The sequence below is a fragment of the Maritimibacter harenae genome, from assembly GCF_009882975.1.
Taxonomy (GTDB): domain Bacteria; phylum Pseudomonadota; class Alphaproteobacteria; order Rhodobacterales; family Rhodobacteraceae; genus Maritimibacter; species Maritimibacter harenae.
In genome coordinates this window covers 188895-301148 of the sequence record NZ_WTUX01000006.1, presented here as the reverse complement: position 1 = coordinate 301148, position 112254 = coordinate 188895, and the positions used below count along the sequence as shown (strand labels likewise).

Sequence of the window (112254 nt, the reverse complement as noted above, 5' to 3'; positions counted from 1 at the left end):
ACCCGATCAGCATGATGTGCCCGGTGTTCTTCTCGACGAAACGCGGCACGACCTCGCCCAATGCGTTGAGCCCGCCGGTGATGTTGGTGTTCACCATGAGCCGCGCGGCGTCCCCGTCCCACGCGGTCGCCTTCATCGGATCATACGCCCCGGCGCAGTAGATGAAGCCGTCGAAATCCCCGGCCTCCTCGGCCGCGCGCGCGACCGAGGCGGGATCGGTCACGTCCACGGTCACCGCTTTCGCATCGCGCAATTGCCCGGCCAACGCCTCGAGCTTGTCCCCGCTGCGCGCCGACAGGACCAGCGCCGCCCCGCGCGCATCCAGCGCTTCGGCAAGCGCGCGGCCCAGCCCCTCGCTGGCGCCGATGATCCAGTATCGTTTGGCAGGAAGCGATTTGGTCATGGAAGTCTCCTTTCGACCCTAACGCTGCGCAAAACCGGCGCGTTCCCGGTCAGGTGACGTCTTCGACGGGCGGTGCGGGACGGCGGCGGAAGGTGGCACCCTTCGCCTTCAGCTTGGCCGCCTGCCACAGGATCAGCGCCATGACCCGAAGCGCACCGGCGGGGCGGCGCACGGCCATCGTCAGGACCGACCCCCCCGTGAGCGGCACGAGCGGGCCCTTGAGCGTGGCGATCAGGCCCTTGTTGCCGTCCACCAGGTCGATGACGATGTCGATGCCGTCGTCGTCCACGGCGAAGCGGAAGCGGTAATGCCCCGCGATCTCCTGGAACGGCGAGACGTGGAACACCTTCTGCGAGGTCAGAACGTCCTTCGGCCCGATGGGGGCGAAATCGTCATGCGCGCAGAGGTAGGAATGGCGATCGCCCATCGTGTTGTTCACCTCGGCGATCACCGCGACGAGGTCGTTGCCACGCAAGGCCAGCCAGAAGGCGACCGGGTTGAACCAGAAGCCCAAGAAGCGCGGCTGGGCGAGCAGCCGCAGCGTCACGCCCTCCGTGTCGAGCCCGGCATTCTCCAGCACCTGCCGCGCCCAGGCCGCGCCGGTCCCGTTGCCCCGCGCGCCGCCGTGGTCACGGTCATGGAGCGAGAAAAGCCCCGGCGCGTTGCGGGAAAAGAGCGGCGGCACGCCCCGGTCGTCCTCGGGGTCGATCAGGACGTAGTCCACCCCGTAGCGGAACCGGTTGCGGATCCCGTCCTTGCGCGCGTGCATCGTCTCACCGCGCATATGGCGGGGGGCGAAGGTCATGCGGCCACCACGTCCTCGAACGGCTGGAGCTGCTCGGCGATGGACACGGCCGAGGCGAAGCCGTCCTCGTGGAAACCGTGGCGGGTATAGGCACCCGCGAACCACGTCCCGTTCTCGCCCTGGATCTCGCGCAGCGCGTTCTGGGCGCGCAGGGCGGCGCGGTCGAAGACCGGGTGGCGGAAGGTGTTCTCGTCGTAGATCGCCGAGTCCGGGATGTCGTCCGACGGGTTCAGCGTTACGAAGAGCGGGTCGTCATGGGGAATGTTCTGAAGCCGGTTCATCCAGTAGCTCACCCCGATGCGTGTGTGGTCGCCCGCCGTGTCGGCCTTGTACGTCCAGGACGACCAGCAGCGGCGGCGGCGCGGCATCTGGCGCACGTCGTCGTGCAGAATAGCACGGTTGTCCTGGTAGGTCAGGTTGCCCAGCGCGGCGCGCTCGGCCTCGGTCGGCGTGTCGAGCAGGCGCAGCGCATCGTCGGAATGGGTGGCGAAGATCACCTGGTCGAAGGTCTCGGGCAGCGCGCCGTGGGCCCGCACCGTGACCCGGCCCGGCGCGCGCTCGACCGTCTTCACCGGCGTGCCGGGGCGCAGGTCCACGCCGCGCACCCGCAGGTCGGCGGTCAGGCGGCGCACGTATTCCACCGATCCGCCGTCGATGGTCATCCACTGGTGCTGCTCACGGCTGAGAAGCGAATGGTTCTTGAAGAAGTTGACCAGCGTTCGCGCCGGAAACGCCCCCACGTCCATCGTTGGGGTGGACCAGATCGCCCCGCACATCGGCATCAGGTAATAGCGCGAGAACCAGTCCCCCAGCCCCAGCTCGCCCACCAGGTCGGCGATGGTCACGTCGTCCGAGGTCGCGGCCGCCTCGGCCTCGGCATTGAAGCGCACGAGGTCGCGAATCATGCCCAGGAACGCAGGGCGCGCAAGATTGCGGCGCTGGCCGAACACCGCGTTCACCGATTGCAGCGAATACTCGATCGCGCCGCCGTCGATGGTGGCGCCGAAGCTCATGTCCGACTTCGCCACCGGCACGTCGAGCGCATCCAGCATCCGGGTGAAATGCGGGTAGTTCACGTGGTTGAACACGATGAACCCGGTGTCGACCGGCTGATTGCCGTTGCGCCCGGCCATGACGGTCCGCGCGTGCCCGCCAAGGCGCGGCTCCGCCTCGTAGAGCGTCACGTTGTTCTGCGGCGCCAGAAGCCATGCGGCGGCAAGACCGGAGACCCCGCCGCCGATGACGGCAATGCGTTGGGGCCGGGTGGGGGGTACGTCGAGCGACATTCCAATTCCTCGTTGTTACGGGCTGATTTACGCCGCCAAAAAAGATACGGATCAAAACTGATCCATGTTTCTCAGCACGGCGTAACTCGGGTATGCTGCGTGTTGACGAAACCATTCATGCCGATGAGGTCGCCCCGCCCGTGGGGCTTTCCTTGTCGGATTCTGGCGAAGGGAAGACGCGCCGCGTGCCGACGAAAACATCGAACGGAAAGCCGTTTTCGGAGCAGACGCTCTGGATGCTCGCGATCCGGGACCAGCGCGACAAACGGGCCTTCGCCCAGCTGTTCGATCATTTCGCGCCGCGGCTGAAGGGCTTCGTGATCCGGTCGGGGGCCGCCCCTGGCCAGGCCGAGGACATCGTGCAGGACGTGATGTTGTCGGTCTGGCGCAAGGCGCACCTTTTCGATCCGGAACGGGCCCAGGTGTCGAGCTGGATCTACCAGATCGCCCGGAACCGGCAGATCGACATCGCGCGCAAGAACGGGCGTCCCCTGCCGGAGGCGCTCAAGGCCGAAGAAACCGAGACCGAGCCCGACGCGGGCCAGGTCCTCGCACTGGAACAGGAAACGGATGTCCTGCGCGAAGCGCTGAACCGGCTGAACCCGGATCAGCGCGAGATGATCGAGAAGGCGTATCTCGGTGAGTTGTCGCACAGCGACATCGCCGAGACGACGGGCCTCCCGCTGGGAACGATCAAGTCGCGCATCCGTTTGGGCTTGGAACGCCTGAGACATGAATTGAAGGACTTGAGACAGGAATGACCGAAAGGATCTCTCATCACATTCCGGATGCACTGATGGCATCCTACGTGGCGGGCACGCTGCCGAAGCCGTTCGCGCTCGTGGTGGCGACACACGTGTCGATGTGCGATTCCTGCCGTGCGAACTACCTCGCCCACCAGGCGGCCGGGGGCGCGGTGCTGGAGAACATCGCCGAGGAACCGCTCTCGGGCGACCTGCGCGACCGCGTGCTCGGCGCGCTCGACGACGCGATCGACCTCGACGACCCCGAGACGGACGAAACCCCGCGCGACGGCATCTACCCCGGCCCTGTGATGGCCGCCCTCAAGGGCAAGGCCCCGCGCTGGAAAAGCATCGGCGGCGGCGTGCGCCAGTGCATCGTCGACATGGGGCGCGAAGGGTCGGCCCGCCTGCTTCACATCCCCGCCGGGCGCCCGGTGCCGGAACACAGCCACGGCGGGCTCGAGCTGACGCTCGTCCTGCAGGGCGGGTTCTCGGACACCACCGGCCACTTCGACGTGGGCGACGTCGAGATCGCGAACGACGAGCTCGAACACATCCCCACGGCGGACCCGGGCGACGATTGCATCTGCCTTGCGGCCACCGACGCGCCGCTGCGGTTCTCGGGTCTCGTGCCCAGAATCCTGCAACCGCTCTTCGCGATCTGAACGAATTCGTAAAATTCCGCCCCCCGCATACGTAGTTTCCCGTATGCGGGGGGTTTCCGTTGCGACCTGCGGGCATTTTGACCAATTGCCGCAGGTCTTTTCGTTTGAAATACCGATAGTTCCGGGTAGGGTGAGGCAGGTCGCGGGTCGGGAGCCCGTACCGTAAAAAAGAAAAAGACTAGACGTCTTACTTGGAGGAGGAACCATGGAACGTCGTAAGTTTCTGAAGGGCGCCGCACTCGGCGCCGCCGGCACCGCTCTGGCCGCGCCGGCGGTTGCGCAGTCGAACGCCACAACGATGACCATCGTGTCGACCTGGCCCCGTGACTTCCCGGGCCTCGGTGTGTCGGCGCAGCGTCTCGCATCCCGGATCACCGAACTGTCCGACGGCGCGATCCAGACCGAATACTTCGCCGCCGGCGAACGTGTCGGCGCGCTGGACGTGTTCGACGAAGTGGCCAGCGGCAACTCGCAGGCCTACATCGGCGCCGACTACTACTGGACCGGCAAGCACCCGGCGCTCGCCTATTTCACCGCCGTGCCGTTCGGCATGACCTTTGCCGAAATCAACGCCTGGTGCATCTACGGCGAAGGCCGCGCCCTGTGGGACGAAGTGCAGGACCAGTTCGGCCTCTACGGTCTTCCGGCCGGCAACACCGGCACCCAGGCCGGCGGCTGGTTCAACAAGGAAATCGAGGATCCGGATGACCTCAAGGGTCTGAAGATGCGTATCCCGGGCCTTGGTGGCCAGGTGCTCTCGAAGCTCGGCGCCTCGACCGTGTCGCTGCCGGGCGGCCAGATCTACGAGAACCTCGTGTCCGGCTCGATCGAAGCGACCGAATGGGTCGGTCCGTACAACGACTACTTCATGAAGTTCTACGAGGCCGCCCAGTACTACTACACCGGCGGCATGCACGAGCCGGGCGCGCAGCTCTCGCTCACCTCGAACAAGTCGTGGTGGTCGGGCCTGTCCGACACCCAGCGTGCGATCATCACCGCCGCTGCGCTCGAAGAGAACGCCAACAGCTACTACGAAGCCACGGCACTCAACGGCGAATACCTGCAGCGTCTCCAGGACGAGCAGGGCGTCGAGGTCCGCTCGTTCAACGAGGACGTGTGGGACGCGATGGGCGAAGCCGCGATGGAAGTCTTCGAAGAGACCGCCGCGCACTCGGATCTCGCCGCGCGCGTGAACGAAAGCGCGCAGGAAACCATGCGCAACTACGGCCGCGGTATCGCACTGTTCGAAGGTCAGTTCGTGGACAACCGCAACCGGATCATGGGTATCGGTTGATCGCGATGCGCGAAACGACTTGAAAAAAGCGAAAGCGGGGCTTTGGTCCCGCTTTTTTTCTGCTAAAGCAGCGCGCAATCAGGCAGGATATGCGTCCAGGGAGGGACCATTGACCGAGGTCTTCGATCACACAGAAATTCCGCGCCACGGGCGACCGGCGATCCCCCAACGTCTGTTCGGGTGGATCTCGCTCGGTGTCCTGGCCGCGATGCTGATCAACAACGTGCTTGTCGTCTATTTCGACTTTCCGGGCCTGCGCAACTGGGGCGCCGAGGGGGCCGGGCTCGCCTGGGTCCACGTGGCGCTCTACGTCGTCGCGGTGGTGATCACGGCGGGCTTCGTGCTGACGACACAGGACCGCGCGATCCGCTGGGACGCGCACCGGGTGCACACGTTCAACGTCTACCTGATCAGGGCGCTGTTCTGGTCGGTCTTCCTGGTCGGCGTTTTCGACGCCACGATCGCCTTCCTGCGCACGGAAGACCTGATCGCGCCGCTCCTGGGCGAAACCGCGTCGCGCAACCTGGCGCGCTCGAACTGGGTCGGGCCCTGGGTCCACGCACCGCTGATCGTCTTCGCCTTCATCTTCGCGCTGTTCACCCGCACGCTGGGCTTCGTCTGGCTCGCGCTGCTGATCGTGGCCGCCGAGCTTCTGATCGTGGTGTCGCGCTTCGTCTTTTCCTATGAACAGGCGCTGATGGGCGACCTGGTGCGCTACTGGTACGCCGCGCTCTTCCTGTTCGCGTCGGCCTATACGCTGTTCGACGAAGGCCACGTGCGCGTCGACATCCTCTATGCCGGCTTCGGGCGCACGCGGAAGGGCTTCTTCAACGCGTTCGGGACGATCCTGCTCGGCATGAGCACCGTCTGGGTGATCCTCGCCATCGGGCTGAACGGACCGCAATCCATCGTGAACGCGCCGCTGGCCAACTACGAGGTCAGCCAGGCCGGGCCCTACGGGATGTTCGTGAAATACCAGATGGCGGCCTTCATCGGGCTCTTCGGCGTGACCATGCTGATCCAGTTCGTCAGCTACTTCTTCGATGCCGTCGCGGACGCACGCGACGAACCGGGGCACCGGGAACCGGCCCCGGCCGGCGGACACTAAGGGGGCGCCGCGACCATGGAAATCTTCTTCCTCATTCTTCTCGTCGTCATCATGGCCGGCGCGCTGGGCTCGGGCTACCCGGTGGCCTTCGCGCTGCCCGGCGCCGCGATCATCACGATCGGGCTCGCCGCGCTGACCGGCTGGATATTCGCAGACAACACGGACGCCTTCTTCCACTCAGGCGGGCCGCAGGAATGGCTCACGGCCGGGGTGACAAACCTCCGAGGGGTCTACTGGGAGGTCGAGAGGGATACGCTCATCGCCATCCCGCTCTTCATCTTCATGGGCATCATGCTCCAGCGCTCGAAGATCGCCGAGGACCTGCTGGTCACGATGGCGCAGCTCTTCGGCCCGGTCCCGGGCGGCCTGGGCATCTCGGTCGTCTTCGTGGGCGCGCTGCTTGCCGCCACCACCGGCATCGTCGGTGCGACCGTGGTCGCGATGGGCATGATCTCTCTCCCGGCGATGCTGCGCTCGAACTACTCGACGCCGCTGGCCACCGGCACCATCGCCGCTTCGGGCACGCTGGGACAGATCATCCCGCCGTCGATCGTGCTCATCATCCTCGCCGACCAGCTTGCGAGCGCGGCCGACCAGGCCTCGACCCTGCGCAAGTCGCTGCACAAGGAAGCCACCGGGGAACTCCAGATGCCGTCGATCTTCGACGTCTCCGGCACCTCGGCGGGCGAGATGTTCCTGGGCGCGCTCATCCCCGGGCTCGTCCTCGTCGGCATCTACATGACCTACATCCTGATCTACGCGCTGATCCGGCCCAAGGCCGCGCCGGCCGTGCACGACAAGAGCACCAAGTACAACGCCGCCTTCTGGGGCCAGGTGCTGCTCATCCTCGTGCCGCCGCTCGCGCTGATCTTCCTCGTGCTCGGCTCCATCATCGGCGGCATCGCCACGGTGAACCAGGCCGGCGCCATCGGGGCGGCGGGCGCGCTGATCATGGCCTCCTACCGCCTGCCCGGCAAAGACACCAAGTTCATGTATGGACCGGCGCTCCTGGCGATTGTGTCCATCGGCCTGCTGATCGTTGCGCTGTCGAATTTCGAGATGAACGTGAAGGCGGTGGATTCACAGCAGGATTCCATCGGCATCGGCATCGGCGCGGTCGCGACGGTGCTGCTGATCATCGCGCTGATCTGGTCGGCGATCCGGTCCTTCCGCATCGACAACACGCTTCAGGCGGTGATGCTCGAGACGGCGAAGACAACCTCGCTCGTCTTCATCATCCTGCTGGGCGCGGCGATGCTGACCGCCGCTTTCCGCGGCTTCGGCGGCGAAGAGCTGGTGCGCGAGTTCCTGAACGGCATGCCGGGCGGGTTCTGGACCCAGTTCATCATCGTCATGCTCGTGATCTTCGTCCTCGGCTTCTTCCTCGACTTCATCGAGATCGCCGTGGTCGTGGTGCCCATCGTGGCGCCGATCCTGCTGTCGGACCCGGGCGCAAACGTCACCGCGGTGTGGCTGGGCGTTATGATCGGTCTGAACATCCAGACCTCGTTCCTGACACCACCCTTCGGCTTCGCGTTGTTCTACCTGCGCGGCGTCGCCCCGGCGGTGGTCAAGACGCTCCAGATCTATCGCGGCGTGATCCCGTTCATCCTGTTGCAGCTCATCGCGCTGGCCATCGTCGGTGCCTACCCGCCGCTGGTGAACTACCTGCCCAGCCGCGTGAGCCTGCTCAGCGAAACGGCCCCGCCGCCGCGCAACCCGCAGCTCCAGCTCTGCCTCGAGGAATACGTCGCCAAGGAACTCTCCAGCGACCCGTCGACCTCCGAGGCGATCGAGGCCGCGCGCCAGCTCGACCTGAAAGCGCTGCCCGAGGACCTGCGTGACGACTTCGCCGACGGCATCGCCGCCGCCGGGGAAGCGCTGGCCCAGATGGACGCCATCGCCGAGGCCGACGACGCCGTCATGGAGGCCGCGGTCGACTATCGCCCGCAGCTCACCCTCGTGCGCAACCTGCAAAAGCAGATCCGCAGCCTCGAGGAGGAGCGGGAGGAAGACGCGACGCGCATCAGCCGCATGGCTCAGGACCATCCGGACCGCGCCACGCTCGAAGCGCGCATCGCGGAAATCGACGAGGAGCTCGCCGAGGTCGAGGCCCGGATTCCCGAGGACTGGGAAGAGGTTCACGATTCCTTCGCCGAACTCACGGCGGCCGAGGACCGGGCGCGCAACCTCTACCGGCGCGCGGCCGACAACGCCTACGAAGATGCCGCCGAGATCCTGGCGATCCTCGAGGCGAACGAGGCCTACGCGGCGCTCGAAGGCCCGCTCAACGACGTGCGCGACCTGATCGAGACCGGCCAGGGCGAAGCGGACGCCGAGCGCATCGAGGAGATCGAGGACCTGATCGACGCGGTGCCGGGCGCGGGCGACGTCGAGTCGGCGCTGGCCAGTGCCCGTCGCGAAATCGACGAGGACGAGGTCGACCGTGACGCGGCCCTCGCCGACTACGAAGAGGCGCTGGCGGAATACGCGGCCCAGCAGCAGTGGCGCACGGATGCCGCATCGCTGCTTCCGGGCATCCGCGCCTACGTCGAGGGCATCGAGGGCACGCTCGGGATCCGGTCGCAGGAGCGATTCACCCGGGAACAGGCCCTGGCACTGGCCGCCTGCACGGCGCGCCACCGCGACGTGTCGCTCAACTTCTGATCCGCAACGGATCGGGCAAACGAAAGAAACCGGCGCGGACCCGCTCCGCGCCGGTTTTCCTTTTGGCACCGGCCACGATTCGGGCCATGATCCGCCCATGCTTATCTTTCTCAACGGCTTCCCCGGCACCGGGAAACTCACCATCGGACAGGCGCTTCAGGACCGGCTCGGGGGCCGGCTCCTCGACGTTCACACCCAGATGAACCTCGCCTACGCGCTCACCGATTTCAAAAGCCCCGCTTTCTACGACACCGTGCGCGCGGTCTGGGACATCGCGGATGCCCGCATCGCCGAGCTCGATCCGGAGGTTCCGCTGATCATGACCGACGCCCTGCGCGAAGGCTCCGACTGGTCGGCCGAGGCCTGGACCCGGATTCGCAATCTCGCCGAGGCGCGCGGGCCGCTCTACGTGGTCCACGTCCACTGCGACCCGGACGAGAATGCCCGCCGCATCGGCTCGGCCGGGCGCGAGGCGATGCGCAAGTCGCGCAAACGGGCGCTGGCGCTCCAGTACCACGAAGAAGGGCAGATCCTGATCGGAGGCGACGCGGACCACGTGCTCGAGCTCGACACGACCGAGCTCACCGCCGAGGAATGCGCCGAAACCATCGCCGACTGGATCGCCACGACCTGACCTCTGCATCATGCGGAAACCGCGCATGACCGGATTTTTTCGAGACCGATCAGACCGTTGAACGCGCGTTGACGGTCCCGGGATTACGCTGTTTGTTGCGCGGATGACTCTCCTGCGCACCCTGGCCTTTTTCGGCATCCCCGGCTTCATCATTTTCGTCGGCCTCTATGTCGGCGTGCCAATCGCGAACGACCTGGGCCTCCCGCTCATCGTCAGCTGGACCGCCGCCCTGTGGCTGCCAATCGTGTTGTTGCTCGGCTGGGCCGTGGCGCGGTGGCGCAGGACACATCCGGACGAGTCGTTTCGAAGCCGGTTTCGTCTTGGAAAACTGCGCGGGAAGGACTGGGGCATCATTCTTGCCGCCCTCGTCGTCCTGCAGGTCTTCGAAGTTCTCCTGTCCGGAACCGGCGCATTCTTCGCGCAATTCGCCTTCTTTGCCCCGCCCGTGATCATACCGGAGCTGTTCGACCCCACGCTGAGCCTCGAGGCGGGGCTGACCACGTTCTTCGGTGCACCCGTCGAGGGCAACTGGTGGCTCATCCTGTTCTGGCTTGGATGGCTCGTGGTCAACATCGGCGGGGAAGAACTGCTTTGGCGCGGCTATGCCCTGCCGTTGCAGGAGCGCGTGTTCGGGAAGTACGCGTGGCTGGTCAACGGGCTGTGCTGGAACCTGCTCATTCACGCCTTCATGCGCTGGAACTTCGTCACCCTGATGCCGATCAGCCTGACGATCCCGTTCCTCGTCCAGCGGTACCGCAACACGTGGATCGGAATCGGCATCCACGGGCTGGGCAACCTGATGGTGCTGGTTCTTCTCGTCCCGAGCATCGCGGGCTGGATCTGAGACCTGGGGCGCGTCGTCAGGCCGTGAGCCGCCGCGCCGACAGGAAGCTCGCCCCCGCCATCACCGCCGCCGTGGCGAGGCACAGGGGCAGGCCGCCCAACTGGTAGCTGACCCCGGACAGGAGCGTTCCCACCAACCGCCCGGCGGCGTTCGACATGTAGTAGAACCCCACGTCCATCGTCACCCGCTCCGCCTGCGAAAACGCGAGGATCAGGTAGGAGTGCAGCGACGAGTTGATCGCGAAGACGAAACCGAAGGCCAGAAGCCCCGCGACGATCACCGGCGCCACCCAGTCGCCCGGGACGAGCGCGATCACGGCCAGCCCGGCGATGATCGCGGTCAGCACCGACACCCACCGGATGGCGAGCCGGGTGGCAACCGGCCCCTCGTGCGCCGCGCGGCCCAGTATCCGCGGCGCCCCCGCCTGCACCGCGCCATAGGCGATGATCCACAGCGCCATGAAACCGCCGACAAGGAAGAACGCGTTTCGCGCGCCTTCGGGCGTTCCGTCGTCGAGCAGCGCGTGGAAATAGATCGGGATGCCCACCACGAACCACGTGTCCCGCGCGCCGAACAGGAACATGCGGGCCAGGGACAGCCGGTTGATCTTGGGGTCCTTGGAGAAAACCTGGGCGAATTTGGCCGATTTAGAGCCTTTGGGCAGCCCGGAAGGCATGAACAGAACCACCGCGACCAGGATCACCGCGAGCACCGCGGCCATCGCCAGGACCGCCGCCTCGAACCCGATCACGGCCAGCAGCCCCGCGCCCAGGAAGAAGCCCACGCCCTTCACCGCGTTCTTCGACCCGGTGAGCACCGCGACCCAGCGGAAGAGACCGCCATCGGCCGCGGGGGCCAGGATCTTCACGGCGGATTTCGACGACATCTTGGCCAGGTCCTTGGCCACGCCCGACATCCCCTGCACCACCATCACGAAGGGCACCGACAGCGCGACCGTCCAACCGGGGTCGAGCCGCGACAGCGCGACGAGCGCGACCACCTGGATGCCCAGCCCGACGTAGAGCGTCGTGGTCAGCCCGAACCGCGCCGCGATCCAGCCCGCCGACAGGTTCGTGACCATCCCCGCGATCTCGTAGAGCAGGAAGAGCCAGGCCAGCGTGATCGGAGAGAAGCCCAGCTCATGGAAATGCAGGAGCACCAGCATCCGGAGCGCGCCGTCGGTCAGCATGAACGCCCAGTAGGCCGCGGTCACCGCGACGTAGGCGGCAAGGGGGTTTTCCGGGCGTCCGGTGGTGTCGCTCATCGTGTCACTGCGTCCTGAAGAAGCTGAGGGGCCGCATCGTACCCGCGACCCAGATGCTCATCCGCCCCGGCTCCACGTACTCGATGGCCGCGCAGCGCTGTTCGTTGCCGTCCCAGGAGACGAGCTGGAACGCGATCTGTCCGTCGAAGGCGCTGTCGCAGCCCCATTGGTAGAACATGAAGGCCGCCATGTCGGGCCGGCCGTCGTAATATTCCTCGAACATCGAACCGTGGATGAGCACCTGGTAGGTCGGGTCGTCCGCCGAGGTCCAGAACCCCTCCATCATGTCGCGCTCGACCGTGTAGGCGTCGGGATATCCCAAGGTATAATCACGGATCGTCACGTTGGCCTGCGCGCCCGCGTAATCCATCAGGTCGCCCCGGATGGTGATCGGTACGTTCCGCCCGGTTTCCATGATCTCTTCCAGAAGCGGCAGCGGCGTCGGCCCGTAACTGTCGGTGGTGTAGAGCCAGCCATCCGACAGCACGGTGCACTGCATCCCGGCATCGAACACGTCGCAATGCGACAGGATGCCGGTGATCGAGTAGGGCTCGCCGTGGGTGCCGGGCGGGTCCATCACCACGTCGGAGGCCGCGCTGTCATGGCCGACCTCTTCGTCGGGGTAGATGATGTCCTCTTCCGGGTCGCGCCCGGGCCCGATGCTCACGGTATAGGACGCCTGTCCGCCGGTCCGGATTTCGTTGAACCCCTCACGCCGGTGACCGCGCGCCTCGCACCCGGTGTCTCCCACGATGGTGAACGCCCTGTCGGCGGCGCAGAACATGTAACTGTCGTGGTCGAAATTCACGTCGAGCGACTCAACGCGGTAGTAATAGTGGCTCTTGTCCAGGTCGCCCGGGATCGCCACCGCGCAGGCCCCCGGTTCCACGTTCCACCAGCCTTCCGAGGTCCAGTCGCCGGGCCCGCTGTATCCCACCGCGACGGACACGCCGACGCCGGTATCGTTGCAGAAGCTGAGCTCTGTCAATGCGGCGGCAGGAGTCAGGGTGAGCGGGAGAAGCAGGTGGATGAAACGCATGGCGGGCCCCGGAATGGTTTTGGATCAAATGGATGCCAGAACCATCCGGGCCACGTCGGCGAGGCGGCAGGCATAGCCCCATTCGTTATCATACCAGGCGTAGATTTTCACCTGAGTGCCGTTCACCACCATCGTCGACGGCCCGTCCACGATCGAAGAGCGCGGGTCGTTCGTGTAGTCGGTCGAGACGAGCGGCCGGGGCTCGAAACCCAGGATACCTTCGAGCGGACCGTGGGCCGCGTCCTCGAACAGGCGGTTCACCTCGTCCGCGCTGGTCGCGCGCTCCACCTCGAACACGCAGTCGGTGAGCGAGGCGTTCAGCAGCGGCACCCGCACCGCGTGACCGTTCAGCCGCCCCTCGAGGTCGGGAAAGATCTGCGTGATCGCCTTCGCCGACCCGGTGGTCGTCGGGATCAGGCTGTTGAGCGCCGAGCGTGCGCGACGCAGGTCCTTCGCCGGCCGGTCGACGATGGTCTGGGTGTTGGTCACGTCGTGGATCGTCGTGATCGACCCGTGCCGGATGCCCAGCGCCTCGTGGATCACCTTCACCACCGGGGCGAGGCAATTCGTCGTGCAGGAGGCCGCGGTGACGATGTCCTGGTCCGCGTAGAGGTGATGGTTCACCCCGTAGACGACGTTCAGCGCGTCCGGGTCCTTCACCGGGGCGGAGATCACCAGCTTCTTCACACCGGCTGCATGATAGGGCGCCAGCTTCTCGCGCGTCTTGAAGACGCCCGTGCAGTCGATGACCAGGTCGATCCCGTCGAGCGGCAGATCCTCGAGCGTCGGGAAGGCGGTGAGCGGGATCGTCCGGCCGTCGATCGTGAGATGGTCGTCGCCATGCCCGATCCCGGCGTCCCAGCGGCCGTGCACCGTGTCGAACTCCAGCAGGTGCGCGTGGATCTCCGGCGTGCCGACGGGGTCGTTCAGGAGCGCGATCTCGCCGTCGAGGCCGTCGTCGATCAACCTGCGCAAAACGAGTTTCCCGATCCGGCCAAGGCCGTTGATGGCGATGCGTGTCATGTGGTCCTCCGGCAGAACTGGTGGCGGGTTAGACGCTCAACGTAACAGGACCATGACAGGCCCGGCGATCACAGCGCGTGCCCGGCCTTCAATTCCATCTGGTGCTCCGGGCGGCTGCCCTTGACCCCGAGCGCGCCATAGAGCGTGACCACGTGGCCGATCACGATCAGCGCGGGGCCGGGCAGCTCGGCCTCGGCCACCTTCGCCTCGATATCGTCGAGCCGCCCGAGGATGACCCGTTGATCCAGCCGCGTGCCGTTGTCGATCACGGCGACCGGCATGTCGGGCTCCACCCCCTGCGTGAGCGCACGCTTCGTCACCTCGCCCAGCGCATTCAGGCCCATGTAGACGACGACCGTCTGCCCCTTGCGCGCGTACCGGGTCCAGTCGTGATCGAGCACGCCCCCGGCCCCGTGCGCGGTGATGAAGACGCAGCTTTGGGCATGATCGCGGTGGGTAAGCGGGATACCGGCCGCCGCCCCGCAGCCCGCCGCGGCGGTGATGCCCGGCACGACCTCGACCGGGATGCCGTGGGCCGCGACGTCCTCGAGTTCTTCGCCGCCGCGCCCGAAGATGAACGGATCGCCGCCCTTCAGGCGCAGAACGCGTTCCCCCCGCTGCGCGCGTTCGATCATCAGGTCGGTGATCTCGCGTTGAGTCATCGTGTGCGCGTTGGGCTTCTTGCCGACGAAGATCCGCTCGGCGTCGCGGCGCACGAGGTCGATGATCCCGTCGCCCACCAGCCGGTCATAAAGCACCACGTCGGCGTGCTGCATCATGCGCAGCGCCTTGAAGGTCAGAAGGTCGGGATCGCCCGGCCCCGCGCCCACGAGCCAGACCTCGCCATGCCTGAGATCGGCCGACCCGCGCGCGAGGTCCTCGTGCAGGCGCTCCTCGGCCAGTCCCTCCTCGCCCGCGAGGAAGGCGTCGCCCACGGGTCCCTCGATCAGGTTCTCCCAGAACCTTCGGCGGTTGCGCCCGTTCGGCACGGCTTCGTAGATCCGGCCCCGGAACTTCGCGAGGAACAGCGCCAGCCGGCCATAGGCGGCGGGCAGCATCGCTTCCATCCGCGCGCGCAGGATACGGGCGATCACGGGGGCCGCGCCGCCGGTCGAGATGGCGATCGTGATCGGCTCGCGCTCGACCACCGAGGGGGTGATGAAATCGCAGTAGGATTTCTCGTCCGCGACGTTGACCAGTGCCCCGGCGGCCTTCGCCGCACGATGGAGCAGCGTGTCGCGCTCCGCCTCTTCCGACGCGCCATAAGCCACGAGGCAGCCGTCGAAATCGGCTTCGACCGGCACACGGGCGTGGTGCGTCAGGCGTTCGTGGCCCAGGAACCGGCGCACTTCCTCGCCCGGGTCGGGGTCGAACACCTCGACCAGCGCACCCGCGTTCAGCGCCCGCTCGACCCGGCGGGCCGCGACGGTGGTGCCGCCGTCCACGATCACGCGCTTTCCGGCGACCTCGAGAAAGATGGGGAGGTAGTCCATCGACCTGCCTTTCATTGCCTGATCGTCCGTGTCGCGTGAACCGGGGGACAAGTCAAACCCGGCGCGAAGACGAATATCGGCGCGGGGGCGCCCTGCATGGACGATGGTCTTGGCTTGGGCGCTCTGCCCGCAAAACTGGCCGGTCGTGCAGGGCGCGGCGAAACGCCGGTTCTTATCTGCGCCGCCCCCTACACCCGCCGCGCGGCTCGGCGTAGGTTGCAGATTATGACGATCCGCCACCCTTACACCGCGGACAACCCGCACCCCTTCGCGCCCTACGTGGCGATCCTCGCACGCGGCAAGACCAAGCAGCGCCCCTTCACCTTCGAGGAAGCGCGCGATTCGATGGCGATGATCCTGCGGGGCGAGGCGCTGCCCGAGCAGGTGGGCGCCTATCTCATGCTGCTCAGGCTGAAGGAAGAGACGCCGGAAGAGATCGCCGGCTTCGTCGAAGGCACGCGGGCGACGTTCCAGCGACCCGAAAGCCTGCCGCAGGTGGACCTCGACTGGTCGTGCTACGCGGGCAAGCGCGTGCAGCTTCCGTGGTTCATCCTGTCGCTGCTCGCACTGGTGCAATCGGGCGTGCGCGTGGCGATGCACGGGGCCGAGGGGCACACGCCGGGCCGGGTGTATACCCGCGACGTGTTCTCCCGGTTCGGGCTTCCGGTCGCGGACGGGTTCGACAGCGCGGCCCGCCAGATCGAGCAACACGGGCTGAGCTACATGCCGCTCGAAACCCTGTCGCCGGTGCTGCGCGACCTGATCGAACTGAAGCCGGTGCTGGGCCTGCGCTCGCCGGTGAACAGCTTCACCCGGCTGCTCAATCCCTTCGACGCGCCGACCGTCATGCAGGGAATCTTCCACCGCGGGTTCCTCGACATCCATTCCGGCGCGGCGCAGATCCTCGACATTCCGAACATGGCGGTGTTCCGCGGCGACGGGGGCGAGATCGAGGTGCGGCCGAACAAGCCGTGCCCGGTCTGGACCACCCACGGCACCGCCGACCCGGTGGTCGAAACCTGGCCCGCGACGCTGGAGGACGGTCACGCCCCCGCGGACGAGGACATGCGGGTGGATTGGCTTGTCGATGTCTGGGAAGGCCGGGACACGGATCCCTATGCCGAGGCCGCGATCCTGTCGACGCTGGCGGTCACGCTCAAGACGATGGGGCGGGCCACGAGCGCCGGGGACGCCCGGTCGCAGGCCCGCGACATTTGGGAGGGCCGGGACCGCTCACGTTTCGCCCCGGAGTGACGCGTCGGCATCGGGCCGGTATCCGCCAAGGCGGGTTTTCCTGTCTTCGGGCTGTCATCTTTCGCGCCTACGCTTGCGCGAAAATTTGACAGGAGGACAGCATGTCTCAGGACTTCACCCTTTCCCGGCGCAGTTTCATGACCGGCACCGCGGGCGCCGCGCTGGTCGCGCTGCACCCGTTCTCGGCCCGCGCGCAGAACGCGCAGGCGCATCTGCGGATCATGGAGACGACCGACCTGCACGTGCATGTCTATCCCTATGATTACTACTCCGACCGCCCGGTCGACACGGTGGGTCTCAGCCGCACCGCCGCGATCATCGAGGACATCCGCGCCGAGGCGGTGAATTCCATGCTGGTGGACAACGGCGACTTCCTCCAGGGCAACCCGATGGGCGACTACATCGCCTACGAACGGGGCATGAAGGAGGGCGACATGCACCCGGTCATCACCGCGATGAACGCCGTCGGCTTCGATGCCTCGACGCTGGGCAACCACGAGTTCAATTACGGGCTCGACTTCCTGATGAAATCACTGGCCGGCGCCGACTTCCCGGTCGTTTCCGCCAACGTGGCGACAGAAACGGGCGCCAACCCGCGCGACGACAAGACCCTCGTCCCGCCCTACGTGATCCTCGAGCGCGAGGTGACGCTGGGCGACGGGACCACGGCACCCATCAAGGTCGGGCTCATCGGCTTCGTGCCGCCGCAGATCATGACCTGGGACCGCCGGCACCTGGAAGGCAACGTGACCGCCCGCGACATCGTGGAAACCGCGCGCGCCTGGGTGCCGCAGATCCGCGAGGAGGGCGCCGACATCGTCATCGCGCTCAGCCACTCGGGCATCGGGTCCGCCGATCATGCCGAGGGCATGGAAAACGCGAGCGTCCCGTTGGCCGAGGTCGAGGGGATCGACGCCCTGATGACCGGGCACAGCCACCTCGTCTTCCCGTCACCGACCTATGCGGACTACGCCGCGGTCGATTCCGAGAGCGGCACGATCCACGGCAAGCCCGCCGTCATGGGCGGCTTCTGGGGCTCGCACCTGGGTGTCATCGACCTGCTGCTGGAGCGGGACGGCAACGAATGGCGCGTCGTGATGGCCGAGACCGAGGCCCGGCCGATCTCGAAGCGCAACGAGGACCGCAGCGTGACCGCGTTGGTCGAGGACGTGCCCGCGGTGCTCGCCAGCGTCGAGCAGGAGCACGAGGAAACGCTGGCCTACGTGCGCCGCGCGGTGGGTGAAACCGCGGCGCCGCTGCACAGCTACTTCGCGCTGGTGGCAGACGACCCCAGCGTGCAGATCGTGTCGAACGCCCAGCTCTGGTACATCGAGCAGATGATGGCCGGAACGGAGCACGAAGGCCTGCCGATCCTGTCCGCTGCCGCGCCCTTCAAGGCCGGGGGCCGGGGCGGGCCGGAATACTACACCGACGTGCCCGCGGGGCCGGTGGCGATCAAGAACGTGGCCGATCTCTATCTCTACCCGAACACGGTGCGGGCGGTGAAGATCACCGGCGCACAGCTCAAGGGGTGGCTGGAACGTTCGGCGGGTATGTTCAACCAGGTCACGCCGGGCGCGGCAGACCAGGTGCTCCTGAACCCGGATTTCCCGTCCTACAATTTCGACGTGATCGACGGCGTGACCTACCAGATCGACCTGAGCCAGCCGTCACGCTTCGACACCGACGGGGCCGAGGTGAACCCGGGTGCCAGCCGGATCGTGAACCTGATGCACGATGGCGCGCCGGTGACGGACGACATGGAATTCGTCGTCGCGACCAACAATTATCGCGCAGGAGGGGGCGGCAGCTTCCCGGGCGCCAAGGGCGACACGATCATCTTCGAGGGACCGGACACCAACCGCGACGTGATCGTGCGCTACATCGTCGAACAGGGCACCATCAACCCGCGCGCGGATGCCAACTGGACCTTCGCGCCGATGGACGGGACCACGGTGCTGTTCGACACCGGCCCCAAGGCGGCCGCCTACGCGGAGAGCGTCCAGGGGGTCGACATCGCCCCGGCCGGCGAAGGCCCGGACGGGTTCGCGCGGTTCCGCATCACGCTGTGATCCCGAGAGGATCCGGAACGCGGGCGGGGATCTCGGTCCCCGCCCCTTTTTCTTTCATGTTTTCAATGTTCTGCCACAACTCTACTTTTCTGGGATTCTAGAATTCTGGAGCCGCGACGGACCCCGGGCCCGCCTTGGGCCAAGCGCGGAACCTCTCACTGGCGACGCGGCGGTTGATCCCCGGTCACCCGCGCTCTATCACCGGCGCAAACGGAGGCGCACATGGCGAACCATCTCTACAAGCGCGACCTGCCGGACGGGCTCGACCTGGGCCCGGTCGTCGCGATCGACTGCGAAACGATGGGGCTGAACCCGCATCGCGACCGGCTGTGCGTCGTGCAGATGTCCGGCGGCGACGGCAACGCCCACCTCGTGCAGGTCGAGAAGGGGCAGACCGAGGCGCCGAACCTCGCCGCGATGCTCACGAATCCGGACGTGCTCAAGCTGTTCCATTTCGGGCGATTCGACATCGCGGCGCTGCTGAACGCGTTCGGCGTGGTCACGGCGCCCGTCTATTGCACGAAAATCGCATCGAAACTGGTGCGCACCTACACCGATCGCCACGGGCTCAAGAACCTGCTCGAGGAACTGTTGCGCGTCGACATCTCCAAGCAGCAGCAGCAGACCGACTGGGGCGCCTCCGAACTGACCGAAGCCCAGCTCGATTACGCCGCCTCCGACGTGCTCTACCTGCACCGGCTGCGTGAAAAGCTCGACGGTCGGCTGGCGCGCGAGGGGCGCACCGAGCTGGCCCAGGCCTGTTTCGATTTCCTCCCGACGCGCGCGCAGCTTGACCTCGCGGGCTGGCCGGAGATCGACATATTCGCGCACTGATACAACCCAAGGTAGTATCCGAACGCCATTGACAAGACCGGGAAACGGGCGCTCAATAATCATGATGCATGAGGCCGCGCACTTTGTTTCGTGCCGTGACGCAAGGTGTCACAGCACGTCCCACGCCCAGGGCAACCGGGCGGCGCGCTTCGCACAACTCCCTGAAATCCGTCCCTTTTTCGTGACCCTGCGCAGTTCGCGCTGAGGCACGGGGGCTTTCCATCCAAGAGGAGGAACCATGCAGTATCAAATCAGTGGCAAGCAGATCGACATCGGTGAAGCGCTCCAGGTCTACGTCAAGGACGGCCTCGGCACCGTGGTCGAGAAATACGCCGAACGCCCGACCGATGCGCATGTGATCTTCTCGAAAGCCGGCAGCGAATTCGTCTGCGAGGCGATCGTGCACCTGTCCACCGGCCTCACCGCCCAGGCCTCGGCCCGCGCGCACGATATCCACGCCTCTTTCGACCAGTGTGCCGAGAAGATGGAAAAACAGTTGCGCCGTTACAAGCGTCGCCTGAAGGACCATCACAAGGTGCGTGCCAACCCTGTTGATGTTTTGCAGGGAGCCTCTTATATCCTCGCCGCGGAAGACGGGCCCGACGAGTCGGAACCGGAAAGCATGGAACCCATGATCATCGCCGAAATGGAAACGCGCATTCCAGCGCTTTCGGTCGGCGAAGCGGTGATGCAGATGGAACTGGCCCATGCGCCGGTGCTGGTCTTCCGGAACGAAAAGTCGAACGGCGTGAACGTTGTGTATCGTCGTGATGATGGAAACATCGGTTGGATCGACCCCGGCAACCTCTCCTGACCCGGGCGGGCGAGAGCGGGAAAGCAAGTAGGACTCATGGAACTTTCCGAAATCCTTCGGCCTGCCGCCGTGAAGGTGGTCGCCAATGCTTCCTCGAAGAAGCGGCTGTTTCAGGACCTTGGTGACGTTGTCGCCGCGGCCTATGGTATCGATTCCGCGGGCGCCTTCGCGGCGCTCCAGGAACGCGAAAGCCTGGGCCCGACCGGCGTCGGCCACGGCATCGCCCTGCCGCACGCGCGTATCGCGGGCCTCGACCGGGTGGTCGGGGCCTTCTTCCGGCTGGAAAAGCCCGTCGACTTCGATTCGGTGGACAAGCAGCCCGTGGACCTGGTGTTCGCGCTCTTCGCGCCGGACGGGGGCGGCGTGGACCACCTGAAGGCCCTGGCGCTGGTGTCGCGCACGATGCGCGATTCCTCGGTCACGGCCAAGCTGCGTGCCAATTCCAGCCCGGATACGCTTCACACCATCCTGACCGAGGCGCAGGCCAGCCACGCCGCCTGATCAGGCGGCGTCCCAGCGGTCGAACCCGAACGCCATGTAGTCGCGGGCATAGGCCGCGCGCGTGGCCTGTTCGACGGTGTCGTCGTAGATCTCCGCCAGCGCGAAGGGTTCGTCCGCGATCGCCGGGCCCAGCGCCGGCGGCTCCACCCCGGTTTCCAGCGCGACCATCGCCAGCCCATGGGCGACGAGGTCCTCGCGCAGCACGTGATCGGGAGCCACGAAGGCCGCGAACCCGCGAAGCAGGTTGTCCTGGGTCGCCCAGATCGGCTCGACCCCGTGCACGCTCGACCCGCCCAGCGATCCGGCCACGAAATCCAGGAACTGCAGGAACGCCCCCCGGTGCCGGTCACGGTCGTATCCGTCGCCCACCGGCGTGTCCCAAGGGATGTCGAGACCGTATTTGTCGATCAACCCGTGGCGCAGGTCCCATTTCGTCCAAGGCGTGTGGTTCAGCACGTAGCGGCAGAACACCGCGTGCGCCCGCGCGACCGGGTGACGCAACACGGTGAAGGTCCGATGCCCCTTGTGGGCGCTCTTCCATTGCCGGAATTCCTTCTGCGTGAACCCGGTGTCCAGCACGTCGCGATGCACGTCGTCCACGGCGCCCAGCCAGTCGCGGATCTCCTGGTCCAGCGCGCCGGGGATCGGCATGAAGCAGATCGGCGCCACGTGGGCGGTCACGAAGGTAGGCACCGACGGGCCGCGGGCCGGCTCGAAATTCGGCAATGCGTCGAGGTCGTAACGGTCGATCTCGGCGATCGTGCGCTCGAGGTCCGCGAAGTTCTCGACCTTGTCGGCCAGCGGCTCGGGGTTCTGCTTCTTGAACCGGCCCGAGGGCCGCTTGATCGTCTCTGTTTCACCCAGAAACCGCGCCAGCCCGTTGATGATCTTCACGTCGCGCAGGTCGTCGTAGTCGATGTAGAACGCGGCCTGTCCGCTTTCCTGCAGCCGGCGCAGGATGTCGCGCTGGTGATCCTTGAGCAGGTGGTAGCGGTGCTTGAAGTCCTTGGGGTGGAACTTCATCTTCCCGCGCACCTTGTCGGCGTGGTCCGAGAGCTTCCACTGGTCGGTGTTCCACGCGATCTGCTTCGACACGTAGGCTTCGACCTGGTTGCGGTTGAGAATGACCTTGGCGCAGCGCGCATCCTGCATCACGTGGTCGAAGACCCGGCGGTCGTGGTTGTGAAACAGCCGGAACCCGGGGATGCCGTCGGTGTTTGCCTTCAACACCTCGATCAGGTGCATCGGGTCCGCGTCGCGGCTTTCCATCGTGACGCCGAACAGGTCTTCGGTCTCAGGTGTCACCATGAACCACGGGTTGAACGCCTCGCCGTAGCAGGTGAGGCCCGGGAACTCGTCCAGCGTCGATTCCAGGAAATTGGACCCCGTGCGCATTTCGGCGAGGATGACGAAGTAGTCGAAGGGGCGGTCCATGAGCGTCCTATTTCACCAGGTAGGGCTTGCGCGGGCGCTGGCGGGCGTGGCCGCCCACGGGGCCGGTCGGGAAATCACCCATCAGGTGGGGCTGCATCCCCTGGTTCTTGAGATTCTGAAGGAACTGGCCGAACCCGTCGAGCGATTTCAGACGCGGCGCTTCGGTCAGGCGGCTGGCATGGCGCGCGCCGATCTCGTCGATGATGGTCTGGAGCGGCTCCATCGGGTTGTCGATGAAATCGGCGAGCGTCCAGATCCGCACCCGTGCCTTCACCCAGATCGAGCGCAGCACCTCGAGGTGCTCCGCCTCGATCCGTTGCAGCCGCGCGGCCTCGCGCCGGATGTCGGGGAAGTCGCGGTTGGCGTGGAACAGCGGCACCGCCCAGGCGCCTGAGATCACGCTGACCTGCGCGTTTGGATCCTTCGCGAGATCCCAGGAGATGTCCTGCGTGTCGGCCGGGCCGAACATGAAGCACTGCCGCTCGCCGCGCGTGTTCCAGACCAGGTTCGTGAGGAAGGCGCGCGGGTTGTAGTCGCGCAGCGCCGCGCTGTCGGTCAGCGCACCCGCGAAGACACGCTCCCCACCGGCGAATTCGACCCTATCCGGGCCGAACAAGTGGCCGTGCACCCGCGTTCCGGTGACCCGCGCGAGCCAGTCCTCGAAATCCTCGAAGAGCTCGGTGAACCCCTCGAAGACAGAATACTGCGCCGAGGTCAGTCCGTTCTCCCAATCCTCGTTTGGAAACCGGCTCTGCATGTAGAGCCCGGCGCGCCCCTTGGTGCGCCGTTCGACCGCCTTGGAAAAGATGCGGTCGATCTTGGCCGGGTTCGGCTCGGCCCCGGTGGCGATGGCGCCGTCCTCGGACAGGAACCCCTCGTAGAGCTTGTCGGCGTGCGGCCAGATCTTGCGCGCGACGAAGCAGTCGGAGCGGCGCAGAAGCTGCATGTGATCGTCGTAGAAGATGTGCGGTTTGCCCTGGAAATCGAACTTGGACAGGGTGAGCGACCGGCTCTCGATATTGGTGGAATAGAGCCTTGCGAGGGTCTGGAAATAGCTCTCGTCCGGAATCCACACCCGCGAGAAATAGCGGTCGTAACGCACCCGGCTGGGATCCTTCAGGATCGCGGTCAGAGTCTGGCGCGTCAGGCACCACCACTGGCTGCCAAGATGCGGGTTCAGCTCGAGCGGGATGCGCCGCTGGAACCGCACCCGGCGTTGCAGGTTCACGTAGGCGTCGAAGGTCCGGCGGTGGCGTTTCCATGAGAACGGGAAACGCAGCGTGAAGCGTTCGATGTCGAGTCCGCCGACGGTCCACGGCACGTCCTCGGTCGTGACGCTTTCGATGAAATCCGTCTTGGGCCGCGCGGCGAGGTACGCCTGCAATTCCTCCACCGGCCGGAGCGGTAGGCACGACCCGGAGGCGAGGTAGACGTGGCGCACCAGCGGGAACTCGGCCAGCAGAAGCTCCGATGCCGCCTGGCTGGCCTGTACGAGGCTCCAGGTCCCCCATTCGCAGCTGTAACGCTGGCAGAAGCGCACGTTTTCGAGGTCCGAGAGGCTGTCGACGAAAGCCTGGTACTTGCGCGCTTTCACCTTGCGGTCGACGTGGATCACCACGGGGCAGCCGTGGCCGGCCCAGTGGCGCGCGACCTGTCCGGCGCGGCCCAGCGCGGTGTGAACGAGCATGGCGAAGCCGACACTCACGCCCAGTTCCCCTTCGACATCACGCCCAGAATCTCGAGCTGGCGCCAGTTGATGTATTTTTCGGACCACTTGCACCACAGGTCCGGGTCTTCATCGAGCTTCTCGTGGTAGGCCCGGTATTCGTGGCTGGCCGCGTAATGCTGCTTGCGCTCAAGCTCCTCGGCCGCCTTCTCCGGGAAGGTGTGGAGGAACTTGGCGTGCAGCAGGCAGCCCGACGCCTTCTCTCCACCCCATTCGTCGTAGACGAGGTTCAGGCCCCGCGGCAGCAGGGTGTGGGTCGAGGACACGTAGGCATAATTGCGGTGCCACTTCACCAGCGGGATCTTGTTCAGCGCGGGGGCGCGGGCGGGATTTTCCGGGAAGAACATGCGCGCCCGCGGGCCGCCCTGGATCCAGAGGTTCCCGAACTTCTTGTTCTTCTCGATCATGTAATTGCCGGCGTCGAACCAGTTCGCGATCTCGAACGGGTCCTGCCCTTCTTCGTAGGACCGGCCGCCGACCGGCCCCTTGGGATACATGTCGAGCAGCATCGCCCCGAAGCTCTTGATCGACGAGGCGTCGAGCCAGTCGGTCAGCGCGCGCAGCCCGCGCGTGTCGCAGAACGGGTAGACCAGGAATTCATCCGGATCGACGGTCAGGCACCAATGCCCGTGCCCGTGCCGGCGCATCAGCCAGTTGAGCCAGTCGATCCCGAACCGGGCGCGCTTGTAGCTGGCGCGCGCGGACCAGAGCGAAACGTCAGGCTGTTCGGCCAGGTATTCGCGCGTGCCGTCCGTGCTCGCGTTGTCCACGAAGACGAAGTGGTTCACGCCCATGTCGCGGTAATAATCCAGGAAATAGGGCAGGCGGATGCGTTCGTTGCGGGCGGTGCAGAATACCAGGATATCGCGCGGCCGGATGGATTTCGTGCGGTCCGACACGCGCCTGAGCTCACGCCGTTTGCGAAACGCCCGGATCAACCAACGCTTGCGCAGAAGACGCAGCCGGTATGTCCGAACGATGCCCAATGTTGCCCCTTCTCCGCCCGCGCGGGCCCAATTGCCCGTATCAAAGGCACGCTAACACGCGGTTGAAGTGAGCTTCCCATGACGGAAGCTCGATCCTGCCTGCCTGTGCCGTTTTTTCGCCTGCCGCAAAGCTTTTGATCGAATTGGTCCAAAGATACATAGCGTCCGGGTCCAGGTAAACGATGTTGTTTCCAAACACTTCGCGGTAGACTGGCAGGTCCGTGGCGATCACCGGACAGCCCAGCCCCAGTGCCTCGCCGGGCGGAAGCCCGAAGCCTTCGACCCGGCTGGGCATGACAAGCGCGCAGGCACCCTGGATCAAGGCGGCGAGTTGCGCGTCGGGCAGGGGGCCGAGCTCGCGCACATGGGCCGGGTGGGCGTCGAGCCGGGCGAAGACGGCCTCGTTGTTCCACCCCCGCGCGCCGACGATGAAAAGCAACGGAACCTCGTCCGAGGGCAACTCGGCCGACAGTTCGCGCCAGACGTCCAGCAGCAGCGCGTGGTTCTTGCGCGGCTCGATGGTGCCCAGCGACACGAAATAGGGCTTGTGCGGCGACAGGCCGGGGGGAAGCGCGCCTGCGGCGGGCGGCGTCACGCCAAGGTGGGCGACGACGGCATCGGGCACCCGGCCCAGGCGGGCGAACTGCGCCTCTGTGGTGCGCCGCGTCGCTTCGGCGGTGTGGATGACGAGATCCGCCTTCATCGCCACCTGCCGCATCCGTGTCTCGAAGCTTTCGACCGTGCCGGGGCGCTGCCACTCAGGGTGATCCAGCGGGATCGTGTCATGCACCAGCACCACGGCCCGCCCCCCGGCCGCGTGCACCGCGTCGAAGACGCTGGCGCGCAGGTTCGAATGGCCCGTGTTGATCCAGACCGGCGGGCCGGGCAGGTGGGTCTTGAGCATCCAGGCAAGGCCCCGGCGTCCGGATCGTGCAACGCACAGGCGATGCAGGTCCGACTCCGCCCGCCGCCGGTCGGGATGTGCTTTCAGAAAAAGCCGCGTGCGCAGGTCGGTCGCGCCCCACGGCACGCGGCCATGCAGCCGGTCGGCCAGCGCGCGGGTGCCATCACGGTCGAACAGGGTGAACCCGAAGGACGAGCGCACCAGCGCGAAAAGGTCCCCCGGCTCTGCAAGAAGCCGGTCGAGATAGGCGGCCTCCACCCGGTCCACGCCGGTCCAGGCCGCCCGCCCGACGCGCGAAACGAGCCGCGACAGGTCCAGAAGCCTCGTGTGGGCCTGTCCCTCCACGGCCAAGGCGGCGCGCTATTCCGCCGCCCGGTTGCTGGCGACGATGTCCTCGAGATGGGCCATCAGCTCCTTGCGAAGCTCCTTGCGCTCCAGCCCGAAAGACACGGTCGCGGCGAGGTAGCCCGCCTTGGACCCGCAATCGAACCGCGTGCCCTCGAACCGGTAGCCATGCACGGGGCGCCCCTTGACGATCTCGTCGGCGATCGCGTCGGTCAGCTGGATCTCACCGCCCGCACCCTTGCGGAAATTGCCCAGGTTCTGGAGCACGTCGGGCGTGATGATGTAGCGGCCGATCACCGCGAGGTTCGAGGGCTGGGTGCCCGGGCGCGGCTTCTCGACCATGCCCTTCACCTTGTTCAGCCGCCCGTCCTCGCTCTCCACGTCGAGCACGCCATAGGCATAGGCCTTCTCCGGCGGCACCTCCATCGCGGCGACCATGCAGCCGCCGGTCTCCTGGTAGGCGTCCACCATCTGTTTCAGGCAGGGCTTCTCCGCCGCGATCACGTCGTCGGGCAGGATCACCGCGAACGGCTCGTCGCCGATCAGGCGGTGCGCGCAGTAGATCGCATGACCCAGGCCCAGCGCCTTGTGCTGGCGGATATAGGCGATGGCGCCGGATTCCATGTTGGTCGAGCGCAGCACGTCCAGAAGGTCGTCCTTGCCCTTGGCCACGAGGTCGGCCTCCAGCACCGGGGCGGAGTCGAAGTAATCCTCGAGCGCGCCCTTGCCGCGAGAGGTGACGAAGATGAACTCCTTGATGCCGGCCGCGCGCGCCTCGTCGATCGCGTACTGGATGAGCGGGCGGTCGACCAGCGTCATGATCTCCTTCGGGATCGACTTGGTCGCCGGCAGGAACCGCGTGCCCAGCCCGGCAACGGGAAAAATGGCCTTGGTCACCTTGGTTTTCATCTTGATTTCACCTTTTCAAAACTTCCGTCCCCGACCGGGGTAACAACGCAACGCACCGGGGTGAACAATAGCCCCGCGATATGGCGATGTTATGTCTGGGGGGCCCAAAGGTCACCCGGATATTGGCGGATTTGCCTATTTCCCGCGCAAATCCGAGATGCGCGCCTCTTCTTTCCGCACTCTTTCGGCGAAGGAGGTCCACCGAAACCGCGGGCCCGCCCGGTCGGTCCGGCCTAAGACGCCGCCCCACTGCCTCCAGTAGCCATCCGGGGAAAAGGTCGCGCGGTGCGCGAGCGTCGTGGGCGACAGCGTCAGCAAGGTGGTCACGTCCCCCGCCGCGACCGAGGCCCGCGCATCGGCCGCCAACCGCCGACGGCGCCACGGCCGACCGGCGATCACCCGCGACTGGCCGCTCATGCGGGACGGGAACGGCCGGAACGCCGGGCCGTCCGGGATCGGCGACAACGGGGTGAGCGTGCGCGTCAGCCCGTCCTCGAACCCGCGGGAGAGACCGGCCATCAGGGGGGCCACGTCGCCAGGTTCGATCACCCCCTGCACCATCTGCTCGATCAGCCGCCTGTGCTGGTTCGAAAAGAGCCTGTTCCGGCCCAACTCGAGGCTTTCCGCGCTGCCATGCTTGCGCAGGAACACCGCCGCGGAGGCCCCGACCTCGGACAGGTCCGTGACCCCGCGATTTGCCTTGCGCAACCGGGAGGGGGCGAAGCCGTGATGCACCTGCGCGCGCGGCACGATGACGGTCTTGCGGGCGCGCAGGCGCAGGTTCACGTCGGTTTCGTCGAGGTAGAAGGCGAACGCCGGGTCGAACCCGCCGGTGGCCGCGATCACCGCGCGCCGGAACGCCATGTTGGTGCCCTCGGTCTTGGCCGCCTCGTCGTCGCCCAGCCGGGGCGTGAAGGGCGCCTCGTCCGCGACCTCCAGCCGCCGCGCCCGGCCCTGCCGGTCCACCGCACGCGCCCCCCATTGCAGGCTGATCCCGTTGCGGGCGCGCACGTATCCGCCGGTCTGCGCCACTTCAGGGTCCGCGAAGGGCGCACAGAGATGATCGAGCCAGGTGGGCTCGGGCACCGCGTCGTCGTCGATGAAGGCGACGATCTCCCCCCCGGATTCGGCTATCCCGATGTTGCGGGCGGCCGAGATGTTGGGCGTGTCGAAGGGCAGGCAGAGCACCCGGTCGGCCCAACCCATCTTGGCGACGGTGTCGCACCCGGCCGTGTCGGCGACGACGACCACCTCGAAGGCCGGATACCAGAGCTGGCCGATCCCGGTGAGACAGCGGTGCAGAAGCGCCGGGCGGTCCCGGCTGACCACGATCACCGAAACCGGTGGCGCGGTGCCGGCCCCGCCCATCGCGTCAGGCCGGCTTCAGGTCGACGCCGGGGGCATAGGCGATGAAGAACGGGTTCTCGTAGCCCGGCTTGCCGTAGGTGAGCGGCGTGTGGTCGTCGAACCGCACCACCTTGCCGCCCGCGCCCTTGAGCACCGCGTGCCCCGCGGCCGTGTCCCACTCCATCGTGCGCCCGAGCCGCGGGTAGAGATCCGCCTCGCCGGTGGCGACAAGGCAGAACTTCAGGCTCGAGCCCGCGCTTTTCATGTCCTTGGTCGCGTACTTGGAGATGTAGGCATCGGTCGCTTCGTCGCGATGCGACTTGGAGGCCACCACCATCAGCGCGTCGTTGTCGGGGTCCGAGACCCGGATCGGGCGGCAGTGGCCGGGGGTGTCGGGATGCAGTTCCCCGTCCTCCTCGACCGAAGCGCCCTCTTCGTCCGTGTAGAACATGCGCCCGCGCGCCGGGGCATAGACCACGCCGCGCACCGGTTCGCCGTCCACGACATAGGCAATGTTCACCGTGAAATCGCCGCGCCGCTTGATGAATTCCTTGGTCCCGTCGAGCGGGTCCACGATCAGGAATTCCGACGCGTTGTGCGTGTGGCTCTCCGCCTGTTCCTCGGTCACGACGAGCACGTCCGGAAACGCTTCCCGCAGACCGGCGGAGATCAGCGCATCGGCGGCCTCGTCGGCCTCGGTCACCGGGCTTTCGTCCGATTTAGCCCGCACTTCGAAGTCGTCGGCGTCATAGATTTCCATGATCTTTTCGCCGGCCTCGATGGCCAGGCGCCGCATCGCGCCGAGAAGATCCTCGTAATTCAACTTCGCTCCTCTCACCGGGCCGGGCCCGGGATCGTTGAAAAAAAACACCGCTCCCCTTATGATCGCGCAGCAAGGGAACGGCAAGATTTCCCTTTGAAAAAGGGCAGGCAAGGAACGCGGATGTTCGAGGTCGAAAAACAGCCCAGCCGTCTGTCCGTGATCGTCGGGCTGCTCGAGCTCATCTATCACGCGACGGTGCACAACCTGCGCAAGACCCACAGCAACGCGTTGATGGGCCTGTTCATCAATATGCTGCAGACCATGATGCTCGTCGGCGTGTTCTACGTCATGTACGCCGTTCTGGGCCTGCGCGGGTCGATGCTGCGCGGCGATTTCCTGCTCTACATCATGTCGGGGATCTTCCTCTACATGACCCAGATCAAGACGATGGGCGCGGTGGTGGGCGCGGATGGCCCCGCCTCGCCGATGATGCAGCACGCGCCGATGTCGACCTTCGTGGCGATCCTGTCGAACGCGTTTGCGGCGCTCTACATCCAGATCCTGTCGGTGGTCGTGGTGGTCTACATCTACCACATCGCCTTCAACCCCGTGACGATCCACGACATGAGCGGCGTCTTCATGATGCTGCTTCTCGCGTGGTTCTCCGGCATCGGGATCGGCATGGTGTTCTACGCGCTCAAGCCCTGGTTCCCGCAGTTCGCGACCGTCGGCTCGACCGTCTACGCGCGCGCCAACATGATCGCGTCGGGCAAGATGTTCGTGGCCAACACCCTGCCCTTCAACATCCTCATCATGTTCACCTGGAACCCGCTCTTTCACATCATCGACCAGGCTCGTGGATTCATGTTCATCAATTACAACCCGCATTACTCGAATTGGCTCTACCCGCTGATCGTGGCGACGGTCCTGCTGGTGGTCGGCTTCATGGGCGAAAGCTACACCCGCCGGCACGCCTCGGCCTCCTGGGGGGCGCGGCGATGAGAGCGCTCGTTCTAATCCTCTGCCTGCTTGCAGGCCCCGCCGCCGCGCAGGAGTTGCCCGCGCTCTACGACGTGCGCGGCGTGGCCCAGAACGACACGCTCAACGTGCGATCGCGCCCGACGGTGGAAGGGCGCATCCTGGGCGAGCTGGGGCCGAACGCGCGCGGGGTCGAGGTCGTGCAGTTCAACACCGCGGAAAGCTGGGGGCAGGTGAACGTGAACGGGCAGGCGGGCTGGGTCTCGATGGCCTACATGGCGCGCCAACCGGGACAGCCGGAGGGCGAGAAGCTGCCCACGCCGATCACCTGCTACGGCACCGAACCCTTCTGGTCGCTCGACATCACCGAGCAGACCGTGACCTTCACCGACCAGGGCATGGACGCGGCGCCGATGACCATGCAGCGGCAGCGGGTCGCCCAGGCGTCCTGGAGCCCGCGCGGCGCACTGGCGGCCCAGGGGATCACCGGTTTCCTGTCGCGTGAGATGTGCACCGATGGCATGTCCGACCAGAACTTCGGCTGGCGCATCGACTTCCTGCTGTCCGGCAACGGCGGGCATTTCAGCTTCTCGGGCTGCTGCTCGCTGGAGCGTTAATCGACCACCCGGAGCGTCAGGTTGATCCGCCCGCCATCCTTGAGGAGCGTGGACGATCCGAACTTGATCCGGTCCACCCCGTGATAGGCCAGCCGGGCGTCACCGCCGAGCACGACCACGTCGCCGGAGGTCAGCCAGACCGACTGCGTCTTGCCGCCGCGCGTCGTGCCGCCGACGCGGAACAGGCCCTCGTCGCCCAGCGACACCGACACGACGGGCCATGAGAAATCCGCCTCGTCCCGGTCCTGGTGCAACCCCATCCGCGCGCCTTCGCCGTAGAAATTGACGAGACAGCAATCGGGCGCACGGTCGACCCCGGTCACGTCATGCCAGAGCGCGAGCACGGCCTCCGGGATCGGTGGCCAGTCCATGCCGTCGGGATGGCGCGGCTCGTAGCGGTAGCCGCGCCGATCGGAATACCAGCCGTACTTGCCCGCCGAGGTCATGCGCACCGACATCGGCTTGCCGCGCCCGGTCACCGGCGAGAACAGCGGCGCGGCGGCCACGACATCGCGCAGGTCCTCGACCAGGCGCTCCTGCGCGGCACGGTCGAGGTAGCCCCGAAACACGCCGGCGCCGCCCACGTCCAGATCCGGGGTCTTTCCGCTTCCCTGCGCATCCATTGTCAAAACCCTGAAAACGACTCGCTTTTTTCACCCGTAACGCGGTTTTCGCCGCCTTGCAGGCCCGATTTCCCCTCCTTATATACGCCCAGACGCCGGTTGGGGTTCACCTCTTCCGGTTATCCATTGGGATCGGGCGACGGTGCCTTCGGGGCCGCGGCCCACATCATCGCCAAAGAGAGGAAAAAGAGCATGGGTAAAGTCATCGGTATCGACCTGGGGACCACGAACTCCTGCGTCGCCATCATGGACGGCTCGCAAGCGCGGGTCATCGAGAACTCGGAAGGCACGCGCACGACGCCTTCCATCGTCGCCTTCAAGGACGACGAGCGCCTCGTGGGCCAGTCGGCGAAACGGCAGGCTGTCACGAACCCGGACAACACCATTTTCGCAGTCAAGCGTCTGATCGGCCGTCGCGTGGGCGACGCCGCCGTTGAAAAGGACAAGAAACTCGTGCCCTACGCCATCGTCGATGGCGGCAACGGGGACGCGTGGGTGGAAGCCGCGGGCGAGAAATACTCGCCGTCGCAGATCTCCGCCTTCATCCTGCAGAAAATGAAGGAAACCGCCGAGAGCTACCTCGGCGAGGAAGTCGACCAGGCGGTCATCACCGTCCCGGCCTACTTCAACGACGCCCAGCGTCAGGCCACCAAGGACGCCGGCAAGATCGCCGGTCTCGAAGTGCTGCGGATCATCAACGAACCGACCGCGGCCGCACTGGCCTATGGCCTGGACAAGAAAGACTCCAAGACGATCGCGGTCTACGACCTTGGCGGCGGTACGTTCGACGTCACGATCCTCGAGATCGACGACGGCCTGTTCGAAGTGAAATCCACCAACGGCGACACGTTCCTGGGTGGTGAAGACTTCGACATGCGGATCGTCAACTACCTGGCCGACGAGTTCAAGAAAGAGAACAACGTCGACCTGACCAAGGACAAGATGGCCCTGCAGCGTCTGAAGGAAGCCGCTGAAAAGGCCAAGATCGAGCTGTCCTCGGCCAGCCAGACCGAGATCAACCAGCCGTTCATCTCGATGGGGTCCGACGGCCAGCCGCTGCACATGGTGATGAAGCTCACCCGTGCGAAGCTGGAAAGCCTTGTCGGCGATCTCATCAAGAACTCGCTCAAGCCGTGCCAGGCCGCTCTCAAGGACGCCGGCGTGTCGAAGGACGAGATCGACGAGGTCATCCTTGTCGGCGGTCAGACCCGGATGCCGAAGGTGATGGAAGAGGTCACCAAGTTCTTCGGGAAAGAGCCGCACAAGGGCGTGAACCCGGACGAAGTGGTCGCGATGGGCGCCGCCATTCAGGCCGGCGTGCTGCAGGGTGACGTCAAGGACGTGGTCCTGCTCGACGTGACGCCGCTGTCGCTGGGTATCGAGACGCTGGGTGGCGTGTTCACCCGCCTGATCGACCGCAACACGACGATCCCGACCAAGAAGTCCCAGGTCTTCTCGACCGCCGAGGACAACCAGAACGCCGTGACCATCCGGGTCTTCCAGGGTGAACGCGAGATGGCGGCCGACAACAAGATGCTCGGCCAGTTCAATCTCGAGGACATCCCGCCCGCACCGCGTGGCATGCCCCAGATCGAGGTGACCTTCGACATCGACGCCAACGGCATCGTGTCGGTCGGCGCCAAGGACAAGGGCACCAACAAGGAGCAGAAGATCACGATCCAGGCGTCGGGCGGTCTGTCCGAGGACGAGATCGATCAAATGGTCAAGGACGCCGAGGAGAACGCCGAGGCCGACAAGGGCCGCCGCGAGCTCATCGAGGCGAAGAACCAGGCCGAGAGCCTCATCCACTCGACCGAGAAGGCGCTCGAAGAGCACTCGGACAAGGTGGACCCGACCACGGTCGAGGCGATCGAGCTGGCCATCGCCGCGCTCAAGGACGAACTCGAAGGCGACAACGCCGAGAAGATCAAGTCCGGCATCCAAAACGTGACCGAAGCGTCCATGAAACTGGGTGAGGCGATCTACAAGTCTCAGCAGGCCGAAGGCGGCGACAGCGAAGCCTCCGAGGCCGACGAAGGTCCGTCGAGCGTGGATGACGACATCGTCGACGCGGACTTCGAGGATCTCGACGACGACAAGCGGTCGTAACGACCCATGACGCGATGCGGCCGGTCCGTCACCTACCGGCGGGCCGGCCTTCGCGTTTTCAAAAAGGGGAAGACGATCGATGTCGAAACGTGACTATTACGAAGTTCTCGGAATTTCCAAGGGCGCGTCGGCGGACGAGATCAAGAAGGCCTATCGCAAGAAGGCCAAGGAATTGCACCCGGACCGCAACGCGGACAACCCGGATGCGGAGGCCCAGTTCAAGGAAGCGAACGAAGCCTATGACGTTCTGAAAGATCCCGAGAAGAAAGCAGCCTACGACCGCTTCGGCCACGCGGCCTTCGAAGGCGGCATGGGTGCCGGTGCGCGCCCCGGTGGCGGCTACGGCCAGCAGGGCGACTTCGCCAGTGCCTTCTCGGACGTGTTCGACGACCTGTTCGGCGACTTCATGGGCCAGCGCGGCGGCGGACGCTCTCGCGCGACCCGTGGCTCCGACCTGCGCTACAACCTGCGCGTGACGTTGGAAGAGGCCTACGAAGGTCTGCAGAAGACCATCACCGTGCCCACCTCGGTGATGTGCGAAACCTGTGACGGCTCGGGGGCCGAAAGCGGCGCCGAACCCACCACCTGTCCGACCTGTTCGGGCATGGGCAAGGTGCGCGCGCAGCAGGGCTTCTTCACCGTAGAACGCACCTGCCCGACCTGCCAAGGCATGGGCCAGATGATCAAGAACCCGTGCAAGGTCTGCCACGGCCAGGGCCGGGTCGAGAAGGACCGGGCGCTGTCCGTCAACATCCCGGCGGGGGTCGAAACCGGCACCCGCATCCGGCTGGCCGGCGAAGGCGAGGCGGGGATGCGCGGCGGACCGTCGGGCGATCTCTACATCTTCATCCAGGTCGCCGAACATGCGCTGTTCGAGCGCGAAGGCGTGAACCTGCACTGCCGGGTGCCCGTCTCGATGACCTCGGCCGCCCTGGGCGGCGATATCGAGGTGCCGACGATCGACGGCGGCCGGTCGCGGGTGAAGATCCCGGCCGGGTCCCAGTCCGGGCGCCAGATGCGCCTGCGTGGCAAGGGGATGCCGGCGCTGCGCGGCCACGGGCATGGCGACATGTACATCGAGCTCGCGGTGGAGACGCCGGTGAACCTGACGGGCAAGCAGAAAGAGCTGCTCAAGGAGTTCGAGAAACTGTCGGAAGAGAACAACCCGGAAAGCCACAGCTTCTTCAACAAGGTGAAGAGCTTCTGGGACGGGATGAAGGGCTGAGCCCCGCGGGTGACCCCCGTTAACCAATGATTCACCGACTCGAAGCAGGCTGGGACCATGTCCCGGCCTGTTTCTCATTTGGGCGAAGCCGCCCTGCCGCTGTTCGAACCCGACGAGGCACAGCCCGCGCCCGTCGCCGGAACCAAGGCGCGGCTGCCGTCCTACATCAAGGACCACCGCGCGCGGCTGCGTGAGCGGTTCATGTCCGGCGGCGCGGCGGCGCTGCCCGACTACGAGATGCTCGAACTGGTGCTGTTCCGCGCCATCCCGCGCCAGGATGTCAAACCGCTCGCCCGCCGGCTGCTCGACCGGTTCGGGGATTTCAACGGGGTCGTCTCGGCCAGCCCGGAACGGTTGACCGAGATGCACGGCGTCGGGGCGGCGGTCGTGCAGGAGCTCAAGATCGTCGAGGCCGCGGCCCACCGCCTGTCGCGCGCACGGGTGATCGGGCGGCGCGTGGTGTCGTCATGGGACGCGCTGCTGGATTACTGCCACACCACCATGAGCCACCGGGAGACCGAGGTGTTCCGCGTGCTCTACCTCGACCGCAAGAACACGCTGATCGCGGACGAGGCGCAGGCGGAGGGCACCGTGGGCCATGTCCCGGTCTATCCGCGCGAGGTGGTGAAGCGGGCGCTCGAACTCGGGGCCTCGGCGCTGATCCTTGTCCACAACCACCCCTCCGGCGACCCGACCCCGTCGCACGACGATATCGAGATGACGCGCCGGGTGCGGGACGCGGCCGCCGCGCTCGAGATCACGCTCCACGATCACATCGTCATCGGAAAATCGCGCGAGGTCAGCTTCCGCGCGGACGGCCTTCTGGGCTGAAACAGGCTCTATTCCACCCAGACTTCCACGCGCCGGTTGATCCGGCGGCCCCAGTCCGTGTCGTCGCAGGCCATCGGAAGCGCCTCGCCGAAGGCGTCGGTCTCGAAGGTCACGCGCGCCGGGTCGAAGGTCTCGGCGGCCTCCAGCACGGCACGGCGCACGGTATCGGCGCGGCGTTGCGACAGGCGGCGGTTGAGCGGCGCGGCACCCTGCCCGTCCGAGAAGCCGACGAAGACCAGCCGCCGCCCGTCGAGCAGCCCGGCCTCGAGCGCCTCGGCCAAAAGCCCCACGTTCGAACGCGACGGCGCGTCGAGCGCGGTCGAGCCGCCCTTGAAGCGGTAGGTCAGCGTGAGCCGCCGCATCCCGTCCATGCGCGCGACCATGCGCTGCAATTCCTCCAGCCCGATCTCGCTGCCCGCCTGCGCGATGGCGTTGGCCAGCCGCGTGCCCTGCCGGTCGAACGGGATCTCGTCGATGCCCTGGTCGACCAGCCCAAGCCGCTGGATCACCCGCTCGGCCGCGCCGGTGCGCAGGAATCGCATGAAATCGCGCCCGGTCTGCGGCAGGCGCACCGCCGGGCGGAACAGGTAGATCGGCGCGGCGAGCGGGTAATCCCCCGCCTTGATCGCCAGCTGGTCCGGCGCGATCTCGAACCGGCACTCACCGGTGAGCGTCAGCATCTCGGTCAGCCCGGGGCGCGAGAAATTGGTGATGCCAAGGCCGAAAGGATCGGCCTCCACCGCGCGGGTGACACTCTCGCCCGAGGGCTTGGTGAGCACGGAGGATGCGAAATCGCGGTCGGCGGGTGCCATCACGTCACGCTGGAACACCATGCCGAAGCCCTGGCCGGGGTCCTGGAGGTAGAGCGTGATCGGCGCGGCCTCTCCGCCCAGCGCGGTCCATTCCGCCACATCGCCCGCGTAGACCGAGGCCAGCGTGTCGATGCCCAGGCGGCGCACCGGGTTGTCGGGGTTCACCACCGGCACCAGCGCGTCGAGGGCAAGCACCCGCGACTGGCGCACGGCGTCAAGGTCCCCAAGCCCCGCGTCGCGGGCCATGAGACGTTCCGACCGGGTCGGCTCGCGCAGGGTGACGACGATGTCGGCCTGTTCGGCGACGAGATCCGCGAAGGCTTCAGCCGAGGTGGTGAGGCGCAGGAAGAAGCGCGCGACCGGGACCGGGTCGTCGTCACGGAAAAGCGCGAACACCGGCCCGCGTCCCGCCTGTTCTTCGCGCGTGACGCTGTAGCCTTCCGACAGCGCGAACGCCTCGATCAGGGCAGGAAGGAGCGCCTCGGTCACGCCGGCCGCGCCCGAGATGGTCATTTCGGCGGTGTAGGCGATCAGGTTCGGGCACCCCGGCCCCTCGCAGGTCACGCCGGTGCCGTCGATGGTGAGGACGCCGTATTCCGTGTCGATCCGGTAGTAGCGCCCATCGTAGCCGATGAGGTCGCCCGCCATCTCCATCGCGCCATCGCGCGAGGTCAGCGTCACGTCGTTGGCCCGGGCCCCGGGCACCATCCCGATCAGGAGGAGTGCGGCGCAGATTGCCGCACGGAAGGTTTTCATCGCATCTGCCCTGCACGTCTCGCGCCCGGGCAGACGGCGCCCGGCGTCAGTTTCGTGCGATTGTCAGGTCGGCGGGCAGGTTTTTCAACACCAGATATTCCCCGACCGCGTCGCAATCCGGCACGATCATCCCCACCTGGGTGACACTCGGCACCCCGTCGGTGACGGCGCGCATGTATTCGCCCAGGATCGGCTTGGAGCAGGTGGAGTCCAGCACCTGCGCCTCGATCGAGATCTGCGGCGCGGTTTCGAGCGCGACAGGGTAGGTGTAGACATCGGCCGCATACCCGCCCGAGGTCGAGCCGAGCACCGTCAGGAACCCGCCTTCGCCGGAGGTCGCGCGCGTCGGCATGCCCGGCGTTTCGGCCCAGATATGGCCCGGATCGCCGTAATAGGCGCCGTCTTCGAGCGCGTGGAGTTGAAGCCCCGTGCCGCCCTGCCACATGAGCGCGACGCGGTCGAACTGGGCGATATCCGGTACGGTGAGGGTGTCGGACAGCGTCTGACCCGCGATGGTCGCGGTGATTTCGGCCGCGCCGGCCATCGCCGGGACGGTGATGTCCAGCGTGCCGGCATCGTTGAGGGTTTCGGTGAAGCGCAGGCCGACGTGGTCGAACTGCACCTCTGCGCCCGCCGCGCAAGGCGCGGAGAAGCTCACGTCGATCAGCGCACCGGGTGCGGCCGTGGTGTCCAGCGTCATGGCGCAGTCATCGGTCACCGGGGTGCGGGCGGTGAGAGTGCCGGCCGGCGGGTCGATGTCGAACTCCGGCCCGTCGAGTGCGGGCATCGGCAGATCTTCCTCCAACGCGGCGCGCGTCACCTCGGCCACCTGCGGGGCCGGCTCCGGGGTCACGTCCGCATCGACGGGCGCGTTGTCGCGCATGGCCGCGATGTCGATCGCGGTCCCGTCCTCTTCGCCGACCTGCGGTTCGACGACCGGGGCCGCGGCGATCTTTTCGGTCTTGGGCGCGGCGTCCTCCGGCTCCGCCGGCGACTGAAGGCCGGCAAGCGGTTCGGTGGAGGGCTGCGTGTCGGCGCGCGTCACCTCGATCGGGGCATCTTCCGTGACCGCGGCGGGCTGTTGGGGCGCGAACTCGGCCACGTCCTGCGGCGCGGCGGAAGCGGGGGCGATCTGCGAAAGGTTGGCGGCGGCCGGTTGCGGCATCTCCTGCGGGGCGGGGGCATCGGCGGACAGATCGACGCGCGACACGGTGCGCTGCATCACGTGCCCGGTCGCCAGCGCCACGATAAGCGCCGCCAGCGCGGTGTAGACGCGTTTCTTGTCGAGGTTGGTCGAGATCGTCTGGATTTTTTCCAGCATGGCACGATGTCCTTTCCCAAATTCATGGGAACCTTGGCGTATCAATAGGCCAAGAGAATGAACAAAAGGTGTCCTGAAACTGATCGTTTCGGTTTCGGGAATACCCTGAAAATCAAAAAGAAAAAGGGGCCCGAAGGCCCCTTTGTCGAAACTTTGCCAGATTCCGGCTCACAGCCGGCCGTGGCAATGCTTGAATTTCTTGCCCGATCCACAGGGGCAGGGCTGGTTGCGCCCCGGGTTGCCCCAGGTGGAGGGATCGTTCTCGTCGAACCCCTCGCGCGGTTCGCCCGGCTCGGCGGGACCCGACTCCTCGGCGGCGTCCGCCTGGGCGGAAAGGGCGGCCTGCTGCTGTTGCAGCTGCTCCATCATCGCCTTCTGCTCGTCCTCGGTCATCGGGCGGACCTGGCCGATCTTCTGGCTGACCTCGGCGCGCAGGCTTTCGAGCATGCTCTCGAAAAGCTGGAAGCTTTCCGTCTTGTACTCGTTCAGCGGATCACGCTGCGCGTAGCCCCGGAAGCCCACGACGGACCGCAGGTGTTCCAGCGTCAGAAGGTGTTCGCGCCACTTGGTGTCGATGGTCTGCAGAAGGATCTGCTTCTCGATGTTGCGCATGGTTTCGGTGCCGAAGGCCTCGGACTTCTCCGACATCTGCGCATCGGACGCGGCATAGAGCTTTTCGCGCACGGTATCGTCGTCCGCGCCCTCTTCGCCGGCCCAGTCCTTGACGGGCACATCGAGGTTCAGCGTCTCGCGCACCGAATTGTAGAGCCCCTCGGTGTCCCATTGTTCGGCATAGGACTTGGGCGGCATGTGCTCGGTAACGAGGTCGTCGATCACCTGGTGGCGCATGTCCTGCACGACATCCGACAAATCCTCGGATTCCATGATCTCGCGCCGCTGGGCGAAGATCACCTTCCGTTGGTCGTTCATCACGTCGTCGAACTTGAGCAGCTGCTTGCGGATGTCGAAGTTGCGGCCCTCGACCTTCGCCTGCGCGCGCTCCAGCGACTTGTTCACCCAGGGGTGGACGATCGCCTCGCCCTCTTTCATGCCGAGACCCGACAGCACCTTGTCGAGCCGCTCGGACCCGAAGATGCGCATCAGGTCGTCCTCGAGGCTGAGGAAGAAGGCGGAGCGGCCCGGGTCGCCCTGACGGCCCGAACGACCGCGCAGCTGGTTGTCGATCCGGCGGCTTTCGTGGCGTTCGGTGGCGAGCACGAAGAGACCCCCGGCCTCCAGCACCTTGGCCTTCTCGTCGGCGACCTCGGCCTCCATCTGCTCGCGCAGCGCTTCCGGGTCGGCGTCCGGCGTTTCGTCCAGCGCCTGGAGCACCTTCATTTCGACGTTGCCGCCAAGCTGGATGTCGGTGCCGCGCCCGGCCATGTTCGTTGCGATCGTGACCGCGCCCAGGCGGCCGGCATCGGCAATGATCTGGGCTTCCTGTTCGTGCTGGCGGGCGTTCAGCACGTTGTGCTTGATGCCCTCCTTGGTCAGAAGCTGGCTCAGGACCTCGGACTTCTCGATCGACGTGGTGCCGACCAGGACCGGCTGGCCCTTCTCGTGCGCCTTCTTGATCTCTTCGACGATGGCCGCGTATTTCTCGGCGGTCGTGCGGTAGACCGCGTCATGCTCGTCCACGCGCGCGATCGGCTTGTTGGTCGGGATCGCCACGACGCCAAGGCCGTAGATCTCCATGAATTCCTCTTCCTCGGTGAGCGCGGTGCCGGTCATGCCGGCCAGCTTCTCGTAGAGGCGGAAGTAGTTCTGGAAGGTGACCGAGGCCATCGTCACGTTCTCGGGCTGGATGTTCACGCCCTCCTTGGCCTCGATGGCCTGGTGCAGGCCCTCGGACAGGCGGCGGCCGGCCATCATTCGGCCGGTGAACTCGTCGATCAGCACGACCTCGCCGTCGCGCACGATGTAGTCCTTGTCCTTCGTGAACATCTTGTGGGCGCGCAGGCCCTGGTTCACGTGGTGGACGACGGTGGTGGACTCCGGATCATACAGCGTCTGCTCTTCGGGCAGGACGCCCATCTCGTGCAGCCGCTTCTCGAGGAAATCGTTGCCCTCGTCGGTGAACGTGACCGAGCGCGCCTTTTCATCCAGCGTGAAATGTTCGTCCGTCAGTTCGGGGATGAGCTGGTCGATGGCGATGTAGAGGTCCGACTTGTCGTTCGACGGGCCCGAGATGATGAGCGGCGTGCGCGCCTCGTCGATCAGGATCGAGTCGACCTCGTCCACGATCGCGAAGTGGTGCGGACGCTGGTTCATGTCCTCGATCTTCGACTTCATGTTGTCGCGCAGGTAATCGAAGCCCAGCTCGTTGTTCGTGGCATAGGTGATGTCGGCGGCATAGGCGCCCTGCTTCTCGGCCTCCGGCTGCTGCGGGTAGACGACGCCGGTCGTCATGCCCAGCGCGCCATAGACCTTGCCCATCCAGTCCGCGTCCCGCTTGGCGAGGTAGTCGTTCACGGTGACGATGTGCACGCCCTTGCCGGTCAGCGCGTTGAGATAGGCGGGGAAGGTGGCGACGAGCGTCTTGCCTTCGCCGGTCTTCATCTCGGCGATGTTGCCGCGATGCAGGAAGATGCCGCCGATCAGCTGCACGTCGAAGGCCCGAAGGCCCAGCGCGCGCCGCGCCCCTTCGCGGCAGTTGGCAAAGGCTTCCGGCAGCAGGTCGTCAAGGGTTTCGCCCTTTTCCAGCCGCGCCTTGAACTCGGCCGTCTTGTCGATCAGGCCCTGGTCCGAGAGTGCTTCGAACTCCGGCTCCAGCGCGTTGATTTTCTCGATGATCGGTCGGGTGGCCTTGATCTTGCGGTCGTTGGGGGTGCCAAAAACCTTTTTGGCGATGGTTCCGAAACCCAGCATGTGCTCTCCGCTCGATGAGCTCTGACATTGTCGTGATTGCGCGGGGTGCTTGCCCGTCTCCGCGCGGCCCCATATCAAGGGCATGCATTCGGCCCCCCGAGGACCCTTGCGATGTAAGGGTGGGGGCCGGGATAGTCAACGATGCCGGGGGACCCGGCAGACCATGAGGAGGTTTCATGACCCATACGCCAACCCGCGCGTCGCTCTTTGCGGCGACCGTGCTCTCCGTGTCGCTGGCCCTGCCCGGCTGGGCACAGGACGACGCGCCCGAGGCCGAGACGGACACCGCTCCGGCGATGGAGGCGACGGCAGAGACCGTGATCGCCACCGTCAATGGCGAGGATATCACGCTCGGTCACGTGGTGGCGGCCAAGTCGCTCCTGCCCCAGCAATACCAGCAGCTCCCCAACAACGTGCTGCTCCCCGGCCTGATCGACCAGCTGATCCAGCAGACCGTGCTGAGCCAGGCGGTCGACGAGGTCAGCGAAAGCGTGCAGGTGCAGCTCGACAACCAGCGCCGGCAGCTTGTCGCCGCTGAAAAGATCGACGACGTGATCTCGGCCGAGATCGACGATGCGGCCATCCAGGCGGCGTATGAAGAGCAATACGCGGATGCAGAGCCGAAAACCGAATGGAACGCCTCCCACATCCTCGTCGAGACCGAGGAACAGGCGGCCGAGCTGGTCGAGGAAGCCCGCGCCGAAGACGCCGATTTCGCGGCGCTGGCCAAGGAATACTCCACCGGCCCCTCCGGCCCGAACGGGGGCGAGCTGGGCTGGTTCTCCGCCGGCATGATGGTCGAACCCTTCGAGATGGCCGTGCAGGACATGGAACCGGGCGACATCGAAGGTCCGATCCAGACCCAGTTCGGCTGGCACGTGGTCAAGCTCAACGACACCCGCGAAGCCGGCCCGCCGGCCCTGGAAGAGGTGCGCGGCGACATCGTGTCGCAGCTGCAATCCACGGCCGTGGAGGCCGCGGTTGCCGAGCTGATGGAAGACGCGACGATCGAGCGGACCGATGTCGAGGGGCTCGACCCCGAGGTCCTCTCCGACATGTCGATCTTCGAGTAACGAGACCACCGGACCGCGATCATGGGCAAAAAGAAGAAGATCAAGAAGCTCAGGGAACAGGTGAAGGCGCTCGAGGCGGAACTCGCCTCGGCGACCACCCACACCCACGATGTGGCACCGCTCGCCCCCAAGGGCGGGTTTCCCGACATGCCCGTGATCGAGGGCGTCCGGTTCGCCGCCGTCCAGGCGGGGGTCCGGTACAAGGGGCGGTATGACGTCATGCTCGCCCTGTGCGACCCCGGCACATCCATTGCCGGGGTCTTCACACGCTCCGCCACGCGGTCGGCCAACGTGCTGGACTGCCAGGAGAAACTCGGCTCCGACCCCTCGGGCGGGGCCGCGATCATCGTGAATTCCGGAAATTCCAACGCCTTCACCGGGCGCCACGGCGAAGGCTCGGTGAAAGCGATCTGCGAAGCGGTGGCCAAGATCACCGGCGTGCCGGAGAACCGCGTCTTCACGAGCTCCACCGGCGTGATCGGCGAACGCCTGCCGCACGACCGGATCACCGCCAAGCTCGACGCGCTCAAGGACGCGCTCGACCCGGGCGCGCTCGATCTTGCCGCGCGCGCGATCATGACCACGGACACGTTCCCCAAGGGCGCGGTGGCGGAGGTCGAAATCGGCGGCAAGACCGTGAAGATCGCCGGTATCGCCAAGGGCTCCGGCATGATTGCGCCGGACATGGCGACCATGCTCGTCTACATCTTCACCGATGCGAAGATCGCGCAGCCGGACCTGCAATCCATGCTGGGCGAACTCACGAACGTCACGTTCAACAACATCACCGTGGACAGCGACACGTCCACCTCCGACACCCTGCTGCTTGCCGCCACCGGCGCCTCGGGGGTCGAGGTCACGGCGAAGACGGACGCTTTCCGCACGGCGCTTCACGACGTGATGCTGAACCTCGCCCACCAGGTGGTGCGCGACGGGGAAGGGGCGACCAAGTTCGTGGAAGTGCGCGTCACCGGCGCCGCGTCCGACGCCGACGCCCGTACCCACGCGCTCGCCATCGCCAATTCGCCGCTGATCAAGACGGCGGTGGCCGGCGAGGACCCGAACTGGGGCCGCGTCGTCATGGCCATCGGCAAATCCGGCGCCGCGGCAGACCGCGACCTCATCACCATCCGCTTCGGCGACATCCTGGTGGCCGAGAAGGGCTGGGTCTCGCCCGATTACCGGGAAGAGCAAGGCGCGGCCTACATGAAGAACGAAGAGCTCGTGATCTCGGTCGACCTGGGGCTCGGGGACGGGGAGGCGGTCGTGTGGACCTGCGACCTGACCCACGGCTACATCCAGATCAACGCGGACTACCGGTCGTGAAGACCGTACTCGTCTCCGCCGTCGCGCTCGTGGACCGCGACGGACGCATCCTGCTGGCCCAGCGCCCGGAGGGGAAATCGATGGCGGGGCTGTGGGAGTTTCCCGGCGGCAAGGTCGAGCCGGGCGAAACGCCCGAGGCCGCGCTGATCCGCGAGCTGCACGAAGAGCTGGGCATCGACACCTGGCAAAGCTGCCTCGCGCCGCTCACCTTCGCCTCGCATTCCTATGCGGACTTCCACCTGCTCATGCCGGTCTTCGTCTGCCGGAAATGGGAGGGCACGCCCGCCCCGAAGGAAGGCCAGACGCTGAAGTGGGCCCGCGTGAACCAGCTGCGCGACTACCCCATGCCGCCGGCCGACATTCCCCTCATCGCGATGATGCGCGACATGCTCTGACCGCCCCCCTTCTTCGTTTCGAAAATACCTTCGGGGGTGGTCCGGAGGGGGTCCGAGGACTCCATCCGGCCGGGGGGATTGGGGGGACCGGTCCCCCCAACACACGCGGCGAGGGCGCCAGCCCGCGCAACACCGTCCCGGCACAGAAAAAGGGCGGCCTCCCGGGCCGCCCTCTTCGATTTCCGTGATCCTCGGGATCAGTCCAGCGTGCGCTCGACTTCCTCGCGCTCGAAGATCTCGATGACGTCGCCTTCGCGGATGTCCTCGTAGTTCTCGAAGGCCATGCCGCATTCCTGGCCCGACAGGACCTCCGCGACCTCGTCCTTGAAGCGCTTGAGCGTCTTCAGCGTGCCTTCGTGGATCACCACGTCGTCGCGCAGCAGGCGCACACCCGCCGAACGGCGGGCGATCCCCTCGGTCACGAGACAGCCGGCAACCTTGCCGACACCCGACACCTTGAAGACCTCCCTGATCTCGGCGTAGCCGATGAAGCGCTCGCGCACCTCGTTGGACAGGAGACCCGAGGCCGCCGCTTTCACGTCGTCCACGAGGTCGTAGATCACGCTGTAGTAGCGGATCTCGACACCTTTCTGGTTCGCGCTGTTGCGCGCCGGGGCGTTGGCACGGACGTTGAAGCCGATGACCGGCGCGCCCGAGGCTTCGGCCAGGCCGATGTCGGTCTCGGTGATGGCGCCGACACCGTAGTGCAGCACGCGCACGCGGACCTCGTCGTTGCCGATCTTCTCCATCGCCTGGACGATGGCTTCGGCCGAGCCCTGCACGTCCGCCTTGACCACGATGGGCAGCTCGGCGACGTCCTTGTCTTCCTTCGCCTTCTGCATCATCTGCTCGAGCGTCGTGGCGGCACCGGCGGCGGCGCGCTTGTCCTTGGCGGCCTGCTGGCGGTACTCGGCGATTTCACGCGCCTGCGCCTCGGTGTCGACGACGTTGAGCACGTCGCCGGCCTCCGGCGTCCCGTTCAGACCCAGCACCTCGACCGGCACAGACGGCCCGGCGTCCTTGACGCGTTCGCCGCGGTCGTTCTCCATCGCGCGGACCTTGCCCCACTGCTCGCCGACGACGAAGATGTCGCCCTGGTGCAGCGTGCCGTTCTGGACCAGCACGGTCGCGACGGGGCCACGGCCCACGTCGAGCTGCGCTTCGATCACGGCGCCCTGGGCGGCCCGGTCCGGGTTCGCCTTGAGTTCGAGGATCTCGGCCTGGAGCGCGATGGCTTCGAGCAGTTCATCGAGGCCCTGGCCGGTCTGGGCCGACACCTCGACATCTTGCACTTCGCCCGACAGCCCTTCGACGATCACCTCGTGCTGGAGCAGGTCGGTGCGCACCTTGTCCGGGTTGGCTTCCGGCTTGTCGCACTTGTTGATCGCGACGATCATCGGCACGCCGGCCGCTTTCGCGTGGTTGATGGCTTCGACGGTCTGCGGCATCACCGCGTCGTCCGCGGCCACCACCAGCACCACGATATCCGTCACCTGCGCGCCGCGGGCCCGCATCGACGTGAAGGCCGCGTGGCCCGGAGTGTCGAGGAAGCTGAGGACAGCGCCGCTGTCGGTGGTCACCTGGTAGGCGCCGATGTGCTGGGTGATCCCGCCGGCTTCGCCCGCGGTCACCTTGGCGTTGCGGATCGCGTCGAGCAGCGAGGTCTTGCCGTGGTCGACGTGGCCCATGATCGTGATGACCGGGGGACGCGGCTGGAGGTCGTCCGCCTTGTCCTCGACTTCCTTGATCACGTCCTCGACGTCGGCATCCGACACGCGGATCATGTTGTGGCCGAATTCTTCGACGATGACCTCTGCAGTGTCCTGGTCGATCGACTGGTTCTGCGTGACCATCATGCCCATCTGCATGAGCGCCTTGACCACGTCGGCAGAGCGTTCCGCCATCCGGTTGGCCAGTTCCTGCACCACGATGGAATCCGGGACCTGCACGTCGCGCACGACCTTTTCGCGCGGCTCGGCATTGCCCATCGCCTTCTGGCGCATGCGCTCCTGCTTGCGCTTCATGGCCGCGACCGAGCGCTGACGCCCGCCTTCGCCGCCCGAGAGCGCCTGGTTCACGGTGAGCTTGCCCGAGCGACGGCCACCGCCGCCCTTGCCTTTGCCCTTGCTGCGGTCGTCCTGCGGCTTGTCGCGCTCCGGCTTGCGGGCCTGCGGCTTGGCGCTGCGCGCCTCGGCGGCCTGGGCCGCGGCCGGATCGGCGGCAGGCGCGGCGGCGGCGGGCTTGGCTTTCGCCTCGGCCTTCTCGCGCTGGCGACGCTCGTCCTCTTCGGCCTTGCGCTTGGCGGCTTCGGCGCGCTCTTTTTCCTCGCGCTCCTTTTCCTCCGCCTCGCGGCGGCGGCGCTCGCGCTCTTCCTCGCGGGCCTTTTCTTCCTCGGCGCGCTTCTTCGCTTCCTCGGCCTCGTTCGCACGGGCCGCGGCAAGCGCTTTCATCCGGCGCTCGAGTTCCGCATCGGAAATACCTGCGGGACGCTTGGACGGGTCGGTGGCGGGCGAATTGCCGCCATCCTTCGCACCCCCGCCCGCGCCGGGCTTGGGCACGACGACGCGTTTACGCTTCGTCTCAACCACTACATTCTTCGTGCGCCCGTGGCTGAAGCTCTGCTTCACGGACCCCGAGCGGGGTCCTTTAATGCCAAGGGGCTTTTTGCCGTCCGTATCGCTCATCTGGTCTTCGTACCTTTCCGGCGGGCGGTCCCACCGTCATCAACGTCGCGCATGCTCGAAAGCTTCGCGGCCTCGTCTACAACACGTTTCGTGAGTCCGCCACCCGCGAGTGCGGCATGTATCACATGTTCCCTGCCGAATGCCAAACCCAATTCATCTTGGGTCAGACACGTGATCAGGCTCTTCTTGCCACGGGGAGGGCGGAGTTTCGATTTCCCGCGTTCGGACCCGTCCGAGGCTTGTATCAGCACCTCTGCCTGATCCTTGGCGAGCCAATCCTTGACCTTTTCGAAGCCGGCCACGGCCACGCTCGCTTTGCGAGCTAAAGAGATAAGGTGGATCACGCGTTCTGCAAGACCCGCCTCCACCGTTTTGGCCAGATCCTCGGGCACATGCACCGAGGATTTGGCCGCGCGGGCGAACGCGCCCTTCTTGGCGGCCACCGCGAACGCCTTGCGCGTGGGCGTGATCCAGATCCCCCGTCCGGGCAGCTTGCCCAGCAGATCCGGCACGACCGTGCCATCGGGGCCGACGACGAAGCGGAGCATGGACGAGGTCGGCTTGACCTCGCCCGTTGCAATGCACCGCCGTTCGGGCTCGCCCGTCCGGTCCTTGTTACGACCCCCGCGCGTCACGCGCCGTTCCCCGGAGCCTGGGATCAGGCCCCGGCCTCCTCGGTGGCTTCGTCTTCTTCGCCGTCCTCGGCCGCTTCCTCGGCCTCGAGTTCGGCGGGATCGACCCAGCCCAGCTGGATGCGGGCGGTCATGACCATGTTCTGCGCCTCTTCGAGGCCCACGTCGAAGGGCTCGAGCAGACCGTCATCCTTGGTGCGCTCGCCATCCACCGTGGTCCAGCCGCCGGCCAGTTCCCAATCGGCACAGGTCGCGAAATCTTCCAGCGTCAGCACGCCGTCCTTCGCCAGCGCCTCGATCATCTGCGGGGTCAGGCCCTCGAAGCTGACCAGGCTGTCCTGCACGCCCAGCTCGCGGGCATGTTCCAGCGCCTTGCGGTTCTGTTCGTCCAGGAAGTCGCGGGCGCGGGCCTGCAGTTCGTTCGCGGTATCCTCGTCCACGCCGTCGATGACGAGCAGCTCGTCGAGCTCGACATAGGCGACCTCTTCCAGGTTGGTGAACCCTTCCGAGACCAGCAGCTGGGCGAAGAATTCGTCCAGGTCCAGCGTGTCCATGAACAGCTTCGTGCGCTCGGCGAACTCGGCCTGGCGACGCGCGCTTTCCTCTTCCTCGGTCAGGATGTCGATGTCGAGGCCGGTCAGCTGCGACGCGAGGCGCACGTTCTGACCGCGGCGGCCGATGGCCAGCGACAGCTGGTCGTCCGGCACCACGACCTCGATCCGCTCGGCGTCCTCGTCGAGTACGACCTTGGAGACCTCGGCCGGCTGAAGCGCGTTCACGAGGAAGGTCGGAACGTCCTCGTTCCACGGAATGATGTCGATCTTCTCGCCCTGGAGCTCGTTCACCACGGCCTGCACGCGGCTGCCGCGCATACCGACACAGGCGCCCACCGGGTCGATCGACCCGTCGTAGGAGATGACGGCGATCTTGGCGCGCGAACCCGGGTCGCGGGCCACGGCCTTGATCTCGATGATGCCGTCGTAGATCTCCGGCACTTCCATCTTGAACAGCTCGGCCATGAATTCCGGCGCGGTGCGGCTGAGGAAGATCTGCGGACCGCGGGTCTCGCGGCGCACGTCCTTGACGTAGCAGCGGATGCGGTCGTTGGGACGGTAGCTTTCGCGCCCGATCTTCTCGTTGCGGCGCAGGATGGCTTCGCCGGCGCCCACGTCGACGATGACGTTGCCGTATTCCTCGCGCTTGACGACACCGTTGATGATGGTGCCGGCGCGGTCCTTGAATTCCTCGTACTGGCGGTCACGCTCGGCTTCGCGGACCTTCTGCAGGATGACCTGCTTGGCCGACTGCGCGGCGATCCGGCCCATGTCGACCGGCGGCACGATTTCGCGGAACTCGTCGCCGATCTCCGGCGTCTTGACCTCGTTCAGGTCCAGAAGCTGGCCGTCGCGATACCAGAATTCCTCGCGCCCGGACTTGGCCGGCTCGAAGTACTGCTTGGCCTGGGCGACGGTCATCTCGGCCTGGTAGTTCTCCAGCTCCTCGTCCTCGACCACGGTGCGCACGCGGGTGAAGGTCGCGCGGCCGGTCTTGCGGTCGATCGACACGCGGATGTCCATCTCGGCGCCGTAGCGGCTCTTCGCGGCCCGGGCGAGGCTTTCTTCCATCGCCTCGATCACGAGACCGGGGTCGATCATCTTCTCGCGCGCGACCGCCTCGGCGGTTTGCAGAAGCTCGAGCTGGTTAGCAGAGGTAATAGCCATGTTCAGTCCTCCTCGGACCCTTCTTCGTCCGTGATCACTTCATCGTATTGGGTTTCGTCGATGACGCCGGCGTCCTTGCGCTGTTTCAGCATCTCGGCAATCAGGTCGTCCGTGAGGACGAGTTTGGCTTCGGCCAGGAGATCGAAGGTCAGCCCGATGGTGACCGGTTCGCCGTGGTCCTCGATCTCGATCAGGATCTCGTCGCCCTCGGTCCCGGCGAGCGTGCCCTTGAACCGCTTGCGGCCGTCGATCAGTTCGCTGGTCTCGACCTTGGCGATCCAGCCGTTCCAGGTGTCGAAATCCTTCAGCCGGGTGAGCGGCCGGTCGATCCCGGGACTGGAAACCTCCAGCGTGTATTCGCCGTCGATCGGATCCTCGACGTCCAGCGTCGCGCCCAGCGCGGTGTTGATCGCGGCCAGGTCCTCGACCTCGATCCCGCCGTCGGCCTTGTCGGCCATGATCTGCAACGTCTGCGTGTTGCCCCCCTGGAGCCGCAGACGGACCAGCTCATAGCCCATGTCCTCGATCACCGGGCGCACGATATCGGCGAGCCGGCGGTCGATGGCGGTCTTGGCGACGAGGTCTGTCATGGGATTCCTTCAGACACAAAAAAACGGGCCAGCGGCCCGTTCACGTTTCCGGTGGAGCGTCGGGTTTGGACCCCAACGCACCGCTGTTGAGGCGGATATAGGGGAGGCGGCCCGAGTCTGCAAGGATAATGTTCTCAGCCCGGTTTGCGCGCCACCAGGAACAGCGCCGACTTGGCGTCCGGGGCCCAATCCTCGACGATCTCGAGCCCGGCATCGCTCATGAAGCCGCGGATGTCGTCCTCCCCGATGAAGGAGAGGTGGGGAATGATGCCGATGAGCTGGCCCACCGGCGCGATCACCCGCAGCATGCCGATGCCGGCGGTGCGCACGGTCGAGGACACGAAGACCCCGCCGGGCTTCAGGCCCGCGGCGATCTTGCGCACCGTGGCGGCCGGGTCCGGCAGCAGGTGCAGGACCGACAGCGCCAGCACCATGTCGTAGCTTTCCGGGGCCACGTCGACGCGGTCGAAATCGGCCGCGACGAACTGCATGTTGTCGGGCACGGGCCCCTGCGCCTCGGCGTGGCGCAGCATCTCGGCCGAGATGTCCATCGCGGTATAGCTGGCCACCTCCGGCGCGTGGCGACGCCCGGTGTTGCCGGACCCGCAGCCGATTTCCAGCACGTCCATGTCGGGGCGCATGTATTTGCGCGTCAGCGCCAGCTTGTGTTCGTAGCTCTCCGGATCCGCGATCGGCGAGGCGATGTAGCGCTTGGCCAGCCGGTCCCAGATCCGCGCCTGGTTCTTCACAGCCCCAGGGTCTCGCGTTGGCGCGACAGCTTGTCGGTGGTGCGCACCAGCTCGGCGGCGATCCCCGGTTCGCTGACAGCGTGGCCCGCGCGCGGGATCATGCGGAATTCGCTTGCCGGCCAGGCCTTGTGCAGACCCCAGGCCGCGGCGGGCGGGCAGATCATGTCGTGGCGCCCCTGCACGATGGTGGCGGGGACGTGCGCGATGCGGTTCATGTTCGCCAGGATCTGCTGTTCGGGCGACAGGAACGCGCGGTTGTGGAAGTAATGGTTCTCAAGCCGCGCGAAGGCGAGCGCGTAGTCCGCGGGGCTGTCGATCATCGCCCCGTCGTTCTCGATGCTGGCCAGCGCGTTCTCCCACGACGCCCAGACGCGGGCATGGCGCAGTTCTTCGCCCCGGTCGCCGGAAAACAGCCGCTTGTGATAGGCGGCGATCAGGTCGTCGTGCTCGTCCTCGGGGATCAGTTCGCAGAAGCGGGCCCAGAGATCCGGCCAGAACTGCCCGGCGCCACCGCCGTAGAACCAGTCGAATTCCCGCTCGGTCGCCAGGAAGACGCCCCGCAGCACGAGCCACGCCACCTTGTCAGGATGCGCCTGGGCATAGATAAGGGCCAGCGTCGCGCCCCAGCTGCCGCCGAAGACGATCCACCGGTCGATCCCGAACGTATCCCGGATGAGTTCGATATCGCGCACGAGGTGCCAGGTGGTGTTCGCCTCCACGCTGGCATGAGGGCGCGAGCGGCCGCAGCCACGCTGATCGAAAAGGATGATGCGATATTTTTTCGGATCGAAGAACCGGCGCATCGCGGGGGAGCAGCCCCCGCCCGGACCGCCGTGCAGCACGACGATCGGAATGCCCTCACGGGCTCCGCATTGCTCGACATAGATCGTGTGGCCATCACCGACCTCGAGCATGCGCCGATCGAACGGCTCGATGGGGGGATACAATTTTCCCCCTGCGGTGGTTTTTCCTGCGGCCTGCTCCATGGGGAACCTATATACAAACGGAAATCACGACGCCATGACATACGAGGCTAACATGAGCACCGGTCAAACGACAGTCGATCCCGGCGAAGTCGCCAAGTTCGAGGCGATGGCCGCAGAATGGTGGGATCCGAACGGCAAGTTCAAGCCGTTGCACATGATGAACCCGGTCAGGCTGGATTACATCACATCACAAATCGCGGCGGAGTTCGGGCGTGACCTTACGGAATCCGCCCCGTTCGCCGGCCTGTGCATCCTCGATATCGGCTGCGGCGGCGGGCTTCTGTCCGAACCGATGGCCAGGCTCGGGGCCGAGGTCGTGGGGGCCGACGCCGCGGAGCGCAACATTCCGGTGGCCCAGGTCCACGCGGAGCAATCCGGGCTCGACATCGACTACCGCCACACCACGGCCGAGGCGATGGCGGCGGCGGGCGAACAATTCGACGTGGTGCTGAACATGGAAGTGGTCGAGCACGTGGCCGACCCGCTTTCCTACCTCACCGCCTGCCAGCAGTTGCTCAAGCCCGGCGGTCTGATGGTCGCCTCCACGATCAACCGGAACGCGAAGAGCTTCATGGTCGCCATCGTGGGGGCCGAACACGTGATGCGCTGGCTGCCGAAGGGCACGCACGAATGGTCCAAGTTCATCACGCCCGACGAACTCGAGGGTCTGGTGGGTGACGCGGGGCTGCGGATGGTCGACAGGCAGGGTTTCGTGTTCAATCCGGTGCTGTGGAGCTGGTCGATCTCGGCCCGTGACCTGTCGGTCAACTACGTCACCGCCAGCGTGAAGCCGGCCTGACCTACTCGGCGGGCAACTGAAGCAGCCGCACGCCCCTGCCGATCGGCAGGCCGATCCCGTCGCGGGGGAAGAAGTCGGCGAAGGCGCCGCTGTTCTGCAGGATGCGGATCGCGGTGGGTGACGTGGCCGGAATGAAGTGACGCGACTCCGCCGTGTCGGCGAGCGCGGTGAGATCGACGATCGTCAGCTCGCCTTCCGTCGACACCTCCACGTCGCGGGTGTTGCCCAGCCGCTCGCGCACGCCGGAATAGCGTGACGACAGAAGCAGCACCCGGTCGCGGTCCGACACGAAGATCACGAAATCCTCGGGCAGGGCGCGGAACCGGGCGGCCTGCGACTTGAACACCTCGATGTCGATGTCCGGGGACACGAACGCGATCCCGTCGATGTTGGCACGCACCCAGCCGGGGTTGTCGATCTCGATCTGGCGCAGGGTCTCCATCACCAGCATCGCGCCCAGGGAATGGGCGACCACGTTGACCCGATCCGCATTGAGCGTGGCGATCTCGCGCAGGAACCGTTCCATCGCGTCGCGCGAATAAAGCAGGCTTTCGCGGTCATAGGCATACCCGGCGGTCGATCCGCGGCTGGGCCAGGCGAAATGGACCATCGCCCCGTCGAGCCCGAAATCCCGCTTGAGCTGGGCCGCGCGGAAGACGCCGGTGTAGAAGGCGTTGAAATACCCGTGGACGTAGACCGTGACCTCGCGCTTGCCCCGGGGTTCGTCCGCCAGGGCCCGGTTCACCGCCGCGCGGAAGCCGGGGCCATCGAAGCGCCGGGCGGAGCCGACCGAGAAATCGGTTTCGGGATCGGGCACCTCGACGATCCGGGCGGGCTGACCGGGGGCGTAGTCGCGCGGGAAGTTGACCGGGACGCTGAGATAGGTCGTCCCCCGGCCCCGTTCGCCGGTGAACCGGCCGGTGTCGTCCTCGGCCCGGGTCGTGGCCACGAAGACCGTCTCCGCCGGCCCGGCGGACGACCCCTGCAACAGCGGCGTATAGGTCGGGGCCGTGCAGGCGGCGAGCGCGAGCAGGGTCAGGCACACGAAAAGGCGCAGTCGCACGATCACCGCAGGTCCTTTCGAACCGACGGGGGTGCTCCGCTCACGCCCCGCGGGGCATCAGAGCATGTAACGCCCCACGTCGGCGCTTTGCATCAGCTCGCCCAGGTTGGCCTCGACGAAGCTCTTGTCCACGACGATCTCCTCGCCCGCCTTGTCCGGCGCCGTGTAGCTCAGTTCCTCGAACACGCGCTCCATGACGGTATAGAGCCGCCGCGCCCCGATGTTCTCGACCGTGGTGTTCACCTCGGCCGCGATGCGGGCCAGTTCGGCGATCCCGTCCTCGGTAAAGGTGACGGTGACATCCTCGGTCCCCATCAGGGCGGTGTATTGGCGGGTCAGCGCATTGTCGGTTTCCGTCAGGATGCGCACGAAATCCTCTTCGGTCAACGCGCGCAGTTCGACGCGGATCGGCAGGCGGCCCTGCAATTCCGGCAACAAATCCGAGGGTTTGGCGATGTGGAACGCCCCCGAGGCAATGAACAACATGTGATCGGTCTTCACCGGACCATGCTTGGTGGACACCGTCGTGCCCTCGATCAGCGGCAGAAGATCGCGCTGAACGCCTTCGCGCGACACGTCGCCGCCGCGCGCGTCGGCACGGGCGCAGACCTTGTCGATCTCGTCGATGAAGACGATCCCGTTCTGCTCGACCGATTCCAGCGCCTGCTTGGTGACGGCTTCGTCGTCCAGGAGCTTGTCGGCCTCTTCGCTCATCAGCACGTCATAGCTTTCGGCCACCGTCAGCTTCTTGCGCACCGTGCGCCCGCCGAAGGCTTTTCCGAACATGTCCGACAGGTTGATCATCCCCATGTTCATGCCGGGCTGGCCGGGCACGTCGAACATGGGCGCGCCGCCGCCGGTGTCCTGCACGTCGAGCTCGATCACCGTGTCGTCGAGTTCGCCGGAGCGCAGCTTCTTGCGGAACATCTCGCGCGTCTGTTCGCGCGCACCTTCGCCCGCGACCGCCTCGATCACGCGTTCCTCGGCGTTGTGCTCGGCCGCGCTCTTCACGTCCTCGCGCATCTGTTCGCGCGTCTGCACGATCGCGGTGTCGACGAGATCGCGCACGATCTGCTCCACGTCGCGGCCGACATAGCCGACCTCGGTGAATTTCGTCGCCTCGACCTTGATGAACGGCGCGCGGGCAAGCTTGGCCAGCCGCCGCGAGATCTCGGTCTTGCCGACCCCCGTGGGGCCGATCATCAGGATGTTCTTGGGATAAACCTCGTCGCGCAGGTCATCGGACAGCTGTTTACGCCGCCAGCGGTTGCGCAGGGCCACGGCCGTGGCGCGCTTGGCGTCCTTCTGGCCGATGATGAAGCGGTCCAGCTCGGACACGATTTCGCGGGGTGTCAGGTCTGTCATGTATGCCTCAGCCAGCCAGTTTTTCGACGGTCAGGTTGCCGTTCGTGTAGACGCAGATGTCGGATGCGATCGCCATCGCGGCGCGGGCGACCTCTTCGGCGGACTTGTCGGTGTCCATCATGGCGCGCGCGGCAGCCAGGGCATAGTTCCCGCCCGACCCGATCGCGGCCACGTCATGCTCGGGCTCGAGCACGTCGCCGGCGCCGGTGACGATGTAGAGATCCTTGCCGTCCGACACGATCAGCATCGCCTCGAGCTTCTGCAGGTACTTGTCGGTGCGCCAGTCCTTGGCAAGCTCGACACAGGCCCGCGCCAGGTGGCCGGGCGTGGATTCCAGCTTGGTTTCAAGCCGTTCGAGAAGGGTGAAGGCATCCGCCGTCGATCCGGCGAACCCGGCGATGATGTCCTCGCCGCCCGGGGACAGCCGGCGCACCTTGCGCGCGGTCCCCTTTATCACCGTTTCGCCCAGGCTGACCTGTCCGTCGCCCGCGATCACCACTTCGCCGCCCTTGCGCACGCCGCAGATCGTCGTGCCGTGCCAGCCGGGAAACTCGCTCATGTCGTCTCGCCTCCTGTCGTTCCGTCGCTATATGGACCCCCTGCCACGCGGCGACAACCACCCGGCTTGACCGCCGGCAGCGGTCGGCTAGCGTGCCGGGATGGCCGAGGCGAAAATTCTGCGGATCTACCTGGACGACGTCATGCTCGACATGGCGCTCCGGGGCGTCTTCGGCTTCGTGGCCCGCGTGACCAAGGCGTTCGAAGAGGCGGGCTTCCGGGTGGAGCTGCGGCGCAACGGGTTCGAGGAACGGCTGAAGTCCGGGGCGCGGCGCGGCTATTCGCTCTTCCTCATGGACGACCCGTTCCATCCGAAATCCCTGACCATGCGCAAGGCCTACTACTTCCCGTTCTGGCGGATCGAGGCGACCGCGAAGCGCTGGGAGTTCGAGGTCGCCCGGAAGTCGTTCGACCCGGCCGAAATAGACCCTGTTACAGCCGAAAACTGGGTTCACAACTGGCGCCGGTGGATCTTCAAGCGCGGCCCCGAGGCGGCGGAGAAGACCGGGCTGATCTACGTCGCGCTGCAGGGAAAGCTCGCCGAGCACCGCTCGTTCCAGTCGATGTCACCGATGGAGATGATCGCGGCGGTGCGCGACCGCGCGGGCGACCGGCGCATCCTCCTGGGCCTGCATCCCGGCGAGGATTACCCGGACCGCGACCGCGCCGCGCTCGACCGGATCGCGGCGGAGGATTCCCGCGTCACGATCCGGACCGGCGGGATGGAAGAGGCGCTCAGGGTCTGCGACGAGGTGGTGACGCAGAACTCCGCCGCCGCGCTGTCGGGGTTCTTCTTCGGCAAGCCGGCGATCCTGTTCGGGGACTGCGATTTCCACCACCAGATGCCGCGCGTCGGCGCGCTGGGGGTGGACGAGGCATGGCGGCGCCTCGAGGGGCCGCCGCCCGCCTTCGACCAGTACCTTTTCTGGTTCATCCAGCTCAACGCGATCAAGGCCGACGAAGACGGGATCGCGGAAGAGCGCATCCGGGCGACCTGCCGCCGCCACGGATGGGAAATCTAGGCTTTAATCCAGCCAACCGCGCAGGTTTTCGACGGCCACGTTCGTCAGCGCGGCGATGTGTTCGTCGTCATCGTTGAGGCAGGGGATATAGGTGAAGCTGTCCCCGCCCGCCTCTTCGAAGCTCTCGCGGATCTCGCCGTTGATCTCTTCCAGCGTCTCGATGCAATCGGACGCGAAGGCGGGGGCGAGCACGGCGATGGATTTCACGCCGTCTTCCTCGACCAGCCGCGCCACCTCGTCCACCGTGTAGGGTTTGAGCCATTCCTCCGGGCCGAAGACCGACTGGAAGGTCGTCACGATCCGGTCCTTCGACCATCCCAGCCGCTCGGTCAGAAGCCGCGTCGTCTTCTGGCACTGGCAATGATACGGATCGCCCTCCATGAGATAACGCTGCGGCATGCCGTGGTAGGAACAGATGATCCGCTCCGGCGCGTCCGCCTCCGTCGGGTAGTGGCGCAGGACCGACGCCGCAAGCGCCTCGATGTAGTCGTCGCGATCGAAATACTCCGGCGCCGTGCGCACGGACGGCATCCGGTTCTCGTCCATCAGCGCGCGGAAGAACTGGTCGTTCGCGGTGCCCGAGGTCGTCGCGGAATATTGCGGGTAGAGGGGGAAGAACAGGATCTTGGTGCACCCCGCCTCGACCATCGCGCGTACCTTCGACCTGGTCGACGGGTTGCCGTAACGCATGCAGAAATCGACCATCACCCGGTCGCCGAACCGGTCAGTCAGCGCCGCGTCCAGCTTGGCGACCTGGTCCTTCGTGATCGTCATGAGGGGGCTTTCGCCCTTCTCGTGGTTCCAGATCATCTTGTAGTTGGCGCCCGACTTGAACGGCCGGATCGTCAGGATCGGCCCCTGAAGGATCGGCTGCCATTTCCAGTTCGGGTAATCGATCACCCGCTTGTCCGACAGGAACTCGTTCAGGTACCGGCGCATCGACCAGTAGTCGTAATTGTCCGGCGTGCCGAGATTGGCGAAGAGGACTCCGACCCTGGGGGTCGGAATCCGCGGGTGGTCCGAGGGCATGTGTTCGTTCATCATCCTGTCCCGTTCAAACCTGCCTGTTACGTATCGCGCTTGAGCTTGGTTTCATCCGTGTTGAGCGCATCGGCCAGACGGGCCTGCGCGCTGCCGGGCCGCAGCGGCTTCTGCTGGCTTTCATGCGGGGCCCAGCCGACGAGGAAAACGAATTCGAAGGTCGCGTGGATGCGCCCGTCCTTTTCGTGCTCGGCGGCATAGCGCGCGGCGGTTTCGGCGAAGACCCCGCGCGGCGTGAACCCGGCCCGGGTGGCCAGCGCATTGCCTTCTCCCATCGCGCGCAGGTCGCGCATCAGCGCCAGCGCATCCGGGTAGGACACGTCGCGCTGGGAACTGTCGGCCACCGGCAGGGCGAATCCGGCCCGTTGCAGAAGCGCACCCAGGTCGCGCAGCTCGCCCATCGGCAGGAGCCGGGGGGACAGCCCGCCCGTCTGAGCCACCTCGGCGGCGGTGAGCGCGGCCCGCAGCTCGGTCAGCGTTTCGCCCCCGAACATCACCCCCATGAAGAACCCGTCCGGCTTCAGCGCGCGGTGGCACTGGATCAGCTGGCCGACCGGGTCGTTCGACCAGTGGAGCGACAGGCCGTGGATCACCAGGTCATGCGCCCCGGGGGTGAGGTCGAGCGTCTCGGTATCCTCGACGATCACGGCATCGGGGAAAGCGCGGGCCCAGACATCGGGGAAGCCGGTCACGACGGCCGGCGACGTAAACGTCCTGTTAACCTCGACCAGCCGATCCTGCACCTCGAAGGCGGCTTCTTCCTGCAGGAACATGCCATCGGGGCGCGCGCGGGCGCGGGTCTGGGACAGGCGGCGGGGATCGGTCAGCTTCGACATGGCGCGGACCATAGATGGAGGGCTCCGAAATGCAATCACTGCTCCGCGCGGTCTACCCGGCGCAATGCGCCTCCTGCGGGGCGATGGTGGAGGACGACGGCGGGTTGTGCGGTCCGTGCTGGGCCGACACGCGGTTCATGACCGGGCATGTCTGCGACGCCTGCGGCCTGGGGCTGACCGGCGACGGCGACGGAAACCGCGACCTCTGCGACGATTGCATGACCATCGCGCGGCCGTGGTCGCGCGGGCGCACGGCGTTGCATTACTCGGGGAACGGGCGGCGCATGGTGCTTGCCCTGAAACACGCGGACCGGCCGGACATCGCAACGCCGGCCGCCCGGTGGATCGCCGGGACGCTCGGGCCGCTGGTCACGCCGGGGCTGACGATCGTGCCGGTGCCATCGCATTGGACGCGCGTCTACCGCCGGCGCTACAACCAGGCGGCCGAGCTTGCCCGCGCGCTCGCCCGCACCACCGGTCTGGGACTTCTGCCCGCGGCGCTGGTGCGGGTGCGGGGCGGCCGGACGCAGGGCGGGCGGACCTTCGACGATCGCTTCGCCAACCTGCAGGACGCGATCCGGCCGCATCCGCGGCGCGGCCCGGCGATGGCCGACCGTGACATCCTCATCGTGGACGACGTGATGACCTCGGGCGCCACGCTGGCCGCCGCGACCGAGGCCGCCTTCGCCGCCGGCGCGCGCGACGTGCGGATCGCAACACTGGCACGCGTGGCCCGAGATGCCTAAGTATCGTGCAAACGGGGAAACCCACGCAAAGGATACATGCCATGCAACCGGTGACCATCTACACCACCCGAACCTGTGGCTTCTGCCACGCCGCCAAGCGGCTCTTGACCACCAAGGGCGCCGATTTCGACGAGATCGACGTGGGCGGCGATCCCGAGAAGCGCCAGGAAATGACGCACAAGGCGGGCCGCCACACGGTGCCGCAGATCTGGATCGGCGACATGCACGTGGGCGGGTATGACGACCTTGCCGCGCTCGAACGCTCCGGCAAACTCGACCCGCTGCTCGCCGCCTGATGCGGGTCGGCCTGCTTCAGCTGTCCTCGGGCGACGACCCGGCCGCGAACCTGCCCCACACGCTCGCGCGCATCGACGAGGCGGCGCGGGACGGGGCGACGCTGGTCCTCACCCCCGAGGTGACGAACTGCGTCTCGACCTCGCGCCGGCAGCAGGAAGCGGTGCTGCAACGTGAAGACGACGACATTACGCTCGCCGCGCTGCGCGATGCCGCGCGGGCGCACGGGATCTGGATCGTCGCCGGGTCGCTCGCGGTGAAGACCGACGACCCGGACGGGCGCTTCGCGAACCGGTCCTTCCTGATCGCGCCCTCCGGTGACGTGACCGCGCGCTACGACAAGATCCACATGTTCGACGTGGACGTGTCCGAGACGGAATCCTACCGCGAAAGCAAGGGCTATCGCCCCGGTACGCGCGCCGTCCTGGCCAACACGGATATGGCGACGCTGGGGCTCACGATCTGTTACGACCTGCGGTTTCCGCATCTCTTCCGCACACTCGCGCAGAAGGGCGCGCAGATCATCACCGTGCCGTCCGCGTTTTCCACCGGCACCGGGCCGGACCATTGGGAGCCGCTCCTGCGGGCCCGCGCGATCGAGACGGGATGTTTCATCCTCGCCCCGGCGCAGACCGGGCAGAACACGGAGAAGCGGGCGACCTACGGCCACACGCTCGCCGTGTCGCCCTGGGGCCGGGTTCTGTGCGACGGGGGGACGGAACCGGGCGTCTGCATGGTTGATCTCGACCTGCAAGACGTGGAAACATCGCGCTCACGTATTCCATCCCTTCATAATGACCGGGCATTCGATATCCCCGATGAATGACTCACAGACGGACAGCCTATCGGTCGCGCTGTTCAGCGAAATGTTCATGGCCGACCAGCTGGCGCGCAACGCGTTGTCCAATGCCCTGCCCAAGGGCATGGAGCTGAGTCATTTTTCGGTGCTCAACCACTTGGCCCGGGCCGGGGAGGCGAAGAGCCCCGCGAAGCTGGCCAAGTCGTTTCACGTCACGCGCGGGGCGATGACCAACACGCTGCGCAAGCTGGAATGGGCCGGGCATATCCACATCCACCCGGACTGGGACGACGCGCGGCGCAAGCAGGTGACGATTTCCCCGGCCGGGCGCAAGGCGCGCGACGCGGCGCTGGCGGCAATCACGCCGATCATCGCGGATGTCGTCACATCGATCGGCCACGACAAGGTCCGCTCGGTCCTGCCGGTCCTGCGCGAGATGCGCGCGAAGTTCGACGAACAGGGCTGACGCACACGAAAAAGCCGCCCCGAAGGGCGGCTTCCACGATCTTCCGATCCGATACGATCAGTTCGCCTTGGCGGCCTGCGCCTGCTGGCGGCGTGCCAGTTCCTGGCGGTAGAGCGCGACGAAGTCGACGGTGTCGAGGTTGACCGGCGGAAAGCCCCCGTCGCGGGTCACGTCGGACACGATCCGGCGCACGAAGGGGAACAGCTGACGCGGGCACTCGATCATCAGGAACGGGTGGAGCTGGTCCTCCGGCACGTTTTCCACGTGGAACAGGCCGGAATACTCGAGCTCGAGGATGAACAATTCCGCGCCCGACTCCTTGTTGGTCGACGTGACCTTGTACTTGGTGAGCACCTCGTACTGGTTCTCGGTCTGGCGCTTCTTGGCGTCGAGCGCGACTTCGACCTTGATCTCGGGCTGCACGTCGCCGGTGATGCCCTTCTGAACGAGAATGTTCTCGAACGACATGTCGCGGATGAACTGGCCAAGGATGCGCATGGTCGGCTGCTGCGCCTGGCCCTGCGGTTGTTGCGGTTGTTGCGGTGCGCCGGTGGAGCCTTCGTCCGCCATGGTATCTCTCCCAGAAATCTGAATTCGAAGCTTTCTATCAAGAAGCGACGGGGGCCTCAACGGCGAGACTTTCGCGACGGCGCGAAGCGCGCTATCGAAAGGGGATGAAGGACATGATCCCGGCCTGGGTGGACGGCACCCTGCAACCTGTCGAGAAACTCGCGGCCCACGTCGAAGGGCTGCGCCACCGCGCCGTGTCGGTCTTCCTGATCCACGACGACGAGATCCTGATCCAGCAGCGCGCGCCGGGCAAGTATCACACGCCCGGGCTCTGGGCGAACACCTGCTGCACGCATCCGCACTGGGAAGAGGATCCCGAAACCTGCGCGATCCGACGGCTCGAGGAAGAACTGGGGATCACCGGCGTCGCGCCGGTGTGGAAGGATCAGATCGAGTATCGCGCAGATGTCGGAAACGGGCTGATCGAACACGAGGTGGTCGATCTCTACCTCGTCACGACGAAGGACCGCCCGGTGCTCCACCTCAACCCCGAAGAGGTCGACGGGGTGCGCTGGGTGTCGCTCGCGGACCTGGAGGACGAGGTGTCACGCCACCCGGAGCGGTTCACGCCCTGGCTCAGGATCTACCTGTCCGATCACAAGCTGTCAGTGTTTGGTCCAACCTGACGGACCCTGGTCCGGCCGGTGCGTCGGGGCCTTGTTGTTCGAGACCTCTTCGAACTCTCCGTCGATCACGTCATCGCGCGTGTACATACGGCTCTCGGTGCCGCGCGCGGTAAAATGTCGCTCCACCTTCACGCGCTTGCCGATCTCGCGGAACGCCCAGCGGCGCACGCCGGGGATCAGGAGAAGGAAGCCGATCGTGTCGGTGAAGAAGCCGGGGGTGAGCAGGAGCGCGCCCGAAAACAGGATCATCGCGCCATGCGCCAATGGCTCGGACGGGTCGGACAGCCTGTTGAAGCTGTCGCGCACCTGGTTCATCGCCATCATGCCCTGCGTGCGCACCATGTACGACCCGAGGATCGCCGTGATCAGCACGATCAGAAGCGTGGGCCAGAGCCCGATCCAGCCGCCGACCTGAATGAAAAGTCCGATCTCGACCAGCGGGACGACGATGAATGCAAGCAAGAGCCACATGGCTTCCTCATCAGTTGATTGGGGGCCGGTAGACTTGCCCCGGCCCAGCGCCTACATATGTGCGGTACGCGGGAAATCAAACCGCGCCCTGAAATGAGGTTCGAATGTCTTCACCGATCATCCAGCTGATCGTCCTTGCGGCCATCGCGATTTTCCTGATCCTGCGTCTGCGCGACGTCCTGGGAACGCGGGAGGGGTACGAGAAGCCCGCCGTCACCCGATCGGAGAACGACAAGGCCGGTCATCGCGGCAATTTCGAGGTGATCGAGGGCGGGCCCGACACGGACATCACCGACCACATCGAAGACCCCGACAGCGTCGAAGCGCTCTCGAAGATGAAGGGCGCGGAGCCCGGATTCTCGGTCAGCGATTTCATGTCCGGCGCGCGCGGCGCCTACGAGATGATCCTCATGGCATTCGAGGCGGGCGACCTGGCCAAGATCAAGCCGTTCCTGTCCGACGAGGTGTATGAAAGCTTCGCCACCGTCGTCGAACAGCGCGAAAAGGAAGGCTACAAGATCGACGCCAACTTCGTCGGCCTGCGCGAACTCAAGCTGGTCGAGGCCGTTTTCGACGACGACACCGGCGAAGGCGAGATCACCATGCGCTTCATCGGCGAGATCACCTCGGTCGTGCGCGACAAGTCGGGCGAGATCGTCGAGGGCAATCCCAACGAGGTGAAGCGCCAGAAGGACGTCTGGACCTTCGCCCGCGTGATGGGATCGGACAACCCGAACTGGCTGCTCGTGGCCACGGACGGCTAAGATGGGCAAGCTGATCGGCCTTGCGCTTGCCGGGCTGATCGGTCTGGCCTCGCCCGCCAGCGCGGCGCTCGACGAGGCCGAGATCACGCTTCTGTCCTTCGAGGACCTGGAGGGGTGGCAGGACGACGATCATGCCGCCGCCTTCGATACCTTCCTGCACACCTGCGAACTCCTGAACGATCCGCAATGGGACCCGGTCTGCGCGATCGGGTTCGACTTCACCGGCACGCCGCGATCGTTCTTCGAGCTGTTCTTTCGCCCTGTCCTGATCGAGGACGGGCAGGACGGCCTCTTCACCGCCTATTACGAACCGGAAATCAACGGCTCCGAACGGCGCACGAGCCGCTACGACGTGCCCGTCTACCGCCGTCCCGACACGCCCGTGAGCTATACCCGCAAGCAGATCGAACAGGATGGGGTGCTTGAGGGCCGGGGGCTCGAGATCGCCTGGGTCGAGGACCCGGTGGAGCTGCAATTCCTCCAGATCCAGGGATCGGGCCGCATCATCCTGCCGGACGGCTCGTCGATCCGGCTGGGCTTCGGCGGGTCGAACGGGCACCGTTACAGCTCGCTGGGCGACGAACTCGTGCGGCGCGGAATCTACACGATCCACCAGGTTTCCGCGTCGGTCATCAAGAACTGGGTGCGGCGCAATCCGGTTGCCGGGCGCGAGCTTCTGAACCACAACCGCTCATATGTCTTCTTCACCGAACTCGAACACCTGCCGCCGGCCTCCGGCCCGGTGGGCGCGATGAGCCGCACGATCTCTGCCGGGCGCACGCTGGCCGTCGATCCCGCCTATACCCCGCTGGGCGCGCCGGTCTGGCTGGAGAAGGCGGGCGCGGAGCCGTTTTCCCGCCTGATGGTCGCGCAGGACACGGGGTCGCGGATCAAGGGCGCGCAACGCGCGGACATCTTCTGGGGCACGGGGGACGACGCCGGGCGCGAAGCCGGGCGGATCAAGGACCCGGGCCGCATGGTCGTGCTGCTTCCGATCCAGCGCGCCTATGCGCTGGTGCCGGAGGACTGAGCGTGGCCCGCAAGAAGCCCAGGCATCTGAGCCCCGAAGAGCGCGCGCTTTGGGACGAAGTGGCGAAATCGGCCCGCCCGATGCGCCCGGAGCGTCCGCAGACCGCGCAGGAGGCGATCGCGCCGAAACCCGCACCCGACCGCGCGAAGATCGACCGGTTCGACCTGGGCGAACGGGCGCAGACACGGCTGCCCGATCACAGTATCGCCCCGAAGATCGAAGAGGAAATCGCCCGCGCCCCGGTGTCGATGGACCGCAAACGGTTCATGCAGATGAAACGCGGCAAGATGCGGCCCGAGGCGCGGATCGACCTGCATGGCCTCACCCTGGCCCATGCCCACCCGGTGCTGATGCGTTTCATCCTTGAGTCCGTGGCCGAGGGCCGACGGCTCGTGCTCGTCATCACCGGGAAGGGCCGGACGCGGCAAAACGACGGCCCGATCCCGGAACGTCACGGCGTGTTGCGTCACCAGGTGCCGCATTGGCTGCATACACCGCCTTTGAAGGCGCACGTACTGCAGATTTCCGAGGCCCACGTGAAACACGGCGGGCTCGGCGCCTATTACGTCTACCTGCGCCGGGCGCGTTAACCGAACTTGCGCCACAGGGCGCCGTCGCCCAGTTTCTCCACGAAGGCCGCGTGCGCCGCGGCTTCCTCTTCCGTCACGCGGGAGGGGAGAGGGTCGGGGCGCGCATGCGGCCGCCAGCCGTCCTGCGACATGTCCGAGCCGCGGTCCCGGCTCGCCCCGGCGAGCACCAGGTCGGGCTGCCGGCCCCCGATGAGCTCGAGGTAGACCTCCGCCAGGATCTCGGAGTCGAGAAGCGCGCCGTGCAGTTCGCGGTGCGAGTTGTCGATCCCGAAGCGCCGGCACAGCGCGTCGAGCGAATTGCCGGCGCCGGGGAATTTCTTGCGCGCGATCAACAGCGTATCGACCGCCTGGTCCATCGGGATCTGCCGCCGTTTGCACCAGCCCAGCTCGGCGTTGAGAAACGGCACGTCGAAGGCCGCGTTGTGGATGACGAGCTTCGCGTCCCCGATGAACTCCAGGAACGCGTCCGCGATATCGTGGAACACCGGGAAGTCGCGCAGGAATTCCTCGGACAGCCCGTGCACCTGGAACGCCCCCTCCGGCATGTCGCGTTCGGGGTTGATGTACTGGTGGTAGGTGCGCCCCGTGGGCATGTGGTTGTAAAGCTCCACCGCCCCGATCTCGACCATCCGGTCGCCGGTCTTCGGGTCGAAGCCCGTGGTTTCGGTATCGAGCACGATTTCACGCATTGGCGAGGGACTCCCGGATCGTCTTGAGCACAGACTGAACCTGCGCGCGGGCCTGATCAAGCGTGGTCGTCTCGATCACGTAATCGGCGCGGCGACGCTTCTCTTCATCCGGCGTCTGCTTGGCCTTGATGCCCTCGAAAGTCGCCTCGTCCATGGTCCCGCGTGCCAGCACGCGTTCGCGCTGCACCTCCTCGGGGGCCGACACCACGACGACGGCGTCCATCGCGGCGTTTCCCCCGGTCTCGAAGAGAAGCGGGATATCCAGAACGACGATGTCGGAGGTGGTGTTCGCAAGGAAATCCTGGCGGTCCCTGGCCACCAGCGGGTGCACGATCGCCTCGATCTGCCCCAGCGCCTCGGGGTCTTCGCCGATCCACGCCTTGAGCGCGGTGCGGTCGACACCCTCCCGGTTCACCGCCTCGGGCCTCAGCGCGCGGATCGGATCCACCGCGGGGCCGTCCTTCGCATAAAGCCGATGCACGGCAGCGTCCGCGTCCCAGACGGGCACGCCTTCGTCCGCGAACATCTGCGCGGTGGTGCTCTTGCCCATGCCGATGGAGCCGGTCAGTCCGATGATGAATGTCATGAAGCCGCTGCGTACCGTGTTGCGTCGTCGTTGGGAGGGCGCTCGCCGAACCAGCGTTCGAAGCTCGGCGCCGATTGGTAGATCATCATGCCCACGCCGTCGACCGTGTAACAGCCGTAAGAGGCCGCCTGTCGCAGGAACCGTGTGGCGGGCGGGTCGATGGTGAGGTCGCAGGCCACGCCGCCGGAGACCAGCCCGTCGATCGGCACCCGGAATTCCGTGTATCCGCGGCTGCCCAGCGGCGTGGCGTTCACCACCATCGCGGCACCTTCGGCCAGGTTGCCGGCCTTGAGCCAGTCGAACACCTCGATCCGGCGGCCGAATTCGCTGCGCAACTGCTCGGCCTTGGGCCGGGTGCGCGCGGTCAGGCGGATGCTTTCGACCCCGACCTCGATCAACGCCGACAGAACGACCCGCGCCGCGCGCCCGGCGCCGAACAGCACCACCGGCCCCGCCTTGGGGTTCCAGCCGGGCACGTTCTGGCGGATGTTCTCGACGAAACCGTAGCCATCGGTGTTGTCCGCGTGGATCTTGCCGTCGCGCCGGAAGATCAGCGTGTTCGCCCCGGACATAAGCGCGGCGCGGTCGGTGATGATGTCGGCATGATCCAGCACCATCTTCTGGTAGGGGGCCGAGATGTGCACCCCCGCGAACCCGGCCTTGGGCAGCGCGGTGATCACCTCGCGCAGGTCGTCGGCCTGCACGGTGAGCGGCAGATAACGTCCCGGCAACCCCGTGGCCGCGAGCCAGTGGTCGAAGAGGTTGGGCAGTCTCGAAGTTTCACCCGGCGCCAGCAGAACCGCCGCGACCGGGGGTGTCCCGTCGCTCATATCTCAAGCTCTCCTCTGAGAACGAGATAGGACAGGAGTTCGGTCAACGGCAAGCCGAGCACGTTGAAATAGGCCCCGTCGATGCGCGAGAACAGGCGCACGCCTTCTTCCTCGAGCTTGTAGGCCCCGACCGCGTCGCGGATGCTGTCCCAGTTGCGGGAGACATAGTCGTCGATGAACCGCTCCGACAGGCCGTGCATGGTGAGCCGCACGACGCCCACGTGCCGCCAGATCGGCTCCCCGTCATGATAGATCACCGCGGCCGAGAGAAGCTGGTGGGTCTGGCCGGACAGCCGGGCGAGCTGCGCGCGCGCTTCATCCGGTGAGCCGGGCTTCGTCAGGATCTCGCCTTTCAAGGCCGCGACCTGGTCACAGCCCAGCACCAGCGCGTCGGGACGTTTGCCGCCCACCTTGCGCGCTTTGTATTCCGCCAGGGTGTCGGCCACGTCGCGCGGTGCCGCGTTTTCCGCCTCCAGCCCCGCGCGGATCGCCGATTCGTCGACCCGGGCCGGCATCACCTCGAATTCCAGGCCCGCATTGGCGAGCAGGGTGGCCCGGATCTCGGACCCCGAGGCGAGGATCAGCGGTGTCGGCATGTTGGAAACCCTGTGGATATTCTCTGTGTGTTCCTCCTTATGCGGCTGTGCGTGGATGTGTGCAATTCCTGCGTCCCCGACGATCCGCGGGTTATGCGGATTCCGCCGAGCCGATCCTACACACGGGAGAACGAAAACGGCCGGGCTGGGGATGAAATCGTCGGTGCGCAGAATCCTCCCCGGAACTATCCACAGGGCGGATTTCGGATAAATACTTGATATTAAATGACTTATCTGGGAGTGGAACGGCCTTTCACCATCTTGTCCCTAGATCCCGGGATATGTGCGCCGTCATGCGGACAAGCCGGTAATCCACAATGTCCACAGGACCTACTAACTTCACCATCCTTTCTAAATATTTTCTTTTAATAAGGAGTGGGCGCCCGGTGGGCCCGCCGCCGGGCAAAGAGCGTGAGATTGACTTGAAACCCGGGCTCGCCTATATGCCCGTGATCAAAGGGCCGTCCGGTCCGACGCTTTCCATTCCATTAGAACGACTGCGCCGCCTGCGCCGTCCCGTTGGTGACTCCCCATGACTGAACGTTTGAACCTGTCCGATCTGAAGGCCCAGAGCCCGAAGGATCTTCTTGCGATGGCCGAGCAGCTCGAGATCGAGAACGCCTCGACCATGCGCAAGGGCGAGATGATGTTCCAGATCCTCCAGGCCCGGGCCGAGGATGGCTGGGAAATCGCGGGCGATGGCGTGCTGGAAGTGCTCCAGGACGGGTTCGGGTTCCTGCGCTCGCCGGAAGCCAACTACCTGCCGGGCCCCGACGACATCTACATGTCGCCCGAGATGATCCGGAAACACAGCCTGCGCACCGGCGACACCGTCGAGGGGGTCATCGCCGCGCCGGGGGAGAACGAGAACTACTTCGCGATCACCCAGGTCGAGAAGATCAACTTCACCGACCCGGAAACCGCGCGCCACAAGGTGGCTTTCGACAACCTGACGCCGCTGCACCCGGACGAGCGGCTGAAGATGGAAATCGACGATCCGACGATCAAGGACCGCTCGGCGCGTATCATCGACCTGGTCGCCCCGATCGGGAAGGGCCAGCGCTCGCTGATCGTGGCGCCGCCGCGGACCGGTAAGACCGTGCTGATGCAGAACATCGCGCATTCGATCTCGGTCAACCATCCGGAGGTCTACCTGATCGTGCTGCTCATCGACGAGCGCCCGGAAGAGGTGACGGACATGAAGCGTTCGGTGAACGGCGAGGTCGTCGCTTCGACCTTCGACGAGCCGGCCTCGCGCCACGTCGCCGTGTCGGAGATGGTGATCGAGAAGGCCAAGCGGCTGGTCGAACACAAGCGCGACGTGGTGATCCTGCTCGACTCCATCACCCGCCTGGGCCGCGCCTTCAACACGACGGTGCCGTCGTCGGGCAAGGTGCTGACCGGTGGTGTGGACGCCAATGCGCTGCAACGTCCGAAACGGTTCTTCGGCGCCGCGCGGAATATCGAAGAGGGTGGATCGCTGACCATCATCGCGACCGCGCTGATCGACACCGGCAGCCGGATGGACGAGGTCATCTTCGAGGAATTCAAGGGCACCGGCAACTCGGAGCTGGTGCTGGACCGCAAGGTTTCCGACAAACGGATCTTCCCGGCGATCGACATTCTCAAGTCCGGCACGCGGAAAGAAGAGCTCCTGGTCGACCAGAAGGACCTGCAGAAGACCTATGTTCTGCGCCGGATCCTGAACCCGATGGGCACCACGGATGCGATCGAGTTCCTGATTTCCAAGCTCAAGCAGACGAAGAACAACTCGGAGTTCTTCGACTCGATGAACGCCTAGACACCCGGCGCGTGAGGCATGGACACGATCTACGCACTTGCCTCGGCCCGGGGGAAGGCCGGCGTCGCCGTGGTCCGGATTTCCGGGCCCGACGCGCAGTCGGCCGGCCGTGTGCTGGCCGGATCCCTGCCGCCGCCGCGCAGGACGGGGCTTCGGGTTCTCCGGGATTCTGACGGCCCGATCGACGAGGCGTTGGTCCTCGTATTCGAGGCGGGGCACAGTTTCACCGGCGAAGAGGTCGTCGAACTGCAGCTTCACGGGTCGACCGCCGTCGTGAACGCCGTACTTGCCGCGCTTGAACGGATCGAGGGCCTCCGGCTTGCCGAGCCCGGTGAATTCACGCGCCGGGCATTGGAAAACGAACGTCTCGATCTGGCCCAGGTCGAAGGGCTCGCCGATCTCATAGACAGCGAAACCGAAGCGCAGCGTCGCCAGGCCCTGCGCGTGCTTTCCGGTGCGCTGGGGGAGAAGGCGGACAGCTGGCGTCGCGACCTGATCCGGGCGGTGGCCCTGCTGGAAGCGACGATCGATTTCGTGGACGAGGACGTGCCGGTCGATGTGACCCCCGAAGTGGGCGCATTGATCGCCGCGACGCAGGACAGCCTGCGCAAGGAGGCCGAGGGCGCGCGGATTTCGGAGCGCATCCGCGAAGGCTTCGAAGTGGCCATCGTCGGGGCGCCGAATGCCGGAAAATCCACGCTTCTCAATGCTTTGGCCGGGCGCGAGGCCGCGATTACATCGGACGTGGCCGGCACGACGCGCGACGTGATCGAGGTACGGATGGACCTGGATGGCCTGCCGGTGACGGTTCTGGATACGGCCGGGTTGCGGGACTCCGAGGACGTGGTGGAGCGGCTTGGCATCGAACGCGCGATGGCGCGGGCGGACGCGGCCGACCTGCGCGTGTTCCTGCTGTCCGACGCGCCGCTCACCTTCGAACCAGTCGAAGGAGACATCGTGGTGGAGGGCAAGTCCGACATTACCGGGCGCGGGGTGTCCGGCAAGACGGGTGCGGGGATCGATGATCTCGTCGCGCAGATCGGTGCCGTTCTGCAGGATCGCGCTGCCGGGGCCGGGACGGCGATCCGGGCGCGGCACCGGGCCGCGATGAATCATGCGTTGGACAGTTTGGAAAACGCTCGAATCGCGCTAGAAGGCGGGTCTTCGCACTCCGAGCTGATAGCCGAGGAATTGTGGTCTGCCGTGCGGGCCCTTGATTCGCTGGTCGGGCGGGTCGATGTGGAGAACGTGCTGGACGAAATCTTCGCGAGTTTCTGTCTCGGGAAATGATGGCAAGGGGAGTGTTTCACGTGAAACATCCTGACTTCGATGTGGTTGTGATCGGCGGCGGGCATGCCGGCGTGGAAGCAGCGTTGGCTGCGGCCCGGGTCGGTGCGCGAACTGCCCTGGTGACGCTGCGCCGGGACGACCTGGGTGTCATGTCCTGCAATCCGGCGATCGGTGGCCTTGGCAAAGGACACCTCGTGCGCGAAGTGGATGCGCTGGACGGCGCGATGGGCCTCGCTGCGGACGCCGCGGGGATTCAGTTCCGCCTGTTGAACCGGTCGAAAGGACCGGCTGTTCAGGGCCCGCGCGCGCAGACGGATCGGAAGCTCTACCGCCACGCCATCGCAAAGATCGTCGACGGGCAGGCAAACCTGACGCTTGTGGAAGGGGAGGCCCGCGCGTTTCTCATGGACGGGCCGCGTGTCACAGGCCTGGCCTTGGGCGATGGCTCGGAAATCACGGCCTCCCGGGTGGTGCTGACCACCGGCACTTTTCTGCGGGGCGTCATCCACATCGGGAACGAACGCAGGCACGGCGGGCGCATGGGTCAGAACGCGACCGTGCCCCTGGCCGAGCAGATCGATTCCTTCGGCCTGCCGCTCGGCCGACTCAAGACGGGGACGCCACCGCGGCTCGACGGGCGCACGATCGACTGGGACCGGCTGGACCGCCAGGATGGCGACGCCACGCCCGACATGTTCTCGTTTCTCAACCGACGCCCCCAGGCGCGGCAGGTCGCCTGCGGCATCACGCATACCAATGCGGGGACGCACGAGATCATCCAGCAAAACCTGGACAAATCGGCGATGTACGGCGGGCATATCGACGGCGTCGGCCCCCGGTACTGTCCGTCGATCGAAGACAAGGTGGTGCGTTTCTCGGACAAGGACTCACACCAGGTGTTCCTTGAGCCGGAAGGTTTGGACGATCACACCGTTTATCCCAACGGCATCTCCACCTCGCTGCCGATGGAGGTCCAGGAAGCGTACGTGCGTACCATCGCGGGGCTCGAAGAGGTGAAGATCCTCCAGCCCGGTTATGCCATCGAATACGATTACGTCGATCCCCGGGCGCTGACCTCGCATCTCGAGCTGCGCGATGTTTGCGGGCTGTTCCTCGCCGGCCAGATCAACGGCACGACGGGATATGAAGAGGCGGCCGCGCAGGGCCTGGTTGCGGGACTCAACGCGGGCCTGCAATCGTTGGGGCGTGAGACGGTGCAATTCAGCCGGACGAGCTCCTACATCGGCGTCATGATCGACGACCTGGTGACTCGCGGCGTGACGGAGCCGTACCGCATGTTCACCTCGCGGGCCGAATATCGCCTTTCGCTGCGTGCCGACAACGCGGATCAGCGGCTGACGCCGGTGGGCATCACGCACGGTATCGTGTCGGATCGACGCGCGGAGGCGTTCGAAGAAAAGATGGTCCGGCTCGCCCAGGCGACCAGGTCCCTGACGGCGCGGCATTTCACCCCGCAGGAAGTCAATGCGGCCGGCGGTTCGGTGCGCGAGGACGGGACGCGGCGGACGGCGTATGATCTGCTGTCGATCCCGGGAATCACATTCGACAACATCGTCGCCCTCGATCCGGAATTCGACGGCATCGATCCGGATACGCGCACGCAGGTCGCGAAGGACGCGCTTTATGCCAAGTATATCGAGCGCCAGAAACGGGAAGTGGAGGCGTTGAAGCGGGACGAGGGGCACGCGATCCCGCCATCCTTCGATTACGCGATCCTCGACGGGCTGACGAGCGAACTGAAGGCGAAACTTTCCGCCGCGCGCCCGGAAACGCTGGCCCAGGCCGGGCGGATCGAGGGGATGACGCCGGCGGCGCTCACATTGCTGCTCGCCAAGTTGCGGCAGATGGAGCGCGCGAAAACCGCATGACGCGTTCGCTGAGGGTAGGGGGCCAGGATGTTTCACGTGAAACATTGGGCCGCCTGGAAATCTATGCCGACCTTCTGAAGCGCTGGAACCCGCGCATCAACCTCGTCGCGCCGTCCACGCTTCCCGACCTCTGGACCCGCCACATCGCGGATTCCGCACAGGTTTTCGAGCTGGCACCACCGGAGGCCCGAAGCTGGGTGGATCTTGGCACCGGCGGCGGCTTTCCCGGCCTCGTCGTCGCCGTCCTCGCGGCAGAATTGGCGCCGGACCTCGCCGTGACCTGCATCGAAAGCGACCAGCGGAAGGCGACCTTCCTTCGCACCGTCCTGCGCGAAACCGGCATCAAGGCCGAGGTGCGCGCGGAGCGGATCGAGGCGGCGCCGGCCATGAACGCCGACGTCGTATCCGCGCGTGCGCTCGCCGCCCTGGACAGGCTTTTGCCAATGGTTCAGCGCCACTTGAAGCCCGGTGGCATCGCGCTGTTCCCGAAAGGCGATTCGTATCGCTCGGAAGTGCAGCAAGCGCTTGAATCCTGGCGGTTCGCAGCCGATACATATCAAAGCCAGACCAATCCCAACGCCGTCATCCTCAAGGTAGGAGATATCCGTCGTGCTTGACGCGAAAATCATTGCCGTCACCAACCAGAAGGGCGGCGTTGGCAAGACGACGACCGCAATCAACCTCGCGGCTGCGCTGGCGATGGACGGCAACCAGGTGCTCATTGTGGACCTCGATCCGCAGGGGAACGCCTCCACCGGCCTGGGCATCGAACCCCACGCGCGGGCGATGACCACCTACGATCTGCTGATCGAAGAGGCGCCGCTGGACGAGGTCGTGATGCCGACCGACATCGACAACCTCAAGATCGCCCCGGCCACGACGGACCTGTCCTCCGCGGACGTGGAGCTGGTGGCGAACGAAAAGCGCTCCCACCTCCTGCACGATGCGCTCCGCGCACCCCAGACAAGCGGCATTTACGACTACATCTTGATCGATTGCCCGCCGTCGCTCAACTTGTTGACGGTGAACGCCCTTGTCGCGGCCCATTCCGTGCTGATCCCTCTGCAATCGGAATTCTTCGCGCTCGAGGGGCTCAGCCAGCTGATGCTCACCATCCGCGAAGTCCGGGAGGCGGCGAATCCCAGCCTGCGGATCGAGGGGGTCGTGTTGACCATGCACGACAGCCGGAACAACCTGGCCCAGCAGGTCGAGGCCGATGCGCGCGAGACGCTGGGGGAGCTGGTGTTCAAGACCGTCGTGCCCCGCAACGTCCGGGTGAGCGAGGCGCCGTCCTACGCGATGCCGGTCATCACCTACGATCCCGGCTCGAAAGGCAGCGAGGCCTACGTTCGGCTGGCCCATGAACTCGCGGCGAAAGGAAGATAACATGGCGACGAAGAAACCGAACCGTGGGCTGGGGCGCGGCCTGTCGGCGTTGATGGCGGACGTGCAGACCGAGGAAGAAGCGCAGGGCAGGGAAACCTCGGGGCCGCGCAAGCCGGATGTCGTGATCCCGATCGAGAAGATCGAGGCGAACCCGGAACAGCCACGCCGCGACTTTGCGCCCGACAGCCTGGACGATCTCGCCAATTCGATCCGCGAAAAGGGCATCATCCAACCGCTCATCGTGCGTCCGCATCCGTCGAAAGACGGCGTGTTCCAGATCGTTGCCGGCGAACGGCGGTGGCGCGCCGCCCAAATGGCGCAGCTGCACAAGGTGCCCGCGCTGGTGCGGGAATTCGACGATACCGAGGCGCTCGAGGTTGCGATCATCGAGAACATTCAGCGCGCGGACCTGAACGCCATCGAAGAGGCGGCCGGATATCGCGAGTTGATGGAGAAATTCGGCCATACGCAGGACAAGTTGGCCGAGGCCCTGGGCAAATCACGCTCTCATATCGCGAACATGATGCGGCTTCTGAATCTGCCGCCGGAAGTGCTCGATTTCGTGCGGGCGGGCAAGCTGTCCGCCGGCGCGGCCCGTGCGATCATCACCGCGGATGACCCGGTCGCGCTCGCGAAGCGGGCGGTGGCCCAGAATCTCTCGGTTCGGGAGATCGAGCGGCTGGCGAAATCCGGAGATATCAGTCGTCCGGCGCCGAAATCCGCGCCGAAAACCCAGAAAGACGCCGATACCGTCGCCCTGGAGCAATCGCTTTCGGCGGCTTCGGGCATGAAAGTGTCGATCGACCACAAGGATGGCGAAGATCGGGGGAGCGTGACGATCCAGTACAAGACGCTGGACCAGTTCGACGACCTGTGCCGGATCCTCGGCGGTGACGTTTAATCCGGCAAGAGCTCTGAAATCACGGCATTCAGGACGGCGCGGCCCTCCCGCGTCGCCTTGAGCATGCCGTCATCGACATGGATGAGCCCCAGGTCGGCGAGATAGACGATCTTTTCTACGGGCAGGGGTGTGCCCGCGATCCGTGTCAGTCGATCAAGATCTAGCCCACCTGACGTGCGCAATCCCATCATGAGGTATTCGCCGGCCTGTTCGGCGGCGGACAACGGTGTACGCCCGGCTTCGCCGGCGCCCGACTGCGCCCCCTTGAGCCAAGTCGAGGGGGCGTCCACGGTCCAGGTCGCGTGGCGCACACCGTCCAGCGTGACCCGTCCATGCGCGCCGGGGCCGATCCCGACGTAATCGCCACCGTTCCAGTAGATCAGGTTGTGACGGGATTCCGCCCCGGGACGGGCATGGTTCGAGACTTCGTAGGCGGGCAGACCGTGCGCCTCGCACAGATCCTGCGTCGCGAAGTACATGTCGGCAGCAAGATCCTCGTCCGGAAGCCCGCGCAGACCGCCGCGTGCGAAGCGGTCGCCGAAGGCCGTGCCGGGCTCGATCGTCAGTTGGTAGAGTGACAGGTGATCGGGGGACCAGGACAGCGCCTCGCCCAGTTCCGCCTCCCATTCGGCCAGGCTCTGGTCCTGCCGGGCGTAGATCAGGTCGAAACTTGTGCGTTCGAACGTGTCCCGCGCGACCTCGAGCGCTTTTCGCGCCGCGGCCACGTCATGCAGGCGGCCCAGACGGCGCAGATCGGTGTCGTTGAGCGCCTGCACGCCCAAAGAGACCCTGTTCACGCCCGCTTCGCGGTATCCGCGGAACCGGCCGGCCTCCACCGAAGACGGGTTGGCCTCCAGCGTGATCTCGATGTCGTTCGCGGGGGTCCAGAGCGCTGTTGCGGTGTCGATCACCGCGCCGACCACGTCCGGCGGCATGAGAGAGGGCGTTCCGCCGCCGAAATAGATGGATCTCAGCAGGCGATCCGGGGTTTCGGCCGCCGCACGCTCGATTTCCGAGACGAAGGCGGCGCGCCAGGCGTCCGTGTCCACCTGGGTGACGACATGGCTGTTGAAGTCGCAATAGGGGCACTTGGCAGCGCAGAAGGGCCAGTGGACATACAGCCCGAACCCGCCCTGTTGCCAATCGTCAGGCAAGGCAAGTCTCGACCAGTTTGCGGAACGCGATGGCGCGGTGGCTGATCTGGTGCTTCTTCGTCGGCTCCATTTCGCCGAAGGTCAGCTCGTGACCGTCGGGGATGAAGATCGGATCGTATCCGAAGCCGCGATCACCGCGCATCGGCCAGGTGAGGCGGCCCTGAACCTGTCCCTCGAACACCTCGTCATGCCCGTCGGGCCAGGCAAGGCAAAGCGTGCAGTTGAACCAGGCACGGCGCGGCTCCGGGGCCTGCTTTTCCTCGAGCAGGTCCCAGGTTTTCTTCATCGCCATCTCGAAATCGCGCCCCTCGGGCGTTTCGGCCCAATCGGCAGTGTAGACACCGGGCGCGCCGTCGAGTGCCTCGACACAGATGCCGCTGTCGTCGGACAGCGCGGGCAGGCCGGTCTCGCGCGCCGCGAAATGGGCCTTGATCCGGGCGTTTCCGGCAAAAGTGGTCTCTGTTTCGGCCGGTTCGTCCAGCCCGAAGTCGCCCACCGAGCGGCAGGTCACGCCGAACGGCGCCACGAGCGCCGCGATTTCGCGCAGCTTGCCCGCGTTGTGTGACGCGATGACGAGCCGATCCCCGGTCAGGCGGCGGGTCATGCGGTCGCGGCCTTCTGTGCGGCGACCAGCTCGGCGCAGCCTTTTTCGGCCAGGCCCATGAGCTCGTCCATCTGCCCGCGCGAGAACGTGGCGCCCTCGGCCGACATCTGGACCTCGATCAGACGGCCGGTGCCGGTCATCACGAAATTGCCATCGACCCCGGCTTCGCTGTCTTCCGGGTAGTCCAGGTCGAGCACGGGCTGCCCGGCATAGACGCCGCAGGAGACGGCAACCACCGGGTCCATCAGCGGATCGGTGGTGATGTCGCCGGCTTTCATCAGCTTGTTCACGGCAAGCCGCAGCGCGACCCAGCCGCCGGTGATCGACGCGCAGCGGGTGCCGCCGTCGGCCTGAAGCACGTCGCAGTCGACGGTGATCTGGCGCTCACCCATCGCTTGACGGTCCACGCCGGCACGCAGGGAGCGACCGATAAGCCGTTGAATTTCAACGGTTCTTCCGCCCTGCTTGCCGGCGCTGGCCTCGCGCCGCATGCGCGACGAGGTGGAGCGGGGCAGCATCCCGTACTCGGCCGTGACCCAGCCCATGCCGGAGTTGCGCAGGAAGGGGGGAACCCGCTCTTCGAGCGACGCGGTGCACAGGACGTGCGTGTCCCCGACCTTGATCAGGCAGGAGCCCTCGGCATGCTTTGTCACGTCGGTCTCGATTGAAATCGGGCGAAGTTCATCTACATTCCTGCCTGACGGGCGCATCGCGTGTCCTTCTCTTTTTCGCTGCGGCGTGGGTGTCACGGCTCCATCGAAAAAGCAAGGGGAGCGCGGCCCGAGAGGACTGCTGATGAGCGACGAGTCACCACGTCTGGACGAGCTGAACGACCGGTCACGCGAAGTGTTCCGGCGGCTGGTCGAGGCCTACCTGGAAACCGGCGACCCGGTCGGGTCCCGCACGCTCACGCGGAGCCTGTCCGAGAAGGTATCGGCGGCGACGATCCGCAACGTGATGCAGGATCTCGAGTACATGGGGCTTCTGAACTCGCCGCACGTCTCGGCGGGCCGGATCCCGACCGAGCTGGGGCTTCGCATGTTCGTGGACGGCTTCCTGCAGGTCAGCGACCTGACCGAGGACGACCGCGGCAAGATCGAGGATACGCTGGGCTCGAACGCCGCGGACGTGCCGCAACTGCTCAATTCCGTGGGCAAGGCGCTGTCGGGCATCACCTCGGGGGCGAGTCTGGTGCTCACGCCCAAGACCGAGGCGCCGATCAAGCATATCGAGTTCGTGAACCTGGGCCCCGACCGGGCGCTCACCGTGCTGGTGTTCGCCGACGGGCAGGTCGAGAACCGGCTTTTCACCCCGCCGCCGGGTCACACGCCCAGCTCGATGCGGGAGGCCGCGAATTTCCTCAACGCGCTGGCCGAGGGGCGCACGCTCACCGAACTGCGCGAGGTGATGCTGCGCGAGATCGAGACGCGCCGGCAGGAGATCGACACGCTGGCCCGCGACCTGGTCGAAAGCGGGCTTGCCGTCTGGAACACCGACGGGGCCGGAACCGAGCGGCTGATCGTGCAGGGACGGGCGAATCTCATCACCGAAGCCCATGACGAGGGCGAGCTGGTGCGCATCAAGAGCCTGTTCGACGACCTTGAGCGTAAGCGGGACATTGCCGAATTCCTCGAACTGGCCGAGGACGGGGAGGGTGTGCGCATCTTTATTGGCTCGGAGAACAAACTTTTCTCACTTTCCGGTTCCTCTCTGGTGGTTTCTCCATATATGAACGCTGACCGAAAGATCGTCGGCGCGGTCGGGGTCATCGGACCCACCCGGCTCAACTATGGGCGGATCGTGCCGATCGTGGATTACACTGCGCAACTGGTCGGGAAACTGATCTCCGACCGGGGGTAAAGAGGACAAGATGGCCGACCCGAAGAAGAAAGAGCCGATCGAGGATATCGAGGCTGCGATCGAGGAAATCATGACGGAGCAAGGCAAGTCCGACCTGCCGGACGAAGACGCTGCCACCCCGGAAGGGGACGCGCCGCGCACGAGCCCGGCAGACATGGAGGCCGAGGCCGACGTGGACGAGCTCGAGGCGCTGCGCATCGAGCGCGACCAGCTCAAGGACAAGTTCATGCGCGCGCTGGCGGATGCCGAGAATTCGCGCAAGCGCTCCGAGCGCGACCGCCGGGAGGCGGAGAATTACGGCGGTTCGAAGCTCGCCCGTGACATGCTGCCGGTCTACGACAACATGAAGCGCGCGCTCGACGCGATCGACGACGACCTGCGCGACCAGGCCTCGGGCCTGACCGAGGGGATCGAACTGACCATGCGCGCGCTGCTGGACATCTTCCAGAAGCACGGCATCCGGTTGATCACCCCGGAAGTGGGCGAGGAATTCGATCCGGACCATCACGAGGCGATGTTCGAAGCCCCGGTGCCCAACACCAAGAAGGGCGCGATCATCCAGGTGATGGCCGAGGGCTTCATGCTGCACGACCGGCTGCTGCGCCCGGCGCAGGTCGGCGTGTCGTCCAACCCGGACTGAGGCATTCGGAGCGCCATGCGGCGCTCCGACCCGCTGGAGGGGCGCTGCCCCTCCAGACCTCCCCGGCGTATTTCCGGAAAGATGAAATCAGGACGTGGAGAGCGCCTTGAGCTGGTAGACCAGGTCGAGCGCTTCGCGCGGCGTGAGTTCGTCCGGGTGGACCTGGGCGAGTTTTTCATCGAGGGGTGAGGGGCCGGTCGCGGCGGCAGGCGCAGGCTCCGGGGCGACGGCCGAGAAGAGCGGCAAGTCGTCGATCAGCGCCTTCTGCGCGCCGCCGCCTTCGCGTTCGCCCTTTTCCAAAGCTTCCAGCACGATCCGCGCGCGTTCCACGACCGAGGCCGGCAGGCCCGCGAGCTTGGCCACCTGCACGCCGTAGGAGCGGTCGGCCGCGCCGCGGATGACCTCGTGCAGGAAGATCACCTCGCCCTCCCATTCCTTCACCGCGATGGTCGCGTTCTCGACCCCCGCCAACTGCCCGGCGAGCTGGGTGAGTTCGTGGTAATGCGTCGCGAAGAGCGCGCGGCAGAGGTTGCTTTCGTGCAGGTGCTCCAGCGTGGCCCAGGCGATGGAGAGGCCGTCGTAGGTGGCGGTGCCGCGCCCGATTTCGTCCAAGATCACCAGCGCGCGGTCGTCGGCCTGGTTCAGGATCGCGGCGGTTTCGACCATTTCGACCATGAAGGTGGAGCGGCCACGCGCGAGGTCGTCAGCGGCGCCGACGCGCGAGAAGAGCTGGCTCACGATGCCGATCCGCGCCTCGGTGGCCGGAACGAAGCTGCCGGCCTGGGCGAGTAGGGCGATCAGCGCGTTCTGGCGCAGGAAGGTGGACTTACCGGCCATGTTGGGGCCGGTGAGGAGCCAGATGTCGGCCCCGTCCGAGCCGTCCGCGAGCGAGCAGTCGTTCGCCACGAAGGGATCGCCGCCCTGGGCGCGCAACGCGCGTTCCACGACCGGGTGACGCCCGCCGGTGATCTCGAAGGCGCGGGAGTCCTCGACCTTCGGGCGGCACCAGTCCTCGACCGCCGCAAGTTCCGCCAGCGCGGCGGAGACGTCGATCTCCGCCAACGCGCGAGCCGCGTCGCCCAAGGGGCCGGCCTCGGCCATGATGGCCTGTTTCAGGCTGTCATAGAGCCTTTTTTCGATCTCCAGCGCCCGGTTGCCGGCGTTCAGGATGCGGGTCTCAAGGTCGGAGAGGTCCACCGTCGTGAAGCGCACCGCGTTGGCGGTGGTCTGGCGGTGGATGAAGGTTTCCGACAGGGGCGCCGAAAGCATCTTTTCCGCGTGCGTGGCGGTGGTTTCGATGAAGTAGCCCAGCACGTTGTTGTGCTTGATCTTAAGCGAATTGACCCCCGCCATCTCCGCGTATTTCGCCTGCATCCCGGCGATCACGCCGCGCCCCTCGTCGCGCAGGGTGCGGGCTTCGTCCAGGTCCTCGTCGTGGCCTTCGGCGATGAAGCCGCCGTCGCGGGCGAGAAGCGGGGGGTCGGCGACCAGCGCGCGGTCGAGCAGGTCGAGCAGCGTGTCGTGTCCGGTGAGTGCGCGGGCGCCGTCGCGCAGCGTGGCGGGCACGTCGCGGTCGGTGAGGGCCTGAGCGATTTCGAGCGCGGCGCCCAGCCCGTCGCGGATCGCGGCCAGGTCACGCGGTCCGCCCCGGTCCAAAGCAAGGCGCGACAGGGCGCGGTCGATGTCGGGCACCTTGCGCAGCGCGTCACGCAGATCGGCGCGAAACAGGCTCTCGTCCAGCAGGAAACCAACGGTTTCGAGCCGTGCCTCGATCGTGGAGAGGTCGCGCGAGGGGCTTGAAATCCGACGCTCCAGAAGCCGCGCACCGCCGGCGGTGACGGTGCGGTCGATGGTGGAGAGAAGCGAGCCCTCGCGCCCGCCGGCGAGCGCGTGCGTGAGTTCCAGGTTGCGCCGGGTGGCCGCGTCGATCTGCATCGACCCGGCGGCGTTCTCGGTCACCGGTGGGCGCAGGAGGGGGAGGTTCCCCTTCTGCGTGATCTCAAGGTACTCCACGATCGCGCCCATCGCGCCCAGTTGCGCGCGGTCGAAGCTGCCGAAGGCGTCCAGGGTGGAAACGGAAAACAGGTCGCAGAGCCGCTTGTCGGCCCCGGTGCTGTCGAAGGCGGCGCGGCCGAGCGGCGTGGGCGCGGCGCCCAGGTCGGTGACGATGTCGAGAAGCGTGGTCTCTTCGCTGTCGGCCAGCACCACCTCGCGCGGGGCGATCCGGGCCAGTTCCGGGCCCAGCCGGTGACGCGGGCAGGGCATCACGCGGAACGCGCCGGTGGAGATGTCGACCCAGGCGAGCGCACCGGCGTCGCGGACCTCGGCGAAGGCGGCGAGGAAGTTGTGGCGGCGCGCGTCCAGCAGAGAATCCTCGGTCAGCGTGCCGGGGGTGACGAGCCGCACGACGTCGCGTTTCACGACCGACTTGGAACCGCGCTTCTTGGCCTCCGACGGGTCCTCCATCTGTTCGCAGACCGCGACACGGAACCCCTTGCGGATGAGCGTCAGCAGGTAGCCCTCGGCGGAATGGACCGGCACGCCGCACATCGGGATGTCTTCGCCCAGGTGCTTGCCCCGCTTGGTGAGCGCGATGTCGAGCGCCTGGGCGGCCGCGACCGCATCGTCGAAGAACAGCTCGTAGAAATCGCCCATGCGATAGAACAGGAGCGCCTCCGGATAACCGGATTTGATCTCCAGGTACTGCGCCATCATCGGCGTCACGGCGGCATTGGGTTTGTTCACGAAGGCCCCCCGGCGGGTCGGTTTTCGCGGAATCTACCGGCGCGGTTCGCCGGGTGAAACCCCTAGCTGTTGCGCAGGCGCGAGACCCAGTTCCACGAGCTCTGGCACATGTCGTCCAAGCTGCGCGTCGCCTCGAACCCGAGGTAGTCGCGCGCCGTGGCCGGATCGGCGAAGAAGCAGTCGATGTCGCCCGCGCGGCGCGGCGCGATTTCGTAGGGCAAGGGCTTGCCGCAGGCGCGTTCGTAGCTGCGCAGCATGTCGAACACGGAATACCCGGTCCCGGTGCCCAGGTTCAGCACGTGGGTGTCGTCGTGGTCGAGCAGCTTGCCCACGGATTGCACGTGCCCCTGGGCCAGGTCGACGACGTGGATGTAATCGCGCACCCCCGTGCCGTCCGGCGTGTCGTAATCGTCCCCGAAGACGTTCAGGTGCGGCAGTTCGCCCGTGGCGACCTTGGCGATGTAGGGCATGAGGTTGTTGGGGATGTCGTTCGGATCTTCCCCGATCAGGGCGGAGTCGTGGGCGCCCGCCGGGTTGAAATACCGCAGCACGCCATAGCTCCACCGATCGTCCGATGCCTTCAATTGCTCGAGCAGCGTTTCGCAGATCACCTTGGACTGGGCATAGGGCGACACCGGCGCGATGCGGTGATCCTCGGTATAGGGCAGGGCGACGGGTTCGCCATAGACGGTCGCGGTGGAGGAGAAGACGACGCGGAACACGCCGGCGTCCTGCATCGCCATCAGCAAGTTGGAGAACCCGGTGCAGTTAGTTTCGAAATAGGCGAGCGGCTTTTCCACGCTCTCGCCCACCGCCTTCTTCGCCGCGAAGTGGATGACCGCGTCGAAGTCGTGGCGGGCGAAGACATCGGCGAGGAACGCCTTGTCCAGCACGTCGCCCACGTGGAACGTCACCGGAGCATCGGTGATGGTTTCCAGCCGGTCGATCACGTCGCGCCGCGCGTTCGAGAAGTTGTCGACGATGACCACCTCGTGGCCGGCGGCGACGAGTTCGACATAGGTATGCGACCCGATATACCCCGCGCCGCCCGTCAAAAGGATCTGGCCCATCAGCGCCTCTCGGTCCGTGGTGATTCGATCCGAACCTAGTGGGGTTGCCCCCGGAATTCACCCGAAAACGGGGCGCCCGGCCGGGGGCCGCCCTGCGGGGCCGGGTCAACACGGTTGAGCGCGGGCACGCGGACGGATACAGACGATTTTGTCCACAGGAGGAGAGCGACATGGCCGGCAGACCGACGATCACGCGCGAGGAGGCGCTATCGTTCCACATCGAACCGCGTCCCGGGAAGTTCGATATCACGCCGTCGGTGCCGATGACGACGCAGCGCGACCTGTCGCTGGCCTATTCCCCCGGGGTCGCCGTGCCCTGTGAGGCGATCCACGAGAACCCCGAAACCGCTTATGATTACACCAACAAGGGCAACCTGGTGGCCGTGATCTCCAACGGGTCGGCGGTGCTCGGGCTGGGGAACCTCGGCGCGCTCGCGTCCAAGCCGGTGATGGAAGGCAAGTCGGTGCTCTTCAAGCGGTTCGCCGACGTGAACTCGATCGACATCGAGCTCGACACCGAGGACCCGGACGAGATCATCCAGGCCGTGCGGCTGATGGGGCCGACTTTCGGGGGCATCAACCTCGAGGACATCAAGGCGCCGGAGTGTTTCATCATCGAGCAGAAGCTCAAGGAAGAGATGGACATCCCGGTCTTCCACGACGACCAGCACGGCACGGCGGTGATCTGTGCCGCGGGCCTGATCAACGCGCTGCACTTGTCGGGCAAGAAGATCGCGGAGTGCCGGATCGTGCTGAACGGGGCGGGGGCCGCGGGCATCGCCTGCATTGAACTGCTCAAGGCGATGGGTGCGAAGCACGACAACTGCATCGTCTGCGACACGAAGGGGGTCATCTACCAGGGCCGCACCGAGGGCATGAACCAGTGGAAATCGGCCCATGCCGCCGCCACGGACCTGCGCACGCTCGAAGAGGCGATGGACGGGGCCGACGTTTTCCTGGGCGTGTCCGTGAAGGGCGCGGTGACGCAGGAGATGGTCAAGAGCATGGCCAAGGACGCGGTCATCTTCGCCATGGCGAACCCGGATCCCGAGATCACGCCGGAAGAGGTCCACGACGTGCGCGAGGACGTGATCGTCGCCACCGGCCGGTCGGATTACCCCAACCAGGTCAACAACGTCCTGGGCTTTCCCTACCTCTTCCGCGGCGCGCTCGACATCCATGCGCGCGCGATCAACGACGAGATGAAGATCGCCTGTGCCGAGGCGCTGGCCAAGCTCGCCCGCGAGGACGTGCCGGACGAGGTCGCGATGGCCTATGGCAAGAAGCTGACCTTCGGGCGCGACTACATCATCCCGACGCCGTTCGACCCGCGCCTGATCTACACGATCCCCCCCGCGGTCGCGAAGGCGGGGGCCGACAGCGGCGTGGCGCGGCGCCCGATCATCGACATGCACGGCTACGAGGCGACGCTGAAGGCCCGGATGGACCCGACGGCGACCATCCTGCGCTCGCTCACCACCCGCGCGCGGGCCGCACAGGCGACAATGATCTTCGCGGAAGGCGACGACCCGCACGTGCTGCGCGCCGCCGTCGCCTACCAGCGTAACGGGTTCGGCAAGGCGATCGTCGTCGGGCGCGAGGATGACGTGAAAGAGAAGCTCGAAGGGGTGGGGCTGGCCGATGCGGTGGCCGAGCTCGAGGTCGTGAACGCCGCGAACACGCAGCATCTGCCGGCCTACACCGCGTTTCTCTACGAACGCCTGCAACGCAACGGCTTCGACCGCCGCGACATTCACCGGCTGGCCGCGCGCGACCGGCACGTCTTCGCCTCGCTGATGCTGGCGCATGGGCATGGCGATGCGCTGGTGACCGGCGCGACGCGGAAATCGGCCCACGTGCTCGACCTGATCAGCCATGTCTTCGACGTGGGTCCCCGCGACGGGGCGGTCGGGGTCACGGCGCTGCTGCACAAGGGGCGGATCGTCCTGGTGGCCGACACGCTGGTGCACGAATGGCCGGACACCGAGGACCTTGCCAACATCGCGGAAGGCGCAGCCAACGTGGCGCGCGACCTGGGGCTCGAGCCACGCGTGGCCTTCGTCAGCTTCTCGACCTTCGGCTACCCCGTATCGGAACGCGCCGAGAAGATGCACGAAGCCCCCGCGATCCTCGAAGCCCGGGGTGTCGATTTTGAGTTCGACGGCGAAATGACCGCGGACGTGGCGCTGAACGCCGACGTCCTGGCGCATTACCCGTTCTGCAAGCTGTCGGGCCCGGCCAACATCCTCGTCGTGCCGGCGCGGCACTCCGCCTCGATCTCGGTCAAGATGATGCAGGAGCTGGCGGGGGCCACGGTGATCGGCCCGATCCTCACCGGCGTCGCGAAGCCGATCCAGATCTGTTCCACAACGTCGACGGCCAACGACATCCTCAACATGGCGGTGTTGGCGGCCTGCAAGGCGGGCTGATGACGGTCTTCAACTTCGGCTCGATCAACATCGACCATTTCTACCGCCTCCCGCATCTGCCGGGGCCGGGCGAAACGCTGGCCGCCACCGGGTACGACCGCGGGCTGGGCGGCAAGGGCGCGAACCAGTCGGTCGCGGCGCACCGGGCCGGGGCCGACGTCGTCCACATCGGCATGGTCGGCCCGGACGGGTCGGGTCGGCGAGAGCTGAACGGCTTCGGGGTCGACGTGCGCTTCGTCGGCACCGAGGGGCGCGTCACGGGCCACGCCAACGTGCATGTCGATGCGGCGGGCGAGAACATGATCGTCGTGCTGCCCGGTGCGAACCATGAACAGTCTCTGACGCTGCTCAAATCCGCCCTGGCCGAAGCGCGGCCGGGCGATCACTTCATGCTTCAGGGCGAGGCGAACCTGGGCGCCGAGGCCGCCGCGCTGGCGCGCGAGGCCGGGTGTTTCGTCACCTACTCCGCCGCCCCGTTCAAACCCGCGAGGGTGGCCGAGATGCTGCCGCTCTGCGACCTCGTCGCCGTCAATTCGGTCGAGGCGCAGCAGATGGCCGCGCATATGGGCGTCACGGTGGATGCGCTGCCGATTGCGAACCTGTTGATCACCGACGGGGCCAAAGGCGCGCGCTGGCGCGGGGACGAGGTGATCGATCAGCCGGCCTTCGCGGTCGAGGCGGTCGATACGACCGGGGCGGGCGATTGCTTCATCGGTACCGTCATCGCAGCGCTCGACCAGGGGGCGGGGCGTGCCGAGGCGTTGCGCCGGGGGGCCGGGGCCGCCGCGCTTCAGGTCACGCGGCCCGGTACGGCCGACGCGATGCCGACGGCGGACGAAGTCGCGGCGTTCCTGGACGGTCGATAGGCTCTATTTCATCAGTTGGCTGAGCTTCATGGCGACGGACATGTCGCCGGAAACCTTGATCTTGCCCATCGCGAACGCGGTCATCGGGTTCAGCTTGCCCGACAACAGCTTCACGAGGTTCGCCTCGGTCATGCGGATGGTGCAATCGGCGGGCTCGTCGGCGAGCCGCGCTTCGGTCCCGGACACCGTGATCGCGCCGTCATCGCCGCAATCGAACTTGATGGTGTCGGACAGGGGATTGTCGGGCAGGGATTTGTTCATCCTGTCGACGATGTCGGAAAGGGTCATGGCGGCGCTCCGGTTCGGGTCGCCGCCATTGGACCGTTTCGGGGGTCGGGCGCAAGCCTGACGTGGCCGCCCCTAGCCCTTGAGCCGCCGGTTGCGCGCCGCGAGCAGCTTGAGCCGCAGGGCGTTGAGCTGGATGAAGCCGGCCGCGTCCTTCTGGTCGTACGCGCCCGCGTCATCCTCGAAGGTCACGTGGGCCTCGGAGTAGAGCGAGTGGTCCGACCAGCGGCCGACGCAGAAGGCCGAGCCCTTGAAGAGTTGCAGGCGCACGGTGCCGGTCACGTTCTCCTGGCTCTTGTCGATCAACGCCTGGAGCATTTCGCGCTCCGGCGAGAACCAGAAGCCGTTGTAGATGATCTCGGCATAGCGCGGCATCAGGCTGTCCTTCAGGTGCCCGGCGCCGGGATCCAGCGTGATCTGTTCGATCCCGCGATGCGCTTCCAGAAGGATGGTGCCGCCCGGGGTTTCGTAGATCCCGCGCGATTTCATGCCCACAAAGCGGTTCTCGACGAAGTCGAGGCGGCCGATCCCGTGTTTCTTGCCCAGCGCGTTGAGCTCGGTCAGCATTTCGGCGGGCGAGACGGCTTTGCCGTTGATCGCGACCGCGTCACCCTTTTCGAAAGTGATTTCCACGTATTCCGGGGCGTCGGGCGCTTTCACCGGGTCGTCGGTGCGCTGGAACACGTAATCGGGCGCCATTTCCGCGGGGTCTTCCAGCACCTTGCCCTCGGACGAGGTGTGCAGAAGGTTCGCGTCGACCGAGAACGGCGCTTCGCCGCGCTTGTCCTTGGCGATCGGGATCTGGTTCTTCTCGGCGAAGTCGATGAGCTTCGTGCGCGAGGTCAGGTCCCATTCACGCCAGGGCGCGACCACCTTGATGTCGGGGTTGAGCGCGTAGCAGGCCAGTTCGAACCGCACCTGGTCGTTGCCCTTGCCGGTCGCGCCGTGGGCGACGGCGTCGGCCCCGGTGGCCTCGGCGATTTCCACGAGCCGCTTGGAGATCAGCGGCCGGGCGATCGAGGTGCCCAGGAGGTACTGCCCCTCGTAGACCGTGTTGGCGCGGAACATCGGGTTCACGTAGTCGCGCACGAATTCCTCGCGCAGGTCCTCGATGAAGATGTTCTCGGGCTTGATGCCCAGCATCAGCGCCTTTTCGCGCGCCGGCTCAAGCTCTTCCCCCTGGCCCAGGTCGGCGGTGAAGGTCACGACCTCGCACCCGTATTCGGTTTGAAGCCATTTCAGGATGATCGAGGTATCGAGGCCGCCGGAATAGGCGAGCACGACTTTCTTCGGCGCGGACATGGAGGGCTCCGTTTTTTCACTGTCCGGCGGGGTTTATCGGCAAGGCGCCATGCGGGCAAGGGTGATCGGCGGCGCGGTCAGGGCGGTTGGGCGGCAAATTCGGTGCGCGACGCGGTATAGGCGGCCCGGATCGGGGCCAGATCGGGGGTGCCGCCCTGCGCCGCGATCCGTTCGCCGTCACCGCAGAGCGTGGCGAACCGGGCGAAGCCCAGGTTGAGCGCCGCGGACTTCAACGAATGCAGATCCCCCTCCGCGCCCGGCGCCGCGGGGTCGAGCGCGGCGATCAACGTGTCGACCTCCTCCAGGAACATCGCGACGACCTCGTCAAAGTCGTCGTCCCCGATTTCCTCCTTGAGGTCCCGGACCCGGTTCCAGTCGATCATGGCGCCCTCCGTTTCGTGCAACATGGCGGCGAGAGGTTAACGCGGGGTTTCGGCGGGCCGGGGAAAAGGAAAAATTCGATCATTCACCGTGCGTTAAGACCAGCGCTCTATGTATTCGCCCGATGTCTTGCGTGACCAGATCGAGGGCCTGCCTTGCCGGCGACCGTGCTGAACCGACCCGCGCCGCGGCCCCCCGTGGCGGACGGCGTGATCCGCCGGGTGCTTGTCGTCGACGACAGCCGCGCCCAGCGCCGCATGCTCGTGGGGACCCTGACGCGGCTTGGTTTCGACGTGATCGAGGCCGCGACGGGCGAAGACGCGCTTGGCGTCCTGTCCGCCCACGACATCGACCTGGTCCTGTCGGACTGGATGATGCCGGGGATGACCGGGCTGGACCTGTGCCGCCGGTTCCGCGCGCTCCCGCGCGATCATTACGGCTATTTCATCCTTCTCACGTCGAAGAACGAAAAGGGTGCGGTGGCGGAAGGGCTGGACATCGGGGCAGACGATTTCCTGACCAAGCCGGTGAACCCGGACGAACTGCGCGCGCGCATCGCGGCGGGCGACCGCATCCTGCGGATGGAGCGGGAATTGACGGAGAAGAACCGGCTGGTCGTCGCCACGCTGGACGAAATGTCGGCGCTCTACGATGCATTGGACCGGGACCTGATCGAGGCGCGGCGGATGCAACAGGCGCTGGTGCGCGAAAGGTTCCGCGATTACGGCACCGCCTGCGTGGCGCTGGTGCTGAAGCCCAGCGGGCACGTGGGCGGCGACCTTGCCGGCAGCTTCGCCACGGGCGACGGACGCATCGCGATCTATGCCATCGACGTGTCGGGGCACGGTGTCGCCTCGGCGCTGCTGACCGCGCGGCTGGCGGGCTACCTCTCGGACGGTGCGCCCGCGCAGAATATCGCGCTGGAGGCGGTGGGGCCCGACCGTTACCGGGTGAAGCCGCCGCACGCGGTGGCCGGGGCGCTGAACCGGCTGATGGTGTCGGACCTGAAATCGGACCTCTACTTCACCATGACCCTCGCTTACGTCGACCAGGCGACGGGGCGGGTGGAAATGGCGCAATGCGGGCATCCCAACCCGGCGGTTCTGTCCCCCTCGGGTGCCGTGACGTTTCACGGCAAGGGCGGGCTGCCCATCGGGCTGATCTCGGACGCGGTGTATGAAACGGTCGTATTCACGCTGTCGCCAGGCGACCGGCTGTTGCTCTATTCCGACGGGGTGACGGAGTGCCGGGATGCGGCCGGGCGCGAGCTGGAAGAGGCGGGGTTTGCCCGGCTTCTGTCACGGAACGCGGGGCTTGGGGTCGAAACGCTGGCGGAGGCGATCGCCTGGGACCTCGACCGGCATGCCGGCGGGCAGGCGCCGCACAACGATATTTCCTGCGTGATCCTGGATTACCGGGGCCCGAACGCCAGGTAACGCTCCAGAAATGCGCGGTCGCCATGGTTGGCGAGGCTCGAGAGAGCGGCCTCCGCTTCCATCCACACCGCTTCATGGCCCGGCTCGGTCGGGTCGTGCAGCGGGCGCACCGGCTGGGCGACATAAATGTGGCAGATCTTCTCTGCCCAGAGGTCGTATTCCGGCATGTAGGCGAAGCGGCGGAAGGCCCCCACGCGGCGGGGCGCGGCGATCTTCCAGCCGGTTTCCTCGATCACCTCGCGGTGCAGCGCGGTGAGCGTGGATTCACCCGGGTCGATCCCCCCGCCGGGCAGCTGGAACTCCGGCGTCGGCGCCTCCTGGTGGGTCAACAACACGTGGCCGCCGCGCGGCAGGATCGCGTAGGCCCCGGGGCGCGGACGATAGCGTTGACCTTTCACGATGGTTTCACCATAGCGCCGCATCACTGGCTCCCGCCTCGGTTGCTCCCCATATGTCTTCGCGGTATGCCACGCCAAAGGAACAAGGAAAACCTCACATGAGCCTCGGGTCTCAAATCGCCTGGGACGATACGATCCTGCCCTTCCAGCTTGACCAGGCCGATGTCCGCGGACGCGTCGTCCGCCTGGACGGCGTTCTCGACAACGTGCTGGAACAACACAATTACCCGGACGCGATCGAAACGCTCGTGGCCGAGGCGACGCTGCTGACCGCGCTGATCGGCCAGACGATCAAGCTGCGCTGGAAGCTGTCGGTCCAGGTGCGCGGTGACGGTCCGGCGCGACTCATCGCGACCGATTACTACGCCCCCGCGAAGGAAGGCGAACCGGGCCGCATCCGCGCTTACGCGAGCTACGACGAGGAACGGCTGGACCCGAACGGCGAAGCGTTTCCGCAGATCGGCCGCGGCTATTTCGCGATCCTGATCGACCAGGGTCAGGGCATGAAGCCCTATTCCGGCATGACCCCGATCGCCGGCGCGTCGCTGTCCGATTGCGCGCAGACCTACTTCGCGCAGTCCGAGCAGCTGCCGACGCGCTTCATCCTGAGCTTCCAGAAGGCCACCGACATGTGGCGCGCGGGCGGCGTGATGCTACAGCACATGCCGAAAGCCTCGCCCTTCGCGCAAGGCGAGGGCGGCTCGGGCGAAGACGGGCTGCTGGCCGCCGAGGACATGCTCAACAGCGACGACGACCGCGAGAACTGGAGCCGCGCCAACATCCTGCTCGACACGGTGCAGCCGGACGAGATGATCGGGCCCGAGGTACAGCCGACCGAGATGCTCGCACGGCTGTTCCACGAGGAAGGCCCGCGGGTCTTCGATCCGCAGCCGGTGGAATTCGGCTGCACCTGTTCGGCGGAACGGGTGGTCGAAAGCCTGTCGATCTACTCGGCCAAGGACATCGCCCACATGACCACCGAGGAAGGCATCGTCACCGCCGATTGCCAGTTCTGCGGCGCGCATTACGAGTTCGACCCCAAGACGCTTGGCAAGGATGCCGACGGGAACGGCTGACATCTTCGCGGCGCTCGCGCGCGCCTGCGAGGTGGCGGGGGACGGATCGTCGGATTTCGACCTGAACCCCAAGGTGCGCCCGACCGGCCGGACCCTGCGCCCGGCCGGGGTGCTGGTGCCGTTCATGGAGACCGACCGGGGGGTCGAGCTGATCCTGACGCAACGCTCCTCGGCGCTGAAGCATCACCCGGGCCAGGTCGCCTTTCCGGGCGGCAAGGTCGATCCGGGCGACGTGGACGAGGTCGACGCGGCGCTGCGCGAGGCGCATGAAGAGATCGGACTGGCCCCGGGCAACGTCGAGGTGATCGGCACCCTGCCGACCCATGAGACCATCACCGCCTTCCGGGTTCAGCCCGTGCTGGCCCGCGTGCGCGAACCGTTCGCGTTCCGCCCGGAGCCCGGCGAGGTGGCCGAGGTGTTCACCGTGCCCTACGCTCACGTCACCGATCCCGCACGCTTCGTCACCGAGGGGCGGCATTTCCGCGGGCAGTACCGGGAATTCTACACCGTGCCCTGGGGGCCGTACTACATCTGGGGCGCCACCGCGCGGATGCTTCGGGTGCTGGCCGACCGGGTGTCGCGATGACGGATCGGATCACCGGCGACTGGATCCGCGATCCGGCGGCGCAGGCGGTCTGTTCCATGCTGACCGACGCGGGGTACGACGCGCATTTCGTGGGCGGCTGCGTGCGCAACGCGCTCATCGGTGCGCCGATCAGCGATCTCGACATCTCGACCAACGCACGGCCCGAAACAGTCACTGATCTTGCCCAAAACGCCGGATTCCACGCGGTGCCGACCGGGATCGAACACGGCACGGTGACGGTCGTCGTCGATGGCGCGCCGTTCGAGGTCACGACCTGGCGCCGGGATGTCGAGACCGACGGGCGCCGGGCCACGGTCGTCTATGCCGATACGATGGAAGAGGACGCGCGGCGGCGCGACTTCACCATGAACGCGCTCTACGCCGCCCCGGACGGCGAGATCGTCGACCCGCTGGGCGGCATGGAGGACCTGCGGGCGCGCTGCGTGCGCTTCATCGACGACGCGGAAGACCGCATCCGCGAAGATTACCTGCGCATCCTGCGTTTCTTCCGGTTCCACGCCTGGTACGGCGATCCCGAAGGCGGGCTCGACCAGGAGGCCCTGGCGGCGATTGCCGCGCTTTCGGCCGGATTGGAGACGCTTTCGCGCGAACGGATCGGGGCGGAGATGATCAAGCTCCTGTCCGCGCCCGACCCGGCCCCCGCCGTCGCCACGATGGAGCACACCGGCGTTCTGCACCACGTCATCCCCGGCCTGTCGCCCGCGGCGCTGCCGCGTCTCGTGCATCTCGAGGAAGAGCACGGCGTCGCGCCCGACGCGCTGCGCCGCCTCGCCGTGCTGGGCGGGGACGATCACAAGGATGCGTTGCGCCTGTCCAAGGCCGATGCGAAACGGCTGGCCGCCCTGCGCGCGGGGATCGGGTCGCTCGATGCACCGGCCGCGCTGGGCTACCGCCACGGGCCGGAGGTGGCCGAGGATATCGTGCTCCTGCGCGCGGCATTGACCGAGATGCCGCCGCGCGACGGGTACCGCGCCGACATCGAACGGGGGGCCTGCGCCACGTTTCCCGTGAAACCCGGCGACCTGATGCCGGACTACGAGGGCCCTGCGCTGGGCGATAAATTGAAGACGCTGGAGGCGGCGTGGATCGCGTCGGACTTCGCGGCGTCGCGTGAAACATTGTTGGGGATGGCATGACCAGGGTCACGATCGAACGGCTTGGCCACCAGGGCGACGGGATCGCCCCCGGTCCGCTTTTCGTGCCGCGCACGCTGCCGGGCGAAGAGGTCGAGGGCGAGGTCACGGGCGACCGGATCGAGGCGCCGCGCATCGTCACGCCGTCGCCGGACCGGGTGAAGGCCCCTTGCGCGCATTACCGCGCCTGCGGCGGCTGCTCCCTGCAGCATGCAAGCGATACGTTCGTGGCCGGGTGGAAGACGTCCGTGGTCGAACAGGCGCTCACCGCACAGGGTCTGACGACCGACATCCGGGGCATCGCAACTTCGCCCCCGGGCGCGCGGCGGCGCGCGACCATCGCGGTCCGGCGCACGAAGAAGGGCGTTCTGACCGGGTTCCACGCCCCGAAATCGGATGTCATCACGCCGATCCCCGGCTGCCTGCTTCTCACGCCCGCGCTCATGGCGGGGCTGCCCCTGTGCGAGGCGCTGGCGCGGGTCGGCGCATCGCGCAAGGCGGAGCTCAAGGTGACGCTGACGGACTCCGCCGCCGGGCTCGACGTGTCCGTGCAGGGGGGCCACAAGCTCGACCTCGCGCTCGAGACCGCGCTGGCGCAGATCGTGGGTGAACACCCGGTGGCGCGGCTCGCGTGGAACGGCGAAGTGGTCGCGTTGGCCCAGCCGCCGGTGCAGCGTTTCGGCACGATCGACGTCTGCCCGCCGCCGGGCGGGTTCCTGCAGGCCACGAAGGAAGGCGAGCAGGCCCTGACCGCCGCCGTGCGCGAAGCCGTGGGGGAGGCCGGCCGGGTCATCGACCTGTTCGCCGGCTGTGGCACGTTTTCACTGCCATTGGCCGAACACGCCGCCGTCCACGCGGTCGAGGGCGATGCGGCGCTCATGGACGCGTTGGACGCGGGCTGGCGGCACGGTCACGGGCTTCATGCCGTGACGACCGAGACGCGTGACCTGTTTCGCCGGCCGCTTCTGCCCGACGAACTCAAGGCGGATGCCGTGGTCATCGACCCCCCGCGCGCGGGCGCCGAGGCGCAGGTGGCCGAGATCGCCGCAAGCGACGTTCCGCGCATCGCGGCCGTGTCGTGCAATCCGGTCTCATTCGCCCGCGATGCCAAGGTATTGACGGAGGTGGGATTCACGCTTGACTGGCTTGTCGTCGTGGACCAGTTCCGCTGGTCCCCGCATGTCGAACTGGCAGCGTGTTTCACCCGCTGATTTTCTTCCCCGGTTCGGAGAAATCGGGTAGATTGGCGACCGGGCAGTTTTTTGGGACACGCACAATGATGCAAAGACGCACGATGCTGGCTTCGATGGCGGCCTTCGCAGGCCTGGCCGCCTGTTCGAAGTTTCGCACCTATACCGGTCCGGAAGTGACCGAGGTGTTCATCTTCAAGGAAAACCGCAAGATGTACCTGATGCATCATGCGCAGGCGCTGGCCGAGTACGACATCGACCTGGGCTTTTCCCCCTATGGCCACAAGCAGCAGCAGGGCGACGGGCGCACGCCCGAGGGCACCTACCGGGTGAACCGGCGCAATCCCGACAGCGCCTATCACCTGTCGGTGGGGATCGATTACCCGAACGAGACGGATCGAAAGATCGCCAAGGAATGCGGCGTCGATCCGGGCGGGGACATCTTCATCCACGGCGGGCCGACCGAGCGCGCGGACCGCGACAAGCCGGACTGGACCGCCGGGTGCGTGGCGATCACGAACCGCGAGGTCGAGGATGTCTACGCGATGGTGCGCGACGGCACGCCGGTGCACATCATCCCGGCCAGCACGCCGCCGATCGCGAACCCGCGCCCCGGCACGCCGCCGCCGCTGGACGAAATCGCGCCCGAAGTGCTTATCGCGCATGGGCGCGAGCCGGTTCTGCCGGTCGACCCGCGGCTCGTGGTGCCGGGAGCGGACGAGGTCATGGTCACGTCGAACCGCGACATCTGATCGAAGGCTTTAGATGACGAAGGGCGCCGCGTGGCGCCCTTTTTCATGTCTTGCGCGTCAGCTGCCCATTACCAGCGTCCACCAGATCTTGCCGTTGGCTTCCTGGTGGAAGGCGAAGCCCATGTTGCGCGCACGGCTGTCGAGGATCACGTTTCGCGTGTCCTCCTGCTGCATCCAGGCCGCGAGGGTTTCGAGCTCGGTCTCGAAGGTCTCCGAAATCGTCTCGCCCAGCATCTGGCCCGGGTAGCCGGTGCGGCGGACCCGGTCGATGGGCGACGAGCCGTCGGAACCGAAGTGCCACGGGCGGTTCTGCACCGACATGTCGCGCGCGTGGGTCGCCGCAGCGGCGTTGAGCTGCGCGTTCAGCCGGACGGGCGAAGCGCCCGCCGCACGGCGCAGTTCGTTGACGGAGTCCAGCATGCGGTACTGGATCTGGTCGGCCTGGCGTTCACCGATCGAGTAGACGGCCGGCATCGGCTTGCCGTCCGGGCCAAGGCGCATCGGAGCGGGTTGCGTGCAGGCCGTGAGGGTGGCCAGGAGGACGGTGAAAAGAAGCGCGACGCGGGTCATGTCAGGTTCGGTCCGGGGTCGGTGTCGGGGCGTGGAACGCTTAGCGGCAATCGCGGTGACAATCAATTTGGCCGCGCCAAAATTCGGCGTGAACGGGGGGCCGGGAATTGCGAGCGGCGGGAAGCCGCCGTATAGAAGGGCCAAGGCTTCGAGAACCGGGGAACGGACCTGCGATGACACGGTCACGCGAGACATGGATCGGGCGCCGCCGCTTTCTGTCGACCGCGGCCTCGGCCGTGGGCGCGCTGGCGACCGCCCCCGTCCTGGCCCAGACCGGCAATTCCACGGAGATCGAGCAGGACCTGTCGCAGGTGGTGCGCCGCAACATCTCGAGCTTCCGTGCACTGGACTGGCGCCCCTACTTCGACACCCTCGACAACGGCGCGATCCTCGTCGACATCACGTCGCGTGCGCTGCATTTCTGGGACGAAAACGGGGCCTACAAGCTCTACCCCACGTCGGTGCCGATGACCGAGGATCTGACGCGCCGCGGCCGGACCGAAATTGTTCGAAAAGTGGAAGGACCGGACTGGCGCCCCACCCCGAGCATGCTGGAGCGCAATCCGGAGTGGCCCAGACACATCCCGCCGGGTCCGGACAATCCGCTTGGCACCCACGCGCTGTATTTGAGCTGGCAATACTACCGAATCCACGGCACGCACGACACGCGCAAGATCGGACGCCGCAGCTCGAACGGCTGCATCGGCCTCTACAACGAGAATATCGCTGAGCTTTTTGCCCTTACAAAACTGGGTACCCAGGTGTTGCTTATCTGACACCAAGGGGCGGTTTCGCCTGAAAGATGTTGCATTTTTTGGGGGATACTGTTTTCTGCAAACTACGAGGTACAGAACTACCCTTGTCCCGGCGCTCGAGTGTCGGGAGGACAATTGGAGATTGAAATGAAAAAAGTCATGCTTGTTGCGGCCGTCGCCGCTCTCGCCGCCACCGCCGCCCAGGCCGGCACCATCGTCGAGCCGGTCGTCGAGCCGGAAATCATCGTTGAGCAGTCGTCGTCCTCTTCGGCTGCCGGCATCATCGTGCCGCTGATCTTCCTGGCCCTCGTCGGCATCGGCATCTTCTGCGCGACGACCACCACCGTCTGCTAATTGCGGATGGCCCGGGCACACCGCCCGGACAGGAATTTGGAAAACCCCGTCCCCGTGGCGGGGTTTTCTGCTTTCAGGGGCCAGCGTTGAAACAAGCGCAAAAAGAAAAGCCCGGCCGCAAGGGACCGGGCTTTCTTTCGAGGTACGAAGGTCGGCTCAGATCGATTCGTCGATCCAGCTTTGCAGCGCCGCTTTCGGGGCGGCACCCACCTTGTTGGAGATCGGCTGACCGTCCTTGAACATGAACAGCGCCGGAATGCCGCGCACGCCCAACTGGGCCGGCGAATTCGGGTTCTCGTCCACGTTCACCTTGGCGATCTTGATCTTTTCGCCGTACTCGGTGGCGAGCTCTTCAAGAGCCGGACCGATCATCTTGCACGGACCGCACCACTCGGCCCAGAAGTCCACGACGACCGGGACATCGGATTTCAGGACTTCGTCTTCGAAGGTGGCGTCGGTGACAGCGACGGTGGTCATGGGGTTGCTCCTTGCATGAATGCGTTGGAGCGAAACTAGGTATCGGTCCCGATGGCGTCAAGGCGACGAAATGTGCGCAGGGCCACATCGGGCGGCAGTTCCATGAGGCTTGCGGTCCTTGTCCACAGGACCGCGGAGAGGATGGAGCGGCCCGGATAGAGCGGCGCGAGCGCGGCTTCATAGGCCCCCAATTGCAGCAGAATCCCCTCGGGAATCGCCTCTGCGCTGTCCGGCACGACCTGGTTCGATTTGAAATCCACGGCCAGCACACGTTCGGGCGTGACGATCAGCCGGTCGATGATCCCATGAATGCGCCGCCCGTCGGGACGCCCGGACGGGGCCGAGATCTCGACCTCGGCCAGCGCGTCGGGGGTGAAGAGATGGGCGAGATCCGGGGCGGTCAGCACGCCCGCGGCCTCGGCCAGCAGATCGGGGATCTCCCCCGCCCCCGCCGCGTCTTCCCCGAAAGCCAGGAGCGCGGCGGCGTGGTGGGGCCATTCGTGCTGCGGGTAGTCCGGCAGGAACTCCAGAAGCCGGTGGATCTGCCGGCCCCGCCGTTTCGCGGCCTCGCCATCGACCGGCTCCTCGCCGCCCGCGACCACCTTGGCCCCGCCCAGGTCGGAGGGCGAAAGCGGCCCCTCGGGCGCGATGCGTTCCGGGGCGGGCAACACGGCCCAGTCCGGCAGCTCCGGCGGCGTCTCGGACCGGCCCTCGACCGCGTGGGGCGCGGCGTCGGGCCAGTCGCCCACCTGGTAGCGCAGCCCGCCCGGCCCCGCCGGGAAACCGCGCGGAACTGCGCCCAGGCTGGACAGCCCCGCGCGCACCAGCCCGTGCCACGATGCGTCAGCCGTCTTGCCCACGTCGCCGGCCGCCGCGACCACCAGCCAGCTCTCCGCCCGTGTCATCGCGACGTAGAGCAGCCGCATCCGCTCTTCGCGCTCACGTTCCTTCGCGGCCTCGTTGAGGGCGGCAAGCTGGCTGGGCGTGTCCTCGGACCGGGGCTTCCAGAACAGGCGCGCGTCGGTCGACACCAGCGATCCGCGCCCGCGCAGGTCGCGCTTGGCGGTGTCGGGCATGAAGACCACCGGCGCCTCGAGCCCCTTGGCCCCGTGCACGGTCATCACGCGGATTTCCTGCGTGTCCGAATCCATCTGTCGCTTGATCTCGACATCCTCGGTGTCGAGCCAGGTCAGGAAGCCCGTCAGGCTGGGCACCTCGACCCGCTCATACGCCAACGCCTGCGCCAGCATCGCGTCGATCCCGTCTTCGGCTTCGGACCCGAGACGCCCGATCAACAGGCGCCGGCCGTCATGGCGGGCGAGCACGCGGTCGATCAGGTCGTAGGGGCGCAGGAAATCTGCCTGGGCGCGCAGGTCTTCGAGCACCGCGAGCGCGCGGTGGTGCCCGCTCGCCCGGAGCGCGTGCCAGAGGAACCCGTCGCGCCCGTGGGCCAGCCGGAAGAGCGCGTCCTCGCTCAACCCGAACAGGGGCGAGCGCAGGACGGCGGCGAGCGACAGGTCGTCTTCGGGCGTGGCGAGGAACGACAGGAGCGCGGTGATGTCCTTCACCGCCATCTCCCCCCCGATCCTCAGCCGGTCCGCCCCCGCGATCGGCAGGCCGCGCGTCTTGCAGGCCCGGATGATGTGGTGGAACAGGTCCGAACGCCGCTGCACGAGCACCAGGATGTCGCCTGGCGTCACGGGCCGGAAACCGCCGTTCTTCGGGTCCGGGATCTGCTCCTGCTCGACCATCCGGGCGATTTCGCCCGCGACCGCGTCGGCCAGGATCACGACATGGTCGGTGGGCGTGCGCATGTCGACCGGGTCGTGCCAGGGCCGCGGGTCTTCCTCGTCCACCTTTTCGACCACGGGCCAGAGGTCCACGCGCCCCGGGCGTCCACCGTGGAACGCGTGGTGATCGAGCGGTTCGTCGCCCAGCCCGTCGGCCTGCGCGAGCGTCGCGTCGACCGCGTCGAGCACCGCCGGGGAGGACCGGAACGAGTAGAGCAGCGGCAGGCGTTGCAACGGGCGCTGGACCTGTCCGAGCCGGTCGCTGAACGCTTCCCGCATGTCGGTGAAGGCGACGGGATCGGCGCCCTGGAAGGAATAGATCGACTGCTTCGGGTCGCCGACCACGAAGATCGACCAATCCTTGCCCGCATGCGCCCCCTCGCCCGACATGAATTCGCGTGCGAGGCTGTCGATCACGCGCCACTGGCCGGGGCTGGTATCCTGCGCCTCGTCCACGAGGATGTGGTCGATCCCGCCGTCGAGACGGAAGAGTACCCATTGCGCGACCTCCGAGCTTTCCAGGAGCCGCGCGGTGAGCAGGATCAGGTCGTCGAAGTCGAGCCAGCCGCGTTCCGCCTTGCGCGCGGTGTAGATGCGCACGAAAGGATGCGCGAAGGCATGAAGGGCGAGCGTGCGTTCGGCAGTCAGAAGGGACACCCGCTGTTCGCGTCCGCCCTCGATCCGCGCCATCAGACCGTCGAGCGCATTCATCAGGTGACGCGCCGCGCCTTCACGGGTCCCCTTGTTCGGAAAAGACCCTATCTTGGCCGAAAACGGCTGTTTCGCGCTGGGCCCGGTGAGGAAGATGGACTCCAGGACCTGCAGGTCGTCGAAGCCGATCCGGTCAGTGTCCAGTTCCCCCAGCTTCTTTGCCGCCTTCGCCTCGGTGGCGCCGCCAGCGGCGAGGATCGGGTGCAGGTCAGCGAGCAGCGCGCCGTCGCAGGGCGCGAGGGTGTCGGCCACGCAGCGGGCGCGGTCGATTTCGGGGGCAAGGTCGAGCCAGCCCCAGACGTCGTCGCGGCTCACCGCCGTTTCGAAATGCGCCCGGTTGCGCGCGATCTCCTGCGTCAGGTCGCCCAGCTCGGTCCCGGTGTAATGATGCGCCAGCCCTTCCACCAACGGCCGGTGCGCGCCGGAGGCCATGTCTTCCACGATCTCGGCTTGAAGCAGCTCGGTGGTCCGGTCGTCCATTTCCTGGAAATCGGGCGATACCCCGGCCTCCATCGGGAACCGGCGCAGGATCGTGGCGCAGAAGGCGTGGATCGTCTGGATCTTGAGCCCACCGGGGGTTTCGATCGCGCGTGCGAAGAGCCTCCGGGCCTGCCGCAGGTCCGCATCGGCCCCCGCCCCCAGTGCGACAAGTTGCTCGCGCAGCGCGGCATCGCCCAGCATGGCCCATTCGCCCAGCCGCTTGAACAGCCGGTTCTGCATCTCGCTCGCCGCCGCCTTGGTGTAGGTGAGACAGAGAATGTTCTGCGGCGGGGCGCCGTTCAGCAAAAGCCGCGCGACGCGGTCGGTCAGCACCTTGGTCTTGCCCGATCCGGCATTGGCCGACAGCCAGGTGTTGCCGGCAGGATCGGCGGCGGCGACCTGTGCGCGGGTGGCGTCATCCATGCTCATTCGCCCACCTCTTCCGGGCTTGCCGGGTCGCTCTGGTCCCATTCGCCATACCGCGCGAGATGGTCGAAATCGCCGTCGAACTTGGCGTCGGACCGGAAGACCACACGGCGTGACGGGTAGCCCCGATCGCGGTCGGCGAAATCGGAGATAATCGTCTCTAACTCGGCCCGAATACGGGCCAGCAGCTCGGGGTCGACGTGGACGACGCTTTCCTCCGGGCTGGCGCCGAGACCGATGTAGGACACGCGGTCGACCTCCAACCGACCAAGATCCTCGAACCCCCCGGCCCGCGCGACGAGCGCTTCGAGCAGGAGCTGCTTGTCATAGGCAAGCTGCTGCTTGTCGGTCGGCGGTTTGCCGGTCTTGTAGTCGTAGATCGCGACGTAGCCGTTCGACAGGATGTCGATGCGGTCGGCCGTCCCCTTCAGCGCGAAGGCGGGCGTGCCGAAATGCGCCTTGCCGCGAATTTCCGTCCGTGTGCCGATCACGTCCGCCTGCCGCCGCTCTTCCCCGTCGAGGAACCAGTCGGCCACGCGCGCGAGCTTTTCCAGCCAGAGCACGCGGGTCGCGGGCCAAGGTGCGTAGTCCTCGAACACCTCGGCCGCGATGGAAAGAAGCCGTTGGCGTGCGTCGTCGCGGGGTTCGTGCCCGGGGCGCTCGCGCACGAATCTGTCGAGCACCTTGTGGATCGCCGTGCCCCGCAGCGGCGCGTCGGGGGACTGGTGCAGCGGGTCGAGCGGGCGCAGGCCCAGGATCTTGCCCGCGTAGATCGCGAAGGGATCGCGGATCAGCGTGCGGATCTGGGTGAAGGACAGCTCTTGCGGGCGGGCGGCCAGCGGCGGTTTCGGTGCCGGGCGTGGCGCCGGGTCGGCCAGGTGGTCGGGCTGCGGCCGATCCATGTCGCGCGCATGGTCGATCCAGCGCGCGCCGCGGGTGCGCATGGCTTCCAGCGCGTCCGCCCCTTCCTCGGACATGCCCGCGAGCAGGTTGGTAAGCCGGTTGATCCAGCGCGAGGGCACCGTCTCGGCCTCGTCATCCCGGGTGGCACGGGTCAGCACCACCTCGGTCGCGCCGATCCCCTGCTGAAAGTCGTGCGCGGAGAGCCCGATGCGGCGTTCGGGCAGCAATAGACCCGCTTTCAGGCGCATCTCGCGGTTCATCCAGGGGTCCGGCTTCGGGCGTTCCGGCCAGGTGCCCTCGTTCAACCCCGCGAGGATGACAAGGTCGGCGCCGCCCACCCGCGCCTCGAGCGTGCCCCAGATCCGGATGCCCGGATACGGCGCGTCCGGGTTGCGCACGGTGCCGGTGTTCAGGACCGCCGAGAAGAGGTCGCGGAACTCGGATGCGTTCATGTCACCGCCGTGCTCGGCCTCGCGTTCCAGCTCGGACAGGATGCGCCGCGCTTCGCGCCCCGCTTCCCGGTCCCAGAGTCCGCCGGACCCGTCAGCCAGCGCCCCGGCGGCAATGCGTTCCGTGATCGCGATCAGCGATGCGACATGATCGGCCAAGGGCCGGGTGTCGCTGGCGGCGAGGTCGGTGATGAGTTCCCCGATCCAGCGGGCCCAGTCCTGTTTCTGCGTGTCGTCCTTGGCCCAGGCGACCAGATCGGCGCCATTGGGGAACGGCATCCCGCCGCGCAGGGCCGTCAGTTCCAGGTCGCGCGCCATGCGCAGGTGGTCGTTGCGCCCCGCTCCGCTGTGGGTCAGCGGGTGCTTGAGCAGGGTGAGCAGGTCCACGCCGGTCAGGGCCTTGCCGCTCATCTCGGCCACGTGGCGCAGGAGCCGCCCGGGTGCGGTCAGCGGCAGGGGCCGCCCCGCACTGTCGTCGGGAATGATCCCCCAGCGGTCGAGCGCCGCTGTCACCTGCCGGGTGAGCGTCCGGTCCGGCGTGATCAGCGCCGCGTCACGCCCCCGTTCGGCGGCATCGCGCAGGATCATGGCGATCGAGGCGGCTTCCTCGCGCGGGGACCGCGCTTCGATCAGGGTGAGATCGCGGGTCGCGCCAGCCACGTCGGCGAAGGCCGGCCCCTCCTCCTGCCACTGGTCGGTGACCGGCGCGGGCCGCAGCGCGAGCGAGAGGAGCGCGTTGCGCCGGGGCGCGGGTGTCTCCACGTCGTGCCAGCGGGCCACCTCGCCCGGCGCGCAGCCCAGCCGCGTGAGCAGGCGGTGGAACCGGAATTGCGGGTGATCCTCGGCCGTGAGCGCGTCGTCGAGCCTGTCCCAGGTCTCGGGGCGCATGTGTTCGTCATAGCCCGGCAGGATCACCGCGCCCTGCGGCAGACGCGCGATCGTCTCCATCAGCATTGCGGTGGCGCCGCGCGACCCGGTGGACCCCGCGATGATCACGGGGTCTTTCGGCGGGGCCTTGGTCCAGAGGTCGGATATCCTTTCGATCACCCGGCGCTGGCGGGCCTCCAGATCTGGCGGTTCGTCACTGTTTCGGCCGAAAAAGCGTTCCACGAGCGTCACGAAGGCCATGCTGCGCGCCCAGTAGGCCGAGTGATGCGAAACGTCGATATTGCGCAGCGCTTCCGGCGCGACGCCCTCCCCCTGCATTTCATCCATGAGGTCGGCCAGGCTGTCGGCCAGCGGGTAGATCGCGTGGCGCGGGGCAAGGTCGGGCTGGCTGTCGAGCAGTTGGGCGACCAGCGCGGCCAGCTCCAGCCGCCGGCGCAGGGGCGAAACCGCCGGGGGCAGGTCCGCCATCGCCGCGTCATGGCCCAGGTCCGTGACCAGCCGGATGCGCGGCAACAGCGCGGCGGGGCCTTCGTCGAAAAGCTGCGACAGGCGGCGCTTCATGCGCATGGTGTTCACGAAGAGCGTGACGCGGGCCATCGCCTCGGGCGGTTGGTCCGCCAGGCGGGCGCGCAGCCCCTCGACCACGGCGCGGGGGAAGTCGACGCCGGGGGCCTGGGCGAAGACGCGGGGGGTCGTGGCGGGATCAAACATCGCCGGCATCATTCAGCAGGGCTTCGGCCTCTGCAATCCCTCCCGGGTGGCCCACGTCGCACCACCCGCCGGTGTGGACGATCCCGGCGACACGCCCCTTCGCGATCAGCCGGTCCCACACGACGTTGAGCGAAAAGGCGTCCTCCTCCACCGCGTCGACCACGTCGCCGCGAATGATCTGCGCGCCGGAGTAGACGAAGCCAGGACCCCGCGAAACAAGACCCTGTTCCAGCCGAAAATCGCCCGATCCGGTGTGTCCCGTGGCGCGTGCGGGATCGAGGAGCAGAAGCAGCGCGTCCATCCGGTCGGGCGCCCAGGCGGCGCGCAGCTGGTCCAGGGGGTTGGCCCCGGTCCAGACCGCGTCGGAGTTCAGCGTGAAGACCGGCCCCTCCCCCAGAAGCGGCAGCGCGTGGCGCAGGCCACCGCCGGTGTCGAGGATGCGGTCGGTTTCATGTGACAGCGCGACACCCCGCGGCTCGAGGTGGCGGATCAGCGGCGCGGGCTTGTAGTGCAGGTTCACCACGATGCGCGACACCTGGGCCGCGTTCGCCACGTCGAGCGCATGGTCGATGAGCGGCCGGCCGGCGACCTCCACCATCGGCTTGGGCCGCGTCGCGGTCAGCGCCCCCATGCGGGTGCCGAATCCGGCGGCGAAAATCATCAGGGCGTCGGGATCGTCGCGCATTTCGCTTTCAACAGGGCCAGGAGGTCGGGGGTCGGTGGCGGCAGCACGGCCTGAACGGTATCCATCAGGGCACCGAGGTCCGGGTGGGACAGATCCGCGGCCAGGTTGCCCCAGACCCGGGGGATCAGGTCGATATAGCCCGGCTTGCCGTAGTGAAGCGACAGGCGGGCGAAGACGCCGAGGATGCGCAGGTTGCGCTGGGCGGAGACGGTGGCGCAGGCGTGCGAGAATTCGTCGGCCGGCAGCCCGGCCCGCGCCCGGTAATGCGCGATCATCGCCTCGCGCGTCGCCGGGTCCACGTCGCGCCGCGCGTCGCGGGCGAGCGACATGAGGTCGTAGGCGGGATGACCAAGCCCCGCATCCTGGAAGTCGAGCAGCCCGACATTGGCCGGCGCGGTCCGGTCCGGAAGCCAGAGCAGGTTCTCCGCGTGATAGTCCCGCAGCACGAGGACCGGGGACCATTGGTCGAGGGCGGAGAAGGCGTTGCGAAGCGTGCCGGTCAGGTCGGCGCGCGCGGCGTCCGACCGGATGCCGGTGGCGCCGAATGCGTACCAATCCACCGCGAGCCCCGCGATGTCGGACATGGTGTCGGCCCCGTAATCCGGCGCGTCGATCGCGGGGGCTTGGTGAAGGGCCAGGAGCACGTCCGTGGCCGCGAGGTATAGGGCGCGCTCATCGGTCGGATGTGTCTCTAACACACGGGAAAACAGGGTATCGCCCAAGTCCTCGAGCAGGAGGAAGCCGTTCTCGGCGTCCTGCGCGAAGATCATCGGGGCGGACAGGCCCGCGTCGCGCAGATGTGCCGCGATGCGCAGGAAGGGGCGCACGTCCTCGCCCCGCTCCGGGGGCGCGTCCATCAGCACCGCGCGGTCGCCGTTGTTCTCCAACCTTTCATACCGACGGTTCGAGGCGTCGCCGGCCAGCAGACCGCGCCGGGCGTCGGCCCAGCCGGCGTCCGCCAGGAAGGCCCGGATCTTGTCCTCGCGTTCAGCCATCGGCAGCCTCCGACAACGCGCCGGACAGGTGATCGGGCAGCGCGTCGATCGCCAGGTGGCGCAGGTCCGGGTCGTCGTCATCGGCGCGGAAGGTCATGCGGATCGCGCGCCCGGGGGTGAGTTCGCCCAGCCGGTCGGGCCACTCGACAAGGCAGATCGCGGTGTCGAAGGCGTCGATGAGCCCGAGTTCTTCCACCTCGTCTGGATGCGTGAGGCGGTAGAGGTCGGCGTGCCAGATCTCGCACCCGCCCGCGTCGTAGGTCTGCACCAGCGTGAAGGTCGGCGAAGGCACGTCTTCGACGGGAGCGCCCGCTTCTGCAAGCCGCGCCTGGATGAAGGCGCGCGCGAAGGCGGTCTTGCCCGCGCCAATGGGCCCGGACAGCAGGAACACGTCACCCGGCCGGGCGCTGCGGGCCACGGCGGCCGCGCGGCGGGCGGTGTCTTCGGGGGATGTCAGCCGGAGCCGGAGGGGATGCGCGTCGCTCATGGTCCCCGTTGTATCGGCCAAGGCGCGACCGGCAAGGGGTTTCAGCCCTGCGCATCGGCCACGAGTCGCGCAGGGTCGGCCAGGGTCAGCACGGGCGGGTCTTCAGCCGCCTCGCCGGGGGTCGGCCGAAACTCGACCAGTGTCGCGCCCTGCGGCAGCGGAACGGTGCGGCAGGTGAGCGCGCGGCCATCCATCAGCGTGACCCGTGTGCTCTGCGGCTCGCGCGGGGTGGCGTGGTCCAGCGCGGCGCGGATGTCATCCCAGGCGGCGCTGGGCTGGGTCGCCGCGCGCCAGGTGTCGAGCGCGTCGCGCACGCTCGCCCCGGCATCGCCGCGCCAGAGGTCGTCGTAAGGCCGGTTCGACAGGGTCAGCACCCCGGCCGCCGAGAACACCGCCATCGCGCCCGGGAGCGTATCCAGCGTGGCCTGTGCCGTCTCGATCTCGGCCCGGTGGCGGCGGGCGAGCCCGATTTCGTCCGAGATATCCTCGAACAGGAAGGCCACCGCCCCATCGGGATGCGGCTGGCCGGTGACGCGGTAGGTCTGCCCGCCCTCGAGCGTCCAGTGCTCGGCGTAGGTGCCGTTGCGGGCGGCGGTCACGAGGTCGGAGACCTGCTGGCGCCAGGATTTGTAATCCTTGGGCTCCGGCATCATCCGCCGTTCGCGCAGGTGGTCGAGGAAGCTGGACAGGGTCGGCCGGGCGACCAGCACCTCGGCCGGGAGCGTGGTCAATTCCATCAGCGCCGGGTTGAACGTGGTCAGCTCGCGCGCGCGGTTGAACACGGCAAGCCCGATGGGGAGCGAGGCGAAAGTCTTGGTCAGCGTGTTCACGAACTCCTCGAGCGTCGCCTCGGCCGCGACGAGCGCGTCGGCGGGTTGCGCGACGCAGAGCCGCCCGTCCCCGCAGGGCCGCGTTTCGATGTCGAACCAGCGGCGCGTGGCATCCCCCGCCGGGGTCACCGCCATGCGCAGGCTCGGGCTGTCCGCGCCGGGGGCGATGTCGAACAGCCGGACCGGGGGCCAGCCATCGGCCATCTCGGGGTCGCCGGCGGTGCTCACGAGGTCCAGATAGGCTCTATTGCACCACGAAATTGAGCCATCGCCGGTTTCCTGCCACATCGGGAACGGGGTGTCGTCGGTGGCGGAGCGCAGAATTTCGAGCTCCTGCGTCAGGGCCGCGTGGGCGAAATGGTCCTGCGGGCCGGCGTCCGACCCGGCCGCCGACAGGGTGAACCGCGCAAGCCCGTCCTGCCAGCGAGCCGACAGGGTGCTGGCGCCGTCGTGGGAGCGCCGCTCCATCTTCCCCAGCTGCGCGAGGTCGGCGACCCAGCCGTCGATCCCGGGAAAGCGCGGGTCCAGGAGCGTGGAGAGGCGGGACCAATCGTCACCGTCCGGCGGGGCGGCGGCGAACAATTCGCGTGCCGCGCCGGTGGCGTCGACCAGCTTGCGGTCGTCGAACAGGAACGTGACGGCCCCTTCTTCGGCCTGCGCCGCGTCGCGCAGGCGGGGCCGGTCGCGCGATTGGAGCAGCGCGAGCGCCAGCAGCACCACGACCGCGATCAGGACGGCCGCGGCCAACGGCGCGAACGTGAGAAGCGTGGGCATCATGCGAACCCCCGGTGTTTTTCACAGCCTAGGGTTGAGCTGGTTAATGAAGGCTTAATGCCGGCGGGCGGCCCGCGTCAGCTTCCGAAATTCACGTTCTCGCCCAGTGTCGGCAGCCGGTCGCTTGCCTCGATCCCGTTGTTGCCGCGTGGCCATGTCACCTCGACGATCGCACCGGATTGCTCGCCCGGATGCGCGACGCCCGTGTAGGGGTCCTGCCCGTTGGCGAAGGTGAGCTCGGCCCCCGTGCGCTCCAGCAGTGTCTTCGCGATGAACAGGCCCAGCCCCATACCTTCGTATTCCGGGCGGCGCCGGTCCGGGTTGGTCCGCCGCCGGCGGATGAAGGGATCGCCGATGCGCCCCAGAAGGTGCGGCGGATACCCCGCCCCGTCGTCGATGATGCGCACCGACAGGGTCTGGTCGTCCCAGGTCGGCTCGACCCAGACCGTGGTCGCCGCGAAATCCACCGCGTTCTGCACGAGGTTGCGGATGCCGTGGACGATCTCGGGCTGGCGCAGGATCATCGGTTGGTCGGCGTCGTCCGGTTCGATGACGATGGTCTTGCCCCGGTCCTGGTGGGGTTCGGCGGCTTCCTCGAGCACGGCGACAAGGGGTGCCTGTCGCAGGTGCAGGTCGTCTTTGCCCGAGCGCCCCATGGATTGCAGGATGTCGCGGCAGCGGTCCGCCTGGTCGCGGATCAACTCGGCATCGTCGCGCAGTTCGGACCCGGCGGGCAGGTCCGAGACCATCTCGGAGGAGACCAGCTTGATCGTGGCGAGCGGCGTGCCGAGCTCGTGCGCGGCGGCGGCCACCACGCCACCGAGGTCGGTGAGCTTCTGCTCACGGGCGAGCGCCATCTGCGTGGCGAGCAGCGCCTGGCTCATCGACTGCGTTTCAGTCGAGACCTGGCGCGTGTAGCCGGCGATGAATGCGATGGCGATCACGATCGCCACCCAGGAGCCGAAGACGAACACCTCCGGGAGGCGCAGCACCTCGCCCGAAGACAGCGTAAGCGGCACGTGCAGGTCGGCGGCGAAGCTCGTGAGCGCCAGCGCGGCGGCCCCGACCAGAAGCGTGGCCCGGAGCGAGAGCGCGGTGGCGGCCACCGTCACCGGCGCGGCGATGAGCACGGCGAAGGGGTTGTTGAGCCCGCCGGTGATGAGGATCAGCACCCCGAGCTGCACCGTGTCGAAGAGCAGCATCGCCACCGCTTCGCGTTCATTGAGCCGCTTGGTTTCGGGGTAGACGAAGTGGAACACGATGTTGGCGATGATCGACAGCCCGATCACGGCGGCTGCGTAGCCCAGTTCGATCTGGATGCCGAAGACCCGGTCGGCCACGCCGATGGCGCCGATCTGTCCGGCCACGGCGATCCAGCGCAGGATGTTGAGGGTGCGCAGCCGGATCCAGCTGCGCCCCGGATTGGCCTCGAACAGATCGGCGCTGGTGTCTGGCATGTCGTCCCGCGTTTGTGAGGTAATGCGTCAAAGTCTCCCCTTGTTAGTGCTGGCCGCATGGCCGATCAATGCGGCCGAATCGCCGAGGAGACCGCCATGACACGCATCATCGCAGGCATTTCGCTTGTTGCCATCGTCGCCCTGATCGGTGCGACTTGGTGGGTGACACGTCCCGAGGAGGACGTTTTCGCGGATTGCCGCAGCAGCACGGTGGGCACCGGCACGGCCTCGATCGGCGGGCCCTTCACGCTGGTGCGCGATGACGGCGTGACGGTGACGGAGGAAGAGGTCTTCACCAAGCCGACGCTGCTTTACTTCGGCTATACCTTCTGCCCGGACATCTGTCCGATGGACAACGCACGAAACGCCGAGGCGCTCGATCTCGTGCAGGAGCGCGGCTACGACGCGCAGATGGCAATGGTCTCGATCGACCCCGAGCGCGACACGCCCGAGGTGATGGCGGATTTCGCGGATTACATGCACGAGGACATGATCGGGCTCACCGGCACGCCGGAGCAGATCAAGGTGGCAAGCCAGGCCTACAAGACGTTCTACCGCAAACAGGACAGTGGCGACGACGAATATTACCTCGTCGATCACTCCACATTCACCTACCTGGTGCTGCCCGAAACCGGCTTCGTGGACTTCTTCAAGCGCGACGACAGCCCGGAAAAGATCGCCGACGCGATGGCTTGTTTCATCGACGCGGCGTCCTGAGCCGTATCGTAAGACGTGTTTGACATGTATCATTTGCGCCGAGCGGTGCATGATGCATAAAGCTTTTGGAATGTGACAAGGCGGAGGACACGTGATGTCCGAAAATGCGGCTCTGGACCTGGGTGAAGACCGGTCGATCCTTCTGGTGGACGATGACGAACCGTTCCTGAAGCGCCTCGCGCGGGCGATGGAAAAGCGTGGGTTCGACGTGGAAACCGCCGACAGCGTGGCCGGGGGCAAGGCGATCGCGACCGGGCGTCCGCCCGCCTACGCGGTGGTCGACCTGCGGCTTGGTGACGGCAACGGGCTCGACGTGGTCGAAGTCCTGCGTGAACGGCGCCCGGATGCACGGATCGTGGTGCTGACCGGCTATGGCGCGATCGCCACGGCGGTGGCGGCGGTGAAGATCGGGGCGACCGATTACCTGTCGAAGCCCGCAGACGCGGACGACGTGGTCAAGGCGCTCCTGGCGAAGGGTGACGACCTCCCCTCCCCGCCGGACAACCCGATGAGCGCGGACCGCGTGCGGTGGGAGCATATCCAGCGGGTCTACGAACTCTGCGACCGCAACGTCTCAGAGACGGCGCGACGGCTGAACATGCATCGCCGGACGTTGCAGCGCATCCTGGCCAAACGCTCCCCGAAATGAGGGCGGCCGTCGCGGCCCTGTTCCTCTCCGCCTGCGCGGCCGGCGCGCCGGAGGCGGTGCGCCAGGGCGTGACCTTCGTGCCGGACGCGCGGGGGCTTGGCGTGGCCGGGCACAGCCAGCGGATCGACTTCGGGCGCAGCCCTGAGGGCGTGATCGCCGCCCTCGACCGCGAACGCGGCGCGGGCCGGGTGCTGGCGGCATCGGGCTGTCCTGCGGGTGTGCAGCGCCAGGTCGCCTGGGACGACCTTGTCCTCACGTTCACCGAAGAGCGCTTCGTCGGCTGGCGGCGGGGTGACGCGGCCGCCGGTCAGGTCTGCGTCTGAGCCATGCTGCGCAACCAGGCGCGGAACGCCCGGGCGCCGGGTGTCAGCACGCCGGGGCGCGTGACGATGTAATAGCCCAGCCCTTCCGGATCGCCTTCGTGGAGAGTCACCAGCTGGCCTGAGGCCAAGTCCGGTTCGACCAACGTGCGCGACTGGATCGACAGGCCGAGGCCCGATCGGACGGCGGAGAGCACCATGCCGTTGTTCGCCATGTCCATCGCCCCGACCTTGTCGAAGTCCACGCCGATGGCCCGCCCCCAGACCCGCTGTTCGTTCGCGGCAGAGGAGAAATACCAGTCATAGGCACCGAGACTGCCCAAATCGTCCAGCGACTTCACCTTGGTGTAGCCGGGCGCGGCCACGACCACGAAGCGGCTCACCGACAGCGGTTCCACCTCGTAGCCGGGCCATTCGCCGGTGCCGAAGCGAATGGCGAGGTCGATGCCGTCGCGGCGCAGGTCGGACAGGAGGATCGAGGGCAGAAGCCGGATTTCCACGTCCGGGTGCCGGTCCCAGAACTGACGCATCCGGGGCATGAGCCAAACTTCGGCGAAAGTGGGCGTGAGCGACACGGTGATGGGACGCAGGGCGTTGCGGTCGAGGATCGAGGCCACGCCTTCCGCGATCCGGTCGAACCCCTCCCCCAGCGCTTCGGCCAGCTCGTAGCCGGTTTCGGTCAACCGCATCGCCTGCCCGTCGCGGGTGGCGAGCGTCTCGGCGAAATGCGCCTCGAGCGCGCGCAGGTGCTGGGCGATGGCCGCGTGGGTGACGTTGAGGTCGCGTGCGGCGGCCGACAGCGAGCCGTGCCGGGCCAGCGCGTCGAAGGCGCGCAGCGCCGACAGCGAGGGGATGCGGGACCAGTCCATGAGCGGATGTTAGCACGCCTTACAGCCTGAAAACCATCGCGAGTCGAAAATCCGCGCGCCGGGGGCCATGTTGAGGGCATCGACACGCACACCAGGAGAGACGCCATGAAGACCGCATTGAACGAGGTTTTCCGCGACACAACGGAAGAGAACGCCCGCGCAGAGGCCGAACTGGCCCGCATGCACCCGGACCGCCGCGCCTACACGGCCGCCCGCAGCGAAGCGGAGCGGGCGATGCGCAACGAGTTCGCGCGCCGGATCTTCCTGTAAGAACGGGTTCGTCCACTCGAACCCTCGGGCCGTCGGATCGTTCCCTGCGTCCGGCGGCCCTTTTTCGTCAGAGCTGGGCCAGAAGCGCCTCGTGACGTGCGACGAAATCGCGCCGCACCTCGACCGGGGGCCGCGGGCGGATGACCAAATCCGAAATCAGCCCCTCGTCCGGATGGCCGAAGAACCGGTCCGCTTCGGCCAGCGTGAAGCCCGCGATCTGCGTCGCCTCCAGCCAGGCCGAAATCCGGTCGGCGCGCTTGATCGCCTTCTTGACCGTCGCGGGCACCTTCGACGGCAGGCCGAAGCGGATGTGGATCGCGGCCATGAGCCGGTCGTCGAGATCGCCGTAGCCCGGGCCGACGGCCGCCTTCACCGGCGAGATCATGTCGCCGATCACGTATTCCGGGGCATCGTGCAGGAGCGCGGCGAGCTGCCACTTCGGCGGTGCCCCGGGGGTGGTGCGGTGGTAGAGTTCCTCCACCAGCAGCGAATGTTCGGCCACGGAATAAGGGAAATCCCCCCAGGTCTGCCCGTTCCAGCGCGCCACGAAGGCGAGCCCGTGGGCGATGTCCTCGATCTCGATATCAACGGGGGTCGGGTCCAGGAGGTCGAGCCGGCGGCCCGACAGCATCCGCTGCCATGCACGGGGTTTCTTCTCAGCCATCGCTCTGCCGTTCGTTCGCGTCGCTGCCCTTATGCAAGCTCGTCCGCGCGCCGCCAAGGGCCAGATGTCGCGCGCCCCCCGGACCGGTCCGTGCGCATCCCTGCACCCCCGTCAATCTGCGCAGCGTTGCGCTTGCGCATGGGGGGTGCTAGCAACCCGCGAACGCTGACCAGACAGAGGCCGTGCCGTGACCCAGGATTATATCGTCAAAGACATTTCGCTCGCCGCATTCGGGCGCAAGGAGCTGGATATCGCCGAGACCGAGATGCCGGGCCTGATGGCCCTGCGGGAGGAATACGGTGACAGCAAGCCGCTCAAGGGCGCGCGGATCGCGGGGTCGCTTCACATGACGATCCAGACCGCCGTACTGATCGAAACGCTCGTCGCGCTGGGTGCCGACGTGCGCTGGGCGTCGTGCAACATCTTCTCGACCCAGGACCACGCCGCGGCGGCCATCGCCGAGNTCCAGTTCGAGGAAGGCGGCTGCAACATGATCCTCGACGACGGCGGGGACGCGACCATGTACATCCTCATGGGCGCACGCGTGGAGGCCGGCGAGACCGACCTGATCGAGACGCCGACCTCGGAGGAAGAGGAATACCTCTTCAAGCAGATCAAGAAGCGTCTGCAGGAA

At 66.7% G+C, this 112254-nt stretch carries 108 protein-coding genes (1 of these 108 cut by a window edge); 53 read left to right on the top strand and 55 right to left on the bottom strand.

The features are described from left to right. The 3 genes in view from GQE99_RS03910 to GQE99_RS03900 are tightly spaced (at most 49 nt apart) and all read right to left on the bottom strand, a layout consistent with a single transcriptional unit that may run on beyond the window. Positions 1–403, bottom strand: the 5' portion of a protein-coding gene (locus GQE99_RS03910; RefSeq protein ID WP_161350271.1) for an SDR family NAD(P)-dependent oxidoreductase. Its footprint begins 338 nt before the window's first position; only the first 403 of its 741 coding nucleotides appear in the window; its start codon is at positions 401–403; its stop codon lies beyond the left edge, outside the window. Between the two features lie 49 nt (positions 404–452). Next, complete coding sequence (locus GQE99_RS03905; protein WP_161350270.1) at positions 453–1208, bottom strand: DUF1365 domain-containing protein; 756 nt, start codon at positions 1206–1208, stop codon at positions 453–455. Then, positions 1205–2494 carry an NAD(P)/FAD-dependent oxidoreductase gene (locus GQE99_RS03900; protein ID WP_161350269.1) on the bottom strand — a complete coding sequence of 430 codons (1290 nt, stop codon included), beginning with the start codon at positions 2492–2494 and terminating at the stop codon, positions 1205–1207. Before GQE99_RS03900 ends, GQE99_RS03905 begins: the two co-directional genes overlap by 4 nt. A gap of 236 nt (positions 2495–2730) precedes the next feature. Here GQE99_RS03900 and GQE99_RS03895 point away from each other — a divergent pair, with 236 nt between their 5' ends. The 7 genes from GQE99_RS03895 to GQE99_RS03865 all read left to right on the top strand — a co-directional run bounded on the left by GQE99_RS03895 (position 2731) and on the right by GQE99_RS03865 (position 10449). Further along, entirely contained in the window at positions 2731–3255 is a 525-nt protein-coding gene (locus tag GQE99_RS03895) for a sigma-70 family RNA polymerase sigma factor (RefSeq protein WP_161350300.1), read from the top strand. Continuing rightward, positions 3252–3902, top strand: coding sequence for a ChrR family anti-sigma-E factor (locus GQE99_RS03890; RefSeq protein ID WP_161350268.1), 651 nt, complete (start codon positions 3252–3254; stop codon positions 3900–3902). The genes GQE99_RS03895 and GQE99_RS03890 overlap by 4 nt, the downstream gene beginning before the upstream one ends. 205 nt (positions 3903–4107) lie before the next feature. Next, positions 4108–5196, top strand: a complete 1089-nt coding sequence (locus GQE99_RS03885) for a TRAP transporter substrate-binding protein (RefSeq protein WP_161350267.1) — start codon at positions 4108–4110, stop codon at positions 5194–5196. A 109-nt stretch (positions 5197–5305) separates the two neighbouring features. Then, a complete protein-coding gene (locus tag GQE99_RS03880) occupies positions 5306–6304 on the top strand; it encodes a TRAP transporter small permease subunit (protein ID WP_161350266.1) in 999 nt (332 codons plus the stop codon). 15 nt (positions 6305–6319) lie between these two features. Further along, the gene (locus GQE99_RS03875; RefSeq protein WP_161350265.1) at positions 6320–8971 is read left to right on the top strand and encodes a TRAP transporter large permease subunit; all 2652 of its coding nucleotides are present in this window, start codon (positions 6320–6322) and stop codon (positions 8969–8971) included. A gap of 97 nt (positions 8972–9068) precedes the next feature. Further along, entirely contained in the window at positions 9069–9605 is a 537-nt protein-coding gene (locus tag GQE99_RS03870) for an AAA family ATPase (protein ID WP_161350264.1), read from the top strand. A gap of 103 nt (positions 9606–9708) precedes the next feature. Next, positions 9709–10449, top strand: a complete 741-nt coding sequence (locus tag GQE99_RS03865; protein WP_161350263.1) for a CPBP family intramembrane glutamic endopeptidase — start codon at positions 9709–9711, stop codon at positions 10447–10449. Between the two features lie 16 nt (positions 10450–10465). On the opposite strand, the gene arsJ is transcribed toward GQE99_RS03865, so the two are convergent. The 4 genes from arsJ to cysG all read right to left on the bottom strand — a co-directional run bounded on the left by arsJ (position 10466) and on the right by cysG (position 15283). Further along, positions 10466–11713 (bottom strand): organoarsenical effux MFS transporter ArsJ, encoded by a 1248-nt coding sequence (gene arsJ / locus GQE99_RS03860; RefSeq protein ID WP_161350262.1) that lies wholly within the window; start codon positions 11711–11713, stop codon positions 10466–10468. Between the two features lie 4 nt (positions 11714–11717). Further along, positions 11718–12752, bottom strand: coding sequence for a DUF1036 domain-containing protein (locus tag GQE99_RS03855; RefSeq protein ID WP_161350261.1), 1035 nt, complete (start codon positions 12750–12752; stop codon positions 11718–11720). Between the two features lie 24 nt (positions 12753–12776). Beyond that, positions 12777–13775: an ArsJ-associated glyceraldehyde-3-phosphate dehydrogenase gene (locus GQE99_RS03850; RefSeq protein WP_161350260.1), complete on the bottom strand. Its 999-nt coding sequence runs from the start codon at positions 13773–13775 to the stop codon at positions 12777–12779. 68 nt (positions 13776–13843) lie between these two features. Continuing rightward, the gene (gene cysG, locus GQE99_RS03845) at positions 13844–15283 is read right to left on the bottom strand and encodes a siroheme synthase CysG (protein WP_235917095.1); all 1440 of its coding nucleotides are present in this window, start codon (positions 15281–15283) and stop codon (positions 13844–13846) included. A 210-nt stretch (positions 15284–15493) separates the two neighbouring features. Here cysG and GQE99_RS03840 point away from each other — a divergent pair, with 210 nt between their 5' ends. The 5 genes from GQE99_RS03840 to GQE99_RS03820 all read left to right on the top strand — a co-directional run bounded on the left by GQE99_RS03840 (position 15494) and on the right by GQE99_RS03820 (position 20743). Then, the gene (locus tag GQE99_RS03840; protein ID WP_161350259.1) at positions 15494–16522 is read left to right on the top strand and encodes a glycosyl transferase family protein; all 1029 of its coding nucleotides are present in this window, start codon (positions 15494–15496) and stop codon (positions 16520–16522) included. 101 nt (positions 16523–16623) lie between these two features. Then, complete coding sequence (locus tag GQE99_RS03835) at positions 16624–18594, top strand: bifunctional 2',3'-cyclic-nucleotide 2'-phosphodiesterase/3'-nucleotidase (protein ID WP_161350258.1); 1971 nt, start codon at positions 16624–16626, stop codon at positions 18592–18594. Positions 18595–18816: 222 nt separating this feature from the next. After that, entirely contained in the window at positions 18817–19428 is a 612-nt protein-coding gene (locus tag GQE99_RS03830) for a ribonuclease D (protein ID WP_161350257.1), read from the top strand. A gap of 238 nt (positions 19429–19666) precedes the next feature. Continuing rightward, complete coding sequence (hpf, locus tag GQE99_RS03825; protein ID WP_161350256.1) at positions 19667–20242, top strand: ribosome hibernation-promoting factor, HPF/YfiA family; 576 nt, start codon at positions 19667–19669, stop codon at positions 20240–20242. A 36-nt stretch (positions 20243–20278) separates the two neighbouring features. Next, positions 20279–20743, top strand: a complete 465-nt coding sequence (locus tag GQE99_RS03820) for a PTS sugar transporter subunit IIA (protein ID WP_161350255.1) — start codon at positions 20279–20281, stop codon at positions 20741–20743. Here the strand turns inward: GQE99_RS03820 and GQE99_RS03815 are convergent, their stop codons facing one another. The 7 genes from GQE99_RS03815 to cysQ all read right to left on the bottom strand — a co-directional run bounded on the left by GQE99_RS03815 (position 20744) and on the right by cysQ (position 29217). After that, positions 20744–22177, bottom strand: coding sequence for a nodulation protein NodH (locus GQE99_RS03815; protein WP_161350254.1), 1434 nt, complete (start codon positions 22175–22177; stop codon positions 20744–20746). Between the two features lie 7 nt (positions 22178–22184). After that, positions 22185–23882, bottom strand: coding sequence for a DUF5927 domain-containing protein (locus GQE99_RS03810; protein WP_161350253.1), 1698 nt, complete (start codon positions 23880–23882; stop codon positions 22185–22187). Beyond that, on the bottom strand, positions 23879–24889 hold the full coding sequence (locus tag GQE99_RS03805) for a glycosyltransferase family 2 protein (protein WP_161350252.1): 1011 nt from the start codon (positions 24887–24889) through the stop codon (positions 23879–23881). The genes GQE99_RS03810 and GQE99_RS03805 overlap by 4 nt, the downstream gene beginning before the upstream one ends. A gap of 40 nt (positions 24890–24929) precedes the next feature. Then, a complete protein-coding gene (locus tag GQE99_RS03800) occupies positions 24930–26138 on the bottom strand; it encodes a glycosyltransferase family 4 protein (protein WP_328794041.1) in 1209 nt (402 codons plus the stop codon). 15 nt (positions 26139–26153) lie between these two features. Then, complete coding sequence (locus GQE99_RS03795) at positions 26154–27047, bottom strand: UTP--glucose-1-phosphate uridylyltransferase (RefSeq protein ID WP_161350250.1); 894 nt, start codon at positions 27045–27047, stop codon at positions 26154–26156. 135 nt (positions 27048–27182) lie between these two features. Continuing rightward, positions 27183–28415 carry a glycosyltransferase family 2 protein gene (locus GQE99_RS03790; RefSeq protein WP_161350249.1) on the bottom strand — a complete coding sequence of 411 codons (1233 nt, stop codon included), beginning with the start codon at positions 28413–28415 and terminating at the stop codon, positions 27183–27185. 4 nt (positions 28416–28419) lie between these two features. Further along, entirely contained in the window at positions 28420–29217 is a 798-nt protein-coding gene (gene cysQ, locus GQE99_RS03785; RefSeq protein WP_161350248.1) for a 3'(2'),5'-bisphosphate nucleotidase CysQ, read from the bottom strand. 120 nt (positions 29218–29337) lie between these two features. Between cysQ and GQE99_RS03780 the strand changes: the two genes are divergently transcribed. Together GQE99_RS03780 and GQE99_RS03775 are read left to right on the top strand one after the other, a co-directional pair. After that, on the top strand, positions 29338–30159 hold the full coding sequence (locus GQE99_RS03780; protein WP_161350247.1) for an ABC transporter permease: 822 nt from the start codon (positions 29338–29340) through the stop codon (positions 30157–30159). Continuing rightward, complete coding sequence (locus GQE99_RS03775) at positions 30156–30752, top strand: COG3650 family protein (RefSeq protein ID WP_161350246.1); 597 nt, start codon at positions 30156–30158, stop codon at positions 30750–30752. The genes GQE99_RS03780 and GQE99_RS03775 overlap by 4 nt, the downstream gene beginning before the upstream one ends. On the opposite strand, the gene GQE99_RS03770 is transcribed toward GQE99_RS03775, so the two are convergent. Further along, entirely contained in the window at positions 30749–31375 is a 627-nt protein-coding gene (locus GQE99_RS03770) for an alpha-ketoglutarate-dependent dioxygenase AlkB family protein (protein WP_161350245.1), read from the bottom strand. The genes GQE99_RS03775 and GQE99_RS03770 overlap by 4 nt on opposite strands. Positions 31376–31567: 192 nt before the next feature. Between GQE99_RS03770 and dnaK the strand changes: the two genes are divergently transcribed. The 3 genes from dnaK (at position 31568) to radC (ending at position 35540) form a co-directional block, all read left to right on the top strand. Then, the gene (dnaK, locus tag GQE99_RS03765) at positions 31568–33484 is read left to right on the top strand and encodes a molecular chaperone DnaK (protein WP_161350244.1); all 1917 of its coding nucleotides are present in this window, start codon (positions 31568–31570) and stop codon (positions 33482–33484) included. A 79-nt stretch (positions 33485–33563) separates the two neighbouring features. Beyond that, a complete protein-coding gene (dnaJ, locus tag GQE99_RS03760) occupies positions 33564–34709 on the top strand; it encodes a molecular chaperone DnaJ (protein ID WP_161350243.1) in 1146 nt (381 codons plus the stop codon). A gap of 57 nt (positions 34710–34766) precedes the next feature. Beyond that, positions 34767–35540: a RadC family protein gene (gene radC, locus GQE99_RS03755; protein ID WP_161350242.1), complete on the top strand. Its 774-nt coding sequence runs from the start codon at positions 34767–34769 to the stop codon at positions 35538–35540. An 8-nt stretch (positions 35541–35548) separates the two neighbouring features. Here radC and GQE99_RS03750 read toward each other — a convergent pair whose 3' ends face one another. The 3 genes from GQE99_RS03750 to secA form a co-directional block, all read right to left on the bottom strand. After that, positions 35549–37108: a phosphate ABC transporter substrate-binding/OmpA family protein gene (locus tag GQE99_RS03750; RefSeq protein ID WP_161350241.1), complete on the bottom strand. Its 1560-nt coding sequence runs from the start codon at positions 37106–37108 to the stop codon at positions 35549–35551. A gap of 46 nt (positions 37109–37154) precedes the next feature. Continuing rightward, positions 37155–38429 (bottom strand): hypothetical protein, encoded by a 1275-nt coding sequence (locus GQE99_RS03745; RefSeq protein ID WP_161350240.1) that lies wholly within the window; start codon positions 38427–38429, stop codon positions 37155–37157. 168 nt (positions 38430–38597) lie between these two features. Beyond that, positions 38598–41297: a preprotein translocase subunit SecA gene (gene secA / locus GQE99_RS03740; protein ID WP_161350239.1), complete on the bottom strand. Its 2700-nt coding sequence runs from the start codon at positions 41295–41297 to the stop codon at positions 38598–38600. Between the two features lie 176 nt (positions 41298–41473). Between secA and GQE99_RS03735 the strand changes: the two genes are divergently transcribed. From GQE99_RS03735 to mutT, 3 genes are read left to right on the top strand one after another with little or no spacing between them, the layout of a single operon-like run. Further along, positions 41474–42370 carry a peptidylprolyl isomerase gene (locus GQE99_RS03735; RefSeq protein ID WP_161350238.1) on the top strand — a complete coding sequence of 299 codons (897 nt, stop codon included), beginning with the start codon at positions 41474–41476 and terminating at the stop codon, positions 42368–42370. A 21-nt stretch (positions 42371–42391) separates the two neighbouring features. After that, a complete protein-coding gene (gene argJ, locus GQE99_RS03730; RefSeq protein WP_161350237.1) occupies positions 42392–43696 on the top strand; it encodes a bifunctional glutamate N-acetyltransferase/amino-acid acetyltransferase ArgJ in 1305 nt (434 codons plus the stop codon). Continuing rightward, positions 43693–44091, top strand: coding sequence for an 8-oxo-dGTP diphosphatase MutT (gene mutT, locus GQE99_RS03725; RefSeq protein ID WP_161350236.1), 399 nt, complete (start codon positions 43693–43695; stop codon positions 44089–44091). The genes argJ and mutT overlap by 4 nt, the downstream gene beginning before the upstream one ends. 197 nt (positions 44092–44288) lie before the next feature. Here the strand turns inward: mutT and infB are convergent, their stop codons facing one another. The 6 genes from infB to pip form a co-directional block, all read right to left on the bottom strand. Further along, a complete protein-coding gene (infB, locus tag GQE99_RS03720) occupies positions 44289–46775 on the bottom strand; it encodes a translation initiation factor IF-2 (RefSeq protein WP_161350235.1) in 2487 nt (828 codons plus the stop codon). After that, entirely contained in the window at positions 46772–47410 is a 639-nt protein-coding gene (locus GQE99_RS03715) for an RNA-binding protein (protein WP_161350234.1), read from the bottom strand. The genes infB and GQE99_RS03715 overlap by 4 nt, the downstream gene beginning before the upstream one ends. Before the next feature lie 23 nt (positions 47411–47433). Continuing rightward, positions 47434–49128 carry a transcription termination factor NusA gene (gene nusA, locus GQE99_RS03710; protein WP_161350233.1) on the bottom strand — a complete coding sequence of 565 codons (1695 nt, stop codon included), beginning with the start codon at positions 49126–49128 and terminating at the stop codon, positions 47434–47436. Between the two features lie 2 nt (positions 49129–49130). After that, positions 49131–49718 (bottom strand): ribosome maturation factor RimP, encoded by a 588-nt coding sequence (gene rimP / locus GQE99_RS03705; RefSeq protein ID WP_161350232.1) that lies wholly within the window; start codon positions 49716–49718, stop codon positions 49131–49133. 134 nt (positions 49719–49852) lie between these two features. Next, positions 49853–50467 carry a methyltransferase domain-containing protein gene (locus tag GQE99_RS03700; protein ID WP_161350231.1) on the bottom strand — a complete coding sequence of 205 codons (615 nt, stop codon included), beginning with the start codon at positions 50465–50467 and terminating at the stop codon, positions 49853–49855. Continuing rightward, positions 50464–51453 carry a prolyl aminopeptidase gene (gene pip / locus GQE99_RS03695; protein WP_161350230.1) on the bottom strand — a complete coding sequence of 330 codons (990 nt, stop codon included), beginning with the start codon at positions 51451–51453 and terminating at the stop codon, positions 50464–50466. The genes GQE99_RS03700 and pip overlap by 4 nt, the downstream gene beginning before the upstream one ends. 52 nt (positions 51454–51505) lie before the next feature. Between pip and ubiG the strand changes: the two genes are divergently transcribed. Further along, positions 51506–52252: a bifunctional 2-polyprenyl-6-hydroxyphenol methylase/3-demethylubiquinol 3-O-methyltransferase UbiG gene (ubiG, locus tag GQE99_RS03690; protein WP_161350229.1), complete on the top strand. Its 747-nt coding sequence runs from the start codon at positions 51506–51508 to the stop codon at positions 52250–52252. A gap of 1 nt (position 52253) precedes the next feature. On the opposite strand, the gene GQE99_RS03685 is transcribed toward ubiG, so the two are convergent. From GQE99_RS03685 to hslV, 3 genes are read right to left on the bottom strand one after another with little or no spacing between them, the layout of a single operon-like run. Then, positions 52254–53315 carry an alpha/beta hydrolase gene (locus GQE99_RS03685; RefSeq protein WP_161350228.1) on the bottom strand — a complete coding sequence of 354 codons (1062 nt, stop codon included), beginning with the start codon at positions 53313–53315 and terminating at the stop codon, positions 52254–52256. 57 nt (positions 53316–53372) lie between these two features. Continuing rightward, on the bottom strand, positions 53373–54680 hold the full coding sequence (gene hslU / locus GQE99_RS03680) for an ATP-dependent protease ATPase subunit HslU (protein ID WP_161350227.1): 1308 nt from the start codon (positions 54678–54680) through the stop codon (positions 53373–53375). A gap of 7 nt (positions 54681–54687) precedes the next feature. Next, entirely contained in the window at positions 54688–55239 is a 552-nt protein-coding gene (gene hslV / locus GQE99_RS03675) for an ATP-dependent protease subunit HslV (protein ID WP_161350226.1), read from the bottom strand. Between the two features lie 100 nt (positions 55240–55339). On the opposite strand from hslV, the gene GQE99_RS03670 reads away from it, so the two are divergent. Then, entirely contained in the window at positions 55340–56260 is a 921-nt protein-coding gene (locus tag GQE99_RS03670; protein WP_161350225.1) for a hypothetical protein, read from the top strand. A 3-nt stretch (positions 56261–56263) separates the two neighbouring features. Here the strand turns inward: GQE99_RS03670 and hemH are convergent, their stop codons facing one another. Then, positions 56264–57301 carry a ferrochelatase gene (hemH, locus tag GQE99_RS03665; protein WP_161350224.1) on the bottom strand — a complete coding sequence of 346 codons (1038 nt, stop codon included), beginning with the start codon at positions 57299–57301 and terminating at the stop codon, positions 56264–56266. A 26-nt stretch (positions 57302–57327) separates the two neighbouring features. Further along, the gene (locus GQE99_RS03660) at positions 57328–58137 is read right to left on the bottom strand and encodes a methyltransferase domain-containing protein (RefSeq protein ID WP_161350223.1); all 810 of its coding nucleotides are present in this window, start codon (positions 58135–58137) and stop codon (positions 57328–57330) included. Positions 58138–58166: 29 nt separating this feature from the next. Between GQE99_RS03660 and GQE99_RS03655 the strand changes: the two genes are divergently transcribed. The 4 genes from GQE99_RS03655 to GQE99_RS03640 are packed head-to-tail and all read left to right on the top strand — an operon-like array spanning position 58167 to position 60442. Beyond that, positions 58167–58883, top strand: coding sequence for a ComF family protein (locus GQE99_RS03655; protein ID WP_161350222.1), 717 nt, complete (start codon positions 58167–58169; stop codon positions 58881–58883). Positions 58884–58924: 41 nt separating this feature from the next. Continuing rightward, entirely contained in the window at positions 58925–59179 is a 255-nt protein-coding gene (gene grxC / locus GQE99_RS03650; protein ID WP_161350221.1) for a glutaredoxin 3, read from the top strand. After that, on the top strand, positions 59179–60003 hold the full coding sequence (locus tag GQE99_RS03645; protein WP_161350220.1) for a carbon-nitrogen hydrolase family protein: 825 nt from the start codon (positions 59179–59181) through the stop codon (positions 60001–60003). The genes grxC and GQE99_RS03645 overlap by 1 nt, the downstream gene beginning before the upstream one ends. Next, positions 59996–60442 (top strand): MarR family winged helix-turn-helix transcriptional regulator, encoded by a 447-nt coding sequence (locus tag GQE99_RS03640; protein ID WP_161350219.1) that lies wholly within the window; start codon positions 59996–59998, stop codon positions 60440–60442. The genes GQE99_RS03645 and GQE99_RS03640 overlap by 8 nt, the downstream gene beginning before the upstream one ends. A gap of 57 nt (positions 60443–60499) precedes the next feature. On the opposite strand, the gene secB is transcribed toward GQE99_RS03640, so the two are convergent. Next, positions 60500–61012: a protein-export chaperone SecB gene (gene secB, locus GQE99_RS03635; protein WP_161350218.1), complete on the bottom strand. Its 513-nt coding sequence runs from the start codon at positions 61010–61012 to the stop codon at positions 60500–60502. Between the two features lie 104 nt (positions 61013–61116). Between secB and idi the strand changes: the two genes are divergently transcribed. Next, positions 61117–61638 carry an isopentenyl-diphosphate Delta-isomerase gene (gene idi, locus GQE99_RS03630; protein WP_161350217.1) on the top strand — a complete coding sequence of 174 codons (522 nt, stop codon included), beginning with the start codon at positions 61117–61119 and terminating at the stop codon, positions 61636–61638. Here the strand turns inward: idi and GQE99_RS03625 are convergent. Next, positions 61618–62109 carry an FxsA family protein gene (locus GQE99_RS03625; protein ID WP_161350216.1) on the bottom strand — a complete coding sequence of 164 codons (492 nt, stop codon included), beginning with the start codon at positions 62107–62109 and terminating at the stop codon, positions 61618–61620. The two genes, idi and GQE99_RS03625, sit on opposite strands and share 21 nt — an antisense overlap. A 104-nt stretch (positions 62110–62213) precedes the next feature. On the opposite strand from GQE99_RS03625, the gene GQE99_RS03620 reads away from it, so the two are divergent. Genes GQE99_RS03620 through GQE99_RS03610 form a run of 3 tightly spaced genes read left to right on the top strand, consistent with a single transcriptional unit; the run spans position 62214 to position 64493 of the window. After that, on the top strand, positions 62214–62873 hold the full coding sequence (locus GQE99_RS03620) for a Tim44/TimA family putative adaptor protein (protein ID WP_161350215.1): 660 nt from the start codon (positions 62214–62216) through the stop codon (positions 62871–62873). A gap of 1 nt (position 62874) precedes the next feature. Further along, on the top strand, positions 62875–63903 hold the full coding sequence (gene mltA / locus GQE99_RS03615; RefSeq protein ID WP_161350214.1) for a murein transglycosylase A: 1029 nt from the start codon (positions 62875–62877) through the stop codon (positions 63901–63903). 2 nt (positions 63904–63905) lie between these two features. Further along, positions 63906–64493, top strand: a complete 588-nt coding sequence (locus tag GQE99_RS03610) for a Smr/MutS family protein (RefSeq protein ID WP_328794040.1) — start codon at positions 63906–63908, stop codon at positions 64491–64493. On the opposite strand, the gene dnaQ is transcribed toward GQE99_RS03610, so the two are convergent. The 4 genes from dnaQ to GQE99_RS03590 are packed head-to-tail and all read right to left on the bottom strand — an operon-like array spanning position 64490 to position 67194. Beyond that, the gene (gene dnaQ, locus GQE99_RS03605; protein WP_161350213.1) at positions 64490–65182 is read right to left on the bottom strand and encodes a DNA polymerase III subunit epsilon; all 693 of its coding nucleotides are present in this window, start codon (positions 65180–65182) and stop codon (positions 64490–64492) included. The genes GQE99_RS03610 and dnaQ overlap by 4 nt on opposite strands. Further along, positions 65175–65768, bottom strand: a complete 594-nt coding sequence (coaE, locus tag GQE99_RS03600; RefSeq protein WP_161350212.1) for a dephospho-CoA kinase — start codon at positions 65766–65768, stop codon at positions 65175–65177. Before coaE ends, dnaQ begins: the two co-directional genes overlap by 8 nt. Next, positions 65765–66598: a shikimate dehydrogenase gene (locus GQE99_RS03595; protein ID WP_161350211.1), complete on the bottom strand. Its 834-nt coding sequence runs from the start codon at positions 66596–66598 to the stop codon at positions 65765–65767. Before GQE99_RS03595 ends, coaE begins: the two co-directional genes overlap by 4 nt. Continuing rightward, positions 66595–67194, bottom strand: coding sequence for a Maf family protein (locus tag GQE99_RS03590; protein WP_161350210.1), 600 nt, complete (start codon positions 67192–67194; stop codon positions 66595–66597). Before GQE99_RS03590 ends, GQE99_RS03595 begins: the two co-directional genes overlap by 4 nt. A gap of 532 nt (positions 67195–67726) precedes the next feature. Between GQE99_RS03590 and rho the strand changes: the two genes are divergently transcribed. From rho to GQE99_RS03560, 6 genes are read left to right on the top strand one after another with little or no spacing between them, the layout of a single operon-like run. Next, positions 67727–68995: a transcription termination factor Rho gene (gene rho / locus GQE99_RS03585; RefSeq protein WP_161350209.1), complete on the top strand. Its 1269-nt coding sequence runs from the start codon at positions 67727–67729 to the stop codon at positions 68993–68995. A gap of 18 nt (positions 68996–69013) precedes the next feature. Continuing rightward, complete coding sequence (gene mnmE, locus GQE99_RS03580; RefSeq protein WP_161350208.1) at positions 69014–70285, top strand: tRNA uridine-5-carboxymethylaminomethyl(34) synthesis GTPase MnmE; 1272 nt, start codon at positions 69014–69016, stop codon at positions 70283–70285. After that, positions 70285–72174, top strand: a complete 1890-nt coding sequence (gene mnmG, locus GQE99_RS03575) for a tRNA uridine-5-carboxymethylaminomethyl(34) synthesis enzyme MnmG (RefSeq protein WP_202530572.1) — start codon at positions 70285–70287, stop codon at positions 72172–72174. The genes mnmE and mnmG overlap by 1 nt, the downstream gene beginning before the upstream one ends. After that, entirely contained in the window at positions 72171–72791 is a 621-nt protein-coding gene (gene rsmG / locus GQE99_RS03570) for a 16S rRNA (guanine(527)-N(7))-methyltransferase RsmG (RefSeq protein ID WP_161350206.1), read from the top strand. Before mnmG ends, rsmG begins: the two co-directional genes overlap by 4 nt. Further along, positions 72775–73560, top strand: a complete 786-nt coding sequence (locus tag GQE99_RS03565; protein ID WP_407943781.1) for a ParA family protein — start codon at positions 72775–72777, stop codon at positions 73558–73560. Before rsmG ends, GQE99_RS03565 begins: the two co-directional genes overlap by 17 nt. Position 73561: 1 nt before the next feature. Then, a complete protein-coding gene (locus GQE99_RS03560; protein WP_161350204.1) occupies positions 73562–74461 on the top strand; it encodes a ParB/RepB/Spo0J family partition protein in 900 nt (299 codons plus the stop codon). On the opposite strand, the gene hemW is transcribed toward GQE99_RS03560, so the two are convergent. The 3 genes from hemW to rph are packed head-to-tail and all read right to left on the bottom strand — an operon-like array spanning position 74458 to position 76929. Beyond that, complete coding sequence (gene hemW / locus GQE99_RS03555) at positions 74458–75615, bottom strand: radical SAM family heme chaperone HemW (RefSeq protein ID WP_161350203.1); 1158 nt, start codon at positions 75613–75615, stop codon at positions 74458–74460. The two genes, GQE99_RS03560 and hemW, sit on opposite strands and share 4 nt — an antisense overlap. Then, positions 75608–76219 (bottom strand): RdgB/HAM1 family non-canonical purine NTP pyrophosphatase, encoded by a 612-nt coding sequence (gene rdgB / locus GQE99_RS03550; RefSeq protein WP_161350202.1) that lies wholly within the window; start codon positions 76217–76219, stop codon positions 75608–75610. Before rdgB ends, hemW begins: the two co-directional genes overlap by 8 nt. Further along, positions 76216–76929 (bottom strand): ribonuclease PH, encoded by a 714-nt coding sequence (rph, locus tag GQE99_RS03545; RefSeq protein ID WP_161350201.1) that lies wholly within the window; start codon positions 76927–76929, stop codon positions 76216–76218. Before rph ends, rdgB begins: the two co-directional genes overlap by 4 nt. 85 nt (positions 76930–77014) lie before the next feature. Between rph and hrcA the strand changes: the two genes are divergently transcribed. Next, positions 77015–78079 carry a heat-inducible transcriptional repressor HrcA gene (hrcA, locus tag GQE99_RS03540; RefSeq protein ID WP_161350200.1) on the top strand — a complete coding sequence of 355 codons (1065 nt, stop codon included), beginning with the start codon at positions 77015–77017 and terminating at the stop codon, positions 78077–78079. A 10-nt stretch (positions 78080–78089) separates the two neighbouring features. Then, on the top strand, positions 78090–78719 hold the full coding sequence (locus tag GQE99_RS03535; protein WP_161350199.1) for a nucleotide exchange factor GrpE: 630 nt from the start codon (positions 78090–78092) through the stop codon (positions 78717–78719). A gap of 87 nt (positions 78720–78806) precedes the next feature. Here the strand turns inward: GQE99_RS03535 and mutS are convergent, their stop codons facing one another. Then, entirely contained in the window at positions 78807–81434 is a 2628-nt protein-coding gene (mutS, locus tag GQE99_RS03530; protein WP_161350297.1) for a DNA mismatch repair protein MutS, read from the bottom strand. Between the two features lie 92 nt (positions 81435–81526). Then, on the bottom strand, positions 81527–82534 hold the full coding sequence (gene galE, locus GQE99_RS03525; RefSeq protein ID WP_161350198.1) for a UDP-glucose 4-epimerase GalE: 1008 nt from the start codon (positions 82532–82534) through the stop codon (positions 81527–81529). A gap of 170 nt (positions 82535–82704) precedes the next feature. Here galE and GQE99_RS03520 point away from each other — a divergent pair, with 170 nt between their 5' ends. Together GQE99_RS03520 and GQE99_RS03515 are read left to right on the top strand one after the other, a co-directional pair. Next, on the top strand, positions 82705–84963 hold the full coding sequence (locus tag GQE99_RS03520; RefSeq protein ID WP_161350197.1) for an NADP-dependent malic enzyme: 2259 nt from the start codon (positions 82705–82707) through the stop codon (positions 84961–84963). Then, a complete protein-coding gene (locus tag GQE99_RS03515) occupies positions 84963–85829 on the top strand; it encodes a ribokinase (protein ID WP_161350196.1) in 867 nt (288 codons plus the stop codon). Before GQE99_RS03520 ends, GQE99_RS03515 begins: the two co-directional genes overlap by 1 nt. Before the next feature lie 3 nt (positions 85830–85832). Here the strand turns inward: GQE99_RS03515 and GQE99_RS03510 are convergent, their stop codons facing one another. The 3 genes from GQE99_RS03510 to GQE99_RS03500 all read right to left on the bottom strand — a co-directional run bounded on the left by GQE99_RS03510 (position 85833) and on the right by GQE99_RS03500 (position 87799). Then, positions 85833–86117 carry an SCP2 sterol-binding domain-containing protein gene (locus GQE99_RS03510; RefSeq protein ID WP_161350195.1) on the bottom strand — a complete coding sequence of 95 codons (285 nt, stop codon included), beginning with the start codon at positions 86115–86117 and terminating at the stop codon, positions 85833–85835. Between the two features lie 72 nt (positions 86118–86189). Further along, the gene (locus GQE99_RS03505) at positions 86190–87416 is read right to left on the bottom strand and encodes an argininosuccinate synthase (RefSeq protein WP_161350194.1); all 1227 of its coding nucleotides are present in this window, start codon (positions 87414–87416) and stop codon (positions 86190–86192) included. A 77-nt stretch (positions 87417–87493) separates the two neighbouring features. After that, positions 87494–87799, bottom strand: coding sequence for an Hpt domain-containing protein (locus tag GQE99_RS03500; protein ID WP_161350193.1), 306 nt, complete (start codon positions 87797–87799; stop codon positions 87494–87496). A 165-nt stretch (positions 87800–87964) separates the two neighbouring features. Between GQE99_RS03500 and GQE99_RS03495 the strand changes: the two genes are divergently transcribed. Continuing rightward, entirely contained in the window at positions 87965–89233 is a 1269-nt protein-coding gene (locus tag GQE99_RS03495; protein ID WP_328794039.1) for a PP2C family protein-serine/threonine phosphatase, read from the top strand. Here GQE99_RS03495 and GQE99_RS03490 read toward each other — a convergent pair. Then, positions 89209–89658, bottom strand: a complete 450-nt coding sequence (locus tag GQE99_RS03490; RefSeq protein ID WP_161350191.1) for an NUDIX hydrolase — start codon at positions 89656–89658, stop codon at positions 89209–89211. The two genes, GQE99_RS03495 and GQE99_RS03490, sit on opposite strands and share 25 nt — an antisense overlap. Positions 89659–89729: 71 nt before the next feature. Between GQE99_RS03490 and hslO the strand changes: the two genes are divergently transcribed. The 5 genes from hslO to GQE99_RS03465 all read left to right on the top strand — a co-directional run bounded on the left by hslO (position 89730) and on the right by GQE99_RS03465 (position 94389). Then, complete coding sequence (hslO, locus tag GQE99_RS03485) at positions 89730–90707, top strand: Hsp33 family molecular chaperone HslO (protein WP_161350190.1); 978 nt, start codon at positions 89730–89732, stop codon at positions 90705–90707. Continuing rightward, on the top strand, positions 90688–91293 hold the full coding sequence (locus GQE99_RS03480) for a CoA pyrophosphatase (RefSeq protein WP_161350189.1): 606 nt from the start codon (positions 90688–90690) through the stop codon (positions 91291–91293). Before hslO ends, GQE99_RS03480 begins: the two co-directional genes overlap by 20 nt. Then, the gene (locus GQE99_RS03475; protein ID WP_161350188.1) at positions 91290–92450 is read left to right on the top strand and encodes a CCA tRNA nucleotidyltransferase; all 1161 of its coding nucleotides are present in this window, start codon (positions 91290–91292) and stop codon (positions 92448–92450) included. Before GQE99_RS03480 ends, GQE99_RS03475 begins: the two co-directional genes overlap by 4 nt. Beyond that, the gene (locus tag GQE99_RS03470; protein ID WP_161350187.1) at positions 92447–93658 is read left to right on the top strand and encodes a class I SAM-dependent RNA methyltransferase; all 1212 of its coding nucleotides are present in this window, start codon (positions 92447–92449) and stop codon (positions 93656–93658) included. Before GQE99_RS03475 ends, GQE99_RS03470 begins: the two co-directional genes overlap by 4 nt. Before the next feature lie 68 nt (positions 93659–93726). Further along, positions 93727–94389: a L,D-transpeptidase family protein gene (locus GQE99_RS03465; RefSeq protein ID WP_161350186.1), complete on the top strand. Its 663-nt coding sequence runs from the start codon at positions 93727–93729 to the stop codon at positions 94387–94389. Between the two features lie 57 nt (positions 94390–94446). Here GQE99_RS03465 and dalA read toward each other — a convergent pair whose 3' ends face one another. After that, positions 94447–94959: a divisome-associated lipoprotein DalA gene (dalA, locus tag GQE99_RS03460; RefSeq protein ID WP_161350185.1), complete on the bottom strand. Its 513-nt coding sequence runs from the start codon at positions 94957–94959 to the stop codon at positions 94447–94449. Between the two features lie 173 nt (positions 94960–95132). On the opposite strand from dalA, the gene GQE99_RS03455 reads away from it, so the two are divergent. After that, positions 95133–95735 carry a L,D-transpeptidase gene (locus GQE99_RS03455; protein WP_161350184.1) on the top strand — a complete coding sequence of 201 codons (603 nt, stop codon included), beginning with the start codon at positions 95133–95135 and terminating at the stop codon, positions 95733–95735. 126 nt (positions 95736–95861) lie between these two features. After that, entirely contained in the window at positions 95862–96068 is a 207-nt protein-coding gene (locus GQE99_RS03450; RefSeq protein ID WP_161350183.1) for a hypothetical protein, read from the top strand. Between the two features lie 156 nt (positions 96069–96224). Here GQE99_RS03450 and trxA read toward each other — a convergent pair whose 3' ends face one another. From trxA to regB, 8 genes are all read right to left on the bottom strand, one after another. Continuing rightward, complete coding sequence (gene trxA, locus GQE99_RS03445) at positions 96225–96545, bottom strand: thioredoxin (RefSeq protein WP_161350182.1); 321 nt, start codon at positions 96543–96545, stop codon at positions 96225–96227. Between the two features lie 35 nt (positions 96546–96580). Then, a complete protein-coding gene (gene addA / locus GQE99_RS03440) occupies positions 96581–99955 on the bottom strand; it encodes a double-strand break repair helicase AddA (RefSeq protein ID WP_161350181.1) in 3375 nt (1124 codons plus the stop codon). Then, a complete protein-coding gene (gene addB, locus GQE99_RS03435) occupies positions 99952–102903 on the bottom strand; it encodes a double-strand break repair protein AddB (protein WP_202530564.1) in 2952 nt (983 codons plus the stop codon). The genes addA and addB overlap by 4 nt, the downstream gene beginning before the upstream one ends. Further along, positions 102896–103588: a nucleotidyltransferase family protein gene (locus GQE99_RS03430; RefSeq protein WP_161350179.1), complete on the bottom strand. Its 693-nt coding sequence runs from the start codon at positions 103586–103588 to the stop codon at positions 102896–102898. The genes addB and GQE99_RS03430 overlap by 8 nt, the downstream gene beginning before the upstream one ends. Continuing rightward, the gene (locus GQE99_RS03425; RefSeq protein WP_161350178.1) at positions 103564–104583 is read right to left on the bottom strand and encodes an aminoglycoside phosphotransferase family protein; all 1020 of its coding nucleotides are present in this window, start codon (positions 104581–104583) and stop codon (positions 103564–103566) included. The genes GQE99_RS03430 and GQE99_RS03425 overlap by 25 nt, the downstream gene beginning before the upstream one ends. Continuing rightward, the gene (tsaE, locus tag GQE99_RS03420; RefSeq protein ID WP_161350177.1) at positions 104576–105070 is read right to left on the bottom strand and encodes a tRNA (adenosine(37)-N6)-threonylcarbamoyltransferase complex ATPase subunit type 1 TsaE; all 495 of its coding nucleotides are present in this window, start codon (positions 105068–105070) and stop codon (positions 104576–104578) included. Before tsaE ends, GQE99_RS03425 begins: the two co-directional genes overlap by 8 nt. Positions 105071–105111: 41 nt before the next feature. Continuing rightward, positions 105112–106677: a PAS-domain containing protein gene (locus tag GQE99_RS03415; protein WP_161350176.1), complete on the bottom strand. Its 1566-nt coding sequence runs from the start codon at positions 106675–106677 to the stop codon at positions 105112–105114. Positions 106678–106751: 74 nt separating this feature from the next. After that, positions 106752–108131 (bottom strand): sensor histidine kinase RegB, encoded by a 1380-nt coding sequence (gene regB / locus GQE99_RS03410; RefSeq protein ID WP_161350175.1) that lies wholly within the window; start codon positions 108129–108131, stop codon positions 106752–106754. Between the two features lie 96 nt (positions 108132–108227). On the opposite strand from regB, the gene GQE99_RS03405 reads away from it, so the two are divergent. From GQE99_RS03405 to GQE99_RS03395, 3 genes are all read left to right on the top strand, one after another. Next, positions 108228–108848 (top strand): SCO family protein, encoded by a 621-nt coding sequence (locus GQE99_RS03405; protein WP_161350174.1) that lies wholly within the window; start codon positions 108228–108230, stop codon positions 108846–108848. 94 nt (positions 108849–108942) lie between these two features. Next, complete coding sequence (locus GQE99_RS03400; protein WP_161350173.1) at positions 108943–109497, top strand: ActR/PrrA/RegA family redox response regulator transcription factor; 555 nt, start codon at positions 108943–108945, stop codon at positions 109495–109497. Beyond that, on the top strand, positions 109494–109820 hold the full coding sequence (locus tag GQE99_RS03395) for a hypothetical protein (protein WP_161350172.1): 327 nt from the start codon (positions 109494–109496) through the stop codon (positions 109818–109820). The genes GQE99_RS03400 and GQE99_RS03395 overlap by 4 nt, the downstream gene beginning before the upstream one ends. Here the strand turns inward: GQE99_RS03395 and GQE99_RS03390 are convergent. Further along, entirely contained in the window at positions 109805–110686 is an 882-nt protein-coding gene (locus GQE99_RS03390) for a LysR family transcriptional regulator (RefSeq protein ID WP_161350171.1), read from the bottom strand. The two genes, GQE99_RS03395 and GQE99_RS03390, sit on opposite strands and share 16 nt — an antisense overlap. A gap of 105 nt (positions 110687–110791) precedes the next feature. Between GQE99_RS03390 and GQE99_RS03385 the strand changes: the two genes are divergently transcribed. Beyond that, positions 110792–110956, top strand: a complete 165-nt coding sequence (locus tag GQE99_RS03385; protein ID WP_161350170.1) for a hypothetical protein — start codon at positions 110792–110794, stop codon at positions 110954–110956. Positions 110957–111023: 67 nt separating this feature from the next. Here GQE99_RS03385 and GQE99_RS03380 read toward each other — a convergent pair whose 3' ends face one another. Next, positions 111024–111620, bottom strand: a complete 597-nt coding sequence (locus GQE99_RS03380) for an HD domain-containing protein (protein WP_161350169.1) — start codon at positions 111618–111620, stop codon at positions 111024–111026. Positions 111621–111807: 187 nt separating this feature from the next. Between GQE99_RS03380 and GQE99_RS21475 the strand changes: the two genes are divergently transcribed. Continuing rightward, on the top strand, positions 111808–112254 hold a 447-nt coding region (locus GQE99_RS21475), incomplete at its 3' end, for an adenosylhomocysteinase (protein WP_328794038.1).

Coding starts and splice junctions, on each gene's coding strand:
- GQE99_RS03905 (WP_161350270.1), bottom strand. CDS start 1,208: ATGACCTTCGCCCCCCGCCATATGCGCGGTGAGACGATGCACGCGCGC.
- GQE99_RS03900 (WP_161350269.1), bottom strand. CDS start 2,494: ATGTCGCTCGACGTACCCCCCACCCGGCCCCAACGCATTGCCGTCATC.
- GQE99_RS03895 (WP_161350300.1), top strand. CDS start 2,731: ATGCTCGCGATCCGGGACCAGCGCGACAAACGGGCCTTCGCCCAGCTG.
- GQE99_RS03890 (WP_161350268.1), top strand. CDS start 3,252: ATGACCGAAAGGATCTCTCATCACATTCCGGATGCACTGATGGCATCC.
- GQE99_RS03885 (WP_161350267.1), top strand. CDS start 4,108: ATGGAACGTCGTAAGTTTCTGAAGGGCGCCGCACTCGGCGCCGCCGGC.
- GQE99_RS03875 (WP_161350265.1), top strand. CDS start 6,320: ATGGAAATCTTCTTCCTCATTCTTCTCGTCGTCATCATGGCCGGCGCG.
- GQE99_RS03870 (WP_161350264.1), top strand. CDS start 9,069: ATGCTTATCTTTCTCAACGGCTTCCCCGGCACCGGGAAACTCACCATC.
- GQE99_RS03865 (WP_161350263.1), top strand. CDS start 9,709: ATGACTCTCCTGCGCACCCTGGCCTTTTTCGGCATCCCCGGCTTCATC.
- arsJ (WP_161350262.1), bottom strand. CDS start 11,713: ATGAGCGACACCACCGGACGCCCGGAAAACCCCCTTGCCGCCTACGTC.
- GQE99_RS03855 (WP_161350261.1), bottom strand. CDS start 12,752: ATGCGTTTCATCCACCTGCTTCTCCCGCTCACCCTGACTCCTGCCGCC.
- GQE99_RS03850 (WP_161350260.1), bottom strand. CDS start 13,775: ATGACACGCATCGCCATCAACGGCCTTGGCCGGATCGGGAAACTCGTT.
- cysG (WP_235917095.1), bottom strand. CDS start 15,283: ATGAAAGGCAGGTCGATGGACTACCTCCCCATCTTTCTCGAGGTCGCC.
- GQE99_RS03840 (WP_161350259.1), top strand. CDS start 15,494: ATGACGATCCGCCACCCTTACACCGCGGACAACCCGCACCCCTTCGCG.
- GQE99_RS03835 (WP_161350258.1), top strand. CDS start 16,624: ATGTCTCAGGACTTCACCCTTTCCCGGCGCAGTTTCATGACCGGCACC.
- GQE99_RS03830 (WP_161350257.1), top strand. CDS start 18,817: ATGGCGAACCATCTCTACAAGCGCGACCTGCCGGACGGGCTCGACCTG.
- hpf (WP_161350256.1), top strand. CDS start 19,667: ATGCAGTATCAAATCAGTGGCAAGCAGATCGACATCGGTGAAGCGCTC.
- GQE99_RS03820 (WP_161350255.1), top strand. CDS start 20,279: ATGGAACTTTCCGAAATCCTTCGGCCTGCCGCCGTGAAGGTGGTCGCC.
- GQE99_RS03815 (WP_161350254.1), bottom strand. CDS start 22,177: ATGGACCGCCCCTTCGACTACTTCGTCATCCTCGCCGAAATGCGCACG.
- GQE99_RS03795 (WP_161350250.1), bottom strand. CDS start 27,047: ATGAAAACCAAGGTGACCAAGGCCATTTTTCCCGTTGCCGGGCTGGGC.
- GQE99_RS03790 (WP_161350249.1), bottom strand. CDS start 28,415: ATGGGCGGGGCCGGCACCGCGCCACCGGTTTCGGTGATCGTGGTCAGC.
- GQE99_RS03780 (WP_161350247.1), top strand. CDS start 29,338: ATGTTCGAGGTCGAAAAACAGCCCAGCCGTCTGTCCGTGATCGTCGGG.
- GQE99_RS03775 (WP_161350246.1), top strand. CDS start 30,156: ATGAGAGCGCTCGTTCTAATCCTCTGCCTGCTTGCAGGCCCCGCCGCC.
- GQE99_RS03770 (WP_161350245.1), bottom strand. CDS start 31,375: ATGGATGCGCAGGGAAGCGGAAAGACCCCGGATCTGGACGTGGGCGGC.
- dnaK (WP_161350244.1), top strand. CDS start 31,568: ATGGGTAAAGTCATCGGTATCGACCTGGGGACCACGAACTCCTGCGTC.
- dnaJ (WP_161350243.1), top strand. CDS start 33,564: ATGTCGAAACGTGACTATTACGAAGTTCTCGGAATTTCCAAGGGCGCG.
- radC (WP_161350242.1), top strand. CDS start 34,767: ATGTCCCGGCCTGTTTCTCATTTGGGCGAAGCCGCCCTGCCGCTGTTC.
- GQE99_RS03750 (WP_161350241.1), bottom strand. CDS start 37,108: ATGAAAACCTTCCGTGCGGCAATCTGCGCCGCACTCCTCCTGATCGGG.
- GQE99_RS03745 (WP_161350240.1), bottom strand. CDS start 38,429: ATGCTGGAAAAAATCCAGACGATCTCGACCAACCTCGACAAGAAACGC.
- secA (WP_161350239.1), bottom strand. CDS start 41,297: ATGCTGGGTTTCGGAACCATCGCCAAAAAGGTTTTTGGCACCCCCAAC.
- GQE99_RS03735 (WP_161350238.1), top strand. CDS start 41,474: ATGACCCATACGCCAACCCGCGCGTCGCTCTTTGCGGCGACCGTGCTC.
- argJ (WP_161350237.1), top strand. CDS start 42,392: ATGGGCAAAAAGAAGAAGATCAAGAAGCTCAGGGAACAGGTGAAGGCG.
- infB (WP_161350235.1), bottom strand. CDS start 46,775: ATGAGCGATACGGACGGCAAAAAGCCCCTTGGCATTAAAGGACCCCGC.
- nusA (WP_161350233.1), bottom strand. CDS start 49,128: ATGGCTATTACCTCTGCTAACCAGCTCGAGCTTCTGCAAACCGCCGAG.
- rimP (WP_161350232.1), bottom strand. CDS start 49,718: ATGACAGACCTCGTCGCCAAGACCGCCATCGACCGCCGGCTCGCCGAT.
- pip (WP_161350230.1), bottom strand. CDS start 51,453: ATGGAGCAGGCCGCAGGAAAAACCACCGCAGGGGGAAAATTGTATCCC.
- ubiG (WP_161350229.1), top strand. CDS start 51,506: ATGAGCACCGGTCAAACGACAGTCGATCCCGGCGAAGTCGCCAAGTTC.
- hslU (WP_161350227.1), bottom strand. CDS start 54,680: ATGACAGACCTGACACCCCGCGAAATCGTGTCCGAGCTGGACCGCTTC.
- hslV (WP_161350226.1), bottom strand. CDS start 55,239: ATGAGCGAGTTTCCCGGCTGGCACGGCACGACGATCTGCGGCGTGCGC.
- GQE99_RS03670 (WP_161350225.1), top strand. CDS start 55,340: ATGGCCGAGGCGAAAATTCTGCGGATCTACCTGGACGACGTCATGCTC.
- hemH (WP_161350224.1), bottom strand. CDS start 57,301: ATGAACGAACACATGCCCTCGGACCACCCGCGGATTCCGACCCCCAGG.
- GQE99_RS03660 (WP_161350223.1), bottom strand. CDS start 58,137: ATGTCGAAGCTGACCGATCCCCGCCGCCTGTCCCAGACCCGCGCCCGC.
- GQE99_RS03655 (WP_161350222.1), top strand. CDS start 58,167: ATGCAATCACTGCTCCGCGCGGTCTACCCGGCGCAATGCGCCTCCTGC.
- grxC (WP_161350221.1), top strand. CDS start 58,925: ATGCAACCGGTGACCATCTACACCACCCGAACCTGTGGCTTCTGCCAC.
- GQE99_RS03645 (WP_161350220.1), top strand. CDS start 59,179: ATGCGGGTCGGCCTGCTTCAGCTGTCCTCGGGCGACGACCCGGCCGCG.
- GQE99_RS03640 (WP_161350219.1), top strand. CDS start 59,996: ATGAATGACTCACAGACGGACAGCCTATCGGTCGCGCTGTTCAGCGAA.
- secB (WP_161350218.1), bottom strand. CDS start 61,012: ATGGCGGACGAAGGCTCCACCGGCGCACCGCAACAACCGCAACAACCG.
- idi (WP_161350217.1), top strand. CDS start 61,117: ATGAAGGACATGATCCCGGCCTGGGTGGACGGCACCCTGCAACCTGTC.
- GQE99_RS03625 (WP_161350216.1), bottom strand. CDS start 62,109: ATGTGGCTCTTGCTTGCATTCATCGTCGTCCCGCTGGTCGAGATCGGA.
- GQE99_RS03620 (WP_161350215.1), top strand. CDS start 62,214: ATGTCTTCACCGATCATCCAGCTGATCGTCCTTGCGGCCATCGCGATT.
- mltA (WP_161350214.1), top strand. CDS start 62,875: ATGGGCAAGCTGATCGGCCTTGCGCTTGCCGGGCTGATCGGTCTGGCC.
- dnaQ (WP_161350213.1), bottom strand. CDS start 65,182: ATGCGTGAAATCGTGCTCGATACCGAAACCACGGGCTTCGACCCGAAG.
- coaE (WP_161350212.1), bottom strand. CDS start 65,768: ATGACATTCATCATCGGACTGACCGGCTCCATCGGCATGGGCAAGAGC.
- GQE99_RS03595 (WP_161350211.1), bottom strand. CDS start 66,598: ATGAGCGACGGGACACCCCCGGTCGCGGCGGTTCTGCTGGCGCCGGGT.
- GQE99_RS03590 (WP_161350210.1), bottom strand. CDS start 67,194: ATGCCGACACCGCTGATCCTCGCCTCGGGGTCCGAGATCCGGGCCACC.
- rho (WP_161350209.1), top strand. CDS start 67,727: ATGACTGAACGTTTGAACCTGTCCGATCTGAAGGCCCAGAGCCCGAAG.
- mnmE (WP_161350208.1), top strand. CDS start 69,014: ATGGACACGATCTACGCACTTGCCTCGGCCCGGGGGAAGGCCGGCGTC.
- mnmG (WP_202530572.1), top strand. CDS start 70,285: ATGGCAAGGGGAGTGTTTCACGTGAAACATCCTGACTTCGATGTGGTT.
- rsmG (WP_161350206.1), top strand. CDS start 72,171: ATGACGCGTTCGCTGAGGGTAGGGGGCCAGGATGTTTCACGTGAAACA.
- GQE99_RS03560 (WP_161350204.1), top strand. CDS start 73,562: ATGGCGACGAAGAAACCGAACCGTGGGCTGGGGCGCGGCCTGTCGGCG.
- rdgB (WP_161350202.1), bottom strand. CDS start 76,219: ATGACCCGCCGCCTGACCGGGGATCGGCTCGTCATCGCGTCACACAAC.
- rph (WP_161350201.1), bottom strand. CDS start 76,929: ATGCGCCCGTCAGGCAGGAATGTAGATGAACTTCGCCCGATTTCAATC.
- hrcA (WP_161350200.1), top strand. CDS start 77,015: ATGAGCGACGAGTCACCACGTCTGGACGAGCTGAACGACCGGTCACGC.
- GQE99_RS03535 (WP_161350199.1), top strand. CDS start 78,090: ATGGCCGACCCGAAGAAGAAAGAGCCGATCGAGGATATCGAGGCTGCG.
- mutS (WP_161350297.1), bottom strand. CDS start 81,434: ATGATGGCGCAGTACCTGGAGATCAAATCCGGTTATCCGGAGGCGCTC.
- galE (WP_161350198.1), bottom strand. CDS start 82,534: ATGGGCCAGATCCTTTTGACGGGCGGCGCGGGGTATATCGGGTCGCAT.
- GQE99_RS03520 (WP_161350197.1), top strand. CDS start 82,705: ATGGCCGGCAGACCGACGATCACGCGCGAGGAGGCGCTATCGTTCCAC.
- GQE99_RS03515 (WP_161350196.1), top strand. CDS start 84,963: ATGACGGTCTTCAACTTCGGCTCGATCAACATCGACCATTTCTACCGC.
- GQE99_RS03510 (WP_161350195.1), bottom strand. CDS start 86,117: ATGACCCTTTCCGACATCGTCGACAGGATGAACAAATCCCTGCCCGAC.
- GQE99_RS03505 (WP_161350194.1), bottom strand. CDS start 87,416: ATGTCCGCGCCGAAGAAAGTCGTGCTCGCCTATTCCGGCGGCCTCGAT.
- GQE99_RS03500 (WP_161350193.1), bottom strand. CDS start 87,799: ATGATCGACTGGAACCGGGTCCGGGACCTCAAGGAGGAAATCGGGGAC.
- hslO (WP_161350190.1), top strand. CDS start 89,730: ATGAGCCTCGGGTCTCAAATCGCCTGGGACGATACGATCCTGCCCTTC.
- GQE99_RS03480 (WP_161350189.1), top strand. CDS start 90,688: ATGCCGACGGGAACGGCTGACATCTTCGCGGCGCTCGCGCGCGCCTGC.
- GQE99_RS03475 (WP_161350188.1), top strand. CDS start 91,290: ATGACGGATCGGATCACCGGCGACTGGATCCGCGATCCGGCGGCGCAG.
- GQE99_RS03470 (WP_161350187.1), top strand. CDS start 92,447: ATGACCAGGGTCACGATCGAACGGCTTGGCCACCAGGGCGACGGGATC.
- GQE99_RS03465 (WP_161350186.1), top strand. CDS start 93,727: ATGCAAAGACGCACGATGCTGGCTTCGATGGCGGCCTTCGCAGGCCTG.
- dalA (WP_161350185.1), bottom strand. CDS start 94,959: ATGACCCGCGTCGCGCTTCTTTTCACCGTCCTCCTGGCCACCCTCACG.
- GQE99_RS03455 (WP_161350184.1), top strand. CDS start 95,133: ATGACACGGTCACGCGAGACATGGATCGGGCGCCGCCGCTTTCTGTCG.
- GQE99_RS03450 (WP_161350183.1), top strand. CDS start 95,862: ATGAAAAAAGTCATGCTTGTTGCGGCCGTCGCCGCTCTCGCCGCCACC.
- trxA (WP_161350182.1), bottom strand. CDS start 96,545: ATGACCACCGTCGCTGTCACCGACGCCACCTTCGAAGACGAAGTCCTG.
- addA (WP_161350181.1), bottom strand. CDS start 99,955: ATGAGCATGGATGACGCCACCCGCGCACAGGTCGCCGCCGCCGATCCT.
- addB (WP_202530564.1), bottom strand. CDS start 102,903: ATGTTTGATCCCGCCACGACCCCCCGCGTCTTCGCCCAGGCCCCCGGC.
- GQE99_RS03430 (WP_161350179.1), bottom strand. CDS start 103,588: ATGCGCGACGATCCCGACGCCCTGATGATTTTCGCCGCCGGATTCGGC.
- GQE99_RS03425 (WP_161350178.1), bottom strand. CDS start 104,583: ATGGCTGAACGCGAGGACAAGATCCGGGCCTTCCTGGCGGACGCCGGC.
- tsaE (WP_161350177.1), bottom strand. CDS start 105,070: ATGAGCGACGCGCATCCCCTCCGGCTCCGGCTGACATCCCCCGAAGAC.
- GQE99_RS03415 (WP_161350176.1), bottom strand. CDS start 106,677: ATGATGCCCACGCTTCTCACGTTCGCGCCGTTGGCCGCGGCCGTCCTG.
- regB (WP_161350175.1), bottom strand. CDS start 108,131: ATGCCAGACACCAGCGCCGATCTGTTCGAGGCCAATCCGGGGCGCAGC.
- GQE99_RS03405 (WP_161350174.1), top strand. CDS start 108,228: ATGACACGCATCATCGCAGGCATTTCGCTTGTTGCCATCGTCGCCCTG.
- GQE99_RS03400 (WP_161350173.1), top strand. CDS start 108,943: ATGTCCGAAAATGCGGCTCTGGACCTGGGTGAAGACCGGTCGATCCTT.
- GQE99_RS03395 (WP_161350172.1), top strand. CDS start 109,494: ATGAGGGCGGCCGTCGCGGCCCTGTTCCTCTCCGCCTGCGCGGCCGGC.
- GQE99_RS03390 (WP_161350171.1), bottom strand. CDS start 110,686: ATGGACTGGTCCCGCATCCCCTCGCTGTCGGCGCTGCGCGCCTTCGAC.
- GQE99_RS03385 (WP_161350170.1), top strand. CDS start 110,792: ATGAAGACCGCATTGAACGAGGTTTTCCGCGACACAACGGAAGAGAAC.
- GQE99_RS03380 (WP_161350169.1), bottom strand. CDS start 111,620: ATGGCTGAGAAGAAACCCCGTGCATGGCAGCGGATGCTGTCGGGCCGC.